We start from the raw sequence: 82,894 nt of genomic DNA, 5'->3' as shown, positions 1-82,894 counted from the left end.
ATATTGTAATAGTAGGGCCACCAGCAATGATGAAATTTACAGCTTTGGAAGTTAAAAAATATGATATTAAAGATGAAAATATATGGTTAAGTTTTGAGAGAAATATGAGTTGTGCAGTTGGTAAATGTGGTCACTGTAGAATAAATGAAACCTATGTATGTCTTAATGGCCCAATATTTAATTATAAAGAAGCAAAAAGTCTAGTTGACTAGGAGGTGAATTATTATGATAGGCAATTTAGATTTAGCAAAATTAAGAAATAATGAATATAGAGAATCCAAGGTTAGAGGAAATTTTATGGTAAGCATAAGAGTTCCAGGAAGTATTTTTCCTGCAAACCTATTACCAATAGTTCAAGAAATTGCGGAAAAATATGGTAGTGGGAAAATTCATATGCAGACAAGACAAAAGCTATCTATACCAGATATATTATATAAAGATATTAATAATGTGAATAAGTTATTAGCTCCTATAATACAAGAATTAGAAGTTAACATCTGTGGAATAGAGTTAGATACTGTGGATCAAGGATATGCAACTATTGGAGCTAGAAATATCATGAATTGTATAGGATCATATCATTGTACATATGCAAATATAGATACTATATCTCTTGCTAGGAAATTAGAAAAAGATATATATCCAAATGATTATCATATAAAGATTGCTGTGGCTGGATGTCCTAATGATTGTGCGAAGGCTAATTTTTGTGACTTTGGAATAATGGGAATATCTAAAATAGATTATGATTACGAAAGATGTATAGGGTGTGGTGCTTGTGTTAGAGAGTGTAAGCAACATGTTACAAACGCTTTGTATGGGGAAAATGGAAAAGCAGCAAAGCAAGTTGATAAATGTATAGGATGTGGTGCTTGTGTAAAGGTATGTCCAACTATGGCGTGGTCAAGAAATAATAAAAAATTTTATTGGGTAAAAGTAGGAGGAAGAACTGGAAAGCAGACACCAAGAGCAGGAAAGACTATGTTTATGTGGATTACAGAAGAACCACTACGACAAATAGTTAGAAATATTTTTAAGTTTCAAGAGTATATTCTTGATGGAAAACCAGTATATCGTCATTTTGGGCATCTTATTGATGAGTCATCCTATAGAGTTTTTAGAGATTTTATTTTAGGAACTAGCCCTAAGGCAAAAGAATTAAATGTTCCTAGAGTTATTTTAAATGATGAAGCTTTAGTAGCTGATAGAATATATTGGGATGAGGATGAAACGGTGGCTAGAATTCATTTGAAAAAATATTAGCAGAAGTCGATTTACGCGATTTATAATAGAAATACTGATTAGAAATTTAATTATTTTTAAAATTTTTTAAAAATTCATTGCAATATAATAAAATTCGTGTTATTATAAATAAGTAGCCAAGAGCTAACAAAAAAAGTTTCAAATTCAGGTAAATAGTTTCTCAAAAGTTAGAGATTATATATCAATTTAGAATCTTTAATTTTAGGAGGAATATTTATGACAGATAAGACAATAACATGCAGAGATTGCGGAAGTGAATTCATATTTTCAGTAGGAGAGCAAGAATTCTACAAGGAAAAAGGATTCGATAATGAGCCAACAAGATGTATATCTTGTAGAAGAGCTAAAAAAGAACAAAATAGAAGATAATTTTAGATTGTTATAAGACTATAGTTTAAGCTATAGTCTTTTTTGTTTTCATATAAAATCAAAAAAAGGATTAGTATTAACTACTTATAGTTTTCTTGATTCAGCTTATTAGAATATGTTTTAGAATTAAGTGCTATAATTAAGCTAAGGAAATATAGAATGATATAAAAGGAGAAGAGTTTTGGCAATTAATAAGTTAGAAGTTTTAGAAAAATATTTTGGATATAAGAGTTTTAGAAGAGGACAAGAAAAAATAATAGATGAAATATTAAATGGCAGAGATGTTCTTGCAATTATGCCAACTGGAGGAGGAAAATCTCTTTGTTATCAAGTTCCAGCTTTGATTTTAGATGGAATAACAATAGTAATTTCACCTCTTATATCTCTTATGAAGGATCAAGTAGATACTTTAAATTTAATGGGGATTAATTCTGCATTTTTAAATAGCTCTTTATCTACTTATGAATTTAATGAAGTTATAAATGGAATTGTAAACAATAAGTATAAAATAATTTATGTTGCGCCTGAAAGACTTCATTCTAATGAGTTTATTACAGTGATAACTCAAGCTAAAATATCTCAACTAGCTATTGATGAAGCTCATTGTGTATCTCAATGGGGCCATGATTTTAGAGTAAGTTATAAGGGAATATCAACATTTATTGATAAACTTATAGAAAGACCTATTATAACGTCTTTTACAGCAACAGCATCAGAAGAGGTAAGAAGGGATATTATAAATTTACTAAAGCTTAATGATCCTAAGATATTTATTACTGGTTTTGATAGAGAGAATTTAAGAATTAATATTGTTAAGGGTGTAGATAAAAGAAAGTTTGTATTAAATTATATTAAAAATAATCTGAGGGATTCTGGAATAATATATGCAGCCACAAGAAGAGAAGTTGATAGTATTTATGAGTTACTGAAAAAAAATAATATTAATGTGGGGAGATATCATGCAGGGCTTTCAAATGATGAGAGAATTAAATATCAAGAACAGTTTATAAACGATGAAACAAGTGTAATTGTTGCTACTAATGCCTTTGGGATGGGGATTGATAAACCTAACATAAGATATGTTCTTCATTACAATATGCCTAAAAATATTGAAGGTTACTACCAAGAAATAGGTAGAGCAGGTAGAGATGGTGAAGAAAGTGAATGTATTATGCTATTTTCACCAGCTGATGTTATTACTCAAAAGTATTTAATTGAGGTTAGCACAGAGGATCCAATAAGAAAAACTAATCAGTATAAGAAACTTCAACAAATGACAGGGCTAGTTTATATAAATAATTGTTATAGAAAATATATCTTAGAGTACTTTGGAGATTCCTATGAAGGGGAATGTGGAAACTGCAGTAATTGTTTGAGTAAAGGTGAAGTTAAGGATAGAACTATAGATGCACAAAAGGTTATATCCTGTGTTTATAAAATGAAGAAAAGCTTTGGAGTAGGAATGATAGTTGATGTGCTTAGAGGTTCAAAAAATAAAAAGCTTTTAAATTTAGGCTTTGATGAATTAAGTACCTATGGAATAATGAAGAACTATTCTAGTGATGGATTGAAAGAGTTTACAAACATTTTAATTGCTCATGGATATTTAGATGTTAATGAAGAATTTGGAACTGTAGCCTTAAACAATATATCATTTAAGGTAATAAAGGATGAGGTGAAAGTTCTACTTAAGGAAGTTAATATTGAAAGCAATAAAGTTGAATTTAATGATTTATTTGAGAAGTTAAGATTATTGAGACAAGAAATAGCACAAGAAGAAAAGAAGGCTCCATATATGATATTTGGAGATGGAACCTTAAGAGAAATGAGCATAAAGTATCCTACTACCAAGGTAGAAATTCTTGAGATTTCAGGAGTAGGAGAAATTAAATATGAGAGATATGGTGAAAAGTTTATAAGTATTATTAAGGAATATATTATTGAAAATAATATTAAAAAAGAAATAGTAATTGAAAATGTAAGTCAGGAAACAGAAGAAAATCTGGAAAGAGAAGATGATTACTTTGAAATTAATACTAATGAGGAGCTTTTAGAAAGACTTATTAATATAAGACAAGGATTTGCTAATAAATTAAATCTTCCTGTGTCTATGGTTCTAAGTAAAAATACTTTGAAAGAAATAAGTGGACGTTATCCTAATAATTTAGAAATGCTTAAGGATATTGCAGGAATTGGCCCAAAGAAAATAGAAGCATATGGTGACAAAATAGTTGAAGAAGTAGATAAATATATTATTGAAAAATCAATTAATCCTATTTGGAAAGAAAAGAAGAGAAAAAAATTAATTATAGATGGAGAAACTAGGAGTGTTTCGGAAATAGCATTGGATAGAATGAATATGGGGGAAGAGATAGAGGCAATATCAGAGGATATGGAAATATCAATTTCAACTATTCTTGGGTATGTAACAGATTATATAAAATCAACAGGTGATTATAGTATTAGTGTAGATATTGATAGGTATTTTGATAAAGATAATGAAAAAATGATTTTAGATGCTATTAATAAGAATGAAATAGATAAGATTCAAGCTATTAAAAAAAGCTTACCTGACTATATTAAATACGAGGCTATTAGAGCTGTAATACTAAAAAATTTCATATTAAAAAATTAAATTTAATTTATGTAATTAGTATATAATGAGCTTAAATTTTATATGGCGTCGACTTGAAATTTGAGACGTAATCTTAATATGATAGTTTAACAATATTATTATTTTTTAGGAAATTATAAAATGTTACCCTGTGAATAACGTTTTATAATTTCCATTCTTCAGTTTTTAAGTGTTAGAGTATCATAGCGAGGTGACTTGGATCCTGCTATGATATTTTAACACTTTTTTATTTTAGCATATATAATATTTCTTCTTCTGGAGTTGAAGAGTCACAACGTACTTCTACCTCTCCATTCTTACTAACAATAAATCCAGGAACAGTTAAGATATTATATTTTTTTCTAAAAGAAGCCAGTTCTTCATCAGCAGAATTAGCGCTATCTATATAAAAAATAGTTCTGTTAATTTCGGTATAAATGCTACTTAATTTTTTTACGAATTTACGACAAAATGGACAGGTTGCCCTTCCAATGTAAATAGCTACTATATCTTTAGTAGATAGTAATTTTTCTGCTTGTATAGAAGATATTTTTTCAAACACCTTTATTTCCTCTTCATATTTCTCAATTTGTACCATTTTAAAATCCTCCAATTTATCTTATTTATATAATTTAAATTAAGTCATCTTTACCATTAACTTTAGCTTGCTCATTTTCACTAATAGGAATAACTATGCACTTCTGCCCATCAATTATTTGAGATTTAATTTGTGACACTTTTTCAGGTTTTACCTCTAGAATAACATCATAGTCAGCATTTTGGTCTGAGTTTTTATCTTGATTTATTTCTAAAACTTCATTAGATGTATTTTCTAAACTAGGGTCATTATCCTCAGTATTTAGATTAGATTCAGTAGCTATTGCTACTTCTTGTTTAACTTCTTCTAACCTAGTTTGAAGAACTTCTACTTGCTTTTGAAGATGCTCCTCTCTTTTTCTTTGCTCATTTATTTTAAGAACCTTTGAGTCTATTAAATTTTCAGCTAAAGGAAGATCATCACCAAAAGTTTCTATATAAGATTTTTCGATTTTAGTAGTAACTTCTTCTGGAACTCCACTTTCTATTAAAAGATTTTGTATATCATTTTTAGTTAAGGTTATAGGTTCAGGGTCTACATCATCATAGGTAGCTGCATATTCTTCTATCATATTATTTAGGTTTTCTTGAACTTCCATAAAGACTTTATCTGCTTTTTTTTCATCAACCATTAGAGAATCTTTAATAATTGATTGGAAAGTTTCTTTTTGTATAGTAGCAGTTTGTCTTGAATAGCAGCCTAAAGCATTTTCCATTAACTCAGGATGGGTATCCTTTGCATTTTTTGTGTAATACATAATAGAATTGACATCTGAACTACGATTAATAAAGGCTGGAAATACAAAGCCGTTAGTAGGAGCCTCAACTACCCAATCTCTAATACGGGCCTTTATTTTATTTTCTTCTTCAAAATATCTAAGGCCAGGGTCTGAAAGTGAAACAGGGCAAATTGCACATAATATATATTCATATACTTCTTCTGACTCATCTAACTTTGCATTATCTTTAGTTTTAGTAATAACATCATAAGCATCATGAAAAATTAGTATCAAAAAGTTACCAGTATAATCATAATTATCTATAATTGAATCATAAAAATCATCAAGAAGAGAATCATCTTTTAATTGACTATTTTTAAGTTTCATAAGTGATACTTGCTTTTCATTTAGAAAATCTTCATTTAGTGGAAAGTTTAATTCCAAGATGTTATTTCCAATAGTTCCGGATAATACTTTCTTAGCCATTTCTAAATACTTAAAGTACTCATCTTCATCTAAATTTAAAAAGGTTTCTCTAAATTTTAAGATAATATGTTTTTCTCCACTTACATAGCAACCACACATTTTAGTAAAGGTACAATAATCTTTTTTAAAACGCTTTTTTAATTCCAGTATATCTTTTTTTCTCATATATAAACCCCGCAATCTATTTTATATTTTAAGTTCATCGCAAAGATAACAAATTTAAATTTATGACTTAACTCCTGCTAACTTTGTTCGTAGGAGTACACTCTGTGTAAGTTCTACTAACCAAAACAAGTTTTGGAGTCGAGATAGGAAACTCCTATTCACTTCGTTCGTAGGAGTAAGTTCGACTAACTAAATCAAAGATTTAGAGTCTCACTTAAGTATAAGCTTTTTTTATAATTAAATAAAGATTTTAACTTTTACTTAGTTTTATTAATTGAAAAAAGAAAAAGAGGAAATACTAACTTTATACTATTAAGTATCATGGAGGTATTTATGAATAAAGAACTTCAAAAAAATCTTGGATTTTTAGCTGCATTATCTACAGTTGTAGGAGTAGTTATAGGTTCAGGTGTATTTTTCAAACCTCAAGCAATATATACTGCAACTAACGGAGCTCCAGGGTTAGGACTTATAGCGTGGTTTTTAGGAGGGCTTATAACTATAGCTGGAGGGCTTACAGCTACTGAAGTATCAGCTGCAATACCAAGAACAGGTGGCATGATGATTTATATTGAAGAAGTTTATGGTAAAGCCTTGGGTTTTTTAACTGGTTGGATGCAAACAGTTTTATTTTTTCCAGGAACTATAGCAGCTTGTGCTGTAATATTTGCACAGCAGGCTTCAGAGCTTCTAGGCTCTACTTCAGATAATATGAAAATTGTATTACCAATAGCAATAGGAATAATATTATTAACTGCATTTTTAAATACCATAGGATCATCTTTTGGAGGATATATTCAAACTATAGCAACTGTTGGTAAGTTAGTACCATTAGTCTTAATTATTGTATTTGGATTTATAAAAGGAAATAGCACATCAGTATTTAATCCCTTAGTAGGAGAGGGGGTAAATACTATAACTACTTTGGGGCAAGTTCTTATATCTACATTATTTGCTTATGATGGATGGATAAATGTTGGAGCTATTGCAGGGGAAATGAAAAATCCAGGAAAAGACTTACCAAAGGCCATAGTAGGTGGATTGTCATTAGTAATGGCAGTTTATTTAGCAATTAATGTTGCTTATTTATGGGTTGTTCCGGCAAGTGAATTAGCTAGTGTAACTTCTCCAGCTTCACTTGTAGCAACTAAAATTTTTGGACCTATTGGTGGAAAGGTAATTTCTATAGGTATATTGATATCTGTATTTGGAACATTAAATGGATATTTGCTAACTGGTCCTAGAGTTGCATATGCATTAAGTACCGATGGATTATTACCAGGAAGCAAAATGCTTTTAAAAGTAAATAAGGGGAGTTCTCCCTATAATGCTATTTTTTTAATTGCTATTATTGCTAGTATATATGCTTTAACAGGTCAATTTAATTTATTAAGTGATTTAACTGTATTTGCAGTATGGGTATTTTATGTTCTTACATTTATAGGAGTTATCCTATTAAGAAAAAGAAAACCAAATCTTTATAGACCATATAGAGTACCCTTATATCCAATAATTCCTTTAGTAGCTATAGTAGGTGGAGGGTTTGTTGTAGTAAATCAACTCCTTACATCACCAATTATATCTTTGGGGGGAATTATTATAACATTAGTAGGATTTCCAATTTATAAATATATGAATAGAGTAAAATAAAAATGGCTGTCGTAAAGACAGCTATTTTTTAGAAATTTATATATTAATTTAAATCTATGCCTTTTATGTATTTACTTAATGTATAAGCAATTCCATCTTCTTCATTAGATAAGGTTACTTCATCAGCTATAGCTTTTAGATCATCTACTGCGTTTCCCATAGCTACACCTATACCAGCATATTTAACTATTGAAGCATCATTATGTCCATCACCAAAGGCTATCATTTCTTCCTTTTTATATCCCATAGGAATTAAAACAGTATCTATAGCCTTAGCTTTATCAATTCCTTTAGCAGTAAATTCAAAGTAGAAAGCAGCGGTAAACATACAGCTTAATTTATCCTTAAAAGGCTCCATCATTTCTTTATAATGCTCTTGGAGATATTCAGGATCTCCAGCAGTTAAAATCTTATTTAAAGGATAATCTGCAAATTCAGCTAAGTCATCTTTTTCACATAGTTTAAATTTACCACCACGAGCTTCATATTCAATTATATTAAATGGCTCACCATTATATTGTATTTCATTATCGAAAACATCATTAACATACATGTAATTTCCTTTATCAATCATAGGCTTTACTTTAAAATTTTTCATATGTTCAAGAACAGCTTGTCCTTCTTCTACACTCATTGTCTCATTAAATAAAACTTTATTGGTTTGGCAATCAATTACTTTTGATCCATTAAAAGATACTAAAAGTCCATCATGCTCAGTCATTTCTAATTCTTTAGCTAAGTCAATTAATCCTGAAGTAGGTCTTCCAGATGCTAGAACTAATTTTATTCCTAATTTTTGTGCTTTAATTAAAACATTTTTAGTTTTTTCTGTAACTACCTTTTTACCATTTGTTAATGTGCCATCAACATCCATAATAATAACTTTTATATTGCTCATAAAATTTCCTCCATAAATTCCTTCAGTTTTTACTAACTTACATATAACTGCTTTTTTACTTAATTATACTAATATAATCTATATATATAAATAGATAAATAAATTACAGTAAAAATAAATTATAATCTATTGAACAATACTATTTATATAAAGGAGGAGAGTTATGAAAGTAAAAATAGTATGTCAAAGAGATTATGAAACTAAAGAAGTAGATCTTCCAATGGAAGAAGAAGCTTTATTAGAAATTCAAGGAAGTGTACTTGATAGAGATTCAGTCGGTTATATAACTGGAGCAGAAGTAAAATATTATGATGAAGAAGGCAATGAAATAGATAATGTATTTCTTCTCAATAGGAATCTTAATAGTTAAAATTTGTTTAAATATATAAAGGATATAGAATCATATTTGATTTTATATCCTTTATATGTTATTTATAAAATAAATTTAGTATATTAGTTCAATTAAAAATAAGGATAATTAAGTGTTAATAACAGTTATTGAACTATCGAATAGTTTTCTTTTTCTGGGACTAAGAATAATATAAATCTATATAATGTATATATTACCAATAAGGTAGCAATAATTGTTTGTAATAATACAATATATTTTAGAAATACCATATTATAACCCATATTAGTTAAGTAGGCCATAGTCATTTTCATTCCAATTGCACTTATAACAAATGGAAAAGTAAATGCTGAGTAGCTTGGGAAAAATGGCATTTTTAAATACTTTGGTAATTTAAATAGAACTATAATATATATTATGAATGATAGAATAGCTAAAAAACCTATCATTAACAATGATTTTATTTGAACTGACTGAATATATCCAGCAAGACATAAGCTTACTGGTGCTGTATATATACAGAATAATGGCTGAGCTGGATTTGGAATTTCCTTATGTTTAATATATCTATAGGTTATAACCACTAATAATATCATGCAAAGTGAAAATGCAAACCAAAATGCTGCTGTACCGATATTTGTTTTTTGAAATATTGGTGCAGAAACACTTGAGGTGGCCAATCCAACATAAACTATAAAATATGGTGTAAAAACTTTTTTTATATTAAACTTTAATATAAATTTTATTGTGAAATAAACTATTAAGATTATATGAAGGATTATGCCTAAGTACCAAATAAAAACAGCATTCTCTCCAATAAAGGGTTTTATATAAGTAGATAAAAGCATTATAGCCATTGGAAATGTTGCAAATGCACCAGCTATAATGGGATTTTTCATATCATCTTTTACAATAGATGGATATATAGTAATTTTACATATTAATAATAATCCTAAAATTAAAGATATTATTCCGCAGGCTAAACGGATAGATTCAGAATAGCTTTGAAGTAGATTACCTAAGGCAACAAAGCCTAACATTACTCCAGCAATAGGAAGTGGTATTTTCTTTAACATATCTATACTCCTATACTGTAACTAAATTATCTACATTAACTAAGTTTAGCTCTCGTACTATTATTTCAGCTACTTTTCCAGCAACCATACCAGTAAACTTAATACATTGTTCTTTATGTTCACCAGATGACATATCAAAGCCTTTAGTTAATATTCTACAACAAAGAGCATTTTTGCCATTAGCATCTTTAAACCAGTCATGTAATTCTTTTGATAATTCTAGATTTTTTTCTACTTTAGAATCTCCTTGTTTTGTGCGTCCAAAGAATAAACCTAAAGCCATAACCCCACCTGATACTGCTCCACATAGGCATTTAGAACGTCCAATACCAACAGGAAATCCTGAAGCCATAGCAATAACTTCTTCAGGTATATCTAATTCAAAATTAGAACGAATTGAACTTACTAGTGCTTCAGAGCAAAAAAAGCCACCACGAAATAAATCTTCTGCATCTTGAGATATTTTTTTTATACTGACTTCTTGTTTAATATTCATATAGAAAACCTCCATTTATTTATTCATTTATATTATAAGTTATTAAGAATATTAAGACAAATTATAAAATATTTATAAAGATAAGGGGTTAGAGATTTTAGGTTTTCCTTGTAATCAATTTGCTAATCAAGATTCAGGAAGCAATGAAGAAATACAAAACTTTTGCCAATTAAATTATGGAGTTACATTTACGATGTTCGAAAAAATAAAAGTAAATGGAGACAATGCTCATCCAATATATAAATACTTAAAGAATCAATCTAAAGGTTTAATGGGAAAAGAAATTAAATGGAACTTCACTAAATTCTTAATTGATGCTGAAGGAAATGTAGTAAATAGATATGACCAGTAGTAAAGCCTTTAAAAATAAAGGTAGATATTGAGGACTTAATTAATAATAGTATGAAATAAGTATAATAGTATGTAAATAAGGGACTGTTTTAAGCAGTCCCTTATATTTATTTAATAGATTTTTTAAATTCTTTATATCCAATCAATACTACCCAAACGTATGCTAATGTTTTTGGAATCATAAGCATTCCAACTAAAAAGCTTTCAGAAGCCCAAAGAACAACTGGTGCATAGAAGGCAAATGATAAAAATACTGCTATTCCAAGATTTTTATAGTCTTTATTATTGTATTTAGAACCGTAACTATATAATAAGTAAATCATGATAATCCCCATAATTGTAAAAGGAATATTTCTATAAATACCCCAACTAACTGGAGGATTATTTACAAACCACTCATTTTGAGGGAATAGGCAAAGGGTGATTCTTAATGCTGATAATAAATACATTATCATATCTAATGTTTTAGTATTTTTAACATCAAATTTTATTTTCCAAATTTTATAAAGAATTAAATAGAATATTGTCATAGTTATAGAAGTAACTAGCTTACCAAATCCTAAAGATACTGGATGGCTTTCTAGACCCGTAGTTAATAATGCATAAATTCTTGGTATAAGATGAAATGAATCTCCCAATCCTAAGATTATTGACATCATACCAAAGGATTTAAAGTAATTATCCTTAGATTTACTTACCATCTTAAATCCTAGAGTAATAACTGTAGTTAAATAAACCACATGAAAAATGGGTTCCATAATTGCTTGCATAAATTGACCTCCTAAAATATAAAATTTTAATATAGATTAAGTTTAAAGCTTGGACCTTTAATTAATATAAACTCAGTCTTAAATCCATCTTAAATATGTAGAAGAGAAAAAAACTTAAAACAGTTCTGTGATATTATATAGCTAAAGAAAGGAAATGATGTATATGAGCAATATTTTTGATAGATATAAAGTTTTATTAATTGATGATGAGCAAGATATTATTGATATATTAGATACTGTATTAAGAAGAGAAGGTTTTAAAAACTTATATATTGCTAATAATGGGAGAAATGGAATTGACCTATTTAATAAAGTTAAACCAGATATAGTACTTTTAGATATAATGTTACCCGATATTAGTGGATACGATGTTTTTAATGAATTAAGAAAATTTAGTGAAGTTCCTATATTATTTATATCTGCAAAGGATGAAGAAGTAGATAGATTGCTAGGTTTTGCTATAGGTGCAGATGATTATATAACTAAGCCTTTTAGCGCTAAAGAAGTAGCTTTTAGATTAAAGGTAAGATTAAAAGTATTTGATAAGAATATTAATAAAGAAATTAAGAGTAAAAATAATATAATTAAATTTGGTGATATAAGTATAAATGAAGAAACTGGAGAGGTATATAAAGGAAGTCAATCCTTAGAGTTTACTGCAAAAGAGTTAAAATTATTAATATATTTAGTAAATAATCCTAATAGAATAATAAGCAAGGAAATGATTTGTAAAGAGGTATGGGGAGATGACTTCTTCGGATATGATAACACCATTACAGTACATATAAGAAAGCTTAGAAAAAAGATAGAGGATACCCCATCAAAACCTAAGTATATAACAACAGTAATTGGTTTAGGGTACAAGTTTACTAAGGGGGATTAGCTTATGAAGGGTAAACTTATACTTCATTACTTTATAACATTTATAGCAGCATGCTCTATTATTTTTTTAGTTAATATATCTTTTATGAGAATAAATATTTATAATCAATCTGCATTATATAATTACAATCCAGATGAGATTATAGAATCTTTTAAAGAATACATTTTTTTATCCAAAGATAACAAGATAATGGTAGATGATAAAGGATTAAGCTTTTTGCAAGAAAATAATATGGGATTACAAGTATTAAATGAAGAAAATGAAGAGGTATTTAGTTATAGAAAGCCTACAAGTGCACCAAAGCAGTACTCTAATTTATCTCTTATAAATATGTATACCAGTGAAGATGTAACCATGTTTTTAAATGAAAAGATAATAGAAGAGAAAAATTATACTTATTTATTATTTTTAGATGCTAATAAAGTAAATAGAACAACATTTTCATATGATGTTGAACTAGTTAAAAGAGCGCATAAATTTCCTATATTAATAATTATAAATATAGGTTTAATTTTAATAATGAGTTTTTTATTTACACTAAGAATTACAAAACCTATAAATAGGATTATTAATAAAATAATCTCTTTGTCTAAAGGGGTTTATTTGAAAAACAATATAAAGCAAGGAATTTACTATAATGTAGAAATTAAATTAAATGAGCTATCGGATAGATTAAATAGCAATGAAATTGAAAGAAATAAACTTGAAGAAATGAGAGAAGAGTGGATTTCTAATATTACTCATGATATAAAAACGCCATTAACATCTATTATGGGAAGTGCAGAAATACTTTCAGATACAGAATATGATATTGATAATAAAACAAGAGAAAAGTACTGTAATATTATAATGAAAAAGAGTGAATATATAAAAACTTTAGTTGAGGATTTAAATTTATCAACAAGATTAAAAAATAATTCTTTAGTATTAAATAAAAAGAAAATAAATATAGTATCTTTAATAAGACATGTAATAATTGATATTATAAATGATGAAAAATATAACCATAAGAATATAGAGTTTATTTATTCAGAAGAAGAGATATTTTTAGAAGTAGATGAACAATTAATAAAAAGAGTATTTGTAAATTTAATTATAAATTCCTTTATTCATAATAGCGAAAGTGTAAAAGTAAAAATTGTTATAAGTAAATTGAAAAATAATAATATAAGTATTTCCATTAGGGATAATGGAAAGGGTGTATCTACTGAAGAATTAAATAATATTTTTAAAAGATATTATAGAGGAACTAATACAAGAAATAAAGTAGAGGGCTCTGGCTTAGGAATGGCTATAGCTCATGACATTATAAAAGCACATGAAGGAAATATTAAAGCAGAAAATATTGTAAATGAAGGTCTAGAAATAAGTATAATTCTTAAGAAATTATAATGTAAATAAAGGGATATATCACAATACAAGATATATCCCTTTTATTAAAAGATTAGTTTAGTTAAAATCAAATTATTTAGTTTTAAATGACTTAATCATCCAAAGAGATTTTTCATACTCTCCTATAAGTCCAGCCATTAAATCAACAGTTCCTTGATCATTAGCATCTTCAGCTAAAGTTAGAATTGACCTTGATTGACTTAACATATTTAAAAAGTCACTTTCTAAGATATTTATTGATTCTTGAGCTGATAGTCCTTTACTTTCTAGTTCTTTTAAAGTAGAAAGATCTAAATACTCTTTCATTGATGCAGCTGGTCTATGCCCTAAAATAAGCATTCTTTCAGCCACTTCATCTAATGTTTTAGCGATAGCTTCATAGTATCCTTCAAAAACACTATGTAATTGGAAAAAAGTACTTCCTTCTATATTCCAATGTAGATTATGAATTTTAACATATAATAAATTAAGATCTGCAAGGTAACTATTAAGAGACTTTGCGACTTCTTCAATTTTGTCTTTTTCTAATCCTATATAATTTTCATTAGTTTTATTTGTTTTACTCATAATTCTTACCCTCCTAATTTGTATTTATTCTAAAATTGTAATGATTATAATATTATAATAATATTAATTTTCTGAAAAGTCAATACTATTCCAGTTTTTAGGTATAAAAAAATAGCTTATAAGTTAATATAAGCTATTATTATAAAATAAATTTTAAACTTTATTATTATTTTTACATTTTTCACATATTCCTACAAAATAAAAAGATTGCTCATGGATATCAAATCCTTTTAAGGAATCTATGTTTAAATTATCAAAATCAATTTGGATATCATATAAAGTATTACAAGATTTACATTTAAAATGACCATGTTTTTTACTATCACATATTTGATACTTAAGTTCATTTCCATCTATTATAATAGAATCTACTATATTCTTTTCAATAAAAAGGTTCAAAGTGTTATAAATAGTAGTTTTTGATAGTGTTGGAATGTCATCTATTAAAAAAGAATATATATCATTTACACTTGGATGCTTTTTACTATTATATAAATATTCAAAGATTCTTTTTCTTTGATATGATGGACTAATTTCATGATCTCTTAAATATTTTTCAATATTATCAATGTGTAGCATAATTATAAATCCCTTCTTTAATTAGAAAATGTTATTAACTATATAATTTTATCACAATTTAAAAGTGTAATCCACAAGTGTATTGTGCATTAAATTTACTTGCCTGTGGATAAAATCTAAAGTATTTAAAACACTTCAATAATTACATCCATAGTTCCACCACATACCATGCCAAGAGATTCTGCAACATCACCAGTCATATCAACTTTTTGAATTGAATATCCCTTATTACGCATAATGCTTCTAGCTGTTGTTAATACATCAGCTTCGCTACAGCCACCACCTATGCTTCCTAATGTTTGTCCAGTAAGATAGCTCACCATTTTAGCACCAGGTTTTCGAGGAACAGATCCCTTAGATGAAACAATAGTTAAAATAGCTCTAGGAATAGTTGCTTCTTTAGATATTTCTAAAAATAATTCCTTATCAAATTCAGGATATGCAAATTTCTTAGAAGAACTATTTCCTTTATTTTTAAAGCTAATAAGCTGAGAAACTATGGAAATAGCAATTTCCTCAGGAGTAATAGCACCAATGTCTAAGCCAATAGGTGAATTAACTTTATCCAAAACTTCTTTTGAGAATCCTTCTGAAAGTAATTCATCCATCATTCCTTTTACTCTTCTTCTAGAACCTATCATTCCAACATAACTAAGGTTATTATTAACAACATTACTTAAAACTAATTTATCATGTCTATGTCCTCGTGTAATGACAACAACAAAATCTGATTTTTTAAATTCAATAAGATTAAATGATTTTTGAAAATCTTCACATATAACTCTTTCAGCTTCTGGAAAACGAGTGGAGTTTGCAAAGTAAGGTCTATCATCTATAACAGTAATAGAAAAACCAACTTTAGAAGCAAATTCAACTAGAGGCTTGGCTATATGACCTCCACCAAAAACAACTAAACGTGGTTTTGGGAAAAAGGGTTCTATTAAAATTGATTTGTTATTATCAATAGTTATCATTTCTATTTTACCATTTAAAAGAGAATCATTAATTTTTTCATAAATACCATCATCTAAAGTTTTAGATTTTTTATTTATATCTTCTTCAGTTAAGAAAAATTTATCTTCTATAATTCCTAATCCATCATTATTAGAGCATAGATATGTAGTCAATACACATTTATCTCCATTATTAAGACTATTTAATAACTCATTATATAAAGTTTCATACATCTCATATACCTTCTAACTCAAATATTTTTATCCATAGATTATACTTAATATAATTTTATTATAATATATAATAAAAAGTAAGTACTGGTTAATGATCAATTTGTTTATATTTTAAAATTTGATTTATAATTTTTTTCCCATTCATAGTGCCAAAAGTTTTCATATCTATAAGTTCTACAGAAATATTATAAGGGCTTACAACCTTTTCGATTCTATTAAATTCAAATCTAACTTGTGGGGATATAAGAATTAAATCAATAATATTGTCTAGGTTATAATCCTTTAAAAAGCTTTCTGTAATTGCACTTGCAGAGCCGTATCCTAGAATAATATCAAATTCTTTTAATTTGTTTGAGCTAAAGTCAACAGCTACATTAGTTATGTTATCTAAGTAAACTCGTAAATCGGAGCTAGCGGATTTTTTTATATTTTCACATAGTAAACTTGAAGTCATACCTCCAGCACAACATATATATACAAACATTTAAATCTCCTTGTTAAGTCTATTATTAATTTAATAATAACATTTATAAATCAAAAGTAAAAGATTACATATATGATATAATTTAATTATTTTCTAAATTAATATTAAGTATAAAGTATAAATTTAAGCAGTAGCCTTTCTATTTAGTATGAATATTATACTAATAGAAAGGAAGTGATAAAATTGAATTATGATAGAGCTGATAATTATAATAGCTTACAGGATCTATTTGATGAATGTAAGAATTTAATTGACTATCATATTGTACTAATAATGAAGGATGGTACTTCAGTAGATGGAATTATTGAGAAGGTAGATTCTAATGGGATTATAATGTTAGTTGGTGAGGATGTAGTAGATATAGAAAATAATCCTACTGAACAAAGACAATTTGGAAATGCGGCTAGAATTAGAGGAAATAGACGGTTTAGGCGTAGGGGATACCCATTTAATGCTATCCGTGGGTTATTTCCGTTCTTCTATCCATACCCATACCCATATTATCCATTCTATCCATATTAAGAACAGTATCTAAAGATAAGGTGTACATGTAAATAAATATTATATAAAAATAGTACTTTAAAAAATGAAGTACTATTTTTATTTTATATGCTTTTAAGTTTAAAATTTTATAATGCAACCATTAGTTGACAAAAAGAAATGACTAGTTGGTAGATTAATAAATACTATTTCTATATAATTTTAATTGGAGGTGAGAAAATTGAATTTATCTGAAAAGCTACAACTATTAAGAAAGAAAAATGGATTTTCTCAAGAAGAGTTAGCAGATAGGTTAGGAATATCTAGGCAAGCAATTTCTAAATGGGAATCTGGACAATCAATTCCAGATTTAAATAAACTTATTACTTTATCTGAGTTATATAATGTAACTGTTGATAGCTTAGTTAAAGATAGTGATGAGTATGAAATATTACAAAGTACGAATAAAGATAATAAAGAACAACAAGATAATAAAAATACACAAATAATAATTAATTTGAATAAGAATTCAATGGAATACGAGTATAAAAGTAATAAGACTCTATTAGGATTGCCATTAATTCATATTAATATAGGAAGAGGCATTAGGAAGGCAAAAGGAGTAATTGCTATAGGAAATATTTCTTATGGAATTATATCCTTAGGTTTTTTATCTATTGGAGCTATAAGTTTTGGATTAATGTCAATTGGATTGTTTAGTCTAGCAATACTTTCAATAGCATTAATTTTAGCTGTTGGTACTATTTCAATTGGAATATTTTCAATAGGAGCTATTTCAATAGGTGTCTTCTCTCTTGGTGCACTATCTATTGGAAAATTTGCAATAGGGGCAAGTGCTATAGGAACTGATATAGCTGTTGGTGATTATGCAAAAGCTAATATAGCAATAGGTAATAAAGTAAATGGTATTAAATCATTGCCATTATCATCTACTAGAGAAGAGATAGAAAGAATAATTAGGAGTGAATATCCAAATTTAAAAGAATGGATTATTAACATTATAAATTATTTTTCAGGTATAGTGTCTAAGGGAAACAATTTTACAAAAATATAATTGATTAAGGGGTGTTAAAAACAGCCCCTTTTTATTCTTTATGAAATTATATTTTATAAAATAATTAATAGATTTAAAAAATATATTTATATAAAAACACATTAAGAATTTCTTTATTAGAATTAATTAAAAGTTTTTTCTCACCTATTCTTTCAAACCCTTGACTATCGTAAAAACTATAGTTACATCTAGTATCAGTAAATAAATATAATGAGTTTACTTTGTAAGATTTCATATATGAAAATAAATAACTTAATAAAGTTTTACCTATTTTAAGTTCTCTATATTTTTCTGAAATTATAAATAATTGAATACATCCTTGAAATTGATTTTCCTTATTTCTAATCAAATCTTTATATATACTAGTAATATTAGAAAGCTCCTTGATAATTTTTTTGTTTTTGGAATTTATGGATATTAGCTTAATAAAAGATTTAAGAATGCTAATTAAATTTTTAATACTCCAAAGTTTATTCTTATCTTCTTTAGCTTTACCTAGAATTATACCTACAACTTCATTATTTATCTCTGCAATTTTACAATAAGAGCTAGATATTATGCAGTTTTGAAGATAAATATTTAAAACTGAATCTAAAAGATTTTCATCATTAGTAAAGGTCTTAAAACCAAAAGCTTCACATATTAATGACTTTATTGAGTTATAATCCTCTTTTAATAAATCCCTATAAATAACTTTGCTCATAAAAAGTACTCCTTTATCAAAAAATATTTTATAATGATAATAATGTCTACCCTAAGGGGAGAGTCAATAATATTTTAAAAGGAAATGATAAAATGGATAAATTATATTCAATTGGAGAGGTATCTAAAATTAAAGGAGTTACAATAAAAGCCCTAAGATATTATCATGATAAAGGATTGCTTATACCAAAATATATTGATGAAAACACTGGATACAGGTTTTATTCAATTGAGCAGTTTATTTATTTAGATATAATTATAGGCTGTAGAAATTTAGGCACAAGTATAAAAGAATTACAGGAGATATTTAAGGCATCAAATACAGATAAACTTTTAGATTTTTTAAGAAAGAAAAAAATTGAAGCAGAAAATAATATAAATAAGCTTAAGGACGTTATAAATAATATTGATAATTTAAATAAATCCATAATTGATTCAAAATCTATGGTTAAAGATAATGAAGTAAGCTTAAGAGAATTTAAAGAGAGAAGAGCCATAGTTTATAATTGCAAAGAAGTAGGAGAGTTAAGGGAATTAATATATTATTCTGAATTAGATAAGATAATAAGGGAAAGAAACATAAGGGTGGCTCTAGAAAGGGGAATAATATATGATTTTAATTTAGATGGAAAAATAAATCCTAAATATGTATTCAATATACTTGAAGATAAAAGGGATATTGAGAATAATAATATTTTCTTTTTACCTGGTGGGAAATATCTAACAATTACTTATAATAATAAAAATATAGCTGATAGTATCAGTAAAATAATAAATTATTTAAGAATAAATAACTTAAAGCCCAAGTTATACTTAGAAGTAGAAATCTTTAATGAATTATTTAATACTTACGAATATAATTGTCAAATTCAAGTATTAGTAGAATAATATATGGGTAAATTAGATATTATTTTATTAAGTATGTTTATTATTGGATAGGAGGGCGTTTATGAAAAAAACATTGCATGATTATAAATATAGAATAATGAATTTACCATTAAAAAATAAATATACTAAAGAAGAATTATTGGTAAATGATTTTTTAGTTGAAAAAGATGGTAGTTTAGAAATTTACTATGCTCCTCATAATGAATATATAAATACAAAAGCTAAATTGTTCATAATAGGAATTACTCCAGGGTTTCAGCAAATGAGTACAGCTATGGCAGAAGCTAGGAAAGCTCTTGAAGATGGAGAGAGTATTGAAAAGATTCAATATATGTGTAAAGAGGCCGGAAGATTTAGTGGAGTAATTAGAAAAAATATTATAAATATGCTAGATGAAATAGAGCTTAATAAAGCTTTGAATATAAATAGTTGTAAGGAGTTATTTGGAGAAAGAGATGATATATTACATACTGTTTCATTAATTCCTTATTCTACATTTATTAATAAAGAAAATTATTCAGGGCATACTCCTAAATTAATTAAAAATAACTTCTTAATGAGGTATGTATATGGTAACTTTCTAAATGAATATAATAGCTTAGAAAATAAAGATAAAGTATTATTAATACCATTAGGAAGAGCTGTGGAAGAGGTTTTAATGAAATTAGAAAAAGAAGAACTTATAGCTAAGGATAGAATATTAATGGGATTTCCACATCCATCGGGAGCAAACGTTAATAGAATTAAGCAATTAGAAGAGAATAAAAGTGAAATGATGAAGTTTATAAAGAATTTATATAAAAAGGCAGAGCAACTTAAATAGAAGCTCTGCTTTTATATTAAAGAAAAAAATATATTTTTAATTTAAGTCTTTACCAGTAAATCCAAGTGGTAAAAGTTCCTCTAATGTATATTCCTTATATTCTTCTTTATTCTTAGCTAAATAGATTTTAAATGTTTTAGGATCGCAAAATTCAGCAATTACCTGTCTACATACTCCACAAGGAGCACAATATTCTGTTTCCTCAGCATCAGCTTTATTACCAACTATTGCAATTGCAAGGAATTCATGTTGTCCTTCAGATACAGCTTTGAAAAAGGCAGTTCTTTCAGCGCAGTTAGTTGGCGTGAAAGCTGCATTTTCTATATTACAGCCTAAATATATTTTACCATTTGTACCAAGTAATGCTGCACCAACATTAAAGTTAGAGTAAGGAGTATAAGCAAACTTTTGAGCTTCATAAGCCTTTTCAACTAATAATTTCGCATCAATCATAAATCTCACCTGACACTTTCTTTATAATTAAATATTGTATATTTTAAGTATATAACAATAAGTGGATTTTTATTATATCACTATTAAATACTAGTGTATATAAGATTTCTAATGAAAGATAATTTTGTTTTAATTGATATCAAAAAAATACTAATTAAATAATATTAAATTACTATTTATTTCATAATTAAATTTACCAATCTCTATATTAGGTTTGTTTTTTCCATGAAAGTCTGTTCCACATGTAATAAATAAGTTGTTTTTAATAGCTTTATTATAAAAAAATTCTATAGTTTCTTTTGAATGATAAGAACTAAATACTTCAATACCATCAATGCCTTCTTTTATTAAGTCGTCAATAATATCAAAATTATTTTTTAAATTATTTCCTGGATGAGCTAATATGGATATTCCTCCATTATCTTTAATCATTTTTATTGCCTCTAACAAAGTAATATATTCTATATGAACGTATGCAGGTTTTCCTTGTGAAAAATAATCCCAATAAAAATTTACAAATGGCATATCACTTTTAATACCACCATCTCTATAAGGAGAAAGTATTTTTGAATCTTTGTTTCTTTCATCAGATAATAGTACTTCTGCTATTAATTCACCAGTTATTATTCCACTTGGAGCTTTAGTTAATACATCTTCATCATTTAAGTATAAGTTAGTTACTTCTTTTATTTTCTTAATTCTTTTTAGTCCTGCTTCTTTTTCTTGTTTTATTATATTTTCTTCTAGTTTTATAAAACAATCTTTATTAAAATCAAAGTCATATCCTAGAAGATGAAGGTTTAATCCGTTGTATTGGCAGTCGATTTCTATTCCGGATATATATTTAATATTTTTATTGTTAGCATATTCTAAGGCAATGTTATTAGCTTTTATAGAATTATGATCTGTAATTGAGATAATATCTAAACCGTTCTCAATAGCTTTATTTATAATTATCTCGGGGCTTAATTCCCCATCATCACTAAAGTAAGAATGCAGATGCAAATCAATCTTTTTCATAATATATCTCCTTATTATAATATTTATAAGTTTAGTATATCATCTTTATTGGTTAAAATAAGTTAATTACTTTATGTTTAATTGATAATATTAAAAAGTTTATAATATTAATTGACATTAACGTTGCGTAAAGGTCTATCATTATATTGTAAGGAGGTATAGGGATGGAGTACACAATTAAGAAGCTAGCTGAAATTGCAGGTGTAAGCACTAGAACACTTAGGTATTACGATGAAATTGGCCTTTTAAAACCTTGTAGGATTAATTCATCAGGATACAGGATATATGGAGAAAAAGAAGTTGATATTTTACAACAAATTTTACTTTATAGATCTATGGATATTAAACTTGAAGACATTCAAAATATAATAATGGATCCTAGTTTTGACATTTGCAAGTCATTAATTGAACATCGTGAAAGCCTCATTTCTAGAAGAAATCAACTTGATCAATTGATTTTAACTGTAGAAAAAACAATTGAATATAAGAAAGGAGAAATAAACATGTCTAATAAAGAAAAGTTTGAAGGCTTTAAAAAAGAGCATTTAAAGAAAAATGAAGAAAAGTATGGTAAAGAAATTAGAGATAAATATGGTAAAAAGACAATTGAAGAATCTAATAAAAAGTTCTTAAATATGAGTAAAGAAGACTTTGATGAAATGAGTAGAACAGAAGAAAAAGTTTTTAATGGCTTAATAGAAATATATGAAACAAAAGATATTAATTCAGAAGTTGCTAGAGAAATTTATGAAAATCATAAGAAGTGGCTTAGTTTTACATGGCCAAATTATTCTAAAGAAGCTCATATGGGTTTAGCTGAAATGTATGTTGCAGATGAAAGATTTGCAAAGTACTATAATGATAAGGCTGGAAAAGAAGTTGTTAATATATTAAGAGATATTATAATTAAATATGCAAAATAATAAATAATGGGCTGTTAGAAACAGCCCATTATATTAGTTTCTTGAAGAATATATATCCTTTTCTGCTCCTATAAATACTTCAGCAAGGACTTCGTAAGTTTTAGCCCAAGCATCAATAATTTCATCAGTTGCAGCGTCCCCTAAAACTTCTTTTATAGCTCCTAATAAATGTTTTCCTACTATTGGATAATGTTCTGGCATAACATTAGAATTACAGTGCATAACACCTATTTTGTTAACTACTGGCATTATAGCTGATAGATTGTCTATATTTTGAGCAGCAGCTAATATTGACATAGCTAAAGCCTTTTGTTGTTCTCCAGAAGCTTGTCTATCCATATTAAATAAAGACTTTACTTCAGGATTTTGCTCAAACATATTTTTATAGAAAGTCGTTGTAATTTCTACTCCATGAGTTTTTAAAACTGGTACTGTGCTTTTTATTATATCTATTGTTTTTTGATCTAACATAATTTTCTCCTTTGATTGTAATTATTAAAAGATAATTAATATTATATGAATAATTTTATCATTATTAATATAAATTTTCAACTCACTTATAACTGATGTGAACTAAAATATAACCAATTATTTAAGTTAAATATACTATAATTAAAAATTCTTCATATTAAATAACTAATAAAAAAGAAGCTATTTAAATAGCTTCTTTTTTATTAGTTGATGTATATTCATTATAAAATTTTTTTAAAAACTCATTATGCTTTCCACTATAAAAGCCTTGTGCATCAATTTCATTCATTTGGGATAGAAGAACTTGGCGTCTAATAATATCATTTAAACTTACTTCCTTGTAGTTTTTCATAATATCATACATTATCATAAAAGTAGTTGTTCTACCGATGCCTTCTTTACAATGAAAATGAAGCCATGTATTTTCAGGTTGATTGTTAACAATATTTATAAAAGAATTTATCATATCTTCAGTAGGCATACCTCCATCCGTTACAGGAATACGAATGTATCCTATTTCTTTGGAGTTTGCAACTTCTAGTTCACTTTGAACATTTTCAGGAATAACAGTTTCTTTTGTATTATAAAAAGTTATAGGTTCACCAATTTTAATAGATTTTAATAAATTATTTTCAGTAGCTAAAATTTCAGGTAAAGTTAATCCTTTATTAGCATTATTTTTTAAGTTTTCAAAGCTAACTGCTATGCCATTTATAAAACCATGAGATTCTTGTCTTAAATCAATATCTAATATATTAAAACTATTAGGAATAGACTCTTTTATTAAAGAAAGTCCTGAATCCGAAAATTGTCCACTTCCAGATATATTTAATTTATCTAAGCCAGTTAAATTAATATTATTATCAACTAATGTGGATATATCATCAGTAGATTTACGAAAGTGATGGGGCAAAATATTATTATTAGGGAAATTCTCTAATAAATTCAAGTCAGAAAATGCCTTAGGTAAATTAAATATACTTGATATTAGTATAAGAATAATTAAAATAATACGATAACTTCTAGTAATAAGTTTTTTCATAAAATATACCTCACATATAAATAGTACTTTATATTTACTATCATTAGAAATAAATATAGAGTTTATACATTTATAAGTGCTTTTATAAATATATGTTAAGATAAAGTGCTATAATTAAAGAGAGAATAAAATGGGTATATACTTTGAATTAGAGAGGTGAGTTTATGAAATTAATAATAAATGCTGATGATTTTGGAATGAGTAGAGGAGCTAATTTTGGAATTATCGATGCATACAAAAGGGGAGTAGTAAGAAGTACTTCAATTATGGCGGGAATGCCAGGTTTTGATCATGCTATAGAGTTATTAAATAGTGATAAGGATTTAGATAATTTGGGATGTGGAGTTCACTTAACATTAACAGCTTATAAACCTGTATTAAATAATCATAAAACTATAGTAGATGAAAATGGATTTTTCTATAAGAGAATAGATTCTAAGGAAGCGGTAAAAAAGTTTGATTTAGAGGAAATATATAATGAATTTTCTGCTCAAATAAAGAAGGTATTAAATAATGGGGTAGAGATAACCCATTTAGATTCACATCATCATATTCATACTTTTGAGCCTTTAAAGCCAGTTATTGAAAGTTTAATTTCTGAATATAAATTGCCTATAAGAGGTGGACTATTATATGAATTGAATTATGATAAGGTAATACCATATTCAACTTTTTTTTATGATAAAACAGTTAGCTTAGATTCATTTAAAAAGTTAAATTTAAATAAATACAATATCTTAGAAACAATGACTCATCCTGCCTATTTAGATACTTTTATAATGGAAAATAGTTCGTATAATTTAAAAAGAATAGAAGAACTAAAAATTCTAACGTCCAAGGAGCTTATAAGCTTTATAGATGAAAATGATATTAAGTTATGCAATTACAGAGATATTTAAAAAATTAGAATAGAAACAAAAAAGTATTGTAAGAATATAAGTATGTTCTGCAATACTTTTTTTATTATATATAAGATATAAGGAATAAATTGTGAAAAAAATTTTAAGAAAAATAATTGCATAAAAATTATTTTCGTGGTAATCTGTAAATGTATTCAAAAGAAAATAATTTTAACAAAAAAATAATTATGAAAATAATTTACTAAAGAGGAGGAAGTACTTTGTTTAAACAGTTACAAAAGATAGGTAAGTCCTTTATGTTACCAATAGCAATATTACCTGCTGCAGGTTTACTATTAGGTATTGGAGGAGCTTTATCAAATCCAAATACAGTTCAAGCATATCCATTTTTAAATGTTTCTTGGTTACAAGGCATATTCTCAATAATGTCTTCAGCAGGAAATGTTGTATTTGCAAATTTAGCACTTATTATGTGTATAGGTCTTTCAGTAGGATTAGCTAAGAAGGATAAGGGTACTGCAGGGCTTGCAGGAGCGGTAGCATTCTTAGTTATGAACGCAGCAATTAGTGGTATGATTACAGCATTTAATCCAGCAGTTAAGTCAATAGACACAGGCGTTGTTGGAGCTATAGTAATTGGGTTAACGGTATCATTTTTACATAACAAATATGGAAATATTCAATTACCATCAGTTTTAGGTTTCTTTGGTGGATCAAGATTTGTTCCTATAGTATCATCTTTTTCAGCAATATTTATAGGAGCTATATTCTTCTTAATTTGGCCAACATTCCAAAACTGGTTAGTTACAATAGGTAATGGTATAGCTGGTTTAGGACCAATAGGAACATTCCTTTATGGATTCTTATTAAGATTAACAGGTGCAGTTGGTTTACATCACATGATTTATCCATTATTCTGGTACACAGAATTAGGTGGAGTTGAAGTAGTGGCAGGTCAAACTATAGTTGGTGCACAAAATATATTCTTTGCTCAATTAGCAGATCCGAACCATGTTGGATTATTTACAGAAGGAACAAGATTCTTTGCTGGACGTTTTGCTACAATGATGTTTGGTTTACCAGGAGCATGTTTAGCTATGTATCATTGTGTACCTAAAGCAAAGAGAAAATTAGTTGGTGGATTATTCTTAGGAGCAGCAATAACTTCATTTGTTACTGGTATTACAGAGCCAATTGAATTTATGTTCTTATTCGTAGCACCATGGTTATACGTAGTTCATGCAGTATTAGATGGTTTATCATTCTTTATTGCAGATATATTAAATATATCAATAGGAAATACTTTCTCAGGTGGATTAATAGATTTTACATTATTCGGTGTACTTCAAGGAAATGATAAAACAAATTGGATATATGTATTAATAATAGGAGCAATTTGGTTTGCATTATATTACTTTGTATTTAGATTTTTAATTACTAAGTTTAACGTTATGACTCCAGGAAGAGAAGCAGAAGAAGAAAATGTTAATGTTGTTACTAAAGACAGCTTAAATGAAGTTGCAGAACAAATTTTAGTAGCACTTGGTGGAGCTGAAAACTTAGAGGATGTAGATGCTTGTATAACAAGATTAAGAGTAGCAGTTAAAGATGTTAAAAAAGTTGATAAAGACAAGATTAAATCTTTAGGAGCTACTGCAGTTCTAGAGGTTAAAGGCGGAATACAAGCAATATTCGGAGCTAAAGCAGATCCGTTAAAACAAAAGATTAATGAAATTATAGGGAGAGATTAGTAATAGTGAAAGAGATAGATAGAGGATTAATAGTATCATGTCAAGCATTAGATAATGAACCACTACACAGCTCTTATATAATGAGTAGAATGGCTGTAGCGGCTAAAGAAGGTGGTGCTATTGGAATAAGAGCTAATAGTGTTGAAGATATAGTTGCTATAAAGAAAGAAGTGGATTTACCTATAATAGGTATAATAAAAATAGATTATGATAACATTAAGCCATATATAACTCCAACTATGAAAGAAGTAGATGCCTTAGTTGAAGCTGGAGTTGATATAATCGCTTTAGATGCTACAATAAATCAAGATGAAGAATTTTTAAAAGAAATATTTAAAAAGTACCCAAATCAAAGCTTTATGGCAGATATATCTACTATAGAAGAAGGATTAAGAGCTGGAGAGCTTGGATTCCAGTATGTAGGAACTACCCTAGTAGGATATACAGATCATTCAAAAGGAATGAACAATTTTGAAGTTTTAGAAGCTTTAATAAAAGATTGCAAGGCAAAAGTAATAGCTGAAGGAAATTTTGATACTCCAGAGAAGGCGAAATTATCATTAGAAAAAGGAGCTTATGCCGTTGTAGTTGGTAGTGCAATAACAAGACCACAATTAATAACTAAAAAGTTTAACGATGAAGTGTTAAAAGCATTATAGTTTATTTTGAGCTGTCGTAAAGACGGCTCTTTTATTTATATGGGTTTAGTGATATTCTAGAGTATGATTGATAATTTTTGAGGTTATTTGGAGGGTAAAGTGGATATAATATATGAAATTCAAAGGATATATAATAGTTTTTCTGATAAGGAAAAATCCATAGCTGATTATATAATGCAGCATAGGGAAAATATAAAAAACATTAACATTACAGATTTAGCCAAAGCAATAGGCACTTCAGGGGCAACTATAACAAGATTTGCAAAGAAGATAGGCTGTGATAGTTTTGTAGATATGAAAATTATGCTTGGTTCAAATAAGGTAGAAAAAGTAGTAGAAGAAGACGAAGATGAGATATTTTCATATGCTTATCAATATTATAATGAAGTTATTGAAAGAACTAAGATGTTAATAGATAAAAGAACTATATTTGAAGTAGTAGAGGAATTAAAAAAGGCTAGAAACATATATATTTATGGGGTTGGTAGTTCAGGGCTGACAGGTGAAGAAATGATGCAAAGACTTTTAAGAATGGGATTTAATGTTCATTGCATTTCTGACTCACATATGATGATAATTAATAGCTCTATTGTAACAAGTGCTGATTTAGTAATAGGAATTTCAATATCTGGAGAAACAGAGGAAGTAATACATTCATTAAGAAGAGCAAGAGAAAACGGTGCTAAAACTGTTTGTATAACTAGCTTTGAAGAAAGTAGTGTAAGTAAGTACTCAGATATAGAGTTTATAGTATATAATCCTAAGTTTGTTGATAGAAATAAGTTTATAAACAGTCAGTTTTCTGCTATGTATCTATTAGATTTAATTTCAATGGCATTATTGAAGGATGAAGAGTTAAGTAAGAAGATGAAGATTACTATCGATGCTATAGTTAATAATTGTTAATAAGGTTAATAAATATGAGATATAAAAGTACTTTTCGTAATTTTGTATCTCATATTTTTATATATAAAAATATGAAAAATTAAGAAAATAATACAATGGGGGAGATAATTGTTTTCAATAGATAATAATTACTAATTATAAGGGTTTTATACAGATTTTAATTTATAAAATAATGATATAATTAATTATAAAGATATATAGATGGGGTTTTAATAATTTTAATTATTTTAACCTAGGAGGTTATAGAATGGAAAAATTAAATAGATTTATGAGTTACTTAAAAGGGAGCTTTAATAATGATAATCAATTAAAGGAAGAAAAGGATTCAACTGGAGAGGTTAGAACTCCAATGGCAAAACATATAATAGGAGTATGTAATGATAAGATAAAGAACCTTCCAGATGGCTTTGAGGGATACTTTACAATAGATGAGACTTATTACAATCATGGAGAGAAGAAAACAGCATTACATCATTTATTTTTATATACTTTAAACGAAGAAAATGATGTAGTTTTAACTTCTTATGAATTACCAAGTGATGTAGATTATAATGATTTTATAAATGCAAATGAGAATTTAATAATGGATTATAATAAGTTAGAACTATCAAAGAAGTTTACTCCAATTACATTTGAAGAAAAGGATGGATATTTTTTAGCTGAAAGTGAAAGTGATTTTTCACCTGAAGTAGTATTTACAGCTATAGAAAAAGTATATGATGGAAAGATGTATGTAACTGAAATATTTAGGAAAAATGGAGTAATAGTTTCTGGAACTGAAGAGCCAATAGTATACGATAGAATTGAATCTTTATAAAAATTTATAACCATGAACATTAATATAATGAATGGTTGCAAGGGTTTAGCTTTTGCAACCATTTCCTTTTTATCATATAATAGAAATATATTATTATTTAAAAAGGAGGGTTATATGGTAGAATTAATGATTGTCTGTGGGTTAATTTTATTAATCTGTATATCATCCAGTAAAATACTATATAAGTTTGGAGTCCCGATGCTGCTAATATTTATAGTGCTTGGGATGTTATTTGGGTCAGATGGAATTGTTGGTATATATTTTGATAATTATCAGTTAACCAGTACCTTATGTTCCTTAGCATTAGTATTTATAATGTTTTATGGAGGGTTTGGAACCAATTGGAATATAGCTAAAAAATCAGCTGTACCATCTATATTGATGTCTAGTTTTGGAGTTATAATAACTGCTGGTCTTACAGGTTTATTTTGTCATTTTATATTAGGAACTAGTTTATTAGAAGGTCTTTTAATAGGTGCAGTTGTGGGCTCTACAGATGCAGCTTCAGTGTTTTCTATTTTACGTTCTCAAAAGCTTAACTTAAAAGGTACATTGGCTCCATTATTAGAAATAGAAAGTGGAAGTAATGACCCAATATCATATATGTTGACTATTATTATATTAACTTTAATGTCTAATATAGGAACTACATTAATTATTCCAATGTTAATAAAACAAATAATATTTGGAGTTTTAGTAGGATGTGTCTTAGGTAAAATTTCAGTATATATAGTAAGAAAGGCTAATTTTGAAGTAGAAGGTTTTTATACTATATTTATAACAGCTATAGCTATATTATCATTTGCTATAAGTGAGTATATGGGTGGAAATGGATTCTTAAGTGTTTATATGGCTGGTATAATAATTGGAAATAGCAAAATACCTCATAAAAAAAGTTTATTTCACTTCTTTGATGGAGTGTCTTGGATAATGCAAATAAGTTTATTTTTCACTCTGGGACTTTTAGCATTCCCATCTAAGTTGCCTGAAGTATTGGGCATATCAATAGCAATATCATTGTTTATGATGTTTATAGCAAGACCTATAGCAACATTTATTATATTAAGAAGATTCGGATATTCTAATAAGGAAAAAATATTTATATCATGGGTTGGGCTTAGAGGAGCTGCATCAATTGCATTTGCCATTTATTCAGTAACCTATGGAGTAAATATTGAAAATGATATATTTCATATAATATTTTTTATAGCACTATTTTCAGTAGCGATACAAGGGACATTTACACCTATATTGGCTAAAAAGTTAGATTTGGTAGATGATAATACTCCTGTATTAAAGACTTTTAATGATTATAAGGAAGATAAAAGTACTAAGATATTAGAAATGAATATAGATGAAAACAACAAATGGGTTAATAAAACTATTATGGATTCAGATATACCAGAAGAAGTGCTGGTAGTAATGATTAAACGTGAAGATGAAGTTATAGTTCCTAAGGGTTCAACTATAATTAAAAAAGACGATGTGGTGGTTTTAGCTGCTAATAATTTTGATAGTTTATTAAGTAGTTAAATATATGGAGAAGAATTTATGGGGAGAAAAGCAAAAGTATTATCAGAAAAGATAGTAGATGATGAATATATAGATAAAAGATTAGTAGGATATTATTCTACTCCAGATTTTATTAGTGAATATATTAAAGATAGGCTAATTGAGATAAAAGGTGATGGAAAAGAATTATTAGACCCTTGCTGTGGCAGGGAAGAAATGGTTTTACCTTTTTTAAGAGAAGATATTAAATCTGATGGAATAGACTTAATAAGGTATAAAAATGAATATAGCTGTAATTTTTTAAATACAGATTTTATAAAATTTTATTATGATAAAATTAATGAAGGTAGTAATTTTAATGGATTAAAATATGATTATTATATATTGAATCCTCCTTACAATTGCCATGAAGTTGAATATATAAGAAAAAATAAAGATATATTAAGGCATGTATTTAATGATGTAGGAACTAGTAATATGTATAGTATGTTTATATCAGCAGTAATAGATTTGGCAAAGGATGGAGCTGTTATAGGAATAATAACTCAAGATTCTTTTTTAAGCTCTAAAACATATAAGAAATTAAGAAAGAAAATATTAGAAAAGTGTTCTATACATGAAATAACAATGTGTCCTACAGATTTATTTTTAAAACAAGGAGCCGATGTAAGAACAAGTATTTTAATATTACAAAAGGGGTTAGATTATCAGAGAAATATAAAGATAAATAATAGGTGTTTAAGTACTAAAGATTTTAAAAATAAATTATTAGATTCAGACAAGCAGTTGTATAGTTTAAATGAAGTAATTTTAGATAGTAAAAAAGATAATAATGAATTTATAATTGAATGTCCTAGTGATATAAAAGAATTATTTAATTTACCAAGAGTAGAGGATAAATTTAAGTGTATTTCAGGAATATCAACTGGAAATGATAAAAAATACTTATCAATTGAGAAGATAGAACCATTTGTAGTTCCATTTTATAAAAATCCAGGTAAGGATAAATTTTTTACTAATAAAGAAATATATCTAGATAGAAATTTCTTAGATATAGAAAAAATTAAACCTAATTTTATAGTTAGAAATAAGGAGTATTTATATAAATCAGGAATAATATGTTCATCTATGGGAGTCCAGTTTACAGCCTGTGTATTACCTATTAACAGTACTTTTGGAGTTAATTCTTGCATTATTTGTGATGAAGAAGATAAATACTGGCTTTTGGCTTATTTAAATTCTAATTTAGTTACTTATATAGTAAGAGGAATTTTAATAAGGAGTAATATGATTACTTCAGGTTATGTTTCAAGGATTCCTGTACTGAACTTTAGTAAGGAAATAAAAGATGAACTTTCTAGTTTAGGTAAAGTTGCTTACTTGTATTCTAAAGAAAATAAAGATATAAATTTATTTTTAGAAGGTATAAATAGAATTATAAACAAAGAAGCAAAACTAAGTAGTAAGAGTATTTTATATATCAATGAATTTAAAAAAGAATTAATAAGGCTAACCTAGAGAATAGTATATTTTAATAAATATAAAAATACATATTATCTTATTGAAACTTTAATTTTATTTATAAAGTAATTAAGATAATATGTATTTAAATTTAATCCTCTAGAAGCTCAAATTCATCTTTTGTTGCACCGCATACAGGACAAACCCAATCCTCTGGTAAATCCTCAAAAGGAGTGTCTGGATCTATTCCGTTATCAGGATCACCATATTCAGGATCATAGACATAAGTACATGGAACGCATACGTATTTTTGCATATATAAATACCCCCTAATCTTTCATACAATAAAATGTATTGGGTATATTATAAAAATATGATATAAATTAGTATAAATATATAATTTTATAGGAAGGGTGAAAAAAATGAGTAGAAAGACTAGCAAAAATAATGATTTACTTAGTAGCGTAAGAAAAGATACTTCCCCTAAGATATATTCACTATTAGTTGATTTAGTTAATGATAATAGAGAAGACTTAGCAGAGTTAGTACTTAAGATAGACTATTTATTAGAATATTCAAGTGCTTGTATTCGCCAAAAAGATTTTGAAGGGGCAAAAGAAGCCTTAAGTAAAGTTGAAAATAGAATGAAAATGTTAGATATGCAAAAAGTAGATACGGAATATATAAAATATCTTTACGATGGAATAAAAAAGAAATGTAAATAATAAAAAAGCTATTGCTTTAATGGAATAAAAATCATTAGCAATAGCTTTTTTGTTTAAGAAAATAAAAATAAGCTGTGAAACTAATTGTTAAGTGACACAGCTTTAAAAGCATTAAGAAATTTTAAATATTATTTTCTTTTTCTATTTGCAATTTCTATATTTACTTTTCTCTTATTTAGCTTACGACCGATACATTTTTCAATAACTTTATCCTTAACATCTGGAGTTATATTTACAAAAGAGAAGTTTTCTAATATATCTATATCTCCTATAGATGTGGCTCTAATTCTTGCTGTATCCTTTATAAAGCTAACTAAAGACTTCGGTGTTATTCCATCTCTTCGACCAACAGATAAGAATAAACGTATATCTTCGGACTTAGGAGCTTCAAGAACATTTGATGTATAGTTTTCAAGTAAATCACTATTGAATTTACTCTTAATTAAAGCAGCAATTATTTCAACATTATCAAATTTTTCGCTTAGCTCTTTAGCTATTGGAATAAATCTTGAGTAATCTGAATCATTAATAGTATTTGTAACATCCTCTAATATAGATGATGACTTACTATTGAATATATCACTAACTGTAGGGATAGCTTTTCTAGAGATATCACTCTTAGTTACTGATTTAATTTGCTTTAACATAGAATATTCTTTTGGAGAAACTAATGAGTAGGCAGTACCCTCTCTATTTGCTCTTCCAGTTCTACCTATTCTGTGAACATAGCTTTCAACATCTTGAGGTAAATCGTAGTTTATTACGTGAGTTATACCCTCAACATCTATTCCTCTAGCAGCTACATCAGTTGCAACTAAGTAATTTAAAGAACCATCTTTAAATTTCTTTAAAGTTCTTAATCTATGAGCTTGTGACATATCTCCGTGCATACCTTCAACTACATAGCCCTTAGATTGCATACCTTCAACTAATTCATCAACGCCTTTTTTAGTTCTGCAGAATATTATTGCAGAAGATGGTGTATCAAAGTCTAAAACTCTACAAAGAGCTTCAAATCTAGTTTTATGAGATACTTCAAAGAAACTTTGACTAATCTTAGAAACAGTCATTGAAGTTTTCTTTATAGCTATATGTTTAGCATCTGGCTTCATATATCTTCTTGCTAATTTTTTGATTTGCTCAGGCATTGTAGCTGAGAATAATAAAGTCTGTCTATCACTTGGTAATTGCTTTATTATATCCTCTAAGTCATCAATAAAGCCCATATTTAACATTTCATCAGCTTCATCTAAAACTAAGAATTTAATTTTATCTAGTTTAATTGTTCCTCTCTTTATATGATCTAACACTCTACCAGGAGTACCAACTACTATGTTTACATTTCCTTTTAACGTCCTGATTTGATTGTTTATAGGATCTCCACCATATACAGGAAGTATTGATAAGTTATCATATTTAGATAGTCTTTTAAGTTCATCATTAACTTGTATAGCTAATTCTCTTGTTGGAGCTAATATTATAGCAGAAAGACCATCTTTCTTTGTGATATTATTAATAATTCCACATCCAAAGGCAGCAGTTTTACCAGTTCCAGTTTGAGCTTGACCTATAAGATCGTACCCTTCAATTGCTACAGGTATTGCCTCAGCTTGTATTTGGGATGGATTTTCAAAACCTAACTCGTTGATAGATTTTAAAAGGGTATCCTTAAGCCCTAAGTTACTAAATTTAATTTCGTTCATCTAAAATCCTCTTTCTATTTATCTAAAATAATTTATAATTATTCTTAAGCATTATTTTTTGTTAACTAACTTAGTATACACTATAATTAGAAAATATGCTCGTATTATTTCTTAGTAAAATAAGTAATTTTAAAATATTTATCAAAAAATCAAAAAGTAAACCTTTTAAGGAGAGAAAATAATGGAAAAAGAAAAAGAAAAATTATACTTTTACAAATTAAATACTATTATTGGATATATTTATATAATTAAAAGTAAAAAAGGATTAAGAAGTATTGAAATAATAGAGGATAATTGGCTTAATTTAAAAAATAGACATCAATTAAAAGAAAGTAAAGAAGTTTGTGAAGATGAAATAAAGCAATTAAAAGAATATTTTTCTGGTGAAAGAAAGTCCTTTGATTTAATTTTAGATATTAAAGCAACAGACTTTAGAAAAAAAGTTTGGGTGGAACTTATGAATATTCCTTATGGTGAAGTTAGAAGTTATAGTGATATAGCAAAGGCTATTGGAAATGAAAAAGCTGTTAGAGCTATAGGGCAGGCTAATAAAGCAAATCCTATACCCATAATAATTCCTTGTCATAGAGTTATCGGTAAAAATGAGAAATTGTTAGGTTATGCTGGAAATCATACAGATATACAGGAAAAGTTAATTGATTTAGAGAGGAACTTAATTAAGAAAGTAGAAGTATAAATGAAGATAAAAAAGAAGCTGTTACACAAAGAATGTATTTAAATAATTCTTTTATGTGCAACAGCTTAAAAATATATTTGAGCTTTTATTATTAATTATTGCTAGGTAGTTTACTCTTAATAATTTCATAAACCTTTTTAGGAAGCTCATCTTGCTCTTCCTTAGATAAATTTGCTGTTTCAATGGCTGGATGTATATATAAATCTACGTGAGCAGGTTTAACTATCCATTTCTTCTTACTTGTCTCCATTATTTTATAAGATCCATTCATGGTAACTGGTACTATTGGAACTTTAGACTTTGTTGCAAGTTTAAAACTACCTGCTTTAAATTCTCCCATTTTATCGCCCTTACTTCTGGTACCTTCAGGGAAGATTACTATAGAGTGTCCCTTTTTTAATATCTTTATTCCTTCTATAATAGCTTCACCAGCTTTTCTTATATTACTTCTATCCATAAAGACACAATACATATATTCCATCCAAGTACGAACTCCAGGAATTTTCTTAACTTCAATTTTAGAGACAAATCCTTTTAAACCAGGAATTTGGCTCATATATATTGGAATATCAAAGTTCCCTTGATGATTTCCTATGTATAATACATTTTTATCCTTAGGTATATTTTCTAAGCCATGCACTGTTACTTTAACTCCTGCAACTTTTAATAAACAGCTTGCCCAAGTAGTAGTAACTTTGTAAACAAGTTTATCTCTTTTTTCTATTAAACCTTTTTTATCTAGCCTTTTAGTCCTTATCATAGCTGGAATGCTAATAATAAGTGTACTAAAAAATACTATATACCAAACAATAGATCTAAGCATGAAAATCAAATCCTTTCAATAAATTAAATAATTCCATAAATAAAGTATATAACAAAGTAATAAGTTAGAAAAGTTAATTAAAGATTCTTTTATAAATGCAAAAGTAACTAAAATAATATAGAAAACATATATTATATAATATTAGTGGTTAGAGGTGTTATTTTTGAGTAAGTTAGATCCTTATAAATTAACTATAAAGCGTAATGAAGATATACTAGATAATGGACCTATAATACCAAGGTGTTATGAAGTTACTTACTTAAAATCTTCAAATTCAATGTCAATAATTATAGATAAGAATGAAGATAAGAGTAAGAACATCTATAGAGGGGAAGGTCTTTGTGGTAGATGGTGCTGTGAGAATGATAAATACATGCTTTTCTTTCAAATAAATGTTATTTCAAAGAAAAAAGGCTATGATAAGGTAAAGGAAAGAGATAAAGTAATAAGAGAAGAGCTTCCATTAATGATTAATGCTATAAGGAAAACTGAAGAAAAATTTTTAGGAGAGTATAAAGATTTAGATAATGCAGAAATATTTATAAAGTTTAATTCGCTTTATGATGATTTTTATAAGGTAGAAAATTGGGGTAAGCTTAGAAATTATATAGATACAGAAATTAAAGATGAAAAGACCATAAGAGAAGGAGAAATTAATAATAAGCTAATTAAACAACAAAATAAAATTAAGATGAATGAAAGTTTAATTTTAAACTTTTTATATTATCATATAGAGTTATTCCTATTTCCTATGTATGGAAAAGATGTTAAGTTTCTAATTAACGATATGAATATATTAAATATAGAAGAAGTTAATGATATTAATGGAATAGGTAAAAATCATGAGATAGTTGTATCTGTTAAATTGTTAGGAAGAGTTGAAATAGAAGAAATATTATTAAACATAGTAGTAAAGAGAAATAAGGTATTAATTAAACCTATTGTTTAATTCCAAATTCTTTGGGCAAATATTGACAGAAGGAAAATGTTATTATACAATTTACTTGGTACTTAAGCCTTCATAGTTCAATGGATAGAACAGTCCCCTCCTAAGGGACAGATACAGGTTCGATCCCTGTTGGGGGTACCATATAGGTTTAAAAAGCGGCTTAACCGTAAGGGTTAGGTCGTTTTTGTTTATTTGGAGGGTTAGAATTATAAATAAATTTTTTAATAAGTAAAAGATATAGATGCAAGTTAGTATAATAGTTTATAAAAATCTGGGGGGATTCATCGTGAAAACATATAAAATTGGTGAAATTGCTAAACTACTTGGCATTAGTGCTGAAACAGTAAGAAACTATGAAAAAAAAGGTCTGATTGAGCCCTATAAGGAAGATTCTAATTATCGTTATTTTGATATTATAAAGGTTAATCATTTGCTTAATATTCAGAAATTCCAGAAATATGGATTTAATTTGCATGAAATTAAGGAAATAATGAATGAGAGTACAATGAAAGAAGCAGAGTATTCATTGATAAATAGAGAAAAGGAGTTATTGAATGAAGCTTTTTATTTGAATTTAAAGATAAATAGTGTTAATACAACAATTAACTTCATGACTCAAGCACAGGATGCGAAGCAAGAATGTTTTCTTGGTGAGCGACCACCATTGTATCGTTTGAATTACCAAAAAAATCATGAATTGATTGAAGACGAAAGAGTTCAAGAAGAGGTTGTTAAATGGCTGAAATATGCAGATCTTACTTTTATGTCAGGATCTATACAGCTGAATGCTATGATGAATTTGGGCAAAGATTTTGATTTTGGTTTCTGTTTAGATAAGAGAACAGCAGAGTTTCTTGGCATACATGAAAATGATATTATCCAATTTTACGACAGTTGTCCAGCTATTGTATTTTATTATGAGGCAACCCCAAAGAATGATATAGAAGGTATTTCTAAAATGATATTGAAATATGCAAATGAACACAATTTAAGAATTGTTGGAGAAAGTATATCTCGTGTAATTTTTGCACGATGGATAGATGAAGAGGAATATCTTATCTCACATTTAGTTTGGATACCTTATGAGAAAATAGAATCTTAGTTATTTATAAAATATATTTAGGCAGAACTCTCAAGGGGGTTTCTGCTTTTTATTTTTTGAAAAGGGTATCTTATTATATTATGTTGATAATAGTTCTTTTTTAAATCGATTTCTTTTTATGAATTATCTCTTTCTAAGTGAAATGATAAAAAAATAGTAATTAATAGTAGAAATATATAAAGAAAGTTTAATATAAAAATTTATTTAAATAATGGATTGACTCTAAATTACATTTAAGGTTTATAATCCTTTTGTACTAAGAAAACAGCTAGTTAATAGAAAATATAATGTATAGTATTAGTCCGAAAATATGTTGTAATTAGAAATAATTATGATATAAAAAGGTAAGAATTAAGATGACCTATATCAATAAAGGCAATTATAAATTAATTATACAAGATATATGTTTCAACTATATTTTATCTTTTTATGTCAATAATTAAATTCTGTGAGAACTTATGATTGATAGCATCTATAAATATTAGTAAATAATACTTCATTAGATTCCTATGTCTAGCAGTAATGAGAATTTGTAGATTATATAAATTTGAGCTCAACTACTAATTTTCTATTTAAGGTACAGAAGAAAATGAATGAGATATTGATAATCCCATTCATAAACGCATGAGAAAGAATTATCTTTTATCCTAGGAAAAAGAAAAAATGTTCATGTGTAAGTAAAATTTTTGATGATTATTAGGAGGATTCTATGAAATTTACAAAAAAAGAATGGATAGTATTCGGGATTGTGTGCTTAATAGGTATCTTTGCAAATCTTGATAAAAGTATGATTGGATTTACTGCAGATAAATTAATCAGCACATATGGTTTTACAAAAGCAGAGATGGGAAATTTATCTTCTGTTTTCTATGTTAGTTTTATTTTAGTTACTATTCCAGGCGGTTGGTTAGTTGACCGTTTTGGATATAAGAAATTTGTTGTAGTTTCTTTAAGTATATTAATGGTATTTTCATTCATATTTGGAAATGTTAGTGGATTGTTTGCAATTCTATTCTTACGTTTCTTAGTTGGATTCGGACAAGCTGGATATACAAATGGTGCACCAAAAATAATTAGTGATAACTTTGCGCCAGAGCAATGTGCTAAGGTACAATCCATTGTAATTGCAACTGCAGGTATTGGTGGTATTCTTGCTAGTACAGTTGGACAAAGCATTATCAATGTAAATTGGCATTATGCTTACTACATGCTAGCAGCAGGTTATTTAGTAGCTCTTGTTCTTGTTGCTATTTTCTTAAAAGACAAAAAGGTAGCAAATACAGAAATTAAAGAAAAGGCTCAACCAGCAGAAAAAGTAGGTTTCTTTGATGCATGGAAAGATAAGAATACATTATTATTAGCAGTAGCTGTATTATTCAGTAACTTAGTTGGTGTAGCAATGATGTTCTGGTTACCAAATGTATTCCATGTAAACTTTGATATTCAAAACTCATCAATGTTAAGTACTGTTATGGTTGGTTTCTATGTAGTTATGACTATTGCAACAGCTATAAGTGGATCTGTAATTACTAAGTACTTCAAAGGAAAAGAACAAAAGTTTATTTTCTGGGCATCTATAATTACAGCAATATGTATTGTTATATTTATAGCAGCACCTATATATCAAGTAGCTATAGCAGCATTATATGTTTCTGATTTTACTATGATGATAGCTTTCTCTGCACTACTATCTATACCATATCAACTTGTGCCAAGAAAGATCATAGGATCAGCATTTGCTGTATTAAATATAGGAGCTTTTGTTGGCGGAATTATTTCTCCACAATTAGTTAGTGCATTTGCAAAATCTGATAGTTACTTCTTCTCTTTTATAGTACTTGCTGTATGTATGGTAATTTCAGGAGCAGCTACTTTATTAGTAAAGAAGCCTAAAGATATTGCTTAAAAAATTTATTTAAAGATATTAGATAGAGTGTGCCAGAATTTTATATTCTGGCCTACTTTTATAGGAGGTATATTATGAAAGAATGGTTTAATAAAATTCCAGTAGAGGATATGGTTTCTTGGAGACGTCATATTCATGAAAATCCAGAATTATCATTTGAGGAGTATAAAACAGCAGCTTTTGTTGAAGAAAAGCTAAGAAGTTTTGGAAACATTGAAATTGTAAAGCCAACAGAAACTAGCGTTCTTGGTATTTTACGTGGGGCTAAAGAAGGAAAGACTATACTTCTTCGTGCAGATATGGATGCTCTACCTATGCAAGAAGATGGTGATATTCCTTTCAAATCAAAAGTAGATGGAGTAGCTCATACATGTGGACATGATACACATACTGCAATGTTATTAGCTACAGCAAAAGTACTTTCAGAGTTGAAGGATTCATTACAAGGAACAGTTAAGTTCATATTCCAACATGCAGAGGAGCTAAATCCAGGCGGATCTCAAGGAATCATAGATAGCGGTATGATTAATGATGTAGATGCAGTAGTAGGACTACATATTATTCCAAACCTTGATTGTGGAAGCATATACGTAAGACCAGAAGGTGCTGCAACAACAGCTGCTGATGGATTCTTTTTAAACATTCAAGGAAAAGGAAGTCATGGTTCTATGCCACAGTACGGAATTGATCCTATTATTGTTGGAACTCAAATTATCAATCAATTACAGACTGTAATTTCTAGATGTACTACTCCAGGAGAACTTGCTGTAATAACTGTTGGTGAGTTTAAGTCAGGGGATGCTCCAAATATTATTCCTGATAAGGCATATATGAGTGCATCTATTCGTACAATCAGTGATGAAACTAGAAAAAATGTTGAATTAAAAGTTAAAGAAATTATAGCTAATACATGTAAGACTTATGGTGCTACTTATGACTTAGATTATCAACTTGCATACCCAGCTGTTATTAATGATAAAGCAGTATCAGCAATGGTAATGGATAGTGCAAGAGAAGTATTAGGAGAATCTATGGTAAGAGAAGCTCCATTAATGAGTGCAAGTGAAGACTTTGCAAATTATCGTCAAATTGCACCAATCTGTTTTGTACAACTTGGAGGTGGTACTGCTGCGGATGGATGTGGTTTTGCAAATCATCATCCTAAATTTACAATCATGGAAGAATCTATGATTAGTGGTGTTAAAACAGAAGTACAAACAGTATTAAATTTTTTAAAGTAATATAGAGAACGAGGGGGCGATTAACATGCTATATATCTTATGAAATATGCTTGGAATTGAGATAGCGGGGTTTGCAAGTAGCTATGCCAAAAAGTTCATTTCAAAGGCTCAGCTACAGGCAGTACTTATCATTGCTAATCTTTGTATTGCTGTTGTTGGTATACAGGGAGCTATTACTACGAAAAACAATGTGTTAATGATTGTAAGTTGTGTACTAGGGGCCATGATTGGAGTAAGGCTGAATTTGGATGGTAAATTCAATCAATTAGGATTGTTTTTAAAATCTAAGTTTAAGACGGCAGATGAGAACTTTGTTAAGGGATTCATTACTGTATTTATGATTCAGTGTGTAGGGTCTATGGCAATTGTAGGTCCTTTGAATATTGGGCTTAAAAATGATTCGTCCATATTATCCTTTAAAATTATTTTAGACATATGCAGTACATTAATATATGGAGCTATTTATGGTAGAAGTGTTATGTTGAGTGGTCCCTTTATTTTTCTTTATGAAACAATAATTTTTCTTTTAGCAGGTGTTCTGCAACCAATACTAACATCTGATGTGATTAATGAGATTTCTGCAATTGGGTCTTTACTTATTTTTGGAATGTCTCTTGATCTTTTGGGTGTTATGAAACTGAAAGTTGCTAATTATCTTCCAGCTCTTTTAGGACCAATTGGTTATTATATGATTACTACTCTAGCGTAAAAATAGGAAGTAATGATAATTTGTTTTAGAAAAACTATTGCAATATATAATATAATATGATATTATATATAAATAGCTCAGAGCTAGTAAAATAAGTTTCATTTAGATAAATAATTTCTCAGAAATTAGAGATTATTATCCATTTAGAATCTTTAATTTTAGGAGGAATATTTATTATGACAGATAAGACAATTGTATGTAAAGATTGCGGAAGTGAATTCGTATTTTCAGTAGGAGAACAAGAATTCTACAAAGAAAAAGGATTCGATAATGAGCCAACAAGATGCGTATCTTGTAGAAGAGCTAGAAAGCAACAAAATAGAAGATAATTTTGTTTAATTTGAGAGCTTTAAGTATAACTTAGAGCTCCTTTTTATTTAAATTACTAAAAGATAGCGTATATAACCTAGAAAGAGGAAAATAAAGTGAATTTATAAATATCTTTATGATATGTTTTAATAAGTAAAGAGAAAAGGTTCATAGTAGCATCCTTTTAAAAGCTACTTACCATATTTATGTAACAATGGATTAGTAAAATACTAGTCCATTATTTTTTTTTTTGAAATATAGCCAATCTACTTATTTTCCCTAAATATTCCTTGGTTAATCTTATTGACAAAAGTAATTAGTTATTAGAAAATATCATAGAAAAAGAATTAAAAAGCAGATGGGCAGCTAATAACCCATTTGCTTTTTTCTTTGCCCGGAAGTTATCGTATAGTGATTTTCGTGGACAAGCAAAGTTATGAATTAATATTACTAAGGAGGATATAATGAAGAAAATATTAAAGGATAAGTCTTTTATTACTACAATGCTTACACTAGCACTACCAATAACATTTCAAAATTTTATAACATCATCATTAAACCTCGTTGATAATTTAATGATTGGGAGACTAGGGGAAGAGGCTATTGCAGCAGTAGGTTTAGCAAACCAATATTTCTTTATTTTTATGTTATGCCTATCGGGAATTAATGCAGGTGCTAGCGTTTTTATGTCTCAATATTGGGGAAAAAAAGATATATTAAGTATTAAGAAGGTACTTGGATTAGATATTACCATAGGATTTATTGCATCTCTAGCCTTTGGCGGAGCAGCACTTATATTTGCAGATCAAATAATGTCTCTATTATCAAGAGATCCTAGAGTTATAGAATTAGGAGGAGAGTATTTAAAAATAATATCTATTAGTTTTATATTCACTAATTTTACTCAAGGATTTTCTTCAGCATTAAGAAGCTCTGAACAACCTAAACTTCCAATGTATGCAAGCTTAATAGGAGTGCTTTGCAATGCGTTTTTAAACTGGGTATTTATATTTGGAAATTTAGGTGTAAGACCAATGGGAGTAGCTGGAGCGGCATTAGCTACAACTATTGCAAGAACTTTAGAAATGATTTATATAATTTTCATGATTTATGCTAAGAATAATATTGTTTCATCAAAGGTTAAGGAACTATTTGCTTTCAATATGAATTTTATAAAAGTATATTTCAATACATCTACTGCAGTTATTGCTAATGAATTATTATGGGCTTTAGGGATGACAGCTTATTCAGTAGCCTATGCTCAAATTGGAACTAGTGCTGTAGCTACTATGCAAATTGCTACAACTCTAAATAATATGTTTATGGTTCTATGTATAGGTCTAGCTTCAGCAGCTTCTATAATGGTGGGAAACAAGATAGGAGCTAATGAAGAAGATATTGCTGTTGATTATTCTCATAAAATAGGTAAAGTAGCACCTATGCTAGGGTTATTAATAGGAATAATAGTATGGGTATTAGCTCCACAAATAGTAAGGCCATTTAATGTGGAAGCAGAAACTTTTAAGGATACTGTTACTGTTTTAAGGATAATGGCGTTAATTTGTCCTATAAGATCCTATAATGTAGTAATGATAGTAGGAATATTTAGGGGTGGTGGAGATACTCTTTATTCAACATTAGTTCAATTAGGAACTGTATGGTTCTATGCTGTACCGGTTGCGTTTTTAGGCGCAGCAATATTAACTGTTCCAGTAACAACTGTTTATTTCTTAATATGCACAGAAGAATTTATTAAGATTATCTTTGAAAGAAAGAGATTAAAGTCAGGAAAGTGGATAAAAAATGTAGTAGAAGAATGCAAAGCTGCGTAAAATATATTAAATTATCATTGGTAAAATTTTTATTAAATCTAATATTTTGAATTTTATATATGGTATAATTATTAAATAAAAAAATTATTTAAATATAGGAGCGTGAATTATTTTGGAGAGTTATACGTGGCAGATAATATTATTAGTAATATTATTAATTATGTCAGGATTTTTCTCTATGTCAGAAACGGCCTTAATGGCTCTAAGTAAAATTAGAATAAGACATATGGTGGATGAGGGAGTTAGGGGAGCTAAGTTAGTTGAGAAGCTATCTGAAGATCCAAGTAGATTGTTAGGTGCAATATTAATTGGAAATAATATAGTTAATATAGGAGCTTCAGCTCTTGCAACATCAATAGCAGTTAAGGCTATTGGTGAAAGTGGAGTAGGATTAGTTACTATAATAATGACTGTTTTAGTTCTTATATTTGGGGAAATAACTCCAAAATCTATAGCTAAACAAAATTCAGAAAAAGTGGCATTAAAGGTTAGCAAGCCTATAAATATTATTGTAAAATTGTTTAGACCTTTTATAGCAATTTTTACTGCTATATCTGGATTATTTATAAAGCTTTTAGGGGGAGATCCTAAAGCAACAGAACCATTTATTACTGAAGAAGAATTAAAAACAATGGTTGGAGTAAGTGAAGAAGAAGGTGTCCTTGAAGATGTAGAAAAGGAAATGATATTTAATGTTTTCGAATTTGCTGATTCTCAAGTAAAGGATGTTATGGTTCAAAGAGTTGATATAGTTGCTGTAGATATTAATGCTACTTATGATGAAGTTATAGAGGTAATCAAAACTGAACAATTCTCAAGAATACCAGTTTATAATCAAAATATAGATGATGTGATAGGAATACTTAACGTCAAAGATTTAATAATGGCAACTCAATGTAAAGAAAATTTTAAGGTATCTGATTATATGAGAGAACCTTATTATACTTTTGAGTTTAAGAAGATAGTTGAATTATTTAAGGAAATGCAAAAAACGAGAAACCATATGGCAGTAGTATTAGATGAATATGGCGGAAATGTTGGTATAGTTACTATAGAAGATTTAATCGAAGAAGTAGTAGGTGAAATTGAGGACGAATATGATGATGAAAAGGATAGCGATATTATAGTAGTTAAAGAAGATGAATATATTGTAGATGGTAGCGCTAGGTTAGATCATATTGGAGACTTAATAGGAGTTACTATGGAGTCAGAAGAATTTGACTCTGTAGGAGGATTAGTCATTGGTGAATTAGGTAGATTCCCAGAAAAGAATGAAGAAGTTAAAGTAAATAATATTAAATTTGTAGTAGAAGATATAGATAAAAATAGAATTAAAAAGGTTAGAATATTTACCTGATTTAAATGTAGAATGTAGAAGTAAGAATGTAAAATTAAGGTGGTTTTGCATAGCAAAACTTAAATTAGATTGGTGCAGAGCACCTTCTATTTAAAAATCCTTTGGATTTTTTCCTTAATTCTACATTCTTCATTTTTAATTTTTAATTAAAAAAGGGGTTTTATCATGGATTATATGAATCTTGCAATAGAAGAGGCTGAAAAGGCTTTTAATAAGGGGGAAGTTCCTGTAGGAGTAGTAATAGTTAAAGAAGGGGAAGTTATAGCGTGTCAGCATAATTTAAAGGAAGAAAAAAAGTTAACTACAGCTCATGCAGAAATATTAGCAATAGAAGAAGCTAGTAGGAAATTAAATAATTGGCGGCTTTCTGGATGTGAAATGTATGTTACATTAGAGCCTTGCCCTATGTGTGCTTCTGTAATAGCTCAAAGTAGAATATCTAAGTTGTTTATTGGAACCTTTAATAAAGATATGGGAGCATGTGGTTCAACCATTAATTTACTAGATTATGATATATTTAATTGGAAAGTTGATGTAAAATGGTGTTATAATCAAAAATGTAGTGACTTATTAACAACATTTTTTGAAAATAAAAGAAGCAAAAGAATTTAGAAGGAGGAATAAAAATGAATCCAGTAGCTTTTGAAGTTTTTGGTTTACCAATTAGATGGTATGGGATAATAATATCCATGGGCGTTTTAGCTGCTATGTTATTAATATACATATTAGCTAAGAAGAAAGATCTTAACTACGATACAATAATAGATGCTTTTTTAATAACTTTTCCGATATCGATAATAGGAGCTAGATTATATTATGTAGCTTTTGAATATCAAAATTATCATTCCTTTATGGATGTAATTAATATAAGAAATGGTGGAATGGCTATTCATGGTGGTGTTATAGCAGCCTTACTTTCAGGATATATTTTCGCAAGATATAAGAAGATTAATTTCTTAAAATATGTTGATGTTATAATGCCTGGAGTAATTTTAGCCCAAGCAATAGGAAGATGGGGAAATTTCATGAACCAAGAGGCTCATGGAGGTCCTGTAACTAAAGAATTTATAAGTAAATTTCCAGAGTTCATTCAAAAGGGAATGCTTATAAATGGAACTTACTATCATCCAACTTTTTTATATGAATCTATATGGAATTTATTGGTTTGTTTAATTTTAGTTTATATACTTCTTAAAAAGAAGGAATCAAAGGATGGAATTATACTTGGGGGATATATGATTTTATATTCAATAGGTAGATTTTTCATAGAAGGATTAAGAACTGATAGTTTAATGTTCATGGGTTTAAGAACAGCTCAAATGGTAAGTTTATTAGGAATAATATTAGGAATAATATTAATTATATGGATAAACAAAACTAATAGGTCTAAAATATAATTTTAAAAACTCCTTCGGGAGTTTTTTTTCTTCAATTATCCATTATTAACTATCAATTATTTATTATGAAATAACTCCCGCCTTTTAATTCTTGCAATATTGATTTGTATATGATAATATATAGCAGTAGTTAAAATTAAATAGATATAATTAAATTAAAAATTTGTTATACTATTAATTTACTTACCGCTATGAACTTATGTTAATAGCGAATTTTATAATATGGAGAGATGTCCGAGTGGTCGAAGGAGCACGCCTGGAAAGCGTGTATAGGGGAAACTCTATCAGGGGTTCAAATCCCCTTCTCTCCGCCATGGCCGTGCTAGATGGGGAGTTAGCGGTGCCCTGTAACCTGCAATCCGCTACAGCAGGGTTGAATTCCTAGTCTAGGCCTTAATCTGTAGAGCCTGCCTATGCAAGTGGTGTTGATGGCAAGGTCCCATACGACGTAAGTGCGTGAACCTCGTCAGGTCCGGAAGGAAGCAGCGATAAGCGATTACTGCGTGTGATATGGATTAATCTTGTCAGAGCTAACTACATAGTAACGTCTATAGATTATTGTCGAAGCTAGGTGCACGGTTTAATTTTTAGGCCTTTCTTATAAGAAGGGTTTTTTTAATGTAAGGGCGAAAATTAAATTCAATTAATTATTTATAGGTTACTCTTCAATAGGATTAACATACAATAGGACAAAGAAAGCGAGGGAATTCCTTTAAGGAATGCCCTCGTTTTCTTTATAATTTCTTTGTTAAGTTAATAAAATCAAAGTTTAAATTATCTTTTTCGTTAATTAGTAAATCTGATTTATACTCAACAGACCACTTATCAAGACTGATTTCTGGGAATTTTGTATCTCCATCAAAGTCTTTATAAACTCTAGTTAAATAAATTTTTTTAGTATTAGGTAAAAGCGCTTTGTATATTTCGCCTCCACCAATAACAAATGCTTCTTCGGAAGAGTTTTTAAATCTATTGATAACAGAGTTAATATCATTAACTATTTCAACTGATGAAGAGTCCACCTTAAAGTTTTTATCTCTAGTAATAACAATGTGATGTCTATTGGGTAAAATCTTAGGTAGTGATTCAAAAGTTTTTCTTCCCATTATTATAGTATGGCCAGATGTGATTTCCTTAAATCTTTTTAAGTCATCAGAAATATGCCATAAAAGCTTATTGTCACCACCAATTACATCATTGCTAGCTTTAGCTACTATAATTGATAGCATTACACACTTACCTCCATTTTGATTGGATCGTGGTGTTTATAATCTATAAGCTTAATATCATCTACTGTGAAGTCGTAGAAATTATTTATTTCTGGATTTATCCAAAGTTTTGGAGCATCATAATCTTCATTTGCTCTAGTAAGTTGAAGCTTCATGCCTTCAACTTGATTCTCATATATATGAGCATTGTTTATAACATGAGTAAATAATCCTGGTTTTAGGTTAGTTACTTGTGCTATTAAGTGAACTAATACAGCATATTGGCTAGTATTAAATGGAACTCCTAATGGTATGTCTCCACTACGTTGGATAAGCATACAATTAAGATATCCATCAGTTACATCCCATAAAGTTTGGTAACAACATGGTTGTAAAGTCATTTCAGGTAAATCTTCAATATTCCACATGGACATAATCATTCTTCTGTCTTGAGGATTATTTTTTAATGTTTCAATAAGCTTATCAACTTGATTAAATTTAGCTATTTGATATCCATAAGCTTTACCTATAGTATTATTTTCATCAACCCATTCATCCCAAATGTGGACATTTTGTTCTTGAAGTTTTGTAACATCGTTTGACTGATCTCTGTATATCCAAAGCATTTCCTTTATAGCAGTTTTAAATGCAACCTTTTTAGTAGTTAATATAGGAAACTCTTTTTGTAAATTAAACTGCATAATTTGATGTGGTAATTTGTATGTAGGCATTCCGGTTCTATTGTTATCATAATATCCATTATCTAAAATATCTTTAACAATAGATAAATATTTTTTATCATATAAACTCAAATTATATCCCTCCTTATTTCGTTTAAATTTATTGTACTATAAAAATCATAATATAAAAACAACAAAAAATAACGTAAAATTAACTCTATATACATTATATGGTATGATTATTTTGATAAAAAGAGAGAGACTAATTATGATTAAGGATAAGCTTTTACTAACTTCTATATTTTTTCGGCAATATCCATTATTATTGCATCAACTAATATTTCAAAATCTATTGAAAATAATGGATTAAATATATCAAGTGGATTATTTCAAGGATTAAGTAATATTAATAATACCACTAGGGATATATTTATTAATAATAAAAGTGATAGTGATATTTTAAATATTTATTAAATCAATAAGGAGAATTAAATTGGAAGAATATTTGGGTAGGTTCGTAGATGTTATAGTAGATAGACCATTAGGAACTAAACATCCATCTCATGGTTTCTTTTATCCTATTAATTATGAATATATTCCTGAAACTATTTCGGGTGATGGTGAAGAGATAGATGTATATATAGTTGGCGAATTTGAGCCATTAGAAATTTACAGTGGATTTGTTGTAGCAGTAATAAAAAGAGAAAATGATAATGAAGATAAATTGGTAATTTGTAAAGATAAAAACAAATATAATAAGTATCAAATAGAAGCCTTAGTTGAATTTCAAGAAAGATTTTTTGTATCATATATAACCATGTATCATGATTAAATTATTAATAGAGGAAATAAGACTAGGAGAAAAAATCTTATAATAAGAAAGCTAGGTAAAGCTGATGCTAAACAATCTTGGGAGCTGGTATTTAAGGCTTTAGAACATGATTAATATGCTTTTGGAGCAACTATATGGGGAATGTATGTATCACCTGAATATCGGAGGAGTGGTATTGGAAAATTATTAAGGTTTCTGAAGTTATAAAGAATGCAAAATCTATGGAATGATTAGAGCAATTAAAATTAAGTATTATTAGCAATAATATAAAAGAAATAAATTTATATACATCAATGAAATTCGAGATATATGATAAAGAAAAAATGCAATGAAAATATATAATGAATATTTTTATGAAGATTATATGGTGTATTTTGTAAAATAAAAGCAAGAAAATTCGGAAAATAATATATGGTATTAAATACTATGTTTCTTCCTGTTTTTATTTTAAAAATACTTGCAAATTTTCATAAAATAATTTACTATATAAATATATTTGGAAATGAAAGGAGAAATAGAACTGTGGAATTTTCTGTAAGAAGGTTTAAGTATGAAATTTTATCTAGTAGTTCTCAATCAAAAACAGCTACAATTTTTAAAAATTGGATTACTATACCCTTTTTTAAGAGGATTTTGCAAGAATCTATTTCATAAATTGCAATATAGTAACTCCAATTAGACCTAGAACTTAAGACTAGGTCTTTTATTATGCCCAGAAATGTAAAAAAATAGTTGGAGTTGATTTGAATGAATAATATAAAAAAGAATATAAAAAATGATTACTTATATAAATTTCTTTCCGCCTTTGATATCACATCTGCCATATGGGTATTATATCTAGGATATAAAGGTATGAGTTTGGCACAAATAGGCTTGCTTGAAGGAATATTTCATATTACAGGTTTTATTTCGGAAATACCTACAGGTGCATTGGCAGATTTATTTGGTAGAAAAAGAATGATTATAATTGGAAGAATAACATCATCAATATCTGCAATTATTATGTTGTTTTCTAATTCTTTCTTAGGGTTTGCCATCGGTTTCATATTATCAGCTTGGGGTTATAATTTAAACTCAGGTTCAGAAGAAGCATTAATTTATGATACACTTAAAACTTTAAATAGAGAAGATGAATATTTAAAAATTAATGGAAGAATAAATTTGATAATAGAAATTTCGCAAGGATTAGCAGTTTTTATTGGAGGGATTCTTTCTCAAATAGATTTTTCAATTAGCTATATTACAGCAATTATTATAGGGATACTTTCTTTGACTGTTTCTTTTAATTTTACAGAAGTAAGTGTTAGGGAAAAACATGAAGAAAAAATAGCTATAATAAGTCATTTTAAGACTTCTATAAACATATTAAAAAATAATAAAATACTTTTAAATGTATTAATGTTCTTTCCTTTAATATATACTTTCTCAGCTATAATATATTTTTACGGACAACAATTTTTAAATGATGTAGGGTATTCAAGATTAGATATTTCTATAATATTTTTATTTAATGGTGTGCTTTCATCTTTAGGATCTATTCTAAGTAATAGAATATACAACAGATTTAAGAAATTGGGTTGGTTAACAATATCAACGGTTATTAGTATTTTAATAATATTAATGGGATATTTAAGTAAAGAATTATCAATATTGATTTTTTTATCTATAGGATTTTTAACTGCTATACTTCAACCTATAAGTAGTAAATTAATAAATTCAATGGTGGAATCAAAACAAAGAGCAACTATAATTTCTGTTGAAAGTATGTTTTTCTCTTTAATGATGATAATACTGTTTCCTATATCTGGACTAATAGGGGATGTATTTTCATTAGATTTTTCATTTAAGATTATCGGGGTTATAGGTATGTTGATTGCTATTATTGAAATAGTTATTATAAAGAAAAAAATAATATAGAAATTTATTTAAGAACTCAAGTTTAGCTTGGGTTCTTTTTGCATTTTAAAAATTTATAAAATTATATATGTACTTTTGTGTAATAGGGGGTTATTTGTTTGGAATAATATATATTATATAACTTATTAAAAAATATCTAATGTAAACGTATTTGTATAAAATTTAACAAGGAATAATTACAATATTTACATATTTCCATATTAGGATGGTATGAGTACAATTTATATGCAAGATTTAAAATTGTCACTCGCATGAAGAAAAAAATAAAATGAAGGATTTAAAAATAAAACTTTCAATCTTCATTAATTTTTATCTTTAGTCTATAATATAAGTAAATAATTAAAATAAGGAATGATTTTATGGGATATACAGCTTTATATAGAGAATGGAGACCACAAAATTTCTATGATATTGTTGGTCAAGAACATATAACAACTACAGTTAAAAATCAAATATTAAATGATAGAATAGCTCATGCATATCTTTTTTGTGGAACTAGGGGTACTGGTAAGACAACAACAGCTAAAGTTTTTGCAAAAGCTTTAAATTGTCTTGACTTACATGAGGGAGAGCCTTGTAATAAGTGTGAGATGTGTCAAAAAATAAATGAAGGATTAGCTATAGATGTTACAGAGCTTGATGCTGCTTCAAATAATGGTGTTGATAAAATAAGAGATATTATTGATGATGTTAAATATCCACCACAAGAAGGTAGATATAAAGTTTATATAATGGACGAAGTTCATATGTTATCTACCGGTGCTGTAAATGCATTTTTGAAAACATTAGAAGAGCCACCAAAGAATGTAATATTTATTTTGGCAACTACAGATCCACAGAAACTACCAATTACGATTCTTTCTAGATGTCAAAGATTTGATTTTAAAAGAATAAATAATAACGAAATTACAGGAAGACTTAGAAAAATAGTTAATGAGCAAAATGCATTAGCAGATGATAAAAGCTTAAATTTAATTGCAAGAGTTTCAGATGGAGCAATGAGAGATGCTTTAAGTATATTAGACCAAGCAATATCCATGGGAAATGGATCAGTAGAATATGATATTCTTATAAATATGCTAGGTCTTGTAACTAATGATCATTTATTTAATTTAACAAACTCAGTTATTCAAAGAAATGTTGAAAAGTCAATAAGTATAATAGATGAAGTGGTTTATGCAGGAAAGGATATTTATCTTTTTATTAAAGATTTGGTAAGTCATTATAGAAATATTCTTATGGCAAAGGTTACACATAATCCAGAAGAAGTATTGGATATGTCAGAAGAAAATATAGGTTTAATTAAAGAACAAGCGTCAAAGATTAGAGCTGAAGAAGTTATGAGATATATTAGAATACTTCAAGAAGCTGAAGGAAATGCAAAGTTAAGCAAGCAAGCTAGGTTGTATTTAGAACTTGCAATAATAAAAATGTGTAAGATAGAATATGATACTTCTAATGAAGTTATTTTAAGTAGAATAAACAAATTAGAAGAAGGATTAAAAAATGGAAGCCTTAAAGTTGTAAGTGCTGTTTCAAATTCTGATAATAGTACAAAAAATGAGAATATAGTTAAAGAAGCTAAGAAAGAAGTTAAAAGAACTTTAAATCATAATATATCTGGAAATGAAAATTCTAAGGTGACATTAAGTGATATTCAAAGGTCTTGGAAGGATATCTTAGAAAGATTTAAGGCTAGAAGAAAGATGATAGTTTATGCATCTATGGTTACAGGAAAGCCTATTGAATGTAAAAATGGAATTTTAACTATAGAATATGAAGAGCAATATAAATTTAATAAGGATAGATTAGAAAAGCCAGAAAATAGAGCTGTTATACAGGAAGTATTAGCAGAAATATTTAGAGAAGATATAAAAATTGTATTTGAAGTTGAAGAAGCTTCAGGAAGTTCTGAAAAATCAACAGAAGATATGTTAATAGAATCTTTAGGGTCAGATATGGTAGATATTTTAGATGAATAATGTCTACATAAATTATATGATAAATAAGTATAATAAAAATATAATTAATACCATGTTAAATGTAGTAATATAAAGAAAAATACTATATAATAAAGAATAGATTTTATAAAAGGAGGATGTTTTTATGGCAAGAGGAGGATTCCCAGGCGGATTTGGGGGAGGAAATATGAATAACCTAATGAAGCAAGCACAAAAGCTTCAAAAGGAAATGGAGCAAATGCAAAAGGACCTAGAAACAAAAGAGTTTGAAGTTTCAGTAGGTGGTGGAGCCGTAGTTGTAAAGGCAAATGGTAAGAAGGAAATAGTTTCTATTAATATAAAGCCAGAAGTAGTAGATGCTGATGATGTAGAAATGTTAGAAGATTTAGTACTAACTGCAGTAAATGAAGCTTTAAGAAAAGCTGAAGAAGAAAGTGCAAACAAAATGGGAAAATTAACTGGTGGAATGAACATACCAGGACTATTCTAAATTAAGAGTTAAAAAATTAAAAATGTAGAATTATGGATGTAATTTGTTCCAAATTACTAAAATAATTAAATTGAAAAAACTCCTAAGGGAGTTTTTTCCTTAATCTTTAATTCTTAATTCTACATTTTACATTTTAAGTGAGGTGATTTTATGGATTTTTATCCAGTTGCTATAGAAAAGCTTATTGAAGAATTTGCCAAGCTGCCAAGCATAGGGCAAAAAACAGCTCAAAGATTAGCCTTACACGTATTAAATCTTCCAGAAGATGAAGTTAGAGAGTTTGCAGATGCTTTAGTAAAGGCAAGAGGAACTATAAAGTATTGTTCAATATGTGGAAACTTTACAGATTCAGATCCTTGTGCAATATGCTCTAATCCAAGCAGAGATAAAGATATAATTTGTGTAGTTGAGCAACCAAAAGATATAATGACTATGGAAAAAGTTAAAGAGTATAACGGAACATATCATGTTCTACATGGAAATCTATCTCCAATGCAAGGAAGAGGTCCACAAGATATTAGAATAAGAGAATTAGTTGCGAGAATGAGCGCTGATGTAAAAGAAGTAATACTTGCAACAAATCCTAATATTGAAGGCGAAGCAACAGCAATGTATATTTCTAGAATATTAAAGCCTTTAAATATTAGAGTGACTAGAATAGCATCAGGAATTCCAGTTGGAGGAGACTTAGAATATGCTGATGAAGTAACTCTTTCAAAGGCCTTAGAAGGTAGAAAAGAAATATAATATAAAGGGGAATATATGACAAAGTTATTAAAATTCTTATTTAGTAGAATGGTTATTGTAGGTTTACTTATATGTGTTCAACTTGGAATTTTAATTTTTACAATATGGAAATTATCGGAGTCCTTTGTTTATTTATATGTATTATTTACTGCTATAAGTATATTTGCAGTTATTTATATATTAAGTACTAAGGATAATCCATCATATAAGTTAGCGTGGGTAATACCGGTTTTGCTTGTTCCTGTTTTTGGAGGACTGTTCTACTTAATATTTGGATCAAGAAGAACTACTAAAAAGTTTAGAGCTAGAGTTAGTAATATTTATAATGAGACATCAAAATATCTACTACAAGATAAAGATATTTTAAAAGAAATTGAAGAGGATGATAAATCCTTTGCAAATCAAGTTAGATATCTAAATAACTATGCAGAAAGCCCAATTTATAAGAACACAATAACAAGGTATTTATCACCTGGTGAAGAATTTTTTGAAGAATTAAAAAAAGAATTACGAAAAGCTAAAAATTATATATTTATGGAGTACTTTATAATTCAAGAAGGTGTTATGTGGGATAGTATCCTAGAAATTTTGGAGGAAAAAGTCAAAGAAGGTGTAGAAGTTAGGCTAATATATGATGATATGGGATGCCTTCAAACTCTTCCTTATAAATATTATGAAAAGCTAAGAGAAAAGGGAATAAAATGTTTAGTTTTTAATCCTTTTGTTCCTTTTTTGTCAGTAATAATGAACAATAGGGATCATAGAAAAATTACTGTAATTGATGGTCATACAGCCTTTACTGGTGGAATAAACTTAGCTGATGAATACATTAATGAAATAGTACGTTTTGGTCATTGGAAGGATGCTTCAATAATATTAAAAGGTGATGCAGTTTGGAATTTAACCATGATGTTTCTTCAAGCGTGGCAATTTACTTGTGGTGAAAAAGAAGATTATGAAAAATATAAACCTCATATAAATTATGAAGGAAAATTTGAAAGTGATGGGTATGTTCAACCTTATGGGGATAGTCCTTTAGATGATGAAACAGTAGGAGAATATGTTTATTTAAATATAATAAATAAAGCAAGAGATTATATTTATATAAATACTCCTTATTTAATTGTTGATAATGAATTAGTAACAGCATTAACTTTAGCGGCTAAAAGCGGAGTGGAAGTTATTATAGTAACTCCTCATATAGAAGATAAATGGTATGTGCATTTAGTAACTAGAGCTTATTATTCGCAATTAATAGAGGCTGGAGTAAAGATATACGAATATACACCAGGATTTATTCATTCAAAGACCTTTGTATCTGATGATAAAATTGGTGTAGTTGGAACTATAAACATGGATTATAGAAGTCTTTACTTGCATTTTGAAAATGGTGTATTATTATATAAAACTAAATCCGTCTTAGAAATTAAAGAAGATTTCTTAGAAACATTAAAGGTTTGTCAAGAAATTACATTAGAAGATTGTCATAAGATAAAATGGTCAAATAAATTTATTACTGCTATATTAAGGGTATTTTCTCCTTTAATGTAGAAATTATAAGATAAGTTTTTAAATCTTTTTGAATAATTCAAATTAAAAATGGACATTAATTTAATAGGAATTATTTGGGAGGATTGAAAATGAATAAAAATATTATTTTAGATTTATTATTTAAAGATGTAGATAAGAATAAGAGAGAATATAGCGAAGAAGATATAGCCTTGTTAAATAATATTCAAGATACTGTAAAAGAGATGGAAGTAGCTAGAGCTTTATTTAATGCTGTAAGTGATCCTAAGTTAATAGAGTTAGCAATTCATGCTGAAGATGCTGCAAGAACAAGATATGATTATTTAATAAGCATTGCTAAAAGTAAAGATTTAAGAAAAATAGATTAATAATATTTTTCACTAATGAATAATAATTAAATGGAGGGGATTGTATGGATTTAAATTTAATATTATATGGGTTAATAGGATTAGTACTTCTTTATTTAATAATAAAAATTTTGAAATGGCCACTTAAGATTTTACTTAATGGAGTAATTGGTATAGTATTACTATATTTAACAAATTTATTAGGCGCTTATTTTGGCTTTTCAATAGCAATTAATTGGATAACAGCTTTGATAGCTGGGTTTTTAGGAGTACCTGGAGTTATATTCTTAGTAATTTTCCAATTATTTTTATAACTTAAAAGATTTAATATAAAAACTAAGGTGGAATATCCCATTGCTTATGCAGTGTAGATATTCCACCTTTAATTATAGAGTGATTTATTGCTCCTTGTTTCTTTGAGAGAGGGAACATATTAGTTCCCTAAAGTTTATATAGATGGGAGTTAGAAGTTTTTTATTAATGAGTGAAAAGCTTCTTATAAGATTAATATATGGAGTTTATTAAAGGTGGTTACTATTATTTTAAAATTTATATGATAAAATATCTTTATTAAAAGCATGAAAAGGAGATGAAGATATGGCAGCAGGTAATGGAGTAAATTGTGGTTATTGTCCTGAGCATAAAAAAACTTGTAATGGAGATGATAAAGGTTGTTTATGTTATAAGTGTCCAAGACATTTAGGACAATGTATATGTGTTAAATATTGTAGAGAGACAGAGTCCATACTAATATTTGAAGAATAATTTTAAGGAGGTAATTATAATGCGTGAAAAGAGTAAAAAATTTATAACTGAATTTAAGGAATTTGCTTTAAAGGGCAATGTATTGGATTTAGCTATTGGGGTTATTATTGGGGGTGCCTTTAATAAAATAGTTTCATCCTTGGTTAATGATATAATAATGCCACCAATTGGAGCTATAACTGGAGGTGTTGACTTCAAAGATCTTAAATATATCTTGAAGCCACAAATTGGAGATATTCCAGCAGTTACATTAAACTATGGAGCATTTATTCAAAATGTCGTAGATTTTTTAATTATAGCTTTTTCAATATTTATATTTATTAAAGTGGTTTCTAAATTAAATAGGAAGAAAGAAGAAGCTAATAAAGAAGAGTCTATAGTTGAAGAACCAAAACTAACAGTGGAGCAAGAGTTATTAACTGAAATTAGGGATTTGTTAAAGAAAAATGATAGTGTTCAAAACTAAAGTTTTTGCATAAATTAATAATAAAAAAATAATTTTTTCATTAACAAAAGATAATTTATGGTAATTAATTGTTAATATTTTAATGAATATTCGAAATTATTAATAAAATAGTTGTTAATGATATGAAAAAGTAGTAAAATTAACAATAAAAATAAGCAATAAAGCAAAATAATTATAATGGGGGAAAAGGAAATGCATAAAAAGCTATTTATTCCAGGGCCAGTTGAGGTTAGACCAGATGTATTAGAGCAAATGGCAAAACCTATGATTGGACATAGAAGTAAAGAAGCTTCTCAGCTTCAAAGAAGAATTAGTGATAATTTAAGAAAAGTATTTTTCACAGAAAATGAAATACTTTTGTCAACTACATCAGGTAGTGGACTTATGGAAGGAGCCATAAGATCGTGTACAGCTAAGAGGGCAGCTGTATTTTCCGTGGGGGCATTTGGAAAACGATGGTATGAAATGGCTATTTTCAATAATGTTCCTGCTGATATTTTTGAAGTAGAAATGGGAAAGGCTGTTACACCAGAGATGGTTAATAGGGAACTAGCTACAGGAAAGTATGATTTAGTAGCGGTAACTCATAATGAGACTTCAACAGGGGTGATGAATCCTATTAAGGAAATTGGAGAAGTAGTGAAAAAATATCCAGATGTAGTATTTATAGTAGACACTGTAAGTTCTGCAGCTGGAACTAAAATAGAAGTAGATAATTGGGGAATAGATGTGTGTATAACATCTAGTCAAAAGGCTTTAGGATTGCCTCCAGGGCTGGCTGTTTGTACATTTTCTAATAAGGCTAAGGAAAGAGCTGAACAAGTTCCAAATAGAGGGTTTTATCTAGACTTACTATCATTATATAAGTATATTCAAAAGAAGGATTACCAATACCCATCAACACCATCAATACCGCATATGTATGCACTTGACTATCAATTAGATTATATTTTAAACAAAGAAGGTTTAGAGAATAGATTTGCAAGGCATTTAGAGATGGCTAAAGTTGTTAGGGAGTGGGCAAAGAAATATTTTGAATTATTCCCAGATGAAAATTATTTATCTAATACTTTAACAACAGTGAAAAATAATAGGGGTATAGATGTTTCAGCTTTAAATAAGGAATTAGGTAAGAGGGGATTCCAAATATCAAATGGATATGGGAGTTTAAAGGACAAGACTTTTAGAATAGCTCATATGGCCGATTGTCAAATGGAAGATATTAATGAACTTTTAAGTAATATAAATGATATTTTAGGTTTAGAATAAAAAAAATAAAGCAATAAGTATGTAATAATTAGGAAAATATAATAAGAGTTTAGATATTATTCTAAGCTCTTATTATCATAATATATAGTTTATTATGATTTCCTGTATTTAATAGGGGGTAGGAAAATGTATAATATTTTAGTTAGTGATGGATTACAAGAAAAGGCTATAAATAATCTTTTAAATTTAGGATTTAATGTTACGGACAAGCATTATGATAAAGATGAGTTGGGAGAAGCTCTTAAGGAATATGATGCTTTAGTAATAAGATCAGCCACAAAAGTTACTAGAGATGTTTTAAAAGCTGCAAAGGATGGTAAACTAAAGCTGGTAGTAAGGGCTGGAGTTGGAGTAGATAATATAGATGTAATAGCTGCTAGTGAATTTGGTATTACTGTAAGAAATACTCCAAATTCAAGTTCAGATTCAGTAGCAGAATTAGCTTTAGCTCACATGTTTGCAGTAGCAAGATTCGTTGGTACTTCTAATTATACTATGAGAAATGGTGAATGGAATAAGAAGAAGTATGAGGGGGTTGAGCTAAGTGGTAAAACTCTTGGAATTATTGGGATGGGTAGAATAGGTAAGGCATTAGCAAATAAAGCTACAGCTTTAGGAATGAAGATTGTTTATAATGATGCCTTTGGTAAAGTAAATGATATAGAATATGAATTTTTAGAGCTAAATCAATTACTTTCAGTCTCTGATTTTATATCTCTTCATGTTCCTTATGATAAAAATGCTGGCTCTTTAATAGGAAAAGATGAGTTGAAAATAATGAAGGATGGCTCTTATTTAATAAACTGTGCAAGAGGAAAAGTAGTAGATGAAGAAGCGTTATTAGAAGCATTAGATAGTGGTAAAATTGCAGGAGCAGGTATTGATGTATTTGAAGTAGAGCCAAATACTAATGAAGCTTTAGTTAATCATCCGAGAGTTAGTTGCACACCTCATATAGGTGCATCAACTATGGAAGCTCAAGAAAGAATTGGAGATGAGGTAGTTTCTGTAATTAAGGAATTTTTTAACTAAGCTAATAATAGGAGGAATTTTAATGGCAATAATTAGACCTTTTAAGGCAATAAGGCCTATGAAGGAATTTGTAGATAAGATAGCTGCATTACCTTATGATGTTATGGATAGTGATGAGGCTAGAGAGATGGTAAAGGACAATCCTTATTCATTCTTGCACGTAGATAAGGCAGAGGTAGATTTGCCTACAAATATAGATGTATATGATGATAGAGTTTACGTTAAAGCAAAACAAAATTTAGATAAAATGATTGATGATGGATTATATGTAGAAGATGAAAAACCTAGATACTATGTTTATAGGCAAGTTATGAAGGGAAGAAGCCAAACAGGACTTGTTGCATGCGCTTCTATAGATGATTACACTAATAATGTTATTAAGAAGCATGAATTAACAAGAGAAGAAAAGGAAATTGATAGAATAAATCATGTTTATAATTGTGAAGCTCATACTGGTCCAATATTTTTAACTTATAGAGAAAATAAAGATATTTCCAATATAATAAATGAATGGGTTAAGAAAGAGCCTATATATGATTTTAAGGCTGATGATGGAGTAGCTCATATTGTTTGGATTATAGATGATGAAAATACAGTAAGTAAATTACAAGAGTTATTTAAATCAGTAAAATATTTATATATTGCAGATGGGCATCATAGATCAGCTTCAGCAGTAAAAGTTGGTCATATAAAAAGAGCAGAAAAAGAAGAGTATACAGGAGAAGAGGAATTTAATTTCTTCTTATCTATATCATATCCAGATAGCGAATTAGAAGTATTGGATTATAATAGAACAGTTAAAGACTTAAATGGACTTTCTAAAGAAGAATTTTTAAGCAAGGTAAATGAGAGTTTTGAAGTTACTGAAAGTAATGAACAAGTTAAGCCAAGAGAAAAACATACCTTCGGTATGTACTTAGAAAATCAATGGTATTTATTAAAAGCCAAAGATGGTATATTTAATCCAAAAGATCCTGTAGATAGATTAGATGTATCAATACTTCAAAATAATTTATTAAGGCCAATATTAGGAATAGATGATCCAAGAAAATCTAAAAGAATTAAATTTATAGGTGGTATAAGAGGATTAAAAGAACTTGAAAGAAGAGCCAATACTGATATGAAGGTTAGTTTTTCTATGTACCCTACAACAACAGAAGATATAATGGCAATTGCAGATAGTGGAGAAATTATGCCACCAAAATCAACTTGGTTTGAACCAAAGCCTAGGAGTGGATTATTTATTCATAAATTTTAGTTTGTTGTACCCATCAAAAAAAGATTAACCAAGAAAAATAAAGATTGAACAGAACGAAGAAAGTAAGAAGAAATATATAAGAAAGAAGAGCAGAAAGGTATTGAAAACAGATGCTTGAGGGCATATTGAGCAGTACCAGCCTGTTCTTTTTTATTGAATTTTATTGAAGAGAATTGAATCAAAAACCTTATTGTATTATCCAATCTTTATTTTATCAATTGAATCAGATTGAATCCCCGAACCTCGCTCTATGCGAGCATTTCATCAACTTTTCCTCAAGGTTCAAGGTTGTTCAGTCTTTTTTTGACGTGTACATTTGTTGTAGCCACAAAATAAAGATAAACTAAGAATAAAATAAATATTTTTAAAGAGTGAGGAAAGCTAGGAATTACAAGGTTTTATGTAATTTTTTAATCCTAAATCCTTACTCTTTTTTTATTGCATTAAATCTATGAGTATAAGTAGTTTGAAAAATATATAACATTTTTAAGGGGGAAGATAATAATTTAAATAAAAGTTATCGTTAATAATCAATGGTATCTATTTAAATATAAAAAAATAAAACCTAGTAGACCAATTATGTATCTATATAGTAAATAGATGATAGGGAGAAATATTGAAGCTGAATAATAATGGAGGAATAGTGTGAAGGATATTAGTGAAAAAAAGTATATATTCACTTTAATTATTAGAGAGGCATTATATTCTAATAGATTAGGGAAAGAAGTTGAAGATAAAATATATAAGAATGTAAAGTTAGTATTAAGATATAATGGGGATAAATCAAAGCATTGACATATAAAATTGAAATTGTTACCATAAAATGAGAATATGTATAAGGGGTAACATTATGGAGAGAAACCAATTTATAAGGTGCGTAGAAGAATTTAAAAATGGTGATGAAAGTAAGTTTGAAATTATATATTTAGAAACAAATAATAAATTGTATAATTATATATTTTCTTTAAGTGATTCTTTAAATAATGAAGATTGTATTGAACTTGTACAAGATACTTATATACAGGTTAATAAAAAGATAGACACATTAAAAGATAGTAAAGCATTTACTTCTTGGATGTTTATTATAGCAAAAAATAAGACTATAAGATATTTAGATAAAACGAAAAAAGAAGTCTTACTATCTGAAGATGGACAAGGGATTTTTGAACTTCAGTATGAAACTGATATAGACCTTTTGCCTCAAGAGTTATTAGATAGTAAAGAAAATCAGAGAATGATATTAGATATATTGGAATCTCTTCCAAAAGAACAAAAGGAAGTAATCTATCTTAGATATTATAACGGACTATCAGTTAAACAAATTGCAGAAAAGTTAAATATTTCAGATGGAACAGTAAAAAGCAGGCTCAATTATGGGAGGAAGAAGATACAAGTAGAAGTAGAAGCCTTAGAAAAGAAGGGTACAAAACTTTATGGTATTACTGGATTGCCATTTATTTTCTTTATGCTTAGATATGCCTTACAAGCAGAGGGAATATCAGCAGAAAATTCACAAAATATTTTAAGTAATGTAGTTAATAGCAATAGTGGTACAGTATTAGGAGAAACAGAACTAATTAACCATAGTAGTTTAAATAGTGAAGCATCTAAATCTTTTGATAGTGGAGAATGTTTAGGTAATGATATAGTTAGCGAGGAATTAAAAGCTACTGGGAAAAGTCTTGGAATGAAAGGAATTGTAGCAGGAGTAATAGCTGTATTATTAACAGGGGGAGGAATCTTCATATATAATATGCCTAAAAGCGATTTTAATACAAGTACAGTTAATCATGAGGAAAATAGTACAGGTGGGGAAGTCGTGGAAAACACTGAGAGTGAGGAACTAAGATATGAAGTAGAAAAATACAAGGGACATGCTGAAGAACTATATGATTTAGCAGATACAGGTAACTTAATCTCAAGAGATTCAAATGAACTATGGACAATTGATAATTTTCTTAATGAAATGCAACTTATAGATGATGGTTATAGTGAGCCATACTATGATTCTGTTCATCCAATGTGGAGTGTTGACAGTATAAATGATATTATTCGTGATGTTGAAAATGTGATTGATGATAGAAAAGAAATATCTAAATTTGAAGATATTAATGATAAAGAGAAAGAAACATTAAAAGAATGTGATGATATGATTAAATATTTTTTAAATCACCAAGAAAAGTTAGATACTCTAAATGATAGACTTAAGATAATAGCAGAGCATAATGGAAGTGAAAGATCAAAAGAAGCAGCAATTGAATTTAATCAGAAATATCAATATTATAAGACTCTATTAAAAGAACTTAATTTTTAAAGATGCCTTATTAAAGAGGTTTTTTAGAGATAAGGAAAAGTTTTAATTAGAAAAAAATTATAATGTAGAATTAAGGACTTGAATACTATGTATTTATTATGTAATCTTATATATATACCAATAATTGCATGTTTATAAATAAGATTTAAAGAAGTATATAGTATAAGGAGTATATTATGACAGATTCATTAATTAATTGGTTTACTAGTACATTAAGCTTTATGCCAAAGGAGCTTATAGCATTTATAATATCCATGGTGCCTATTTTAGAATTAAGAGGTGGCTTAATTGCAGCTTCATTATTAGGAATTGGAGTATTTAATGCTATATTTCTATGTGTTTTAGGAAATATAGTTCCTATTCCATTTATTTTATTTTTCATTACACCAATATTTAACTGGATGAAAAAAACTAAGTTATTTAAACCTATGGTTGAGAAGTTAGAAAAGAAATCAATGGCTAAAAGTGAGCAAATTCAAAAATATGAATTTTGGGGACTTGCCTTATTTGTTGGAGTACCTTTACCAGGAACAGGTGCATGGACAGGAGCACTTATAGCAGCATTACTTGGAATCAAAACTAAAAAAGCATCCTTAGCAATCTTTGTAGGATTAATAATAGCAACAATAATAATGACTATTATATCCTATGGAATTCCATGGGTAATTCAAACAATGGCTTAAAATATATGAATTAATAAGAATAAGACTCCTTAGTGAGTCTTTATTTTTTTATAAGAAAGAATGAGAAATTATTGCTTTTTAGTGTAAAGGATAAAATGTAATATTGCGTTTACTTGGAGCAAAGCGATGGAAAAAGCAATATTACATTTCTACCCATTTAAAGTTTTTTAAGCATATTTTTTAATATAATAGTTGAATTTCTTACGGCTATAGGAATGAATTTTTCATAATCCATATGAGCACCGTTATTAGCATTATCAGAAATTGATCTAATAACTACACAAGGAATATTATTTAAATAACAAACTTGAGCTATGCTAGCACCTTCCATTTCACATGCCATAGCCTTAAATTCTTCTTCAAACCATTTAATTTTATTTACACTTGAAATAAATTGATCCCCAGAAATTATTCTACCTGAGAAAGTATTTATTTCATTTATTTCTTCACAAGCTTCTAAGGCAGCTTTAACTAAAGTTTCATTACACTTAAAATCAAAGGTATCTAATCTTGGAATTTGACCATGGGGATCTCCAAAAGCTGTAGTATCCATATCATGCTGTACTAAATTAGTGCCAACTACAACATCTCCAGGATAAATATCCTTACCAATTCCCCCAGCAACTCCAACATTTATTATAGAAGTAGCATTAAATTCAGATATTAATATTTGAGAGCAAACTGCAGCATTAACTTTACCAATTCCACAAACTACTGCAATAATATCTTTACTTCCTAAAGTACCTCTATAAAAAGTCATATTAGCTTTTTTAGTTTCTTCTTTTATATCCATATCTTTTAAAAGAAGTTCTAATTCTTCTGTCATTGCACTTATAATTCCTAAAATCATAAACTTTCCTCCTTAAAGTTATGTATGTATAACTTAAATCTTTTAATATCTTAACATATTATCTACTTTATTTAAATAAAATATATAATTTACTACTTTTTAACTTAATATATTTTAATTGTTTAAAATTCAAATAAAAATATTATTGTTTATACACTAATAATAGTCTAAAATAAGATATATTAAATTTAAATATTTTAAAATTAAGATAAATGTAAAAGGAGAGAAATTAATGATACAACATCCATTGTCTAGGACAGAACTACTTATAGGAAAAGATGGACTAGAAAAACTAAAAAATGCGAAAGTAATGGTATTTGGTGTTGGAGGAGTAGGAAGCTTTGCAGTGGAGGCATTAACTAGAGCAGGAGTAGGAACTTTGATATTAGTAGATGATGATACTGTATGTTTAACTAATTTAAATAGACAAATACATGCTACATATAATACAGTAAGTAAAGTTAAAGTAGATGTTATGAAGGAAAGAATCCTTTCAATAAATAGAAAATGTAATGTAATAACTCATCAAATTTTTGTAACCCCTGATAATTTGGCAGAATTAATTCCAGATGATGTTGACTATGTAATAGATGCTATAGATACTGTATCTGCTAAAATAGCATTAGCACAATATTGTTATGAAAAAGGAATTAATATAATAGCTTCAATGGGTACAGGAAATAAATTAGATCCAACCCAATTTAAAGTATCTGATATATATAACACAAAAGTTTGTCCTCTTGCTAAAGTTATGAGATACGAGCTTAGAAAAAGAGGTGTTAAAAAGCTGAAAGTCGTGTATTCAGAGGAAAAACCAAGAAGACCTAAGGAGGAAGATGTAGTTACTTGTAAAACTGGATGTGTTTGTACTGGCGGCACTAAAAAATGCGCATCTAAAAGACAAATACCAGGAAGTATGTCCTTTGTTCCTCCAGTAGCAGGAATGATTTTAGGCGGAGAAGTTATAAAATCTATTTTAGATATAAATGAATAATAGAGCTGTAGCATAAGTTTTAAATTCTAAATTGTATATTTTACATTAAGGGCTGTTTGTTACAGCCCTTTTTGAGTTTCTTTTATTTCTACTTTTGAATTTTTTAATCTATAATCTTTTGGTGTTGTACCTGAAACTTTTTTAAACATTTGACTAAAGTAGGATGAGTTAGAAAAACCAACAATAGATGCAATATCTCTAATTGAATAGTTAGTAGTAGCAAGAAGGTTTTTTGCTTCCCCAATTCGTTTGTTTATAACATAATTTATAGGGGATACTCCTATTTGTTTAGTAAAGGTATGAACTAAGTGAAATTTATTCATATATGATAAATCGGATAAATAATCCAAAGTGATATTTTGAGAATAGTGAGCATCTATATAGTTTTTAATTTTTATACATTCTAAATTTAATTTTTCTTGGGATTCTTCTATGAATAGTAGTGAAGTTGTGCTGCGTATGATGTGTGTTATAAATAAGGTTAATATACTTTTACAAATAATTTCATAATTAAATTCTTTACTTTCTACTTCCTTTATTAAAGTATTAAAATAATCTAAAATCAAATTTTTATCTTTGGAAAGGTTCATTATTTCATATAATTTTATTTGATGTTCGTTACTAGTCAAGCTATGGGATTCTGGAAAATTTAAAATTAAATTATCTATTCCAAGAACTATATATTCAAGAGGAACATCAGATAAAGAAGACTTTTCAGTATGAAGACAATTAGGATTAATAATTATTAAGTCCCATTTGTTAACATTTACAATTTGATCGTTTAAATGAAATGCTCCTGATCCATTAGTTATAAAAAATATTTCAGTAAAAGGATGAAAGTGAGCAGTACTATGCCAATCGTTTTCAAATTTGGATTTACTTATATAAAGCAACTCATAATTAGGTTCATAATTGTTCTTATTTACTAGATATCGGGTGATTCCCATTTTATACCCCCATTTCATATGTATATTTATTTTATTATATCACAATATATATAAAATTATAATATTGTTATTATAGCAATATTGACATAATAAATTAGCAATATTGCTATAAGTTTATAATATTATTTTCCTTGTTTTTATTTTAAAGGCTACATCATTAAATCTATCTATTGAATAGGAGTAGAAATCGTAGTATGCTTCACAGAAATAATTAAGGTTGTTAACTTGATTTTCCCTATGACGCCTACAACCGTTTCTACAAATAGAATAGTATTTACAACTGTTACACTTACTATTTTTATTAATAGAACTATTTAAAAAATTAATCGTAGTAGTATTCCTATGCATAATATTAAAGGAATCAGTTAATATATTTCCAATTTTATAAGTTTCATAAGTATAGAAATCGCAAGGATAAACTGAACCATCACTTTCTATAATATGTTGGCAAGAGCAGACTCCTTTCATATCACAAGCTTCATAATCTTGATTAAAAAACAAGCCAAGAATATTATCAAACATTCGTATGCTAACATAGTTATTATTAATAGCATCCTCATACCAAAGGTCAAAAAGCTTCATTAAAAAATTTTTATATTCTTCTTTTGTAATAGAAAACTTCCTTGAAGTCAAAGAAGTATTTTCTAATGGTTCTAAACAGGGTATAAATTGTAGATATTTAAAATTATTTTTCTTAAAAAAGTTATAAGTACTTTCAATTTTTTTACATAAAGCGGAAGTTACAACTGTAAGTATATTAAATTCAACATTATACTTTTGAAGTAACTTTATTCCTCTCATAACTTTATTAAATGTTTCTTCATTTTTATAGTTAACTCTATTTAAATTATGAATATCTTTGTTACCATCAAGAGATAAACCAATTAGAAAGTTATTTTTACTAAAAAATTCTGCCCATTCATCTGTAATTAATGTGCCATTTGTTTGAAGAGAAAAAGAAAAATTAGTATTATTTCCAAAGTCCTTTACAAACTCAATAAGTTTTTTATAAAAATTTAAACCTATAAGTAAAGGTTCCCCTCCCTGAAATCCAATTACACAACTTCCACCATTACAATAATCAGAAGCCTTTTCTATTATAACCTTAAGAGTATCTTCCTTTAGGAATCCATAATCTTCAATATCCCTAGCTTCTGCTATAGAATGATAAAAACAATATTTACAGTTTAAATTACATTTACTAGAAGATGGTTTTATCATTAGACTTAAATTTCTTTTCATTTATATTCTCCCATCTAAAATTAATTATAATATATGAGATAAGGTATTTACAGGATTACACCCTGTTTTAAGAGTAAATCCATCAGTATATCCTTCCTCTCTATCCAACAATTCTTTAATTAAACAGTTTCTTAAATAATCAATACGTTCTTTATATAATTTATTATTAATTAAATTATATTCCTCCCTAGGATCATCTTTTAGATTAAAATATTGTTCTTCATTTTTTTCGCTATACCATATAAATTTATCCGATTTAGTAACAATATAATGATTAGATAAACTTGAATGGAAACTATGTTCACCATGTAAATAATCACGATGATTTTTTTTATCGCCACAAATTTCTGGAACTAATGAAAAACCATCTACACCTTTAGGGATTTTTATACCAGCAAAATCTAAAATTGTAGGCATTATATCTCTAAGTTCAACAAGTGTATCACTTCTAAATGGTGCCTTATGTTTTATATTATCACCAACATGAATAATTAGTGGGATATGAGTACTTCCTTCATATGGGAAGGCTTTGCGATATAAGTTGTTATCAAATAAAAGTTCACCATGGTCAGATAAGAACAGAATAATAGAGTCATCATAAGTTCCATCCTCGATTAAAGAGGTAATTAGCCTTCCTATTTGATGATCTACATGGGTTATACATGCATAATATCCGCACATAGCTTCATGACGTAGATCTTTATCCTTACAACCATAAATTGAATCTTTTATACTTCCGTATTTTTCAGTAAGGCTTGGATCAACCCAATCACCACTTGCTGGTTCTCTTAAAGATTTATCTTTATACATATCAAAATAAGATTTAGGTGCATCAAAAGGTTGATGTGGACGAACAAAGGAACTCATTAAGAAAAATGGTTTTGTTCTATCTCTTGTTTTTAAAAATCTAATACTTTCATCTACTACCCAATTTGTTGGATGAAGTTTTTCCTCATAAATCCATGGATGAGTAATCCAAGAATTACACTCAGGACCAGTTACATTAAAATCCGCAGTTTGTCCCTCTTTATCTTTTAAGTAATATAAGTAGTCATCTGTTACTTCTTGATGTTGGTAATGGGGGATAAGATTGCTTCTATAATGAGCTAAATATCCGTCATGAAGTTTAATATTATTAAATCCGCAAGATAGTCTAGGTGGATCAACATGCATTTTACCAATACATTGAGTTTGATATCCATTATTAGATAATTCTTCAGCTAGCATATGATCATAATTCCAAGGGATTCCATCTTCGTAGCCGACGCGACCATGATTTTTTTGGCTTTTACCAGTAAATAGTGCAACTCTAGCAGGAATACAACTAGGACAAGCTGAATAAGCATTATCAAAATTTATACCTGTTGTTGCTAGTGTATCTAAATATGGAGTTTTTACATCAGGATGTCCATTGAAAGATAAGCAATCACCACGAAATTGATCACACATCAATAATATAATATTTGGTTTTTTCATATCAATACCCTTCTTTCTTGTAAAAAAGTATATAAAAATGTATAAAATTCTTTGTGTAAATGTTTATATAACAGATTATAACAAAGAAAATATTGGTAAACAATTAAAATTAAGGTATAATGCTATTAGTAATTTATCAATAACAATATATAGATAAAACAAGACAATATCATTATAGAAAAAACGTTTACTTAAAATTATACTATAAATTGTAGATAGACTTTTTATTTTATAAAAACAAGAAATTATAAAAATTTAAAGGGGACGAGATTTTATGAAAAAATTATTATGTATGTCATTAGTAGCTCTTATGGCTGCAACAACACTTGTAGGGTGTGGTTCTAAAACAACTGGCGGAGATAAAGTTGAGGGAGAAAAAAGAGTTTTAAAGGTAGCTGCATTTGAGGGTGGAAATGGAGCGGAAATATGGAAAAATCTTGAGAAGGCTTTTGAAGAAGAAAATAAAGATGTAGATGTTCAATTACAACTTTCTTCAAAATTAGATGAGGAATTACGTCCTCAAATGTTAGATGGAGAATATCCTGATGTTGTTTATTATAACATAGGACAAAAAAGTGGATTCACAGAAACAATGATTAAAGAAAATGCTTTATTAGATATTTCTGATGTATTTACTGGTGAATTAAAAGATAAATTAGCAGATGGATTTGCAGAAAATGCAATTACACAACCATATGGAGATGGAAAAACTTATTTAGCTCCTATTTTCTATTCACCAACAGGATTATGGTATGATGCATCTAAATTTGAAAATGGAAAAGCACCTGCAACTTGGGATGAAATGTGGAAGTATGGAGATAAATTAAAGGCAGAAGGAAAAGCATTATTTACTTATCCTCAATCAGGATACTTAGATGGAACTTTATTTGCATTATTATATCAAGCAGGTGGAGATGATTATTATAAGAAGGCATTAGAATATGATGCTAATACTTGGAATTCTAAAGAAGGACAACTTGTAATTGATACAATTGCAAAATTAGCAACATATACTTGGGATGCAACAGTTTCAAATGCAAATAGTGATGGTGGATTTAAGAAGAATCAACAAGCTGTAATAGATGGACAAGCAGCTTTCATGCCTAATGGTAACTGGGTAGTTGGAGAAATGGCTGAGTCAACTCCAGAAAACTTTAAATGGGGATTCATGCCTTTACCAGCTTATGAAGAAGGTGGAAAGCGTTATGCTTATACATTCTTTGAACAAGCTTGGGTACCAAAGGATGGAAAGAACCATGATGATGCTAAGGAATTTATTAAGTTCTTATATTCAGATAAAGCAGTTGATCTTATGTTAGCTAATAAAGCTCCAAACAAGGATGGAGAAATGGTTGCTACACCAGTTGTTCAACCAGTTAAAGGAATTGTTGACAAACTTGATGGAGATATGAAGTTATTCTATAGCATTTATGAGCAAGAAGGTGTATTACCTGCATTAGGAAACTGGGCTACAACAGATGTAATTGAAGGACTAGACTTTAAGAAAGCTGTATATGGTGCAGTAGATTCTGTAATCAATGGTTCAATGACTGCTGATCAATGGAAGGCTCAATTAAATGATACTTTTGCAAAATGTAAGGCAGCTTTAAAATAGTAGGATAAGTTAGTTATATAGTTAAACGGTGAGTTTCATGACTCACCGTTTGATTTAAAAAGAGGTGAGAGTATATGAATAAAAGAAAGTCACAAAGGCGATTTATTTTGGCCTGCATGACACCAGCTGTAATTCTTGTAACAATATTTATGGTAATACCTACATTTAATGTATTTAGAATGTCATTATACAAGTGGGGAGGTCTTTCTAACAATAGAACATTTCAAGGGTTTAAGAATTTTGAAATTTTAATACAAGATCAAAACTTCCTACAATCTATACAAAATTCAATTTTAATTATTACACTTGTAACTATTATTACTCTTATAATTGCAGTATTTTTTGCGGCAATACTATCTAAAGAAGACTTTAAAGGAAAAAACTTTTTTAGAGTAATATTTTATATACCTAATATTTTAAGCGTTGTAGTTATCTCAGCAATATTTGGAGCAATTTATGATCCTCAATCTGGATTATTAAATAGTGTATTAGGGTTTTTACATTTAGATAATTTAAAACAAATGTGGATGGGTAATCCTAATATAGTTATATATTCTTTAATTTTTGCATTGATTTGGCAGGCAATTGGATACTATATGGTTATGTATATGGCTAGTATGGCATCAATTCCAGATAGTTTTTATGAGGCTGCAGGATTAGATGGTGCAGGTAAAATAAAGCAATTCTTTGTAATTACTTTACCTCTTATTTGGGATAATATTCGTACTACATTAACATTTTTTGTTATTAGTACAATTAATTTAAGTTTCTTAATGGTTCAAATAATGACTGGTGGTGGGCCTAATGGACAAACAGAGGTATTTTTAAGTTATATGTATAAGCAAGCATATACATCATCAGCTTATGGATATGGAATGGCAATTGGAGTTGCAGTATTCTTATTCTCATTTATTTTATCAGCAGTAATTAATAAAATTACTGAGCGTGAAGTGTTAGAGTTTTAGGAGGTAGGGTATGAAAGGAATAAACAAGACAAAATCAAATAGTACTAATAGTTTATATAAAATATTCATTTATATAGCCTTAATTACTCTAGCAGTTTCAATTATTGTCCCAGTTGCTTGGGTATTTATGGCGAGTCTTAAATCTAATGCTGAATTTGTTGGACAAGATGTTAATCCATTTGCTTTTCCGAAAAAGTTAATTTGGGAGAACTTTAGCATTGCCTTTGGTAAAGCTAAAATGGGTGAGTATTTGTTAAATTCAGTAATGGTTACAACTTTAGCACTTAGTATATTATTAGTTGTAGCATTACCAGCATCTTATTGTTTAGCTAGATTTGATTTTAAAGGTAAAAAGTTTTTAAGTGCAGGATTTATGGCAGGATTATTTGTTAACGTTAATTATATTGTTGTTCCAATATTTTTAATGTTAAGCTCTGCAAATAGAATGTTTGATGTTAGATTTTTTCTGAATAATCGTTTGGTTTTAGCAATAGTTTACGCATCAACACATTTACCATTTACTATTTATCTTTTAAGTGGATATTTTAAAACATTACCTAAATCTTATGAAGAGGCTGCATTAATCGATGGATGTGGATATTTTAAAACAATGATTAAAATTATGGTTCCAATGGCAAGGCCAAGTATTATTACAGTAATATTATTTAACTTTTTAGCTTTCTGGAATGAATATATTATTGCATTTACATTAATGACATCAAAGAACAAGACTTTACCTGTTGGATTACAGAATTTAATGGCTGTTGAAAAAACAGCAACTAATTATGGAATTATGTATGCTGGTTTGGTAATTGTAATGATACCAACATTAGTTTTATATATTTTAGTACAAAAGAAACTTACACAAGGTATGAGCCTTGGTGGATTAAAGGATTAAGGAGGATTAATTATGGCAAAGACAAGAGGCAGAGTTACATTACCTAGTGAAAGCAATTTTCTTGAAGAAACTAAAGAATTATTATCCCGTTGGGGAGCAGATGCTATTCGCGATAGTGATGGTACTAAACTTAGTGATGATATAAAGAAATTAGATGCAAAAATTTATACAACATATTTTGTTGCACGTGGTCATAATGATTTTGCTGAAAAGCATATGGATGAATGTCAGCAAATATATTTGATGAGTGAATACACATTAGCAACTACTAAAAATATAGAAATAAAATTCTTATCTTCCTATTATAATCAGCAAGTAAAAGCTGATTATGATCATGATCCAAAAGTATGGTGGGAAGTTATAGATAGAACAACTAATGAGGTTGTTCCAGTTGAAAATTGGGAATATGATAAAGAAAACAATATAGTTAAAATAAATAATTGTGAAGAGTTCCATGAATACACAGTTTCTTTCCTTGCATATGTGTTATGGGATCCAACACAAATGTATAATCATATAACAAATAATTGGGGAGATGTTCCTCATGATATACCTTTTGATGTTAGAAAGCCAAATTCAAGAAAGTTTGCTTTTGAATATTTAGAGCAATGGTTAAAGGATAATCCTGATACTGATGTAGTTAGGTTTACAACATTTTTCTATCACTTTACATTAATATTTAATAATTTAGCAAAAGAAAAGTTTGTTGATTGGTGTGGATATGGTGCTAGTGTTTCTACTGAAGCTTTATTAGCATTTGAAGAAGAATATAAATATAAATTGCGTCCAGAAGTATTTGTTCAAAATGGTTATTATAATTCAACCTTCTGTGTTCCTACAAAGGAGTATCTAGATTATATTGATTTCCAACAAAGATTTGTTTCTCAAACAGCAAAAGAGTTAGTTGAGTTAACTCATAAGGCTGGAAAAGAGGCAATGATGTTCCTTGGGGATAATTGGATAGGAACTGAGCCTTATGGGAAGTATTTCCCAGGAATTGGACTAGATGCTGTAGTAGGAAGTGTTGGAGGGGGAGCTACTCTTCGTTTAATATCTGATATTCCTGGTGTTAAATATCATGAAGGTAGATTTTTACCTTACTTTTTCCCAGATACTTTTTATGAGGGAAATGATCCTACAATTGAAGCAATTGACAATTGGTTAAGCGCAAGACGTGCTATTATGAGAAAACCAATTGATCGTATTGGATATGGTGGATATCCAAGTTTAGCATATAAGTTCCCTAAGTTTGTTGATTATATAGAGAAAACTTGTGATGAATTTAGAGAGATATATGATATTGTCCATGATGTTGAACCTTACTGTGGATTAAAGGTAGCTATATTAAATAGTTGGGGAAAACTAAGAAGTTGGCATCCTTATATGGTTGCACATGCTTTATGGTGTAAGCAAATATATTCATATAATGGAATGCTAGAATCATTAAGTGGAGCTAGCGTAGATGTAACTTTTATAAGCTTTGATGATATAAAGGAAAATGGGATACCAAATGATATAGATGTAATAATAAACGCTGGAGATGCATATACAGCATTCTCAGGTGGGGATGTATGGAAGGATCCTAAGTTTGTAGCTACAATACGTGAATGGATTTATAATGGTGGAGGATTTGTTGGTATTGGTGAACCAACAGCAGTTGAAAATGGAGGACACTTCTTCCAATTAGCAGATGCCTTTGGTGTAGATAAGGAATTAGGCTTTACACTACACACTGATAAGTATTTCCATGATGAAGTTGAAAAACATTTCATTAAGGAAGATAAGGTAGAGGACTTTGATTTTGGTGAAGGAATGAGAAATATCTATGCTACAAAGCCTTCAACAAAAATAATTGCTTATAGTAATGGTGAAGTAAATCTTTCAAGTAATGACTATGGAAAGGGAAGATGCGTTTATATAGCTGGACTTCCATATTCAGAGCAAAATACACGCTTATTAATGAGATCATTGTATTACTCTGCAAATAAGGAAAATGAATTTAAGAAGTGGTATGCAGATAATTTATACTGTGAAGTACATGCTTATCCAAGTATTAATAAGTATGCTATTTTAAATAATACAAACAAAGAGCAAGTTACCAATGTCTATGATGGTAATGGTAATATGGTTCATGTTACTTTAGAACCTGGTGAAATTAGATGGATGGTGATGTAGTATATGAATAATATGACAAAAATAATTATTAATATAATTGCATTTGTAGTATTCTTATCAATGATTATTATAGGGCAAAGAAATATAGGAATACCTGGATTATCTATAATGTTAGTTGGATTAACTGGACTTCTTACACAGCTATTTTTATACAATAAAAAGAACAAATAAGATAGTGCTATGGCATAGTTAAAAATGAGTAATAGAAAAAAGTATAATTTTAGATTATACTTTTTTCATTAAGGGGCTGTCTTCCACAGCCCCTATTATAATTTTATATGACAATATCCACCAGGATTTTTCTTTAAATATTTTTGATGATATTCCTCAGCTTTGTAGTAGTTATTTAAAGGGACAACCTCAGTAACTATCTTCTTATCATATTTCTTTTGTATTTCTTCCTTACTATTTAATATTATTTCTAAATCAGAAGAGTCTAAATAATATATACCTGTTCTATATTGACTTCCTAAATCAGGACCTTGTCTATTTAAAGTGGTAGGATCTATTATAGACCAATATTCTTTTAATAAATCTTTTAAGTTTAGAATTTTATCGTTATATTCAACTAAGCAAGCTTCAGCAAAATAAGTATTTTTGTAACATACATCTTCATATGTTGGATTTTCAGTCCTTCCATTAGCATAACCAACTTCTGTATAAGTAACACCATTTATTCTAGAGAGAAATTCTTCAACTCCCCAAAAACATCCACCTGCTAAAACAATTTTTTTCATTTTTATCACTCTCCTATATATATGTTTCAATTAATAATATACATAATTATAATTTAGAGTATTCATTACAATTATATATGATTAAATATTTACTTAATATTATACATCTAAAATGAATATTAACCATATTTATTTAAAAGATATATTAACTTTAATTTCATCACTTATAAATTTATTTAATAAGTTTGTAAGTGATATTTTAGAGTTGTATAAGGCTTTATTGTATATATCTTTATCTTGAAGAGTTTCTTCAAAGCTTTTGTACACCTCATCTTGAATTAAATCAAATTCTTCTGAGGTAAGCTTTATGTCTCCAAATCTTAATAGTCCGTTAGAAGTATCCTCATAAATGGTTTTTTCTCTGAGTATATTTATATTAAAGATTTTAGGTTCAGGTATAGTAATATTTAAAGTAGTATTTTTTTCATCCATTTGAATATCTTCATCAGTAAATTTAGATAAGTCTATATAATAAGAACAGTTTGCAAAGAATTTTATTCTTTTATATTTTTCAAAAATTTCAAGATTTCCTAAACTTTTATCTATAGTAATTGATTTTGAAAGCTCCACCTCTAAGGGAATTATTTTATTTGTATTTTTTATTTCATTAATCAAATTATCCTCAGAAATTATATTTATATTATTAATATTTGAATAATCTTTAAAAATATCATACAAATTTAATTTTATTATAAATATAATAATTAAAAATAGTAAAATTATACATGAAATCTTAATGAATTTTTTGATTTTTTTACCTCTTTTTAAGAACTTTAAAATAACCATTGAATCTCCTAAATTATTGATAACACTAAAATATATGAGGTGTTTTATAAATTAATGAAAACTACAAGGGCTTACATTTAATTAATTAGTAGAATATAAGATATTGTGTAAATACAGGTTTTATCGTTATAATATAGATAATAGTAAACATATTCAACTTAGGAGATTATATTATGAATGAAATCAGAGAAGTAACTATAGAGCTTGTTAAGGGAAGTCTTAATGACTATATAATTAAGGATAAAGATAATATCTTTATAGGAAGGTTTACTATAGTTGAATTAGACAAGGATAATAAGAAGTGTAATCTTAAACTGAAATTTTTTAAAGACAATAAACAAAGGTTATTAAGAGAAACGGTAATAAGCATATTAAAGGCAATATTTAAAGACAACACTATATATAAAGCTAATATATTAGTAGATGAAAATATTAATTACAAGGTATTTTTAGATTTAGGTTTTACACTAGAAGGGATATTTACTGAGAATATTTTATTAAATGGAGTCTATTTAGATGAATTAAGTTTTGGAATTAACAGAAGTGAATTTAACAGTAAACAAAGAAATTATATTGTAAAATTAAAGGGCAACAATGTAGTGTTAAAAAGTTTTACACCAGATTGTACAGAGGAATTATTAGATTATTATAATAGAAATAAAGATCATTTAAGTAATTATGAACCTACAAGAGATGCTAGCTTTTATACTTATGAAACTCAAAGAGATTTACTTCTTGAAAGTTATAAAAATCTTATGAATGGTACAGGTGTTGATTTAGGTATTTATAAGAATGATAAGCTAATTGGAAAGGTAAAAATATCAAATATAGTTTATGGTGTTTTCAAAAGTGGGATTGTTGGATATTCTATGGACAAAGATTATCAAGGTAAGGGATATATGCAGGAATCTTTAAATTTAGTATTAAGATATGCAGAAGATGAGCTGGAACTTCATAGATTAGAGGCTTCAGTTTTAACTGATAACATTAGATCTAGGTCAGTTCTCCTAAAGTGTGGGTTTAAAGAGCTTGGTTTAAATGAAAAATATTTATATATAAATGGGGCTTGGCGAGATCATGTTACGTTTTATAGGATATTAGAAAGGAGCTAATAATATTATTATTGAAAAAGGTAGGGAATGTTGTGGAGAAGATAATATTAAATAATAATGCAAAAGTGGTTAAATCTTTTAATAATAACATATTGCTTGTAAGAGAAAGTGGAAAAGAAAGAATTTTATTTCAAAAGGGAATAGGATTTGGGAAAAAACCAGGTGATATTGTAGAAAAGGGAACTATAGTAGAAAAGGTATTTGTAATTGAAGATAAAGATAATCAAAGAAATTTTGATGAAATATTAAATAGAGTAGATACAAAATTAATCGCATTGGTAGAGGAAGTAATAGCAGAGATTACAGATGAATTAGGAGAAGAGTTAAATGAGAATATTCATGTAGGCTTAATTGATCACTTATTCTATGCAATAAGAAGGTTAGAAGATAAGGAAGAAATTCAGAATCCTTTCTTAGTAGAAATAGAAACTCTTTATGGAAGAGAATTTAGTATGGCAAGTAGGTTAGCTAATAGAATAAAGGAAGAACTTAATGTTGATGTTCCGGAAGGTGAAAAAGGATTTATAGCTCTTCATATTCACTCTGCTAGAAATAACGGGAAATTATCAAATACTATCAAGTATAGTTTTCTAAGTAATTCTATAATAGAACATGTGGAAGATAGGCTAAAGATTCAAATAGATAGAAAATCCTTAGACTATGCAAGATTTTTAACTCATATTCGATTTGCAATAGAAAGAATTATTACTAATAAGCCTATAAAAAATGATTTAGTAGATATTATAAAAGCTAAATATAAAATATCATATAAAATTGCAGAAGAAAGCAAAAAGATAATATGTAAGGTATTGGATATAGATAAAATATCTGAAGATGAAGTTGCTTACTTAGCAATGCATATAGAAAGATTTAGAGTATCTATTGGAAAATAATGAGGAATAAAAAAACAGCCATAATATGGCTGTTTTTTGAGTTAAGTAATATTATTAAACTTCAAAATTAACTACAACAGTTTTTCCAGCAACAACATCTCCACTTTCAACTGGAGTTATAGATTTAGCAGCATCAACATTAGTTATTAAAACTGGAGTTGCTAGTGATAATCCTTTATTTAATATAACATTTCTGTCTATTTTTATTAAAGGAGTACCAGCTTTTACTCTTGTTCCTTGTTCAACTAATTGTTCAAAACCTTCTCCTTCAAGAGAAACAGTTTCTAGACCGATGTGAATAAGTAATTCTAATCCATTATCTAGAGTCATAGCAACTGCGTGCTTTGTTTTAAAGATTAGAGTAACTTCTCCATCAGCTGGAGCAACAACAGTATCTCCCTCAGCTAATATAGCCATTCCATCTCCTGCTAACTTTTCAGCAAAAACTGGATCAGGTACTTCTGATAAAGGCATTGCTTTACCTGAAATAGGAGCAACAAGTGCATTAGCATTAGTAACTGTATTTACAGCTTCTTCGTTTTTTGATTCTGAGTTAAATAAATTTTTAAAAAACTTAAACATAGTATTTCCTGAACAATCAGGAATCCACATCCTTTCTACTAAAAATTTTATCGGTATACTAATTATATATATAGTATTTATTAAAATAGTGTAATAAATACATAAATGCGTATGCTGATTAAAAACAAAAGGCATAAGTCCTATTTTGCTAATTGGACTCATGCCTGATTAAACAGTAACACGTCTAGTATGATTATATATATACTCATTATTAATTGTCAATAAATTAATAGAAAAAAGGATGGAAAATTACTAATATTTAAGAAGTAATTAAATAAAAGTTTTTTAAAAATTTTTTAAAAAAGGTATTGAAAACAATAACATATGATGATACAATATGATTGTAAATTAAATATGAGTACAAATTTAGGCGTGTTATCAAATTAGTTGAGCATGAGCCGAAAAGGATTTATAGTATAGTAATATCCTTTTCGGCCTTTTTTTATTTTACGGAATTATATTTTTAAGTGCTTAAATTTGTATAAAAAATTTTAAGGAGGAATTATTATTATGATGAAGTATCTTCAAAGACTAGGAAAATCATTGATGCTTCCAGTTGCAGCCCTTCCAGTTGCAAGTATTTTAATGGGAATAGGTTATTGGATTGACCCAACAGGTTGGGGCGCAAACAGTGTAGCAGCAGCTTTCTTATTAAAGGCTGGTGGAGCATTAATAGATAACATGGCAATTTTATTTGCTATTGGTGTAGCAGTAGGAATGTCAGATGACAATGATGGAACAGCAGGACTTGCAGGTTTAGTTTCATGGCTTATGATTACAACTTTATTAAGTCCAGCAGTTGTAGCAATGTTTAAGGGAATAGATGTTGCAGAAGTTCCAGCAGCATTTACTAAAATTCAAACTCAATTCGTTGGTATAGTTTCAGGTTTAATTGGAGCATCTTGCTACAATAGATTTAAGGGAACAAAATTACCAGACGCATTAGGATTCTTTAGTGGTAAGAGATCAGTTGCTATAATGACATCTTTAGCTTCATTAGTTGCAGCATTAGTATTATTCTTTGTATGGCCAATAGTTTACGGAGCTCTAGTATCATTTGGTAAAGCAATTATCGCAACAGATGCAGTTGGAGCAGGTATTTATGGATTCTTTAATAGATTATTAATACCAACAGGATTACACCATGCACTTAACTCAGTATTCTGGTTTGATGTTGCAGGAATTAATGATATAGCTAACTTCTGGGGTGGTACAGGAGTACAAGGACAAACAGGTATGTACATGACAGGATTCTTCCCAGTTATGATGTTTGGTTTACCAGCAGGAGCTTTAGCTATGTACCACACTGCAAAAGATAATAAGAAAAAGGCTGTATATGGATTATTATTAGCAGCTGCATTATCTTCATTCTTCACAGGAGTTACAGAACCATTAGAATTTGCATTCATGTTCTTAGCACCAGGATTATATGTAGCACATGCTGTTTTAACAGGTATATCCTTAGCTGTTTGTGCATTACTACCAGTAAGAGCTGGATTTAACTTCAGTGCTGGATTTGTTGATTGGATTTTAAGCTTTAAAGCACCAATGGCTGAAAATCCATTATGGATAATAGGAATAGGTTTAGTAGTTGCAGCTATATATTATGTAGTATTTAGAATTATAATTACTAAGTTCAACTTAAAAACTCCAGGTAGAGAAGATGATGACGATGAATTTACAGAAAATATAGCAATAACTGGAGATATGGATCAATTAGCAAAAGCTTATATTGAAGCTTTAGGTGGAAAAGAAAATATATTAACAGTAGATAACTGTGTTACAAGATTAAGACTTAATGTTAAAGATAACTCTATTATAGTAGATAAGAAATTAACAGCTTTAGGAGCTAGAGGAGTTATAAGACCGGGAAAAGGTAGCATTCAAGTTATAGTTGGAACAAATGTACAATTCGTTGCTGATGCTATAAAAGTTAATTTAAAGAAGTAATAAGTGAAAATATTTAGATGAAGGTTTTAAAACCTTCATCTTTTTATTATTAAATTTATTTGTTAAAAGAGTTAATATAAATTGTAAATATAAGAGATGATGACAAGAATTTATAGATAAAAAGCTACTATTGTCTAATGGAAAACCTATTGATCTCATATTAATTAGCCAGTTTTATAAAGAATAAATAATAAAAATTAAGTTAACTTAACCAGGTGTATCAATAATAGTATTATTAAGAAAAAAGGAGAAAATAAAAGTAATACAAAAATAATTTGTTTAAATAATTATATTTAGTAAAAATCATGAATAATTATCATGATATTATATGTCATGTGCTCGGGGGAACACCGAAAGGGAGTCACCAAGTACAGAAGAAAATGGTCTTTGAAAATTGAACAGAATATAAGTTAAGTAAAATAAACCAGCAATTCTTTTAAGTCTTAAAATTAAGACTCAAAGTAATTTGAGCAACAGATTAAACTTTTTATTGAGAGTTTGATCCTGGCTCAGGACGAACGCTGGCGGCGTGCCTAACACATGCAAGTCGAGCGAGGGGAGTTTCTTCGGAAACAAACCTAGCGGCGGACGGGTGAGTAACACGTGGGCAACCTGCCTTATAGTGGGGAATAGCCTCTCGAAAGGGAGATTAATACCGCATAACATTGCACTTTCGCATGAAAGA

At 28.1% G+C, this 82,894-nt stretch carries 85 protein-coding genes, 2 tRNA genes, 1 other RNA gene and 2 pseudogenes; 63 read left to right on the top strand and 27 right to left on the bottom strand.

Annotated elements, in window-relative coordinates:
• The 4 genes from BN6774_RS00565 to recQ all read left to right on the top strand — a co-directional run.
• On the top strand, positions 1 to 212 hold a 212-nt coding region (locus BN6774_RS00565), incomplete at its 5' end, for an iron-sulfur cluster-binding protein (RefSeq protein ID WP_456236279.1).
• Between the two features lie 13 nt (positions 213 to 225).
• Entirely contained in the window at positions 226 to 1,263 is a 1,038-nt protein-coding gene (asrC, locus tag BN6774_RS00560; protein ID WP_066889197.1) for a sulfite reductase subunit C, read from the top strand.
• Between the two features lie 216 nt (positions 1,264 to 1,479).
• Positions 1,480 to 1,632 (top strand): zinc-ribbon domain-containing protein, encoded by a 153-nt coding sequence (locus tag BN6774_RS00555; protein WP_008677353.1) that lies wholly within the window; start codon positions 1,480 to 1,482, stop codon positions 1,630 to 1,632.
• 181 nt (positions 1,633 to 1,813) lie between these two features.
• Positions 1,814 to 4,267, top strand: a complete 2,454-nt coding sequence (gene recQ / locus BN6774_RS00550) for a DNA helicase RecQ (protein ID WP_066889195.1) — start codon at positions 1,814 to 1,816, stop codon at positions 4,265 to 4,267.
• Positions 4,268 to 4,493: 226 nt separating this feature from the next.
• Here recQ and BN6774_RS00545 read toward each other — a convergent pair whose 3' ends face one another.
• The gene (locus BN6774_RS00545; RefSeq protein WP_066889192.1) at positions 4,494 to 4,844 is read right to left on the bottom strand and encodes a DUF6568 family protein; all 351 of its coding nucleotides are present in this window, start codon (positions 4,842 to 4,844) and stop codon (positions 4,494 to 4,496) included.
• Between the two features lie 34 nt (positions 4,845 to 4,878).
• Positions 4,879 to 6,213, bottom strand: coding sequence for a DUF4317 domain-containing protein (locus BN6774_RS00540; protein WP_066889190.1), 1,335 nt, complete (start codon positions 6,211 to 6,213; stop codon positions 4,879 to 4,881).
• Positions 6,214 to 6,546: 333 nt separating this feature from the next.
• Between BN6774_RS00540 and BN6774_RS00535 the strand changes: the two genes are divergently transcribed.
• Positions 6,547 to 7,863, top strand: a complete 1,317-nt coding sequence (locus BN6774_RS00535; RefSeq protein WP_066889188.1) for an APC family permease — start codon at positions 6,547 to 6,549, stop codon at positions 7,861 to 7,863.
• A 43-nt stretch (positions 7,864 to 7,906) separates the two neighbouring features.
• Here the strand turns inward: BN6774_RS00535 and BN6774_RS00530 are convergent, their stop codons facing one another.
• Positions 7,907 to 8,761 (bottom strand): Cof-type HAD-IIB family hydrolase, encoded by an 855-nt coding sequence (locus BN6774_RS00530; RefSeq protein WP_066889186.1) that lies wholly within the window; start codon positions 8,759 to 8,761, stop codon positions 7,907 to 7,909.
• A gap of 163 nt (positions 8,762 to 8,924) precedes the next feature.
• On the opposite strand from BN6774_RS00530, the gene BN6774_RS00525 reads away from it, so the two are divergent.
• Entirely contained in the window at positions 8,925 to 9,131 is a 207-nt protein-coding gene (locus BN6774_RS00525) for a hypothetical protein (protein WP_066889184.1), read from the top strand.
• 125 nt (positions 9,132 to 9,256) lie between these two features.
• On the opposite strand, the gene BN6774_RS00520 is transcribed toward BN6774_RS00525, so the two are convergent.
• Together BN6774_RS00520 and BN6774_RS00515 are read right to left on the bottom strand one after the other, a co-directional pair.
• Positions 9,257 to 10,186, bottom strand: coding sequence for a TDT family transporter (locus BN6774_RS00520; protein WP_066889182.1), 930 nt, complete (start codon positions 10,184 to 10,186; stop codon positions 9,257 to 9,259).
• Positions 10,187 to 10,196: 10 nt separating this feature from the next.
• A complete protein-coding gene (locus BN6774_RS00515; protein ID WP_066889180.1) occupies positions 10,197 to 10,682 on the bottom strand; it encodes a C-GCAxxG-C-C family protein in 486 nt (161 codons plus the stop codon).
• A gap of 73 nt (positions 10,683 to 10,755) precedes the next feature.
• Here BN6774_RS00515 and BN6774_RS00510 point away from each other — a divergent pair.
• Positions 10,756 to 11,093, top strand: a pseudogene (locus BN6774_RS00510) (glutathione peroxidase); the annotation flags it as partial.
• A gap of 47 nt (positions 11,094 to 11,140) precedes the next feature.
• On the opposite strand, the gene BN6774_RS00505 reads toward BN6774_RS00510, so the two are convergent.
• Positions 11,141 to 11,803, bottom strand: a complete 663-nt coding sequence (locus tag BN6774_RS00505) for a hypothetical protein (protein WP_066889178.1) — start codon at positions 11,801 to 11,803, stop codon at positions 11,141 to 11,143.
• 163 nt (positions 11,804 to 11,966) lie between these two features.
• Here BN6774_RS00505 and BN6774_RS00500 point away from each other — a divergent pair, with 163 nt between their 5' ends.
• Positions 11,967 to 12,686, top strand: coding sequence for a response regulator transcription factor (locus BN6774_RS00500; protein WP_066889176.1), 720 nt, complete (start codon positions 11,967 to 11,969; stop codon positions 12,684 to 12,686).
• A gap of 3 nt (positions 12,687 to 12,689) precedes the next feature.
• Positions 12,690 to 14,078: a sensor histidine kinase gene (locus BN6774_RS00495; RefSeq protein ID WP_066889174.1), complete on the top strand. Its 1,389-nt coding sequence runs from the start codon at positions 12,690 to 12,692 to the stop codon at positions 14,076 to 14,078.
• A gap of 72 nt (positions 14,079 to 14,150) precedes the next feature.
• On the opposite strand, the gene BN6774_RS00490 is transcribed toward BN6774_RS00495, so the two are convergent.
• From BN6774_RS00490 to BN6774_RS00475, 4 genes are all read right to left on the bottom strand, one after another.
• The gene (locus BN6774_RS00490; RefSeq protein ID WP_066889172.1) at positions 14,151 to 14,645 is read right to left on the bottom strand and encodes a Dps family protein; all 495 of its coding nucleotides are present in this window, start codon (positions 14,643 to 14,645) and stop codon (positions 14,151 to 14,153) included.
• Positions 14,646 to 14,798: 153 nt separating this feature from the next.
• A complete protein-coding gene (locus tag BN6774_RS00485) occupies positions 14,799 to 15,224 on the bottom strand; it encodes a Fur family transcriptional regulator (protein ID WP_207644558.1) in 426 nt (141 codons plus the stop codon).
• Between the two features lie 125 nt (positions 15,225 to 15,349).
• Positions 15,350 to 16,411, bottom strand: a complete 1,062-nt coding sequence (locus BN6774_RS00480) for an XdhC family protein (protein ID WP_066889169.1) — start codon at positions 16,409 to 16,411, stop codon at positions 15,350 to 15,352.
• 88 nt (positions 16,412 to 16,499) lie between these two features.
• On the bottom strand, positions 16,500 to 16,895 hold the full coding sequence (locus BN6774_RS00475) for a PTS sugar transporter subunit IIB (protein WP_066889167.1): 396 nt from the start codon (positions 16,893 to 16,895) through the stop codon (positions 16,500 to 16,502).
• A 183-nt stretch (positions 16,896 to 17,078) separates the two neighbouring features.
• On the opposite strand from BN6774_RS00475, the gene BN6774_RS00470 reads away from it, so the two are divergent.
• Both BN6774_RS00470 and BN6774_RS00465 read left to right on the top strand, forming a co-directional pair.
• On the top strand, positions 17,079 to 17,417 hold the full coding sequence (locus BN6774_RS00470) for a hypothetical protein (RefSeq protein WP_066889165.1): 339 nt from the start codon (positions 17,079 to 17,081) through the stop codon (positions 17,415 to 17,417).
• Positions 17,418 to 17,616: 199 nt separating this feature from the next.
• Complete coding sequence (locus BN6774_RS00465; RefSeq protein ID WP_066889163.1) at positions 17,617 to 18,450, top strand: helix-turn-helix domain-containing protein; 834 nt, start codon at positions 17,617 to 17,619, stop codon at positions 18,448 to 18,450.
• Positions 18,451 to 18,523: 73 nt separating this feature from the next.
• Here BN6774_RS00465 and BN6774_RS00460 read toward each other — a convergent pair whose 3' ends face one another.
• Positions 18,524 to 19,153, bottom strand: a complete 630-nt coding sequence (locus BN6774_RS00460) for a GNAT family N-acetyltransferase (protein ID WP_066889161.1) — start codon at positions 19,151 to 19,153, stop codon at positions 18,524 to 18,526.
• 92 nt (positions 19,154 to 19,245) lie between these two features.
• On the opposite strand from BN6774_RS00460, the gene BN6774_RS00455 reads away from it, so the two are divergent.
• Entirely contained in the window at positions 19,246 to 20,040 is a 795-nt protein-coding gene (locus BN6774_RS00455; protein WP_066889159.1) for a MerR family transcriptional regulator, read from the top strand.
• Between the two features lie 61 nt (positions 20,041 to 20,101).
• The gene (locus BN6774_RS00450) at positions 20,102 to 20,863 is read left to right on the top strand and encodes a hypothetical protein (protein ID WP_066889158.1); all 762 of its coding nucleotides are present in this window, start codon (positions 20,102 to 20,104) and stop codon (positions 20,861 to 20,863) included.
• Positions 20,864 to 20,899: 36 nt separating this feature from the next.
• Here the strand turns inward: BN6774_RS00450 and cdd are convergent, their stop codons facing one another.
• Together cdd and BN6774_RS00440 are read right to left on the bottom strand one after the other, a co-directional pair.
• A complete protein-coding gene (gene cdd / locus BN6774_RS00445) occupies positions 20,900 to 21,316 on the bottom strand; it encodes a cytidine deaminase (RefSeq protein WP_066889156.1) in 417 nt (138 codons plus the stop codon).
• A 150-nt stretch (positions 21,317 to 21,466) separates the two neighbouring features.
• Positions 21,467 to 22,336: a PHP domain-containing protein gene (locus tag BN6774_RS00440; protein ID WP_066889154.1), complete on the bottom strand. Its 870-nt coding sequence runs from the start codon at positions 22,334 to 22,336 to the stop codon at positions 21,467 to 21,469.
• Between the two features lie 164 nt (positions 22,337 to 22,500).
• Between BN6774_RS00440 and BN6774_RS00435 the strand changes: the two genes are divergently transcribed.
• Positions 22,501 to 23,259, top strand: a complete 759-nt coding sequence (locus BN6774_RS00435) for a MerR family transcriptional regulator (RefSeq protein WP_066889152.1) — start codon at positions 22,501 to 22,503, stop codon at positions 23,257 to 23,259.
• Positions 23,260 to 23,292: 33 nt separating this feature from the next.
• Here BN6774_RS00435 and BN6774_RS00430 read toward each other — a convergent pair whose 3' ends face one another.
• Both BN6774_RS00430 and BN6774_RS00425 read right to left on the bottom strand, forming a co-directional pair.
• Positions 23,293 to 23,730 carry a globin domain-containing protein gene (locus BN6774_RS00430; protein WP_066889150.1) on the bottom strand — a complete coding sequence of 146 codons (438 nt, stop codon included), beginning with the start codon at positions 23,728 to 23,730 and terminating at the stop codon, positions 23,293 to 23,295.
• 184 nt (positions 23,731 to 23,914) lie between these two features.
• Positions 23,915 to 24,772, bottom strand: a complete 858-nt coding sequence (locus BN6774_RS00425) for a fused DSP-PTPase phosphatase/NAD kinase-like protein (RefSeq protein ID WP_066889148.1) — start codon at positions 24,770 to 24,772, stop codon at positions 23,915 to 23,917.
• Positions 24,773 to 24,936: 164 nt separating this feature from the next.
• Here BN6774_RS00425 and chbG point away from each other — a divergent pair, with 164 nt between their 5' ends.
• The 7 genes from chbG (at position 24,937) to BN6774_RS00390 (ending at position 32,795) form a co-directional block, all read left to right on the top strand.
• Positions 24,937 to 25,671, top strand: coding sequence for a chitin disaccharide deacetylase (chbG, locus tag BN6774_RS00420; RefSeq protein WP_066889146.1), 735 nt, complete (start codon positions 24,937 to 24,939; stop codon positions 25,669 to 25,671).
• A gap of 221 nt (positions 25,672 to 25,892) precedes the next feature.
• On the top strand, positions 25,893 to 27,383 hold the full coding sequence (locus BN6774_RS00415) for a PTS transporter subunit EIIC (protein WP_066889144.1): 1,491 nt from the start codon (positions 25,893 to 25,895) through the stop codon (positions 27,381 to 27,383).
• A gap of 5 nt (positions 27,384 to 27,388) precedes the next feature.
• A complete protein-coding gene (locus BN6774_RS00410) occupies positions 27,389 to 28,042 on the top strand; it encodes an N-acetylmannosamine-6-phosphate 2-epimerase (protein ID WP_066889141.1) in 654 nt (217 codons plus the stop codon).
• A 99-nt stretch (positions 28,043 to 28,141) separates the two neighbouring features.
• Positions 28,142 to 28,948 carry a MurR/RpiR family transcriptional regulator gene (locus BN6774_RS00405; RefSeq protein WP_066889139.1) on the top strand — a complete coding sequence of 269 codons (807 nt, stop codon included), beginning with the start codon at positions 28,142 to 28,144 and terminating at the stop codon, positions 28,946 to 28,948.
• Positions 28,949 to 29,195: 247 nt separating this feature from the next.
• On the top strand, positions 29,196 to 29,765 hold the full coding sequence (locus BN6774_RS00400) for a hypothetical protein (protein WP_066889137.1): 570 nt from the start codon (positions 29,196 to 29,198) through the stop codon (positions 29,763 to 29,765).
• A 114-nt stretch (positions 29,766 to 29,879) separates the two neighbouring features.
• Complete coding sequence (locus BN6774_RS00395; protein ID WP_066889135.1) at positions 29,880 to 31,298, top strand: potassium/proton antiporter; 1,419 nt, start codon at positions 29,880 to 29,882, stop codon at positions 31,296 to 31,298.
• 18 nt (positions 31,299 to 31,316) lie between these two features.
• Positions 31,317 to 32,795, top strand: a complete 1,479-nt coding sequence (locus BN6774_RS00390) for an N-6 DNA methylase (RefSeq protein WP_066889134.1) — start codon at positions 31,317 to 31,319, stop codon at positions 32,793 to 32,795.
• A gap of 94 nt (positions 32,796 to 32,889) precedes the next feature.
• On the opposite strand, the gene rd is transcribed toward BN6774_RS00390, so the two are convergent.
• On the bottom strand, positions 32,890 to 33,054 hold the full coding sequence (rd, locus tag BN6774_RS00385; RefSeq protein ID WP_066889132.1) for a rubredoxin: 165 nt from the start codon (positions 33,052 to 33,054) through the stop codon (positions 32,890 to 32,892).
• A gap of 106 nt (positions 33,055 to 33,160) precedes the next feature.
• Between rd and BN6774_RS00380 the strand changes: the two genes are divergently transcribed.
• The gene (locus tag BN6774_RS00380; RefSeq protein WP_066889131.1) at positions 33,161 to 33,463 is read left to right on the top strand and encodes a hypothetical protein; all 303 of its coding nucleotides are present in this window, start codon (positions 33,161 to 33,163) and stop codon (positions 33,461 to 33,463) included.
• A 128-nt stretch (positions 33,464 to 33,591) separates the two neighbouring features.
• On the opposite strand, the gene BN6774_RS00375 is transcribed toward BN6774_RS00380, so the two are convergent.
• A complete protein-coding gene (locus BN6774_RS00375) occupies positions 33,592 to 35,166 on the bottom strand; it encodes a DEAD/DEAH box helicase (protein ID WP_066889130.1) in 1,575 nt (524 codons plus the stop codon).
• Between the two features lie 181 nt (positions 35,167 to 35,347).
• On the opposite strand from BN6774_RS00375, the gene BN6774_RS00370 reads away from it, so the two are divergent.
• Positions 35,348 to 35,863 carry a methylated-DNA--[protein]-cysteine S-methyltransferase gene (locus tag BN6774_RS00370; RefSeq protein ID WP_066889129.1) on the top strand — a complete coding sequence of 172 codons (516 nt, stop codon included), beginning with the start codon at positions 35,348 to 35,350 and terminating at the stop codon, positions 35,861 to 35,863.
• A gap of 91 nt (positions 35,864 to 35,954) precedes the next feature.
• Here BN6774_RS00370 and BN6774_RS00365 read toward each other — a convergent pair whose 3' ends face one another.
• On the bottom strand, positions 35,955 to 36,686 hold the full coding sequence (locus BN6774_RS00365; RefSeq protein WP_066889127.1) for a lysophospholipid acyltransferase family protein: 732 nt from the start codon (positions 36,684 to 36,686) through the stop codon (positions 35,955 to 35,957).
• Between the two features lie 163 nt (positions 36,687 to 36,849).
• On the opposite strand from BN6774_RS00365, the gene BN6774_RS00360 reads away from it, so the two are divergent.
• The 13 genes from BN6774_RS00360 (at position 36,850) to ffs (ending at position 48,067) form a co-directional block, all read left to right on the top strand.
• Positions 36,850 to 37,635: a staygreen family protein gene (locus tag BN6774_RS00360; RefSeq protein WP_066889125.1), complete on the top strand. Its 786-nt coding sequence runs from the start codon at positions 36,850 to 36,852 to the stop codon at positions 37,633 to 37,635.
• Between the two features lie 66 nt (positions 37,636 to 37,701).
• Positions 37,702 to 37,776, top strand: a tRNA-Arg gene (locus BN6774_RS00355).
• Between the two features lie 145 nt (positions 37,777 to 37,921).
• Positions 37,922 to 38,737, top strand: a complete 816-nt coding sequence (locus BN6774_RS00350; RefSeq protein ID WP_066889123.1) for a MerR family transcriptional regulator — start codon at positions 37,922 to 37,924, stop codon at positions 38,735 to 38,737.
• A gap of 709 nt (positions 38,738 to 39,446) precedes the next feature.
• Complete coding sequence (locus BN6774_RS00345; RefSeq protein WP_066889121.1) at positions 39,447 to 40,643, top strand: MFS transporter; 1,197 nt, start codon at positions 39,447 to 39,449, stop codon at positions 40,641 to 40,643.
• A 74-nt stretch (positions 40,644 to 40,717) separates the two neighbouring features.
• Positions 40,718 to 41,884 carry a M20 metallopeptidase family protein gene (locus tag BN6774_RS00340; RefSeq protein WP_066889119.1) on the top strand — a complete coding sequence of 389 codons (1,167 nt, stop codon included), beginning with the start codon at positions 40,718 to 40,720 and terminating at the stop codon, positions 41,882 to 41,884.
• A gap of 46 nt (positions 41,885 to 41,930) precedes the next feature.
• Positions 41,931 to 42,593 (top strand): DUF554 domain-containing protein, encoded by a 663-nt coding sequence (locus BN6774_RS00335; RefSeq protein WP_207644557.1) that lies wholly within the window; start codon positions 41,931 to 41,933, stop codon positions 42,591 to 42,593.
• A 176-nt stretch (positions 42,594 to 42,769) separates the two neighbouring features.
• Positions 42,770 to 42,922, top strand: a complete 153-nt coding sequence (locus tag BN6774_RS00330; RefSeq protein ID WP_066889109.1) for a zinc-ribbon domain-containing protein — start codon at positions 42,770 to 42,772, stop codon at positions 42,920 to 42,922.
• A gap of 444 nt (positions 42,923 to 43,366) precedes the next feature.
• On the top strand, positions 43,367 to 44,734 hold the full coding sequence (locus tag BN6774_RS00325) for an MATE family efflux transporter (protein ID WP_066889107.1): 1,368 nt from the start codon (positions 43,367 to 43,369) through the stop codon (positions 44,732 to 44,734).
• Positions 44,735 to 44,843: 109 nt separating this feature from the next.
• Positions 44,844 to 46,091, top strand: coding sequence for an HlyC/CorC family transporter (locus tag BN6774_RS00320; RefSeq protein ID WP_106404252.1), 1,248 nt, complete (start codon positions 44,844 to 44,846; stop codon positions 46,089 to 46,091).
• A 165-nt stretch (positions 46,092 to 46,256) separates the two neighbouring features.
• Positions 46,257 to 46,703, top strand: coding sequence for a nucleoside deaminase (locus BN6774_RS00315; protein WP_066889106.1), 447 nt, complete (start codon positions 46,257 to 46,259; stop codon positions 46,701 to 46,703).
• 14 nt (positions 46,704 to 46,717) lie between these two features.
• Positions 46,718 to 47,488 (top strand): prolipoprotein diacylglyceryl transferase, encoded by a 771-nt coding sequence (gene lgt, locus BN6774_RS00310; RefSeq protein ID WP_066889104.1) that lies wholly within the window; start codon positions 46,718 to 46,720, stop codon positions 47,486 to 47,488.
• A 224-nt stretch (positions 47,489 to 47,712) separates the two neighbouring features.
• Positions 47,713 to 47,802 (top strand) — tRNA-Ser (locus tag BN6774_RS00305).
• A gap of 3 nt (positions 47,803 to 47,805) precedes the next feature.
• Positions 47,806 to 48,067: signal recognition particle sRNA large type (gene ffs / locus BN6774_RS00300), an RNA gene on the top strand.
• A gap of 155 nt (positions 48,068 to 48,222) precedes the next feature.
• Here the strand turns inward: ffs and BN6774_RS00295 are convergent.
• The gene (locus tag BN6774_RS00295; RefSeq protein WP_066889102.1) at positions 48,223 to 48,717 is read right to left on the bottom strand and encodes a dihydrofolate reductase; all 495 of its coding nucleotides are present in this window, start codon (positions 48,715 to 48,717) and stop codon (positions 48,223 to 48,225) included.
• Positions 48,717 to 49,508 carry a thymidylate synthase gene (locus tag BN6774_RS00290; RefSeq protein ID WP_066889100.1) on the bottom strand — a complete coding sequence of 264 codons (792 nt, stop codon included), beginning with the start codon at positions 49,506 to 49,508 and terminating at the stop codon, positions 48,717 to 48,719. Before BN6774_RS00290 ends, BN6774_RS00295 begins: the two co-directional genes overlap by 1 nt.
• 361 nt (positions 49,509 to 49,869) lie before the next feature.
• Between BN6774_RS00290 and BN6774_RS00285 the strand changes: the two genes are divergently transcribed.
• From BN6774_RS00285 to BN6774_RS00215, 18 genes and pseudogenes are all read left to right on the top strand, one after another.
• Positions 49,870 to 50,208, top strand: coding sequence for an inorganic diphosphatase (locus BN6774_RS00285; protein ID WP_066889098.1), 339 nt, complete (start codon positions 49,870 to 49,872; stop codon positions 50,206 to 50,208).
• A gap of 129 nt (positions 50,209 to 50,337) precedes the next feature.
• Positions 50,338 to 50,415: pseudogene (locus tag BN6774_RS19065) on the top strand (GNAT family N-acetyltransferase); the annotation flags it as partial.
• Between the two features lie 315 nt (positions 50,416 to 50,730).
• Positions 50,731 to 50,862 (top strand): hypothetical protein, encoded by a 132-nt coding sequence (locus BN6774_RS18915; protein ID WP_268873127.1) that lies wholly within the window; start codon positions 50,731 to 50,733, stop codon positions 50,860 to 50,862.
• A 93-nt stretch (positions 50,863 to 50,955) separates the two neighbouring features.
• Entirely contained in the window at positions 50,956 to 52,125 is a 1,170-nt protein-coding gene (locus BN6774_RS00275; protein WP_066889094.1) for an MFS transporter, read from the top strand.
• Positions 52,126 to 52,484: 359 nt separating this feature from the next.
• Complete coding sequence (gene dnaX, locus BN6774_RS00270) at positions 52,485 to 54,107, top strand: DNA polymerase III subunit gamma/tau (protein WP_066889092.1); 1,623 nt, start codon at positions 52,485 to 52,487, stop codon at positions 54,105 to 54,107.
• Between the two features lie 124 nt (positions 54,108 to 54,231).
• Positions 54,232 to 54,576, top strand: coding sequence for a YbaB/EbfC family nucleoid-associated protein (locus BN6774_RS00265; protein WP_066889090.1), 345 nt, complete (start codon positions 54,232 to 54,234; stop codon positions 54,574 to 54,576).
• Positions 54,577 to 54,726: 150 nt separating this feature from the next.
• A complete protein-coding gene (recR, locus tag BN6774_RS00260) occupies positions 54,727 to 55,323 on the top strand; it encodes a recombination mediator RecR (RefSeq protein WP_066889083.1) in 597 nt (198 codons plus the stop codon).
• Between the two features lie 15 nt (positions 55,324 to 55,338).
• Complete coding sequence (cls, locus tag BN6774_RS00255; protein WP_066889082.1) at positions 55,339 to 56,874, top strand: cardiolipin synthase; 1,536 nt, start codon at positions 55,339 to 55,341, stop codon at positions 56,872 to 56,874.
• 89 nt (positions 56,875 to 56,963) lie between these two features.
• Positions 56,964 to 57,221, top strand: a complete 258-nt coding sequence (locus BN6774_RS00250; protein ID WP_066889081.1) for a DUF2508 family protein — start codon at positions 56,964 to 56,966, stop codon at positions 57,219 to 57,221.
• A 44-nt stretch (positions 57,222 to 57,265) separates the two neighbouring features.
• Positions 57,266 to 57,514, top strand: a complete 249-nt coding sequence (locus tag BN6774_RS00245) for a pro-sigmaK processing inhibitor BofA family protein (RefSeq protein WP_066889076.1) — start codon at positions 57,266 to 57,268, stop codon at positions 57,512 to 57,514.
• 283 nt (positions 57,515 to 57,797) lie between these two features.
• Positions 57,798 to 57,965, top strand: a complete 168-nt coding sequence (locus BN6774_RS18600; protein WP_167349594.1) for a hypothetical protein — start codon at positions 57,798 to 57,800, stop codon at positions 57,963 to 57,965.
• A gap of 19 nt (positions 57,966 to 57,984) precedes the next feature.
• A complete protein-coding gene (mscL, locus tag BN6774_RS00240) occupies positions 57,985 to 58,431 on the top strand; it encodes a large-conductance mechanosensitive channel protein MscL (protein WP_066889074.1) in 447 nt (148 codons plus the stop codon).
• Between the two features lie 192 nt (positions 58,432 to 58,623).
• Positions 58,624 to 59,700: a pyridoxal-phosphate-dependent aminotransferase family protein gene (locus tag BN6774_RS00235; RefSeq protein WP_066889073.1), complete on the top strand. Its 1,077-nt coding sequence runs from the start codon at positions 58,624 to 58,626 to the stop codon at positions 59,698 to 59,700.
• Between the two features lie 126 nt (positions 59,701 to 59,826).
• Positions 59,827 to 60,732, top strand: coding sequence for a D-2-hydroxyacid dehydrogenase (locus tag BN6774_RS00230; protein ID WP_066889072.1), 906 nt, complete (start codon positions 59,827 to 59,829; stop codon positions 60,730 to 60,732).
• Positions 60,733 to 60,754: 22 nt separating this feature from the next.
• Positions 60,755 to 61,990 (top strand): DUF1015 domain-containing protein, encoded by a 1,236-nt coding sequence (locus BN6774_RS00225; RefSeq protein WP_066889070.1) that lies wholly within the window; start codon positions 60,755 to 60,757, stop codon positions 61,988 to 61,990.
• A 645-nt stretch (positions 61,991 to 62,635) separates the two neighbouring features.
• Complete coding sequence (locus tag BN6774_RS18395) at positions 62,636 to 62,785, top strand: hypothetical protein (protein WP_159426796.1); 150 nt, start codon at positions 62,636 to 62,638, stop codon at positions 62,783 to 62,785.
• A 55-nt stretch (positions 62,786 to 62,840) separates the two neighbouring features.
• Entirely contained in the window at positions 62,841 to 64,304 is a 1,464-nt protein-coding gene (locus BN6774_RS00220) for an RNA polymerase sigma factor (protein WP_066889068.1), read from the top strand.
• A gap of 176 nt (positions 64,305 to 64,480) precedes the next feature.
• Positions 64,481 to 64,987 (top strand): COG2426 family protein, encoded by a 507-nt coding sequence (locus BN6774_RS00215; protein WP_066889066.1) that lies wholly within the window; start codon positions 64,481 to 64,483, stop codon positions 64,985 to 64,987.
• Between the two features lie 157 nt (positions 64,988 to 65,144).
• On the opposite strand, the gene BN6774_RS00210 is transcribed toward BN6774_RS00215, so the two are convergent.
• Positions 65,145 to 65,837 carry a 5'-methylthioadenosine/adenosylhomocysteine nucleosidase gene (locus tag BN6774_RS00210; RefSeq protein ID WP_066889064.1) on the bottom strand — a complete coding sequence of 231 codons (693 nt, stop codon included), beginning with the start codon at positions 65,835 to 65,837 and terminating at the stop codon, positions 65,145 to 65,147.
• A 232-nt stretch (positions 65,838 to 66,069) separates the two neighbouring features.
• Between BN6774_RS00210 and BN6774_RS00205 the strand changes: the two genes are divergently transcribed.
• Positions 66,070 to 66,831, top strand: coding sequence for a tRNA threonylcarbamoyladenosine dehydratase (locus BN6774_RS00205; protein ID WP_066889058.1), 762 nt, complete (start codon positions 66,070 to 66,072; stop codon positions 66,829 to 66,831).
• 59 nt (positions 66,832 to 66,890) lie between these two features.
• On the opposite strand, the gene BN6774_RS00200 is transcribed toward BN6774_RS00205, so the two are convergent.
• From BN6774_RS00200 to BN6774_RS00190, 3 genes are all read right to left on the bottom strand, one after another.
• Complete coding sequence (locus BN6774_RS00200; RefSeq protein ID WP_066889053.1) at positions 66,891 to 67,778, bottom strand: AraC family transcriptional regulator; 888 nt, start codon at positions 67,776 to 67,778, stop codon at positions 66,891 to 66,893.
• A 114-nt stretch (positions 67,779 to 67,892) separates the two neighbouring features.
• Positions 67,893 to 69,020 carry an anaerobic sulfatase maturase gene (locus BN6774_RS00195; RefSeq protein ID WP_066889051.1) on the bottom strand — a complete coding sequence of 376 codons (1,128 nt, stop codon included), beginning with the start codon at positions 69,018 to 69,020 and terminating at the stop codon, positions 67,893 to 67,895.
• Positions 69,021 to 69,044: 24 nt separating this feature from the next.
• Entirely contained in the window at positions 69,045 to 70,496 is a 1,452-nt protein-coding gene (locus tag BN6774_RS00190) for an arylsulfatase (RefSeq protein WP_066889050.1), read from the bottom strand.
• A gap of 274 nt (positions 70,497 to 70,770) precedes the next feature.
• On the opposite strand from BN6774_RS00190, the gene BN6774_RS00185 reads away from it, so the two are divergent.
• The 5 genes from BN6774_RS00185 to BN6774_RS18595 all read left to right on the top strand — a co-directional run bounded on the left by BN6774_RS00185 (position 70,771) and on the right by BN6774_RS18595 (position 76,320).
• Positions 70,771 to 72,111: a carbohydrate ABC transporter substrate-binding protein gene (locus tag BN6774_RS00185; RefSeq protein ID WP_066889048.1), complete on the top strand. Its 1,341-nt coding sequence runs from the start codon at positions 70,771 to 70,773 to the stop codon at positions 72,109 to 72,111.
• Positions 72,112 to 72,185: 74 nt separating this feature from the next.
• Entirely contained in the window at positions 72,186 to 73,076 is an 891-nt protein-coding gene (locus BN6774_RS00180; RefSeq protein WP_066889045.1) for a carbohydrate ABC transporter permease, read from the top strand.
• 10 nt (positions 73,077 to 73,086) lie between these two features.
• Positions 73,087 to 73,974, top strand: coding sequence for a carbohydrate ABC transporter permease (locus BN6774_RS00175; protein WP_066889043.1), 888 nt, complete (start codon positions 73,087 to 73,089; stop codon positions 73,972 to 73,974).
• 12 nt (positions 73,975 to 73,986) lie between these two features.
• On the top strand, positions 73,987 to 76,149 hold the full coding sequence (gene gnpA, locus BN6774_RS00170) for a 1,3-beta-galactosyl-N-acetylhexosamine phosphorylase (RefSeq protein ID WP_066889041.1): 2,163 nt from the start codon (positions 73,987 to 73,989) through the stop codon (positions 76,147 to 76,149).
• A 3-nt stretch (positions 76,150 to 76,152) separates the two neighbouring features.
• On the top strand, positions 76,153 to 76,320 hold the full coding sequence (locus tag BN6774_RS18595) for a DUF6903 family protein (RefSeq protein ID WP_167349593.1): 168 nt from the start codon (positions 76,153 to 76,155) through the stop codon (positions 76,318 to 76,320).
• Between the two features lie 95 nt (positions 76,321 to 76,415).
• Here BN6774_RS18595 and msrA read toward each other — a convergent pair whose 3' ends face one another.
• Positions 76,416 to 76,886 carry a peptide-methionine (S)-S-oxide reductase MsrA gene (gene msrA / locus BN6774_RS00165; protein WP_066889040.1) on the bottom strand — a complete coding sequence of 157 codons (471 nt, stop codon included), beginning with the start codon at positions 76,884 to 76,886 and terminating at the stop codon, positions 76,416 to 76,418.
• A gap of 129 nt (positions 76,887 to 77,015) precedes the next feature.
• Positions 77,016 to 77,672 (bottom strand): DUF4230 domain-containing protein, encoded by a 657-nt coding sequence (locus tag BN6774_RS00160; RefSeq protein WP_066889039.1) that lies wholly within the window; start codon positions 77,670 to 77,672, stop codon positions 77,016 to 77,018.
• A gap of 173 nt (positions 77,673 to 77,845) precedes the next feature.
• Between BN6774_RS00160 and BN6774_RS00155 the strand changes: the two genes are divergently transcribed.
• Both BN6774_RS00155 and glcT read left to right on the top strand, forming a co-directional pair.
• On the top strand, positions 77,846 to 78,784 hold the full coding sequence (locus BN6774_RS00155) for a GNAT family N-acetyltransferase (protein ID WP_066889032.1): 939 nt from the start codon (positions 77,846 to 77,848) through the stop codon (positions 78,782 to 78,784).
• Between the two features lie 32 nt (positions 78,785 to 78,816).
• On the top strand, positions 78,817 to 79,677 hold the full coding sequence (gene glcT / locus BN6774_RS00150; protein WP_066896342.1) for a glucose PTS transporter transcription antiterminator GlcT: 861 nt from the start codon (positions 78,817 to 78,819) through the stop codon (positions 79,675 to 79,677).
• Positions 79,678 to 79,731: 54 nt separating this feature from the next.
• Here the strand turns inward: glcT and BN6774_RS00145 are convergent, their stop codons facing one another.
• Complete coding sequence (locus BN6774_RS00145; RefSeq protein WP_066896340.1) at positions 79,732 to 80,259, bottom strand: PTS sugar transporter subunit IIA; 528 nt, start codon at positions 80,257 to 80,259, stop codon at positions 79,732 to 79,734.
• 510 nt (positions 80,260 to 80,769) lie between these two features.
• Here BN6774_RS00145 and nagE point away from each other — a divergent pair.
• Entirely contained in the window at positions 80,770 to 82,209 is a 1,440-nt protein-coding gene (nagE, locus tag BN6774_RS00140) for an N-acetylglucosamine-specific PTS transporter subunit IIBC (protein WP_066889030.1), read from the top strand.
• Positions 82,210 to 82,894: the final 685 nt, after the last annotated feature.

Origin of the sequence: Clostridium nigeriense (assembly GCF_900086595.1) — a bacterium.
In the GTDB taxonomy this organism is placed as follows: Bacteria; Bacillota; Clostridia; order Clostridiales; family Clostridiaceae; genus Clostridium; species Clostridium nigeriense.
The sequence above is the reverse complement of the archived record's forward strand: the minus strand, read 5'-3'. Positions and strand labels throughout refer to the sequence as shown.

What these genes read in the sequence shown, in the direction of transcription:
- asrC (WP_066889197.1), top strand. Translation starts at nt 226, where the DNA reads ATGATAGGCAATTTAGATTTAGCAAAATTAAGAAATAATGAATATAGA.
- BN6774_RS00555 (WP_008677353.1), top strand. Translation starts at nt 1,480, where the DNA reads ATGACAGATAAGACAATAACATGCAGAGATTGCGGAAGTGAATTCATA.
- BN6774_RS00545 (WP_066889192.1), bottom strand. Translation starts at nt 4,844, where the DNA reads ATGGTACAAATTGAGAAATATGAAGAGGAAATAAAGGTGTTTGAAAAA.
- BN6774_RS00540 (WP_066889190.1), bottom strand. Translation starts at nt 6,213, where the DNA reads ATGAGAAAAAAAGATATACTGGAATTAAAAAAGCGTTTTAAAAAAGAT.
- BN6774_RS00535 (WP_066889188.1), top strand. Translation starts at nt 6,547, where the DNA reads ATGAATAAAGAACTTCAAAAAAATCTTGGATTTTTAGCTGCATTATCT.
- BN6774_RS00530 (WP_066889186.1), bottom strand. Translation starts at nt 8,761, where the DNA reads ATGAGCAATATAAAAGTTATTATTATGGATGTTGATGGCACATTAACA.
- BN6774_RS00525 (WP_066889184.1), top strand. Translation starts at nt 8,925, where the DNA reads ATGAAAGTAAAAATAGTATGTCAAAGAGATTATGAAACTAAAGAAGTA.
- BN6774_RS00520 (WP_066889182.1), bottom strand. Translation starts at nt 10,186, where the DNA reads ATGTTAAAGAAAATACCACTTCCTATTGCTGGAGTAATGTTAGGCTTT.
- BN6774_RS00515 (WP_066889180.1), bottom strand. Translation starts at nt 10,682, where the DNA reads ATGAATATTAAACAAGAAGTCAGTATAAAAAAAATATCTCAAGATGCA.
- BN6774_RS00505 (WP_066889178.1), bottom strand. Translation starts at nt 11,803, where the DNA reads ATGCAAGCAATTATGGAACCCATTTTTCATGTGGTTTATTTAACTACA.
- BN6774_RS00500 (WP_066889176.1), top strand. Translation starts at nt 11,967, where the DNA reads ATGAGCAATATTTTTGATAGATATAAAGTTTTATTAATTGATGATGAG.
- BN6774_RS00495 (WP_066889174.1), top strand. Translation starts at nt 12,690, where the DNA reads ATGAAGGGTAAACTTATACTTCATTACTTTATAACATTTATAGCAGCA.
- BN6774_RS00490 (WP_066889172.1), bottom strand. Translation starts at nt 14,645, where the DNA reads ATGAGTAAAACAAATAAAACTAATGAAAATTATATAGGATTAGAAAAA.
- BN6774_RS00485 (WP_207644558.1), bottom strand. Translation starts at nt 15,224, where the DNA reads ATGCTACACATTGATAATATTGAAAAATATTTAAGAGATCATGAAATT.
- BN6774_RS00480 (WP_066889169.1), bottom strand. Translation starts at nt 16,411, where the DNA reads ATGTATGAAACTTTATATAATGAGTTATTAAATAGTCTTAATAATGGA.
- BN6774_RS00475 (WP_066889167.1), bottom strand. Translation starts at nt 16,895, where the DNA reads ATGTTTGTATATATATGTTGTGCTGGAGGTATGACTTCAAGTTTACTA.
- BN6774_RS00460 (WP_066889161.1), bottom strand. Translation starts at nt 19,153, where the DNA reads ATGAGCAAAGTTATTTATAGGGATTTATTAAAAGAGGATTATAACTCA.
- BN6774_RS00455 (WP_066889159.1), top strand. Translation starts at nt 19,246, where the DNA reads ATGGATAAATTATATTCAATTGGAGAGGTATCTAAAATTAAAGGAGTT.
- BN6774_RS00450 (WP_066889158.1), top strand. Translation starts at nt 20,102, where the DNA reads ATGAAAAAAACATTGCATGATTATAAATATAGAATAATGAATTTACCA.
- cdd (WP_066889156.1), bottom strand. Translation starts at nt 21,316, where the DNA reads ATGATTGATGCGAAATTATTAGTTGAAAAGGCTTATGAAGCTCAAAAG.
- BN6774_RS00440 (WP_066889154.1), bottom strand. Translation starts at nt 22,336, where the DNA reads ATGAAAAAGATTGATTTGCATCTGCATTCTTACTTTAGTGATGATGGG.
- BN6774_RS00435 (WP_066889152.1), top strand. Translation starts at nt 22,501, where the DNA reads ATGGAGTACACAATTAAGAAGCTAGCTGAAATTGCAGGTGTAAGCACT.
- BN6774_RS00430 (WP_066889150.1), bottom strand. Translation starts at nt 23,730, where the DNA reads ATGTTAGATCAAAAAACAATAGATATAATAAAAAGCACAGTACCAGTT.
- BN6774_RS00425 (WP_066889148.1), bottom strand. Translation starts at nt 24,772, where the DNA reads ATGAAAAAACTTATTACTAGAAGTTATCGTATTATTTTAATTATTCTT.
- chbG (WP_066889146.1), top strand. Translation starts at nt 24,937, where the DNA reads ATGAAATTAATAATAAATGCTGATGATTTTGGAATGAGTAGAGGAGCT.
- BN6774_RS00400 (WP_066889137.1), top strand. Translation starts at nt 29,196, where the DNA reads ATGGAAAAATTAAATAGATTTATGAGTTACTTAAAAGGGAGCTTTAAT.
- BN6774_RS00395 (WP_066889135.1), top strand. Translation starts at nt 29,880, where the DNA reads ATGGTAGAATTAATGATTGTCTGTGGGTTAATTTTATTAATCTGTATA.
- BN6774_RS00390 (WP_066889134.1), top strand. Translation starts at nt 31,317, where the DNA reads ATGGGGAGAAAAGCAAAAGTATTATCAGAAAAGATAGTAGATGATGAA.
- rd (WP_066889132.1), bottom strand. Translation starts at nt 33,054, where the DNA reads ATGCAAAAATACGTATGCGTTCCATGTACTTATGTCTATGATCCTGAA.
- BN6774_RS00380 (WP_066889131.1), top strand. Translation starts at nt 33,161, where the DNA reads ATGAGTAGAAAGACTAGCAAAAATAATGATTTACTTAGTAGCGTAAGA.
- BN6774_RS00375 (WP_066889130.1), bottom strand. Translation starts at nt 35,166, where the DNA reads ATGAACGAAATTAAATTTAGTAACTTAGGGCTTAAGGATACCCTTTTA.
- BN6774_RS00370 (WP_066889129.1), top strand. Translation starts at nt 35,348, where the DNA reads ATGGAAAAAGAAAAAGAAAAATTATACTTTTACAAATTAAATACTATT.
- BN6774_RS00365 (WP_066889127.1), bottom strand. Translation starts at nt 36,686, where the DNA reads ATGCTTAGATCTATTGTTTGGTATATAGTATTTTTTAGTACACTTATT.
- BN6774_RS00345 (WP_066889121.1), top strand. Translation starts at nt 39,447, where the DNA reads ATGAAATTTACAAAAAAAGAATGGATAGTATTCGGGATTGTGTGCTTA.
- BN6774_RS00340 (WP_066889119.1), top strand. Translation starts at nt 40,718, where the DNA reads ATGAAAGAATGGTTTAATAAAATTCCAGTAGAGGATATGGTTTCTTGG.
- BN6774_RS00335 (WP_207644557.1), top strand. Translation starts at nt 41,931, where the DNA reads ATGCTTGGAATTGAGATAGCGGGGTTTGCAAGTAGCTATGCCAAAAAG.
- BN6774_RS00330 (WP_066889109.1), top strand. Translation starts at nt 42,770, where the DNA reads ATGACAGATAAGACAATTGTATGTAAAGATTGCGGAAGTGAATTCGTA.
- BN6774_RS00325 (WP_066889107.1), top strand. Translation starts at nt 43,367, where the DNA reads ATGAAGAAAATATTAAAGGATAAGTCTTTTATTACTACAATGCTTACA.
- BN6774_RS00315 (WP_066889106.1), top strand. Translation starts at nt 46,257, where the DNA reads ATGGATTATATGAATCTTGCAATAGAAGAGGCTGAAAAGGCTTTTAAT.
- lgt (WP_066889104.1), top strand. Translation starts at nt 46,718, where the DNA reads ATGAATCCAGTAGCTTTTGAAGTTTTTGGTTTACCAATTAGATGGTAT.
- BN6774_RS00295 (WP_066889102.1), bottom strand. Translation starts at nt 48,717, where the DNA reads ATGCTATCAATTATAGTAGCTAAAGCTAGCAATGATGTAATTGGTGGT.
- BN6774_RS00275 (WP_066889094.1), top strand. Translation starts at nt 50,956, where the DNA reads ATGAATAATATAAAAAAGAATATAAAAAATGATTACTTATATAAATTT.
- dnaX (WP_066889092.1), top strand. Translation starts at nt 52,485, where the DNA reads ATGGGATATACAGCTTTATATAGAGAATGGAGACCACAAAATTTCTAT.
- BN6774_RS00265 (WP_066889090.1), top strand. Translation starts at nt 54,232, where the DNA reads ATGGCAAGAGGAGGATTCCCAGGCGGATTTGGGGGAGGAAATATGAAT.
- recR (WP_066889083.1), top strand. Translation starts at nt 54,727, where the DNA reads ATGGATTTTTATCCAGTTGCTATAGAAAAGCTTATTGAAGAATTTGCC.
- cls (WP_066889082.1), top strand. Translation starts at nt 55,339, where the DNA reads ATGACAAAGTTATTAAAATTCTTATTTAGTAGAATGGTTATTGTAGGT.
- BN6774_RS00250 (WP_066889081.1), top strand. Translation starts at nt 56,964, where the DNA reads ATGAATAAAAATATTATTTTAGATTTATTATTTAAAGATGTAGATAAG.
- BN6774_RS00245 (WP_066889076.1), top strand. Translation starts at nt 57,266, where the DNA reads ATGGATTTAAATTTAATATTATATGGGTTAATAGGATTAGTACTTCTT.
- BN6774_RS18600 (WP_167349594.1), top strand. Translation starts at nt 57,798, where the DNA reads ATGGCAGCAGGTAATGGAGTAAATTGTGGTTATTGTCCTGAGCATAAA.
- mscL (WP_066889074.1), top strand. Translation starts at nt 57,985, where the DNA reads ATGCGTGAAAAGAGTAAAAAATTTATAACTGAATTTAAGGAATTTGCT.
- BN6774_RS00235 (WP_066889073.1), top strand. Translation starts at nt 58,624, where the DNA reads ATGCATAAAAAGCTATTTATTCCAGGGCCAGTTGAGGTTAGACCAGAT.
- BN6774_RS00230 (WP_066889072.1), top strand. Translation starts at nt 59,827, where the DNA reads ATGTATAATATTTTAGTTAGTGATGGATTACAAGAAAAGGCTATAAAT.
- BN6774_RS00225 (WP_066889070.1), top strand. Translation starts at nt 60,755, where the DNA reads ATGGCAATAATTAGACCTTTTAAGGCAATAAGGCCTATGAAGGAATTT.
- BN6774_RS00220 (WP_066889068.1), top strand. Translation starts at nt 62,841, where the DNA reads ATGGAGAGAAACCAATTTATAAGGTGCGTAGAAGAATTTAAAAATGGT.
- BN6774_RS00215 (WP_066889066.1), top strand. Translation starts at nt 64,481, where the DNA reads ATGACAGATTCATTAATTAATTGGTTTACTAGTACATTAAGCTTTATG.
- BN6774_RS00210 (WP_066889064.1), bottom strand. Translation starts at nt 65,837, where the DNA reads ATGATTTTAGGAATTATAAGTGCAATGACAGAAGAATTAGAACTTCTT.
- BN6774_RS00205 (WP_066889058.1), top strand. Translation starts at nt 66,070, where the DNA reads ATGATACAACATCCATTGTCTAGGACAGAACTACTTATAGGAAAAGAT.
- BN6774_RS00200 (WP_066889053.1), bottom strand. Translation starts at nt 67,778, where the DNA reads ATGGGAATCACCCGATATCTAGTAAATAAGAACAATTATGAACCTAAT.
- BN6774_RS00195 (WP_066889051.1), bottom strand. Translation starts at nt 69,020, where the DNA reads ATGAAAAGAAATTTAAGTCTAATGATAAAACCATCTTCTAGTAAATGT.
- BN6774_RS00190 (WP_066889050.1), bottom strand. Translation starts at nt 70,496, where the DNA reads ATGAAAAAACCAAATATTATATTATTGATGTGTGATCAATTTCGTGGT.
- BN6774_RS00185 (WP_066889048.1), top strand. Translation starts at nt 70,771, where the DNA reads ATGAAAAAATTATTATGTATGTCATTAGTAGCTCTTATGGCTGCAACA.
- BN6774_RS00180 (WP_066889045.1), top strand. Translation starts at nt 72,186, where the DNA reads ATGAATAAAAGAAAGTCACAAAGGCGATTTATTTTGGCCTGCATGACA.
- BN6774_RS00175 (WP_066889043.1), top strand. Translation starts at nt 73,087, where the DNA reads ATGAAAGGAATAAACAAGACAAAATCAAATAGTACTAATAGTTTATAT.
- gnpA (WP_066889041.1), top strand. Translation starts at nt 73,987, where the DNA reads ATGGCAAAGACAAGAGGCAGAGTTACATTACCTAGTGAAAGCAATTTT.
- BN6774_RS18595 (WP_167349593.1), top strand. Translation starts at nt 76,153, where the DNA reads ATGAATAATATGACAAAAATAATTATTAATATAATTGCATTTGTAGTA.
- msrA (WP_066889040.1), bottom strand. Translation starts at nt 76,886, where the DNA reads ATGAAAAAAATTGTTTTAGCAGGTGGATGTTTTTGGGGAGTTGAAGAA.
- BN6774_RS00160 (WP_066889039.1), bottom strand. Translation starts at nt 77,672, where the DNA reads ATGGTTATTTTAAAGTTCTTAAAAAGAGGTAAAAAAATCAAAAAATTC.
- BN6774_RS00155 (WP_066889032.1), top strand. Translation starts at nt 77,846, where the DNA reads ATGAATGAAATCAGAGAAGTAACTATAGAGCTTGTTAAGGGAAGTCTT.
- BN6774_RS00145 (WP_066896340.1), bottom strand. Translation starts at nt 80,259, where the DNA reads ATGTTTAAGTTTTTTAAAAATTTATTTAACTCAGAATCAAAAAACGAA.
- nagE (WP_066889030.1), top strand. Translation starts at nt 80,770, where the DNA reads ATGATGAAGTATCTTCAAAGACTAGGAAAATCATTGATGCTTCCAGTT.